At 62.8% G+C, this 84,099-nt stretch carries 77 protein-coding genes, 1 tRNA gene and 5 pseudogenes; 56 read left to right on the forward strand and 27 right to left on the reverse strand.

Features of this window, described 5'->3' with window-relative positions:
- Positions 1-29: 29 nt before the first annotated feature.
- Positions 30-479, reverse strand: coding sequence for a cupin domain-containing protein (locus H8A92_RS10570; RefSeq protein ID WP_229195748.1), 450 nt, complete (start codon positions 477-479; stop codon positions 30-32).
- A gap of 168 nt (positions 480-647) precedes the next feature.
- On the opposite strand from H8A92_RS10570, the gene H8A92_RS10575 reads away from it, so the two are divergent.
- The 3 genes from H8A92_RS10575 (at position 648) to H8A92_RS10585 (ending at position 3,586) form a co-directional block, all read left to right on the forward strand.
- Positions 648-1,673 carry an ABC transporter substrate-binding protein gene (locus H8A92_RS10575; protein ID WP_229195749.1) on the forward strand — a complete coding sequence of 342 codons (1,026 nt, stop codon included), beginning with the start codon at positions 648-650 and terminating at the stop codon, positions 1,671-1,673.
- Positions 1,674-1,737: 64 nt separating this feature from the next.
- Positions 1,738-2,439 (forward strand): NUDIX hydrolase, encoded by a 702-nt coding sequence (locus tag H8A92_RS10580; RefSeq protein WP_229195750.1) that lies wholly within the window; start codon positions 1,738-1,740, stop codon positions 2,437-2,439.
- Between the two features lie 202 nt (positions 2,440-2,641).
- Entirely contained in the window at positions 2,642-3,586 is a 945-nt protein-coding gene (locus H8A92_RS10585) for a division plane positioning ATPase MipZ (RefSeq protein ID WP_229195751.1), read from the forward strand.
- Positions 3,587-3,786: 200 nt separating this feature from the next.
- Here H8A92_RS10585 and H8A92_RS10590 read toward each other — a convergent pair whose 3' ends face one another.
- On the reverse strand, positions 3,787-4,353 hold the full coding sequence (locus H8A92_RS10590) for a RidA family protein (RefSeq protein ID WP_229195752.1): 567 nt from the start codon (positions 4,351-4,353) through the stop codon (positions 3,787-3,789).
- A gap of 300 nt (positions 4,354-4,653) precedes the next feature.
- Here H8A92_RS10590 and H8A92_RS10595 point away from each other — a divergent pair, with 300 nt between their 5' ends.
- From H8A92_RS10595 to H8A92_RS10620, 6 genes are all read left to right on the forward strand, one after another.
- Positions 4,654-5,964, forward strand: a complete 1,311-nt coding sequence (locus H8A92_RS10595) for an ABC transporter substrate-binding protein (protein ID WP_229195753.1) — start codon at positions 4,654-4,656, stop codon at positions 5,962-5,964.
- Between the two features lie 22 nt (positions 5,965-5,986).
- Complete coding sequence (locus tag H8A92_RS10600; RefSeq protein ID WP_229195754.1) at positions 5,987-6,760, forward strand: ABC transporter ATP-binding protein; 774 nt, start codon at positions 5,987-5,989, stop codon at positions 6,758-6,760.
- Positions 6,761-6,765: 5 nt separating this feature from the next.
- Entirely contained in the window at positions 6,766-7,470 is a 705-nt protein-coding gene (locus H8A92_RS10605) for an ABC transporter ATP-binding protein (protein ID WP_229195817.1), read from the forward strand.
- Between the two features lie 236 nt (positions 7,471-7,706).
- Positions 7,707-8,588, forward strand: a complete 882-nt coding sequence (locus tag H8A92_RS10610; protein WP_229195755.1) for a branched-chain amino acid ABC transporter permease — start codon at positions 7,707-7,709, stop codon at positions 8,586-8,588.
- Positions 8,585-9,595 carry a branched-chain amino acid ABC transporter permease gene (locus H8A92_RS10615; RefSeq protein ID WP_229195756.1) on the forward strand — a complete coding sequence of 337 codons (1,011 nt, stop codon included), beginning with the start codon at positions 8,585-8,587 and terminating at the stop codon, positions 9,593-9,595. Before H8A92_RS10610 ends, H8A92_RS10615 begins: the two co-directional genes overlap by 4 nt.
- Positions 9,561-10,505, forward strand: coding sequence for a polyphosphate kinase 2 family protein (locus H8A92_RS10620; protein WP_229195757.1), 945 nt, complete (start codon positions 9,561-9,563; stop codon positions 10,503-10,505). Before H8A92_RS10615 ends, H8A92_RS10620 begins: the two co-directional genes overlap by 35 nt.
- Positions 10,506-10,670: 165 nt before the next feature.
- Here the strand turns inward: H8A92_RS10620 and H8A92_RS10625 are convergent, their stop codons facing one another.
- On the reverse strand, positions 10,671-11,108 hold the full coding sequence (locus H8A92_RS10625; RefSeq protein WP_229195758.1) for a nuclear transport factor 2 family protein: 438 nt from the start codon (positions 11,106-11,108) through the stop codon (positions 10,671-10,673).
- A gap of 123 nt (positions 11,109-11,231) precedes the next feature.
- Here H8A92_RS10625 and H8A92_RS10630 point away from each other — a divergent pair.
- The 4 genes and pseudogenes from H8A92_RS10630 to H8A92_RS10645 form a co-directional block, all read left to right on the forward strand.
- Positions 11,232-11,471 (forward strand): annotated as a pseudogene (locus tag H8A92_RS10630) (Ada metal-binding domain-containing protein); the annotation flags it as partial.
- Between the two features lie 383 nt (positions 11,472-11,854).
- Positions 11,855-12,013 (forward strand): hypothetical protein, encoded by a 159-nt coding sequence (locus tag H8A92_RS10635; RefSeq protein ID WP_229195759.1) that lies wholly within the window; start codon positions 11,855-11,857, stop codon positions 12,011-12,013.
- Between the two features lie 109 nt (positions 12,014-12,122).
- Positions 12,123-13,685, forward strand: a complete 1,563-nt coding sequence (locus H8A92_RS10640) for a 2-isopropylmalate synthase (protein WP_229195760.1) — start codon at positions 12,123-12,125, stop codon at positions 13,683-13,685.
- Between the two features lie 229 nt (positions 13,686-13,914).
- Entirely contained in the window at positions 13,915-15,576 is a 1,662-nt protein-coding gene (locus tag H8A92_RS10645; RefSeq protein ID WP_229195761.1) for a hypothetical protein, read from the forward strand.
- Positions 15,577-16,161: 585 nt separating this feature from the next.
- Here the strand turns inward: H8A92_RS10645 and H8A92_RS10650 are convergent.
- From H8A92_RS10650 to H8A92_RS10660, 3 genes and pseudogenes are all read right to left on the reverse strand, one after another.
- A complete protein-coding gene (locus H8A92_RS10650; RefSeq protein ID WP_229195762.1) occupies positions 16,162-16,872 on the reverse strand; it encodes a class I SAM-dependent methyltransferase in 711 nt (236 codons plus the stop codon).
- Positions 16,873-16,878: 6 nt separating this feature from the next.
- A pseudogene (gene rfbF, locus H8A92_RS10655) lies at positions 16,879-17,648 on the reverse strand (glucose-1-phosphate cytidylyltransferase).
- 94 nt (positions 17,649-17,742) lie between these two features.
- On the reverse strand, positions 17,743-19,248 hold the full coding sequence (locus tag H8A92_RS10660; protein ID WP_229195763.1) for a class I SAM-dependent methyltransferase: 1,506 nt from the start codon (positions 19,246-19,248) through the stop codon (positions 17,743-17,745).
- Here H8A92_RS10660 and H8A92_RS10665 point away from each other — a divergent pair.
- A complete protein-coding gene (locus H8A92_RS10665; protein WP_229195764.1) occupies positions 19,153-20,292 on the forward strand; it encodes a Gfo/Idh/MocA family oxidoreductase in 1,140 nt (379 codons plus the stop codon). The two genes, H8A92_RS10660 and H8A92_RS10665, sit on opposite strands and share 96 nt — an antisense overlap.
- Here the strand turns inward: H8A92_RS10665 and rfbG are convergent.
- From rfbG to H8A92_RS10690, 5 genes are all read right to left on the reverse strand, one after another.
- Positions 20,289-21,338: a CDP-glucose 4,6-dehydratase gene (rfbG, locus tag H8A92_RS10670; RefSeq protein ID WP_229195765.1), complete on the reverse strand. Its 1,050-nt coding sequence runs from the start codon at positions 21,336-21,338 to the stop codon at positions 20,289-20,291. The genes H8A92_RS10665 and rfbG overlap by 4 nt on opposite strands.
- 49 nt (positions 21,339-21,387) lie before the next feature.
- Entirely contained in the window at positions 21,388-22,383 is a 996-nt protein-coding gene (locus tag H8A92_RS10675; protein ID WP_229195766.1) for a glycosyltransferase family 2 protein, read from the reverse strand.
- Between the two features lie 86 nt (positions 22,384-22,469).
- A complete protein-coding gene (locus H8A92_RS10680; RefSeq protein WP_229195767.1) occupies positions 22,470-24,227 on the reverse strand; it encodes a glycosyltransferase family 39 protein in 1,758 nt (585 codons plus the stop codon).
- Positions 24,228-24,827: 600 nt separating this feature from the next.
- Positions 24,828-25,460: a molybdenum cofactor guanylyltransferase MobA gene (mobA, locus tag H8A92_RS10685; protein ID WP_229195768.1), complete on the reverse strand. Its 633-nt coding sequence runs from the start codon at positions 25,458-25,460 to the stop codon at positions 24,828-24,830.
- Positions 25,453-26,337 (reverse strand): formate dehydrogenase accessory sulfurtransferase FdhD, encoded by an 885-nt coding sequence (locus tag H8A92_RS10690; RefSeq protein ID WP_229195769.1) that lies wholly within the window; start codon positions 26,335-26,337, stop codon positions 25,453-25,455. Before H8A92_RS10690 ends, mobA begins: the two co-directional genes overlap by 8 nt.
- A 185-nt stretch (positions 26,338-26,522) precedes the next feature.
- Between H8A92_RS10690 and H8A92_RS10695 the strand changes: the two genes are divergently transcribed.
- From H8A92_RS10695 to fdhF, 3 genes are all read left to right on the forward strand, one after another.
- Complete coding sequence (locus H8A92_RS10695) at positions 26,523-27,776, forward strand: molybdopterin molybdotransferase MoeA (protein WP_229195770.1); 1,254 nt, start codon at positions 26,523-26,525, stop codon at positions 27,774-27,776.
- A 202-nt stretch (positions 27,777-27,978) separates the two neighbouring features.
- Positions 27,979-29,691, forward strand: a complete 1,713-nt coding sequence (locus H8A92_RS10700) for an NAD(P)H-dependent oxidoreductase subunit E (protein WP_229195771.1) — start codon at positions 27,979-27,981, stop codon at positions 29,689-29,691.
- Between the two features lie 36 nt (positions 29,692-29,727).
- Positions 29,728-32,634, forward strand: coding sequence for a formate dehydrogenase subunit alpha (fdhF, locus tag H8A92_RS10705; protein WP_229195772.1), 2,907 nt, complete (start codon positions 29,728-29,730; stop codon positions 32,632-32,634).
- Between the two features lie 27 nt (positions 32,635-32,661).
- On the opposite strand, the gene H8A92_RS10710 is transcribed toward fdhF, so the two are convergent.
- Both H8A92_RS10710 and H8A92_RS10715 read right to left on the reverse strand, forming a co-directional pair.
- Positions 32,662-32,847, reverse strand: a complete 186-nt coding sequence (locus H8A92_RS10710; protein WP_229195773.1) for a hypothetical protein — start codon at positions 32,845-32,847, stop codon at positions 32,662-32,664.
- Between the two features lie 92 nt (positions 32,848-32,939).
- Positions 32,940-33,623 (reverse strand): hypothetical protein, encoded by a 684-nt coding sequence (locus tag H8A92_RS10715; RefSeq protein WP_229195774.1) that lies wholly within the window; start codon positions 33,621-33,623, stop codon positions 32,940-32,942.
- Between the two features lie 77 nt (positions 33,624-33,700).
- On the opposite strand from H8A92_RS10715, the gene H8A92_RS10720 reads away from it, so the two are divergent.
- Positions 33,701-34,477 carry a substrate-binding domain-containing protein gene (locus H8A92_RS10720; RefSeq protein ID WP_229195775.1) on the forward strand — a complete coding sequence of 259 codons (777 nt, stop codon included), beginning with the start codon at positions 33,701-33,703 and terminating at the stop codon, positions 34,475-34,477.
- A gap of 12 nt (positions 34,478-34,489) precedes the next feature.
- Here the strand turns inward: H8A92_RS10720 and H8A92_RS10725 are convergent, their stop codons facing one another.
- On the reverse strand, positions 34,490-35,023 hold the full coding sequence (locus H8A92_RS10725) for a SlyX family protein (protein WP_229195776.1): 534 nt from the start codon (positions 35,021-35,023) through the stop codon (positions 34,490-34,492).
- Positions 35,024-35,061: 38 nt separating this feature from the next.
- Between H8A92_RS10725 and H8A92_RS10730 the strand changes: the two genes are divergently transcribed.
- The 8 genes from H8A92_RS10730 to H8A92_RS10765 all read left to right on the forward strand — a co-directional run bounded on the left by H8A92_RS10730 (position 35,062) and on the right by H8A92_RS10765 (position 42,954).
- Positions 35,062-35,700 (forward strand): exopolysaccharide biosynthesis protein, encoded by a 639-nt coding sequence (locus H8A92_RS10730; protein ID WP_163151223.1) that lies wholly within the window; start codon positions 35,062-35,064, stop codon positions 35,698-35,700.
- A gap of 148 nt (positions 35,701-35,848) precedes the next feature.
- A complete protein-coding gene (locus H8A92_RS10735) occupies positions 35,849-37,060 on the forward strand; it encodes an ABC transporter substrate-binding protein (protein WP_229195777.1) in 1,212 nt (403 codons plus the stop codon).
- Between the two features lie 144 nt (positions 37,061-37,204).
- Positions 37,205-37,897, forward strand: coding sequence for a glutathione S-transferase family protein (locus H8A92_RS10740; RefSeq protein ID WP_229195778.1), 693 nt, complete (start codon positions 37,205-37,207; stop codon positions 37,895-37,897).
- 1,058 nt (positions 37,898-38,955) lie between these two features.
- Positions 38,956-39,960 (forward strand): TRAP transporter substrate-binding protein, encoded by a 1,005-nt coding sequence (locus H8A92_RS10745; RefSeq protein WP_229195779.1) that lies wholly within the window; start codon positions 38,956-38,958, stop codon positions 39,958-39,960.
- 156 nt (positions 39,961-40,116) lie between these two features.
- Positions 40,117-40,689 carry a TRAP transporter small permease gene (locus H8A92_RS10750; RefSeq protein WP_229184054.1) on the forward strand — a complete coding sequence of 191 codons (573 nt, stop codon included), beginning with the start codon at positions 40,117-40,119 and terminating at the stop codon, positions 40,687-40,689.
- Complete coding sequence (locus H8A92_RS10755) at positions 40,689-41,972, forward strand: TRAP transporter large permease (RefSeq protein ID WP_092115778.1); 1,284 nt, start codon at positions 40,689-40,691, stop codon at positions 41,970-41,972. Before H8A92_RS10750 ends, H8A92_RS10755 begins: the two co-directional genes overlap by 1 nt.
- A 159-nt stretch (positions 41,973-42,131) precedes the next feature.
- Positions 42,132-42,713 (forward strand): Spy/CpxP family protein refolding chaperone, encoded by a 582-nt coding sequence (locus H8A92_RS10760; RefSeq protein ID WP_229195780.1) that lies wholly within the window; start codon positions 42,132-42,134, stop codon positions 42,711-42,713.
- A 165-nt stretch (positions 42,714-42,878) separates the two neighbouring features.
- Positions 42,879-42,954: transfer RNA gene (locus H8A92_RS10765), tRNA-Lys, on the forward strand.
- 411 nt (positions 42,955-43,365) lie between these two features.
- Here the strand turns inward: H8A92_RS10765 and H8A92_RS10770 are convergent.
- The 6 genes from H8A92_RS10770 to H8A92_RS10795 form a co-directional block, all read right to left on the reverse strand.
- Positions 43,366-43,668 (reverse strand): hypothetical protein, encoded by a 303-nt coding sequence (locus tag H8A92_RS10770; RefSeq protein ID WP_229195781.1) that lies wholly within the window; start codon positions 43,666-43,668, stop codon positions 43,366-43,368.
- A 97-nt stretch (positions 43,669-43,765) separates the two neighbouring features.
- Positions 43,766-44,815, reverse strand: coding sequence for a Csu type fimbrial protein (locus H8A92_RS10775; protein ID WP_229195782.1), 1,050 nt, complete (start codon positions 44,813-44,815; stop codon positions 43,766-43,768).
- Positions 44,816-44,847: 32 nt separating this feature from the next.
- Entirely contained in the window at positions 44,848-47,247 is a 2,400-nt protein-coding gene (locus tag H8A92_RS10780) for a fimbria/pilus outer membrane usher protein (protein ID WP_229195783.1), read from the reverse strand.
- A 40-nt stretch (positions 47,248-47,287) separates the two neighbouring features.
- Positions 47,288-48,019: a fimbrial biogenesis chaperone gene (locus H8A92_RS10785; RefSeq protein WP_229195784.1), complete on the reverse strand. Its 732-nt coding sequence runs from the start codon at positions 48,017-48,019 to the stop codon at positions 47,288-47,290.
- Between the two features lie 89 nt (positions 48,020-48,108).
- Entirely contained in the window at positions 48,109-48,762 is a 654-nt protein-coding gene (locus H8A92_RS10790) for a Csu type fimbrial protein (RefSeq protein ID WP_229195785.1), read from the reverse strand.
- A gap of 283 nt (positions 48,763-49,045) precedes the next feature.
- Positions 49,046-49,651 (reverse strand): MarR family winged helix-turn-helix transcriptional regulator, encoded by a 606-nt coding sequence (locus tag H8A92_RS10795; protein ID WP_229195786.1) that lies wholly within the window; start codon positions 49,649-49,651, stop codon positions 49,046-49,048.
- A gap of 153 nt (positions 49,652-49,804) precedes the next feature.
- Between H8A92_RS10795 and H8A92_RS10800 the strand changes: the two genes are divergently transcribed.
- The 22 genes and pseudogenes from H8A92_RS10800 (at position 49,805) to H8A92_RS10905 (ending at position 71,198) form a co-directional block, all read left to right on the forward strand.
- Positions 49,805-50,323, forward strand: coding sequence for a flavin reductase family protein (locus H8A92_RS10800; protein ID WP_229195787.1), 519 nt, complete (start codon positions 49,805-49,807; stop codon positions 50,321-50,323).
- Between the two features lie 20 nt (positions 50,324-50,343).
- A complete protein-coding gene (locus H8A92_RS10805) occupies positions 50,344-51,813 on the forward strand; it encodes a 4-hydroxyphenylacetate 3-hydroxylase family protein (RefSeq protein ID WP_229195788.1) in 1,470 nt (489 codons plus the stop codon).
- A gap of 17 nt (positions 51,814-51,830) precedes the next feature.
- Positions 51,831-52,211: a cupin gene (locus tag H8A92_RS10810; RefSeq protein ID WP_163152046.1), complete on the forward strand. Its 381-nt coding sequence runs from the start codon at positions 51,831-51,833 to the stop codon at positions 52,209-52,211.
- A 51-nt stretch (positions 52,212-52,262) separates the two neighbouring features.
- A complete protein-coding gene (locus H8A92_RS10815; protein ID WP_229195789.1) occupies positions 52,263-53,663 on the forward strand; it encodes an ABC transporter substrate-binding protein in 1,401 nt (466 codons plus the stop codon).
- A 35-nt stretch (positions 53,664-53,698) separates the two neighbouring features.
- Positions 53,699-54,598, forward strand: a complete 900-nt coding sequence (locus H8A92_RS10820; protein ID WP_229195790.1) for a branched-chain amino acid ABC transporter permease — start codon at positions 53,699-53,701, stop codon at positions 54,596-54,598.
- Complete coding sequence (locus H8A92_RS10825; RefSeq protein WP_229195791.1) at positions 54,598-55,521, forward strand: branched-chain amino acid ABC transporter permease; 924 nt, start codon at positions 54,598-54,600, stop codon at positions 55,519-55,521. Before H8A92_RS10820 ends, H8A92_RS10825 begins: the two co-directional genes overlap by 1 nt.
- Positions 55,518-56,264 (forward strand): ABC transporter ATP-binding protein, encoded by a 747-nt coding sequence (locus H8A92_RS10830; RefSeq protein WP_229195792.1) that lies wholly within the window; start codon positions 55,518-55,520, stop codon positions 56,262-56,264. Before H8A92_RS10825 ends, H8A92_RS10830 begins: the two co-directional genes overlap by 4 nt.
- Positions 56,264-56,956 (forward strand): ABC transporter ATP-binding protein, encoded by a 693-nt coding sequence (locus H8A92_RS10835; protein WP_229195793.1) that lies wholly within the window; start codon positions 56,264-56,266, stop codon positions 56,954-56,956. Before H8A92_RS10830 ends, H8A92_RS10835 begins: the two co-directional genes overlap by 1 nt.
- On the forward strand, positions 56,940-57,623 hold the full coding sequence (locus H8A92_RS10840; RefSeq protein WP_229195794.1) for a DUF2848 domain-containing protein: 684 nt from the start codon (positions 56,940-56,942) through the stop codon (positions 57,621-57,623). The genes H8A92_RS10835 and H8A92_RS10840 overlap by 17 nt, the downstream gene beginning before the upstream one ends.
- Before the next feature lie 29 nt (positions 57,624-57,652).
- Positions 57,653-58,981, forward strand: a complete 1,329-nt coding sequence (locus H8A92_RS10845) for an amidase family protein (RefSeq protein WP_229195795.1) — start codon at positions 57,653-57,655, stop codon at positions 58,979-58,981.
- Between the two features lie 255 nt (positions 58,982-59,236).
- Complete coding sequence (locus H8A92_RS10850) at positions 59,237-60,232, forward strand: AraC family transcriptional regulator (RefSeq protein ID WP_229195796.1); 996 nt, start codon at positions 59,237-59,239, stop codon at positions 60,230-60,232.
- 196 nt (positions 60,233-60,428) lie between these two features.
- Positions 60,429-61,379, forward strand: a complete 951-nt coding sequence (locus H8A92_RS10855) for a SphA family protein (RefSeq protein WP_229195797.1) — start codon at positions 60,429-60,431, stop codon at positions 61,377-61,379.
- Positions 61,380-61,451: 72 nt separating this feature from the next.
- On the forward strand, positions 61,452-62,189 hold the full coding sequence (locus H8A92_RS10860) for an alpha/beta fold hydrolase (RefSeq protein ID WP_229195798.1): 738 nt from the start codon (positions 61,452-61,454) through the stop codon (positions 62,187-62,189).
- A gap of 40 nt (positions 62,190-62,229) precedes the next feature.
- The gene (locus tag H8A92_RS10865) at positions 62,230-62,673 is read left to right on the forward strand and encodes a nuclear transport factor 2 family protein (RefSeq protein WP_229195799.1); all 444 of its coding nucleotides are present in this window, start codon (positions 62,230-62,232) and stop codon (positions 62,671-62,673) included.
- A 67-nt stretch (positions 62,674-62,740) separates the two neighbouring features.
- Positions 62,741-63,001 carry a hypothetical protein gene (locus H8A92_RS10870; protein ID WP_229195800.1) on the forward strand — a complete coding sequence of 87 codons (261 nt, stop codon included), beginning with the start codon at positions 62,741-62,743 and terminating at the stop codon, positions 62,999-63,001.
- A 486-nt stretch (positions 63,002-63,487) separates the two neighbouring features.
- Positions 63,488-65,728, forward strand: a complete 2,241-nt coding sequence (locus tag H8A92_RS10875; RefSeq protein WP_229195801.1) for an NADP-dependent isocitrate dehydrogenase — start codon at positions 63,488-63,490, stop codon at positions 65,726-65,728.
- Positions 65,729-66,217: 489 nt separating this feature from the next.
- Positions 66,218-66,559 carry a hypothetical protein gene (locus H8A92_RS10880; RefSeq protein WP_229195802.1) on the forward strand — a complete coding sequence of 114 codons (342 nt, stop codon included), beginning with the start codon at positions 66,218-66,220 and terminating at the stop codon, positions 66,557-66,559.
- A 3-nt stretch (positions 66,560-66,562) separates the two neighbouring features.
- Positions 66,563-66,826: pseudogene (locus H8A92_RS10885) on the forward strand (helix-turn-helix domain-containing protein); the annotation flags it as partial.
- A gap of 237 nt (positions 66,827-67,063) precedes the next feature.
- Positions 67,064-68,314, forward strand: a complete 1,251-nt coding sequence (locus H8A92_RS10890) for an acetyl-CoA C-acetyltransferase (protein WP_229195803.1) — start codon at positions 67,064-67,066, stop codon at positions 68,312-68,314.
- A gap of 18 nt (positions 68,315-68,332) precedes the next feature.
- Positions 68,333-69,115, forward strand: coding sequence for an SDR family NAD(P)-dependent oxidoreductase (locus tag H8A92_RS10895; protein WP_229195804.1), 783 nt, complete (start codon positions 68,333-68,335; stop codon positions 69,113-69,115).
- A gap of 32 nt (positions 69,116-69,147) precedes the next feature.
- Positions 69,148-69,915: a crotonase/enoyl-CoA hydratase family protein gene (locus H8A92_RS10900; protein WP_229195805.1), complete on the forward strand. Its 768-nt coding sequence runs from the start codon at positions 69,148-69,150 to the stop codon at positions 69,913-69,915.
- A gap of 122 nt (positions 69,916-70,037) precedes the next feature.
- Entirely contained in the window at positions 70,038-71,198 is a 1,161-nt protein-coding gene (locus H8A92_RS10905; RefSeq protein ID WP_229195806.1) for an acyl-CoA dehydrogenase family protein, read from the forward strand.
- Between the two features lie 19 nt (positions 71,199-71,217).
- On the opposite strand, the gene H8A92_RS10910 is transcribed toward H8A92_RS10905, so the two are convergent.
- Positions 71,218-71,895, reverse strand: coding sequence for a GntR family transcriptional regulator (locus H8A92_RS10910; RefSeq protein WP_229195807.1), 678 nt, complete (start codon positions 71,893-71,895; stop codon positions 71,218-71,220).
- A 132-nt stretch (positions 71,896-72,027) separates the two neighbouring features.
- Between H8A92_RS10910 and H8A92_RS10915 the strand changes: the two genes are divergently transcribed.
- The 3 genes from H8A92_RS10915 to H8A92_RS10925 are packed head-to-tail and all read left to right on the forward strand — an operon-like array spanning position 72,028 to position 77,089.
- Entirely contained in the window at positions 72,028-75,429 is a 3,402-nt protein-coding gene (locus H8A92_RS10915) for a molybdopterin-dependent oxidoreductase (RefSeq protein ID WP_229195808.1), read from the forward strand.
- Positions 75,430-75,481: 52 nt separating this feature from the next.
- Positions 75,482-76,936 carry a short-chain fatty acid transporter gene (locus tag H8A92_RS10920; protein ID WP_233285387.1) on the forward strand — a complete coding sequence of 485 codons (1,455 nt, stop codon included), beginning with the start codon at positions 75,482-75,484 and terminating at the stop codon, positions 76,934-76,936.
- Between the two features lie 6 nt (positions 76,937-76,942).
- On the forward strand, positions 76,943-77,089 hold the full coding sequence (locus H8A92_RS10925; protein WP_229195810.1) for a hypothetical protein: 147 nt from the start codon (positions 76,943-76,945) through the stop codon (positions 77,087-77,089).
- Here the strand turns inward: H8A92_RS10925 and H8A92_RS40975 are convergent.
- The gene (locus tag H8A92_RS40975; protein WP_229195819.1) at positions 77,083-77,454 is read right to left on the reverse strand and encodes a hypothetical protein; all 372 of its coding nucleotides are present in this window, start codon (positions 77,452-77,454) and stop codon (positions 77,083-77,085) included. The genes H8A92_RS10925 and H8A92_RS40975 overlap by 7 nt on opposite strands.
- A 120-nt stretch (positions 77,455-77,574) precedes the next feature.
- Here H8A92_RS40975 and H8A92_RS10935 point away from each other — a divergent pair, with 120 nt between their 5' ends.
- Complete coding sequence (locus tag H8A92_RS10935) at positions 77,575-78,528, forward strand: aliphatic sulfonate ABC transporter substrate-binding protein (protein ID WP_229195811.1); 954 nt, start codon at positions 77,575-77,577, stop codon at positions 78,526-78,528.
- A 66-nt stretch (positions 78,529-78,594) separates the two neighbouring features.
- On the opposite strand, the pseudogene H8A92_RS10940 reads toward H8A92_RS10935, so the two are convergent.
- Positions 78,595-78,825 (reverse strand): annotated as a pseudogene (locus H8A92_RS10940) (flagellin); the annotation flags it as partial.
- Between H8A92_RS10940 and flgL the strand changes: the two are divergent.
- Positions 78,821-78,952: pseudogene (gene flgL / locus H8A92_RS10945) on the forward strand (flagellin); the annotation flags it as partial. The pseudogenes H8A92_RS10940 and flgL sit on opposite strands and share 5 nt — an antisense overlap.
- A gap of 19 nt (positions 78,953-78,971) precedes the next feature.
- Here the strand turns inward: flgL and H8A92_RS10950 are convergent.
- The 4 genes from H8A92_RS10950 to H8A92_RS10965 form a co-directional block, all read right to left on the reverse strand.
- Complete coding sequence (locus H8A92_RS10950; RefSeq protein WP_229195812.1) at positions 78,972-79,898, reverse strand: substrate-binding periplasmic protein; 927 nt, start codon at positions 79,896-79,898, stop codon at positions 78,972-78,974.
- Complete coding sequence (locus H8A92_RS10955) at positions 79,895-80,188, reverse strand: c-type cytochrome (protein ID WP_420831306.1); 294 nt, start codon at positions 80,186-80,188, stop codon at positions 79,895-79,897. The genes H8A92_RS10950 and H8A92_RS10955 overlap by 4 nt, the downstream gene beginning before the upstream one ends.
- 70 nt (positions 80,189-80,258) lie before the next feature.
- Positions 80,259-81,923 (reverse strand): methanol/ethanol family PQQ-dependent dehydrogenase, encoded by a 1,665-nt coding sequence (locus H8A92_RS10960; protein WP_229195813.1) that lies wholly within the window; start codon positions 81,921-81,923, stop codon positions 80,259-80,261.
- 227 nt (positions 81,924-82,150) lie between these two features.
- Positions 82,151-82,396 carry a hypothetical protein gene (locus H8A92_RS10965; RefSeq protein WP_229195814.1) on the reverse strand — a complete coding sequence of 82 codons (246 nt, stop codon included), beginning with the start codon at positions 82,394-82,396 and terminating at the stop codon, positions 82,151-82,153.
- 201 nt (positions 82,397-82,597) lie between these two features.
- Here H8A92_RS10965 and H8A92_RS10970 point away from each other — a divergent pair, with 201 nt between their 5' ends.
- The 3 genes from H8A92_RS10970 (at position 82,598) to H8A92_RS10980 (ending at position 84,087) form a co-directional block, all read left to right on the forward strand.
- Positions 82,598-82,996: an EF-hand domain-containing protein gene (locus H8A92_RS10970; protein WP_229195815.1), complete on the forward strand. Its 399-nt coding sequence runs from the start codon at positions 82,598-82,600 to the stop codon at positions 82,994-82,996.
- A gap of 340 nt (positions 82,997-83,336) precedes the next feature.
- Positions 83,337-83,417 carry a pyrroloquinoline quinone precursor peptide PqqA gene (pqqA, locus tag H8A92_RS10975; RefSeq protein WP_009031067.1) on the forward strand — a complete coding sequence of 27 codons (81 nt, stop codon included), beginning with the start codon at positions 83,337-83,339 and terminating at the stop codon, positions 83,415-83,417.
- A gap of 433 nt (positions 83,418-83,850) precedes the next feature.
- Complete coding sequence (locus tag H8A92_RS10980; RefSeq protein WP_229195816.1) at positions 83,851-84,087, forward strand: hypothetical protein; 237 nt, start codon at positions 83,851-83,853, stop codon at positions 84,085-84,087.
- The last annotated feature ends 12 nt before the right edge of the window (positions 84,088-84,099 follow it).

Consider the following 84,099-nt stretch of genomic DNA (forward strand, 5'->3'; position numbering starts at 1 on the left):
GGGCATAGGTTTGTTTTAAGTGACTGCCCTCAATCCAGCAGCTTGGTATCGTCGGGTGCCTGCGGCGGCGTCTTGATCGCGATCGCCTTGATGGCGCGGCCGTCCGGCTTGGTGCCGCCATGCGGGGTGCCCTTCGGGATCACGATCAGATCGCCCGGCTTCACCGTCACTTCCTTGTCGCCGAGCCAGACCGTGCCGGTGCCCTCCAGGATGAACTGCATCTCGTTGGTGTTGGGATGCATATGCTTCGGCACGTTGCCGTCCTGGATCGAGACGGTGGCGCCGTCGGCGGAGACGAACGTCTTGGAGCGGAAGCCTGTCTTGTTGGCGTCGCCGAGCTTGTCGCCCTCCATCTCGCCGGTGTGGATGACCTGCGCCGTGATGCTCTCCGCCGCGAGCGCCGGCCGCAGCAAATGGGTGACGCCGCAGCCGGCGGCGAAGGCAGCGGCAATCGACAGCGTGGTTGCAACACGATTCATGAAGACCTCCCTTGATGTTTCCCTTGAAGTATTCTTGGTGCTTCTCGGCGCTTTCGGTGTATCGGCGATGCTATGCCGCCGCCGCAGGCTTGACCAGCACGCGGAAAGTCGCCTTCTCAAGCCGTGCCGGCTCCTCTATCTTGCCCCGCCAATCGAACGGAGGACGTCATGAACAAATGGCTTGGCAAGCTTGCCGGAACGCTGCTGGCGCTGACCCTGTCGACGGGCCTTGCCGCGGCGCAAAGCAAGATCACCATCGCGGTCGGGGGCGGCGCCTGCCTGTGCTATCTGCCCACCGTGCTGGCCAAGCAGCTCGGCGAATATGACAAGGCCGGGCTTGCGGTCGAGCTGGTGGACCTCAAGGGCGGTTCAGATGCGCTGAAGGCCGTGCTCGGCGGCAGCGCCGACGTCGTCTCCGGCTATTTCGACCACTGCGTCAATATCGCCGCCAAGAAGCAGGAGATGCAGGCCTTCGTGGTCTATGACCGCTATCCCGGCCTCGTGCTGGTGGTGTCGCCGAAGCACACCGGCGAGATCAACTCGGTCAAGGATCTGGCCGGCAAGAAAGTCGGCGTCAGCGCGCCCGGCTCCTCGACCGATTTCTTCCTGAAATATCTGTTGAAGAAGAACGGCCTCGATCCGACCGGCACCGCCGTGATCGGCGTCGGCCTCGGCGCCACCGCGGTGGCCGCGATGGAGCAGGGCCAGATCGATGCCGCCGTGATGCTCGATCCCTCCGTCACCGTGCTGCAAGGCAGCCACGCCGACCTCAAGATTCTCAGTGATACCCGCACCCAGCGCGACACGCTCGCGGTGTTCGGCGGCGAATATCCGGGCGGCGCGCTCTATTCGACCGCGGCCTGGGTCAACGGCCACGAGAAGGAGGTGCAGGCGCTGACCAATGCGATCATGGCGACGCTGGCCTGGATCCATTCGCATTCCGCCGAAGACATCATGGCCAGGATGCCGGAGGAACTGGTCGGCAAGAACAAGGAGCAATATCTGGCGGCGCTGAAGAACACGATTCCGATGTATTCCGAGACCGGCAAGATGGACCCCAAGGGTGCAGAGGCGGTGCTCGCCGTGTTCAGCGAAGGCTCGCCTGATGTCGCGAAGGCCGGCATCGACGTCACCAAGACCTACACCAACAAGTTCGTCGATCAGGTCAAGAAGACGACCGGAAACGCGAAGTAGGCATGATCCGCAAAAGTGTGAAGCGGTTTTGCGAAGCGATCATGCCCAAATGAGCGGTGCCGACATGCAGTCTCCGCTCATTTGTCGCGTCACCGCACTCGACCTCGCATTGCAGCGGCGTCCCTGGCCGTTCGCCGACGAGCGGCGCGCGGAGATCGACGCGCATTTCGCCGAACAGCAACGGCTGAATCCGAACCTGTGGAACGGCCGCGTCCTGCTCGGGCGCCATCCGGTGTTCGCCGGCGAGCGGCTCAGCGCGAGCTATTTCGAGACCGATTTCGCGAGCTTCCTGGCCTGGCGCGACTGGGGGTTCCCGGACCAGGAAATCTTTAACGGCTTCGGCATGGGCGCGCTGCTCGCCAGCGACGGCACCTTCGTGTGTGGGGTGATGGGCGAACAGACGGCCAATGCCGGACGCATCTATTTCCCCTCCGGCACGCCCGATCTCGACGACATCAGAGGCGAGACGGTCGATATCGCCGGCAGCGTGATGCGCGAGCTCGAGGAGGAGACCGGGCTGTTGCCGTCGGATTGCCGCGGCGATGCCGACTGGCACTGCATCTACACCGGGCCTGCGCTCGCGATGATGCAGATCCTGCGCGTCGACATGCCCGGTGACGCGCTGCGTGCGCGCATCGAGGCCAACCTCGCACGCCAGGAAAATCCCGAGCTTGCCGGCATCCATCTGGTGCGCAGCCGCGCCGATCTCACTGCTGCCATGCCCCGCTTCGTCACCGCGTTCATCGAGACGCAGTTGCCGGTGTAGCTTTGGCCTCCGCTGCTGGAGGTAGGCCGGACAACGCGGGAGCACGTCCCAATCGACGCAAATGACTCGAACCAGACGAACCGGATCACGAGTTCGGATCTGTCCGGACGCCATTTCGGAATTTTTGCCACGGCGCCATTGGAACGGAGCGCCATTTATCGCATTCATTTCTCAGTGGTAATTGCAGAGTTGCAGGCTTGTGATGCTGTACACGGCACCGATCGCAGTGCCGGGGGCGCCACACGTGATCGTCATCGGGAATGAGAAGGGTGGCTCAGGAAAGACGACGATCGCGATGCATCTGGCTGTCGCGCTTCTGAAGCAGGGGCAGCGGGTCGGCACCATCGATCTGGACAGCAATCAAAGGGCTTTGACGCGTTACATCGAAAACCGACGGATCTGGGCCAACCACCGGCGGATCAAACTGGAGATTCCGTTGCATCGTTACGTTCGGCGTGCGGAAGGCGCGAAGCTGGACGACAATGAGGCTGCCGAATTGGCGGCTTTCGGGGAGGCGGTCTCCAGCCTCAAGGAATCTCTCCATTTCCTGGTGATCGACACCCCTTCAACGGATACTTACCTGATGCGTCTCGCCCACCTCGTGGCGGATACGCTGATAACGCCCGTCACTGACAGCTTTCTTGACCTCGGCACGCTGGCCCCAACCGATCCCATCACGCACGAAGTGACAGGAACCGGTCACTATGCGGAGTTGGTCTGCAACGCCCGCAGGCGACGTCTTCAATTTGACCGGAGCCATACCGATTGGGTCGTCATCCACAACCGCTCATCGGCGCGTCGGCTGGTGCGGCGGAGTCTTGCCGAAACAGGAACAAGGCTGGCGTTCAGGCATCTCGGCGGTTGTTCCGAGCGAAACGTGTATCGCCAGTTCTCCGCTTCCGGGCTCACCGTCCTTGATGCACTGGACGAAGCCATCCTCGGTGCGCGTCCGGATCGGTCGCACCGATTGGCTCAACAGGAGATGTATCGTCTCATCGAGCTGTTAAGGCTGCCGATCAGCGAGCGCGCACGCCGGAGGGCCGCGGCGCGCGCGGAGTGGTTCGTGTCGGCGCATACGCCGCTTGATACCGGGGATCTATTGGTTGACGAAATTGCCGGTCCATTGGAGCCGGCCCACTCTCCGTGACTCCTGGAAAGGCCTGGAAATGCGAGCGTCGCTCAAAGCGCAGCGCGCGCGGCTCATCGTCGTCTCGTGAACAAACATTATCGCAACGTTTGGCGGACGGGTGAGCACGTCTAGCTGATGTCCCGCGGCCGCAAAAATCTACCGAACATTCGTTCCTTGCTCGATTTCGTGGGTCGGCAGCGTGTGCCTGTTCCGGCCGATCATTCGGTCACTTCAACGATCATCTCGACCTCCACGGCATTGTTGAATGGAAGACCCGCCATCCCGACAGCAGATCGCGCGTGCTTGCCGGCTGCGGCGCCAAACACCTCCACCATCAAGTCGGAGAATCCGTTCACGACTTTCGGTTGGTCACCAAAGCCCTCGGCCGAATTGACCATCCCGAAGACCTTGACCACGCGCTTCACGCGATCGAGGCTCCCAAGTGCGACGCGCACTTTCGCCAACATGATCAGGCCAACCTGACGGGCCGTGTCGTAGCCCTCCTGCACGCTGAGGTCCTTCCCAACCTTGCCCTTGTACTTCCAGTCGGCAGCCGGGGTGTTTCCCGCAAGGAAGAGCAGATTGCCGACCCGGACCGCATCGACGTAATTGGCGACCGGAACAGGCACGGGCGGCAGCGTAATGTTCAACTCCTTCAGCCTGGCCTCGGCAGACGGTGAATTCTGCGCCACGGCACCCGGCGACGCGGCAAGCCACGCTCCCAATCCAAGCACGCAAGCGCCAAACCACGAGATGAGTCTCGTTCTGCAAAGCATATGAGTCATGTGTCGCCTCCAATGACAGCTACTTCGCAGCCCTCAGGATAAGGCAGAAACGGCGTTCCTTCTTTCCGTAGTTCTCCGGGCTGCAGGAGATCGGACCGCATTTCGTGTCGCCTCGTTGAGGGCAGAGTGGATGCGGCTTTGTGCGTACACATGCTGCCACGGCGCGTCCGTTCCGCCGAAACTTTGCGCAAGCCTGCGCCGTGGCGACGCAGCCATCGCGCTTGACATCATCGGTCGCTCCCTCTGTGATAGGGCGGCACGAAAACAAAAATGCAGTGCACAATCTCTGGGGAGGGATGCATGCCGGTCAGGAGGGCCGCCCGCTGGCTCGCGGGTCTATCCGTCGCGGTTGCGGCGCTGGGCGTGGCTGCTTCAGCGCATGCACAGGACAAGAAGATCAAGATCGGTGTGATCTTCGATCTGACCGGCCCGCTGGCCGGTGGCGGCTCCGAGCTGCAATATACCGGCGTCAAGATCATGCTCGACCATTACGCCAAGACCGGCGTCGAGGGTTACAAGGTCGAGGCGGTCTACGCCGACGCCCAGAGCAAGCCCGACATCGCCATCAACGAGGCCGTCCGCCTGCTCGAGCAGGAGAAGGTCGACATGGTGATGGGCTTCTTCTCCTCGGCGCAATGCGTGCCGGTGGCGGCCCGGGTCGACCAGATGAAGAAGTTCATGTGGATCACGACCTGTATCTCCTCCGGCGTGTTCGACGGCAAGAACTACAAATACGTGTTCCGCCCGCAGGCCGCCGGCAACCAGTACGGCATGATGACGACCGATTTCATCGCGCAATATTCGATGTCCAAGTTCGGCAAGGAGCCGAAGGACCTCCGGGTTGCCATCATCCATGAGGACGGCGCCTATGGCGTCGACGTCGCCAAGGGCAACGAGGCGGGTGCGAAGAAGGCCGGCTTCAACGTCGTGCTCAAGGAAGGCTATTCGGCGACCGCGCCGGATCTGTCGGCGCTGGTGACCAAGCTGAAGCGCGCCAAGCCCGACGTGATCTTCCACACCGGCTACAATCCGGACATTACGCTCCTATTTCGCCAGGCGCGCGAGCAGGGGCTGAAGTTCGGCGCCATCGTCGGCCACGGCGCCGGCTACGGCGTCTACGAGAAGCTGAAGGAAGGCCTCGGCGCCGACGCCAACTATCTCTTCAACACCGACCCGATCTCGATCTGGCTCGCCAACCAGAATGGTATGGATCCGAAGCTGCCGCCGGTCATCAAGATGGTCGGCGAGGAATTCGACAAGCTCAAGCCCGGTGTGCCGATCCGCTCCGCCCATGTCGGCATCGGCGCGGCTAACGCCTATGTGTTCCTCGACGACGTGCTGCCACGTGCGATCAAGAAGTATGGCGGCGTCGATCCGGATGCGCTGCGGAAGGCCGCGCTCGACACCGACACTCCCGAGGGCGGCACCATGCTCGGGTACGGCGTTAAGTTCTACGGCGAGGGCGAGCAGTATGCCGGGCAGAACGCGCGCTCGTTCCCGGTGGTGCTGCAATATATCGACGACAAATCCTATGTGGTGTGGCCGAAGAGCCAGATGCAGCGCGAGACCGAGCTGCCGCTGCCGGCCGGCACCACCTACAGCTACAAATAGCTCGCTCGCGAAGGGGACCGCCGTGCTCGCCGTGGAAGGCCTGGTCAAGCGGTTTGGCGGCTTTCGCGCCGTCAACAACGTGTCGTTCCGCGTCGAGCAGGGCGAGATCCTCGGCCTGATCGGCCCGAACGGCTCGGGCAAGAGCACGATCTTCAACATGCTGTCGGGCACGCTGCCGCCGACCGAGGGCTCGATCCTGTTCGACGGCCGCGAGATCGCGGGTCTCGCCCCGCACCGGATCATTGTGAGCGGCATCGGCCGCACCTTCCAGATCCCGCGGCCGTTCCATCGCCTCAGCATCTTCGAGAACGTCGTGCTCGCCGGCTTCTACGGGCAGGGCCGTCACAGCCGCAGCAGGGCCGAGGAGGCGGCCGAACACGCGCTGGCGATGGTCGGCCTGCCGACCGATCGTCAGAGTAGCGTGGAGGGCCTCGGGGCCGCCGGCCTGAAGAAGCTCGAACTCGCCAAGGCGATCGCCACCGGGCCAAAGCTCCTGCTCGCCGACGAGAGCCTCGGCGGCCTCGACGAGGCCGAGATGGACCAGGCCGCCGACATGCTGCGCCGGATCCGCGACGAGCTCGGCATCACCATCATCTGGGTCGAGCACATCATGGGCGTCTTGATGCGCGTGGTCGACCGCGTGATGGTGCTCGATCACGGCGAGAAGATCGCCGAAGGCCTGCCGGCGGATGTCGCCGGCAATCCTCGGGTGATCGAGGTCTATCTCGGCACCGATGCGGATGCGAGCCTTGCAGCCGCGGCCGCAGCGCAAGCGCGCCGTCGGATCGGGGCGTGACCGGCATGCTGGAGTTGAAGTCGATCGATGCGGGCTATGGCAGCTTCCAGGCGCTGTTCGACGTCAGCCTCAACGTCAGGGCGGGCGAGGCGGTCGGCGTGATCGGCCCGAACGGCGCCGGCAAGACCACCTTGATGCGGGTGATCTCCGGATTGATCCGCCCGACCCAGGGGACCATCGCGATGGAGGGCACCGACGTCGTCGCGACGCCGCCGCATCGCATCGTCAGCCTCGGGATCGCCCATGTGCCGGAAAACCGCCGGCTGTTTCCGCGGCTCACGGTCGCGGACAATCTGAAGATGGGCGCCTACATGCCGGGCGCCCGTGCGCATTACGCCGAGCGGCTGGAGTTCGTGTTCGAGCTGTTTCCGCGCCTCAAGGAGCGCCTGCAGCAGATGGCCGGCACCATGTCCGGCGGCGAGCAGCAAATGTGCGCGATCGGCCGCGCGCTGATGTCGAACCCGAAGCTGTTGCTGCTCGATGAACCCTCGGCCGGGCTCGCGCCGGTCGTGGTGCAGCAGGTGTTCGAGCTCGTCAAGCGCATCCGCGCCTCAGGGCTCACGGTCCTGATCGTCGAGCAGAACGTGCAGCAAGTGTTGCGCGTGGTCGACCGCGCCTATCTCCTGGAAGCCGGCAGCATCCGCGCCGCCGGGTCGGCGGCGGAGCTCGCGGCCAGCGACACCATCAAGCAGGCGTATTTGGGGGTGTGAGCATGAAGCCAGTGGAACGGGCTAGCACGCACAGGCATTCCGTCGTCATCCCCGGACGAACGCACTTGCGTTCGCTCGGGAGGTGCGCGCTCTTGCGCGCCTCGAAGGATGAACGCGGCCCGTGGCCCATCCTTCGAGGCTCGCCCAGCGGCGCAAGTGCGCCGCAAGGCTCGCACCTCAGGATGACGCCTGCGCCGATCGAACTGCAAGACGCCACAGCCTAGGTCGATGTAGCCATGCAATCCTTCCTCGGCATCTTCGACATCTACCTGCTGGAGGCCGTGATCAACGGCATCCTGCTCGGCGGCGTGCTGGCGCTTTTGGCGCTCGGGCTCAATCTGATCTTCGGCGTCATCGACGTCACCTGGATCTGCTACGCCGAGCTCGTGATGATCGGCATGTACGGCATGTACTACCTGGTGCAGGTCTTCCACCTGCCGTATTGGGCCGCTGCGCCGCTCGTCATCCTGCTGGTCGCGCTGTTAGGGGCCGCGCTGCATTTCCTGGTCATCGCGCCGCTCTTGACCGCGCCGCCGATCAACCAGCTGCTCGCCACCGGCGGCGTGCTGTTCATCCTGCAGAGCTTTGCCACCGTTGCCTTCGGGATCGACTTCCGCAATCTCGGCATCCGCCTGCCGGTGCTGGCGCTGGGCGAGATGAATTTCAGTTATGCGCGACTGCTCTCGTTCGGCGCGGCGCTCGCCGGCATGATCGGCGTCTATCTGTTCCTGACCCGTACCTTCACCGGCACCGCGATCCGCGCCATCGCGCAGGATCGCCAGATCATGCCGTTGATGGGCGTCGACCCCAAGCGAATCTATCTCGTCACCTCGGCGATCGGCGGCGGGCTCGCCGGCCTCGCGGCGTGCCTGTTGGTGCTGCAATATGACGTGCATCCGTTCGTCGGCCTGTCGTTCGGGCCAATCACCTTCCTGATTTGCGTGCTCGGCGGCCTCGGCAATTTCATCGGCGGCTTCATCGCGGCCTTCGTGTTCGCCGAGATCATCTCGCTCGGCGGCCTGTTCTCCGACCTCGAATGGGGCTACGTGCTGGCGTTCGCCTTCTTCATCGTCATGATGTTCATCCGGCCCGCGGGCCTGCTCTCGAGGCGCGCGTGAACAGGCAGGCCGCCGGCGCGATCATTGGGCTGCTGGCGCTTGTCGCGCTGCCCTTCGTGCACCGCGATCCCTATCATCTGCACGTGCTGGTACTGATCCTGATCTGGTCGTTCGCCTATACGTCGTGGTCGATCATGGGCCGCTTCGGCCTGGTCTCGCTCGGCCATGGCGGCTTCATGGGCATCGGCGCCTATGTCACGGCGCTGCTCTGGAACCACCTCGGCGTCTCGCCCTGGATCGGCATTCCCCTCGCCATGGCGACCGCGGGCGTGCTCGCGCTCATCGTCGCCTATCCCTGCTTCCGTTTCCGCATCACCGGGCACTATTTCGTGCTGGTGACCCTGGCGCTGTCGGGCATCGTGCTGCAGGTCATCACTGCAACCCGCGACTATACCGGCGGCTCGCTCGGCTATACGCCGCAGCGCGCGCCAAGCGGCAAGGGGCTGCTCGCGCTGCAGTTCGACGACAAGACCACCTGGTACCTGATCGCGCTCGCAATCTGGGTCGCAGGGCTGGTAATCTGGCGCGCGATCGACCGTAGCATGATCCGCCACGCCATGGAGGCGATCTCGGAAGATGAAGACGCCGCCGCCGCTGCCGGCGTCAACGTCACCGCCGAGAAGCTCAAGATCACCCTGATCAGCGCGCTGATGACCGCGCTCGCAGGCGCGCTCTATTGCCAGTACCAGATGTTCATCTCGCCGGACACGGTGAGCGGCATCGCGGTCTCCCTGCAGATGGTATTCGCGGCGATCGTCGGTGGCGTCTATGTGGCGCTCGGGCCGACGGTCGGCGCCGTCATCACCATCGTGCTGGCCGAAGTGCTGCGCATCTCGTTCGGCACCAAGGCGGTCGGCTGGGACAATCTGGTCTACGGCGTGCTGCTGGTGCTTTTCATCATCTTCCTGCCCAAGGGCATTCTTGGTAGCGTGATCGACCGGATCAAATCGCCACGCAAGCCCTCGAGAGGCCATGAGCAACAAATCGTCCCAATCGCTCGCCGATGAACTGAAGCCCTTCGTCGCGCCGTTCCGCTTCGACGGGTCGGGCGAATTTCATCTGAAGTCGTATCCGACCGCCGAGAAGGGCGGCATCGACAAGGAGGCCGGCGGCAGGATCATCGAGGCCAACCGCAAGCGGCTCAACGATTTCCAGGAGAAGCTCTATGCCCAGGACCGCTGGTCGCTACTCTTGATCTTCCAGGGCATGGACGCCGCCGGCAAGGACAGTGCGATCAAGAGCGTGTTCGAAGGCGTCAACCCGCAGGGCTGCGAGGTCTCATCCTTCAAGCAGCCCTCGACCAAGGAGCTCGACCACGATTTCATGTGGCGCGCCATGATCGCGCTGCCGGAGCGTGGCCGCATCGGCATCTTCAACCGCTCCTATTACGAGGAATGCCTGGTGGTGCGGGTGCATCCTGAGGTGCTCGACAAGCAGAAGATTCCGAAGAAGCTGGTGACCAAGAATATCTGGCGCGAGCGCTTCGAGGATATCTCCGCGATCGAGCGCTATCTGTCGCGCAACGGCACGGTGATCCTGAAGTTCTTCCTGCACGTCTCCAAGGAAGAGCAGCGCCAGCGCTTCCTCGATCGCCTCGATGAGCCTGCCAAGAACTGGAAGTTCTCGATGGCCGACATCTCCGAGCGCGCGCTGTGGGCAAAGTACCAGGCTGCCTATCAGGACATGATCCACCACACCGCGACCGAGGACGCGCCCTGGCACATCGTGCCGGCGGACCACAAATGGTTCGCCCGGGCCGTGATCGGTTCGACCATCGTCAATGCGCTCGACAAGCTCGACCTGAAATTCCCCGAGGTCGACAAGGCCGAGTTGAGCGAATTCAAGCGCATCCGCGATTCGCTGCTGGCGGAGGGAAAAAGCGGGGCGGCCGAGAAGAAGGTGCCTGCCAAGAAGTAGCGTGTCGATGCGCTGACTTTCGCGTGTTGACGGACAAGCGCCCCGGCATGTGAGGTGAGCACACTTCTCAGGATTCCTCCCCGACACGGGGAGGAAACCGATTTGCCAGCGCATTCCTTGCTCTGACGTGTAGCAAGCGCGCCATTGTTATCGTGAGCAGCAGCCTCACGCCGCGGCTTCCCCGAACACCATCTGCCAACCCTTGCGCGTATCCATGTATTCGCGCACCTGCTTGATCCGGCCTGCCTCGACGACGAACACGAAGCAGTAGTCATTGTCGTAAGCGCGGCCGCCCGGCAGGGTCGCGCGCATCCGTTCCTCGACGATTACGTTGTCGCCGTCGGCATGAACCGCGCGGAACGCGATGTCGATCTCGGAGAACAGGCGATGCATCTCGGTCGAGATGAAGCGGGCGATCGCGTCAGCGCCGATCATGTGATCGGTGTGATCGAGCGCAATCGCGGTGGCGTTGCGGGCCGGCGCGATCCATTCGGCATCCGGCGCGAACACGGCGGCAATCAGGCCGGCGTCGCGGGTCCTGAAGGTCTGCCAGGCGTTGAGGACGATTTCCTTGGCGGTTTCTTTGGCGGTCGTGCTGGTCATTGCGATGTCTCCAGGGGTGATCGATGCAGAGGCTGATCGATCGGCTCGATCTAGGTCAGCGCGGCCGGATGTGCTGGCCGGAATCGGACCTCATCACCGCCGGCCACTTCCCTGGATCGCGCGATGCGCTACACTCCGGCGATGCTCAGCTTCGAGGTCTGCAACGCTGCGCGGCTGCGGCGCGACGCGCACTATGACGGCCGCTTCTTCACCGCAGTGAAGACGACGCGGATTTATTGCCGCCCGGTCTGCCCGGTGAAGCATCCGCTCCCGCGCAACGTCACCTATTACCCGACCGCTGCCGCGGCCGAGGCCGCCGGCTTTCGGCCCTGCCTGCGCTGCCGTCCCGAAACCGCGCCGTACGCAGGTGAAGTGAGAGCGGAAGGGAGCAGCGTCGTCAGTAAGGTGAGCACGCCAGTCAGGCTCCCTCCCCCCTTGCGGGGGAGGGCGGGGAGAGGGGTAAGCCCCGGGCGAGATCGTTGGTGGAAGCGCTGCTTTCGCAATCTCGACCGCGTCGTTGAAAGCAAATCGAGAGGGCACGTCGTGTGGTACCCCTCTCCCTAACCCTCCCCCGCAAGGGGGGAGGGAACCCTCCTGCCATTGCGTCCCTTACGCGACGACGTCCCTCACATGCCGCGCAGCGACCTCCATTAGGTCAACCCCACTGTCCCTCTTTACCCATTGCGGCGGCTTGCCATAATCGTTTAGAACGACGGCGCACAGCGCGTCCCGGCAACCAACCGTCAATGGTTTTGACCGAGGATTTCGGCGCTCAACAGGGTCTGGCAATGCTGATTCGCGGCCAAATTGATGGGATTTCGGGGGAGGTGGCCCAGGCTACCGCCACGATCCCGGCCGCAGCGCCCACCCTGCTTATTGGCGGCCTGCTTCTTACCTGCCCCTGAGGGCCGGCTGGGCGTTTGCGCCTGGGCACTCAGGGGTTTGTACGAGATCACCGGACCCTGATATCGCCCAAGCAAAGTGACGGGCGCAAAGCTTAAAGGAATTTCTGACATGGCCACCGCTGATAAGTCCGAGAAGGACCGCGTCATCATTTTCGACACCACCTTGCGCGACGGCGAGCAGTGCCCCGGCGCCACCATGACCTTCGAGGAGAAGCTCGAGGTCGCCGAGCTGCTGGACGATATGGGCGTCGACGTCATCGAGGCCGGCTTTCCGATCACCTCGGAAGGTGACTTCCAGGCGGTCAGCGAGATCGCCCGCCGCTCCAAGAACTCGGTCATCGCGGGCCTCTCCCGCGCCCATCCGGCCGACATCGACCGTTGCGCCGAAGCCGTGAAGTTCGCCCGCCGTGGCCGCGTCCACACCGTGATCGCGACCTCGCCGCTGCATATGCGCGTGAAGTTGAACAAGACCCCCGAGGAGGTCATCGAGACCTCGGTTGCGATGGTCGCCCGCGCCCGCAACCAGATCGACGACGTCGAATGGTCGGCCGAGGACGGCACCCGCAGCGAGATGGACTATCTGTGCCGGATCGTCGAAGCCGTGATCAAAGCCGGCGCCACCACGGTGAACATCCCCGACACCGTCGGCTACACCGTGCCGGAGGAATACACCCACTTCATGCGGACGCTGATCGAGCGGGTGCCGAACTCCGACAAGGCGATCTTCTCGGTGCATTGCCATAACGATCTCGGTATGGCGGTCGCCAACTCGCTGGCCGGCATCGTCGGCGGTGCGCGGCAGGTCGAGTGCACCGTCAACGGCATCGGCGAACGCGCCGGCAATGCCGCGCTGGAAGAGATCGTGATGGCGATCAATGTGCGGAACGACAAGTTTCCGTACTGGAACAAGATCGACACCACGCAGCTGACCCGCGCCTCGAAGGTGGTGTCTGCCGCGACCTCGTTCCCGGTGCAGTACAACAAGGCGATCGTCGGCCGTAACGCGTTCGCCCATGAGAGCGGCATCCATCAGGACGGCGTGCTGAAGGACGCCTCGACCTACGAGATCATGCGGCCCGAGATGGTCGGCCTGAAGCAGTCCTCGCTGGTGCTCGGCAAGCATTCCGGCCGCCACGCCTTCGTCCACAAGCTGGAGGAGATGGGCTACAAGCTCGGCGCCAACCAGCTGGAGGATGCCTTTACGCGGATGAAGGCGCTGGCCGATCGCAAGAAGGACATCTACGACGAGGACATCGAGGCGCTGGTCGACCAGGAGATGGCGGCCGCGCACGACCGCATCAAGCTGACCTCGCTGACCGTGATCGCCGGCACCCATGGCCCGCAGCGCGCGACCATGAAGCTCGACGTCGACGGCCAGATCAAGATCGAGGAAGCCGAGGGCAACGGTCCGGTCGATGCCGTCTTCAACTGCATCAAGCGCCTGGTGCCGCATGAGGCCAAGCTGGAGCTCTATCAGGTCCACGCAGTGACCGAAGGTACCGACGCGCAGGCCGAGGTTTCGGTGCGTCTGGCCCATGAAGGCCGTTCGATGACCGCGCGCGCCGCCGATCCGGACACCCTGGTCGCCTCCGCCAAGGCCTATCTCGGCGCGCTGAACAAGATCGTGATGAAGCGCCAGCGCGACGTCCCGGCGACCAAGGTCGCGGGCTGACAAACGAGAACGATCGAGAGTTCGAAACGCGGCGCCTCGGCGCCGCGTTTTTGCTTGGGCTCACCCGTTCGAGCCCGTCACTACCATTGCAACGGCGTTGCCGTTGCCGGCAGGAACCGGCGGCACCTGGTTCCCTGATCGTAGCAACAGAGTAGCAACCTTTCGTCAATTCGCCGCAGGTACAACCTCAGGTATGGATCCGGCGGAAACCTTTCAGCAAATCTCGCCCGTGCCCGGGCCGCAGACTCTCAGCGGCGGTCGGGCCGCGCCGCTCGCGCGCAACGTCGTCGTCGGCACGACGGTCGCGGTATGGCTGCTCTGGTACGTCTTTCGCGGGCCTCTGACGTTCGACGACGCCTATATGTATCACCGCTACGGCGCTCATCTGTTGAACGGGTCGGGGGTCGCCTGGAATGTGGACGGGCCTCCGACCTATGGGTTGACGAGCCAGCTCTGGCTGTTCGTGCTGCTGCCATTTTTCATGCTGCCGTTGTCGGCCGCTACCGCGCTGCAGCTCGCGTCGTGGCTGACGGGAGGCCTGGCGATTGCCGTGATGGCTTACGCCGTCAAGCGAGAAGCGGAGAACCCGCTTCTCGCCGACCCCGCCGTTGCCATCGGCGCGGTCGGGTTGCCGCTGCTGCTGCATCCCGCCTTCGCAGCCCAGCTCACGACCGGAATGGACACGATGCTGTCGCTGCTGGCCAACGCTGCGATCATGCTCGTGGCCATCAGGTACAGGGAAACACCGAGCACCGGTCTCGCAATCGTCTCGGGCTTCGTCTCGTTGGCGGCCATCCTGACCCGACCGGAGAACGGCATTTGCGCACTTGGCGTGCCGTTGCTCGCCTTGATGTCGCGACCATCGATCTGGCGATGGCGCCATCTCGCGTGGCTCGTGGCATTTCCGCTTGCGCTCGTGCTGGTCTCCCTGGCCCTCGCTCAGGCATATTACGGCTCGGCGTTGCCCCTGAGCTTCTACACGAAATCCGCGCACGGATATGATGGCTTTCTCAATACGGAAAGTGCGATCGGCTATCTCGTCCTGGGGCTGTCGATCGCAATTCCATTCATCGTAGCTCTGGTCATTGGGATCCGCCGTGGCATCCAGCCGCCGCTGCTGGTGCTTGCGTTGCCGGCGGCCCTGACGGTCTGCTATCTGCTCACGGTGCGCCAGGTCATGGGCTGGAATGGCCGCTTCTTCATTCCGTTCCTTCCTTACGTCGTCATCCCGGGGCTGCTTTCGCTTGACAGAGTGTTCTCGCACGGACTGTCGGTCGGCGGTCTGATGCGAGCCATAGGGGCTGGTCTTGTCGCGTTGCTCGGCGCATTGACCTTGCAACCCGCGATCGATCGTCTCTCCTTCGCACTATTTTCGCCGCAGCCCATCGCAATGCCGAGGCTCGAGACCAGGGCGACGACGCCGCTGCCCGAGAAGGAGTGGTTCGCGGTCATCAGGCAGATCGGCGACGGCATCGTTGCCGGATTGCCCAAAGGATCCATCGTTGCCGCCTCCGAAGTCGGATACATCGGGAGCAGTGCGCCGAATATTGCAATCATCGACCTCGTGGGCCTCAACGACACCCGGATCGGGCGCAATGGCCTGAGCATGGATTATCTGCTCGGCCTCAAGCCCGACATCATCTGGTTTCCGCACCAGGATTACACCGGCCTGAGATCCAGGATGCTGTCCGATCCTCGCCTCTACGAACGCTATGTCGTGATCGCCGGTGCCTTCAATTACGGTCTGGCGATCCGGCGCGACAACCCGAACCGCGCCTCGATCGAGGCCGATCTGGCCAAAGGTTGGGCTGAGCTCTATCCGAATCTTGTGATGTCGGACTATGTCGTTACGGGCGCACGCGAACCGGGGCTCGCAACCGCAACTCGGTGATTCCACGAGGACCTTGCGCCGATGAGCGCAAGCGTCATCGGCAGGCCGGGATCGCAGGCGAGGTCAAGAGATCGTAGGGGCGCAGCCGTACCCGCCGCCCGCCGCGCGGATCGAAGATGGCGGGTTACGCTTCTACATTCCTGATTCCGGTGGTCCCAATTTGGGCCACTGAAACGAAGAGTGATGGCACAAACTGTGACCGGTGTTCTCCGGACGAGAACAGTTTTGCGTCTTCATAAAGAACCTTGATATCGGCAGTTTGTGCCAGCCGGCTAAATCTCTTCCGACACCGCGTGTTAACGCTAAACGTTGCGGGAGTATCATTTCCGCCGCCTGCTGGAGCTACGTTTTTCGCATCCCGGAATCGAAAGCGTCTTTCCTTCGAGTTGTTGGAATCCCATCCAAACAATCCGTCCGATCCCGCACTGCTTTGAAATTTTCCGTGGCATCCCAGCGCTACCCTCTGTTGTCTCCCGGGGACGCTGCCCATGTCGCTGACCTCCATCGACATCGACCTCTGCGCAGAGCCCATGCTCAGGCAAAGCGCTGAAGCGCAATGACGGTTCAGCTGAAGCCTGTCGTGCACTAGTGATTGGTACCCAGCGTGTAATACTGCGCGCCAAACGGTAGCAGAGAAAAGAGCCGGTCAACTCTGCGGAGCAGGGGGCCGGCCGCAGGCACCGAGAAGATATATCGCGTGCTGATATCGTCGAAGCCGGCACCCTCGAGAAGTGCTTCGGAATCGCGTCGTTTCAACAACACCGCGTCCTTGTCAAATTCACAGGTGTTGACGATGCGCCGGGTCACGGGATTGAACGGATTGTGCTCGAAGATCGCGAACGATCCTCCGGGACGCAGTACCCGGCGTATGTCAGCAACCAGCGCCGGCCGCTGTGGGACCGGGACGTGATGAAACACGTTGATGGCGAACACGCAGTCGAATGACTGGTTGCCGAACGGCAGATGAGTGCCGTCGAAGACTTCGTAGCGGATACCAGGGTTGCGTTGACGTGCCACCGCGATACTGGCGCCCGAGACGTCGACCCCCGAAATTCCGCCGACCCGATCTGTCAATTGCTTGTGGGCATTGGCAACGCCGCAACCGACGTCGAGCAGTTCGGCTTTGGCTGCGCCGCCCTGACGTGCGTCGAGGATATCGACCAGATAGTCATTCTTGACGCGCGCGAAAAAGTCGATGTCGAGGCCCGAAAAGTTCAAGGCCTTGTTGATCTCCTCATTGTAGTTCGCCGTATATGCGTCGAACTCGGCACGGTTGCTATCGTCAGGCTGTGTCATCGGTTGTCACCATAGCTTCCAAGGCGCGGAACCTGATGCCCACATCTCTTCGAGTTCGCGTTTCTCCCGCAGCGTATCCATCGCCTTCCAGAAGCCCGGATGGCGGTAGGCCATCAATTGTCCGTCGGCCGCCAGCCGTTCCAGCGGTCGACGTTCCCAAACCGTCTCATCGGCGTCGATATAGTCGAGGACGCGCGGTTCGAGAACGAAGAAGCCACCATTGATCCAGCCCATTTCGGCATCGGGCTTTTCGTGGAACCGCGATACGGCATCGTGCTGATCCATGTCGAGAATGCCGAAACGGCCAGGTGACGGCACCGACGTCACCGTCGCAAGCTTCCCATGCCTGCGATGGAATGCGATCACCTTGGCGATATCGAGATTGGCGACGCCGTCGCCGTAGGTGAGACAGAAGGTTTCATCCAGGTAGGGAGCAACACGTTTGATGCGTCCGCCAGTCATGGTATTCAGGCCGGTATCAATGATCTTCACCGTCCAGTCATCGAGCGATTTGGGGGTAAGGTATCGAACTTCGCGCGTGGCGGTGTGAATCTCGATGTCGTTGGTCTCGAGGAAATAGCTGGCGAAATAGTGCTTGATCATCGACGCCTTGTAGCCCGCGCAGATGACGAAATCATTCAGTCCGGCCGCTGCGTAGAGCTTCATCACGTGCCACAAAATCGGCCGGCGCCGATTTCGACCAGCGGCTTGGGGACGAGATCGGTTTCCTCGGAAAGACGTGTGCCGAACCCACCAGCGAGAATGACCGCTTTCATGTCTTGGCTCTCAGTTCGCCGCATCGGGACGCAGTTGAGTTGTATCGGTGGTCTCACGCGCCGGGCTGAAAATCCTGCTGGCTCAGAATGTCGATCACCGGACCATCATAGCCAGCGTCCTTGAGATAATTGCGGATCTCGACCGGAATGTGCCACGCCAGATTGAGCAATGGATTGGCGCCCCGCGGGCCTTGAGCAGATCATCGTCGGAGCCGATCGGGATTCTCGTGCCGGGCAAGTAATGGCCGATCTTCATTGAACCGGGCTTCTCATGAACGATCGAAATCGAGTCGTTGTCGAGCGCCAGCAGTTTGATCAGGATGGCGGCGCGGCCCGGGAACGCTTTGCCGCGAAGGGGTCCATTTTTCTGTACGAGCGTCCGCAACTCCTGGCTCTTCTTGTCGCGCCAGCGCGTCACGCCGCTGCGCAGCGTCGCGAAGTCCAGGCCGAACTGGGCCTCCTTGGCTTCGAGCTTCTCGATAACCGCGGCGTCGACCGCGGACGCCTGCTTGCCCGCAAAAATACGAATGTTGCCGCCATACCGCGCGGGAAACTGCACGTCGATCAGATTGAGACCGAGCGCATGGGCGATGAAGACGAACGAGCGGTAGCTGTATGTACGCGGGTGCTCGTGATAGAACGTGTCGAACTGATTGGTGAGCAAAACCGATCCGAGATAGTGGTTCTCGATCACCAGGATGGTGTTTTCGCCGATCAGGCGCTTCAGCGCAGCGATTACGCTGCCGAGGTCCTCGATATGCGCGAACACGTTGGTGAAGGTGATGAAGTCCGGCTTGCCGTGCGCGGCGACGATCTGCTCCGCCGTTGCTTCGGTGAAGAAGTCATGGATGGTCGAGTGTCCCTTTGCCGCACAATCCTGCGCGGCTGAGGTCGGCTCGACACCGATGGTGGTGGCGCCCTTTTCACGGAAGAAATCGAGCAGGCTTCCGTCGTTGCAGCCGACATCAACGACCTTCCTGCCGGCGACCAGGCCGAAGCGCTGCTCGCAGGAATCGGCAAGGCTCTTCATTCCGGAAAGCACGTCGGCGGTAAAGCGCGACCGGTAGTGATAGCTCTCGGGAAACAGTTCGCGCTTTGGAACCTGGAAGCGCTGGTGCGCGGTCCGGCAATTGTCACAAAAGAGAATCTCGATCGGGTACTCGGCGCATGTCCGCGAGCTTCCGGTCGCAACCAGATCGTCGCACATCGGGTGGGCCCCGAGATCCAGCACAGGAGCCAAGGTGCGGTTGCCGCACACCTCGCAATGATCGATCTCATTCGCCGGCACGATTGTCGAATTCATTCGGGATCCATGTGACAAGTTATTACGGCGCGTATTGTCGTATCGAAGCCGCCGTACCCTGAAATACGGGGTGACTTTGCGTATCGGGCTCCGTTTGTCAAAGGCTAAGGTCGGCGGCTTTGCCTGGTGGGTCTTGTGCGCCGGCGGCGTCTCGCGTTCGGCGGGTTGCCAGAACCTGCGTGGATGGCTAGGGCGATAGCGATGAAGATATCGGTCATCGGCGGCGGGCGTTGGGCCCGAACGATCGCTTCGGTACTGTGCGGGCTCCCTGGCCGCGCAGACCAGATCACCATGCACTCGCCGAGCAATGCTGCCGGCCTGCGGGCGTGGGCTGCGCAATCGCAATTCGCCGGCCGGTTGAGCGCTCTGGACACCTGGCCGAGCGCTGGAGCGGGCTCGAAGCGGCCTGATGCCGTCATCGTCGCCAACCGCGCGGGAGACCATTTCGAGGCCGCGGCTGGTGCGTTGGTTGACGGTATCCCGGTATTGGTAGAAAAGCCTGTGGCACTCTCACGTCGCAGGATCGAGGAACTCAACAGCATCGCAACGGCCAGGGGTACGGCGTTCGGGGGCAGCCACGTCTTCTTGTTCGCGCGATACGTGGAAGCCTATGCGGCCGCGTTGGCCTCGCTTGGCCGCCCGCGGAGCCTCCGGATGATTTGGACCGACGGCGCTTCGGACATCCGTGGTGGGGAAGCCAAGAGCTACGACCCTGCGGTGACACTGTTCGATGATGTCCTGCCCCACATCGTGCCCTTGGTCGGCGAATTGCGGTTCCGCAATCTCGCGCTCGTCGCGCTGGATGTTCGACGGGGCGGCGCGCGTCTGGCGATCGAAGCGCAGGCCAACGGGCTGCCGGTTTCCTTGCTCATTGCACGCAACGATCAAGGCCGGCAGCGCCGGATCGAAGTCGAGACCGAAAGCGGCGTTGCAATACTCGACTTCGCCGACGAGCCGGCCGTCATCGATATTGCAGGAACGCGCATGAACGGTGACCCGCAATGGACCACCGCGCTCCGGCCACTGGCGACAATGCTCTGCGCGTTCATCGCCGCTGTGGAAGGCGCGCCCCTCGACCCTCGTTTGTCGCCGGACTGGGCCATCGCATCTGCCACATTCGCCGAGGTCGTTCGCGGCCGCTACATCGCCCATCAGGCCGAATGGTTGGCGACGCGCTTGGGCGAACCGCTCGATACCGAACTGCTCTATGCGTTTGCGGAATTCGGCAGCAACGAAGCCGGGAGCGCCGACAGCATCTCAAAGGCCTGGCCGACGATTGCCGATCAGGCCGAACTGAAGATGTTCCTGGCCCGAAGTCGGCTGTTTTTCGATGCAGGCTAGGTCCCGTACCGCGATATCTGCGCACGCATAAGTTCGAGCGCGTCCTTGCCGTTCGCGAAATCCGCATACCATTGCGCCGTCCAGGCAATCGTCTCATTGGCGTCGAGCCGCGGCCGCCATTGCAACGTCTTGGCAGCAAGAGCGCTGTTGATCCGCAGTGTCTGCTTTTCCGGTGGGAATGAGCCCGACGCCTGCTTCCAGGCCCGTCCATTGCCCAGTCCTTCGCCGATTGCCGCCGCCACCTGGGCGACCGACATTGATTCATCCGTCAGCGGACCAAAGTTCAGCGAGGGCGGATCGGCTGCACCTCTGTTGGCGAGGTATTCGGCAAAGCCAAGGTAGCCGGTGAGGCAGTCAAGCACATGTTGCCAGGGCCTGGTCGCCGCAGGATAGCGCAGTTCAACCGGCACGCCTTTTTGCGCGGCCCTGTAGAGGTCGGGAACGAGTCGGTCGCTGGAAAAATCGCCGCCACCAATCACGTTGCCGCCGCGCGCCGAGGCCAGAGGCACCCCGAGCGGTGCAAAGAAGCTCTCGGCGTAACTCCGGACCACGATTTCGGTCGCGCCCTTTGACGCGCTGTAGGGATCTGAGCCGCCCAGCGGGGCGCTCTCGGGAAACGCCAGGCCGGTCTCGGTATTCGCATAGACCTTGTCACTGGTCACGGTCAGAATCGCCTGCAATCCCGCGCTGGCGCGCAGCGCTTCCAGCAGGTTCACCGTACCCATGACATTGCTGGCGAAGGTTCCGACCGGGTCGCGATAGCTTTCCCGAACCTGCGCTTGTGCAGCCATATGCAAAACGATCTCGGGTTCGGCGGTTTTGCAAATTTCGGTCACTGCCGCCATGTCGCGCAGATCGACATGGTGGCTGTCGATCGCCACGCGCTGCCCGATGGTTTGCCAAAGATTGGGTTCGGTCTGGGGGGCTAAGGAAAACGCGGTTACCTTCGCGCCGAGATCGGCCAGCATCACACTGGCCCACGCGCCCTTGAATCCGGTATGCCCGGTCAGGAGGATGCGCCGGCCGCGCCAGAAGCTCGGGGTCAAGATCGCTTTCCCCGCCGCGGACCACATGGTGTGAAAAGTGCTGACATCATTATTTGCTTTGATCTGCGGAGATATTCGTGGCGGTCTCGACCGTCACCAGCGGCCTGAAGCGGACTTGCTGATAAATGCGGCTCACATATTCCCCGATAATGCCCAGGAAGATTGCATTCAGGCTGATGCCAAATAGCATAACGACGATGAGCGTCGCAAAGCCGCTCGGCCACGATTTGCCCCGCAGCAGCGCCTCGACGACATAAAAAAGCCCCAGCAGAAAGACGGCGACCGAGATCAGGAGGCCGGCATAGGATGCAAGCCGCAGCGGAAGAACCGAGTGCCCGATGATCCCGTCAAGGGCAAAGCCGACCAGCTTCCGCACCGGGAATTTGCTGCGGCCGTGTATCCGCTCTGTCCGGTCGTAGGGAATGCCGGTCTCGCGCGCGGCAAATGAGGAGATGACGCCGCGGACGTACGGGTTGTAGTCGTTCAGCTCCTTGAGGCGGTCGATCACGGATCGATCGACCAAGCGGAAGTCGCCGGCGTCGCGGGTGATTGGATCATCGGAAATGTGGCTGAGCAGCGCGTAAAATGCGCGGCGACCGAGCGTGAGCAGTCTTGCTTCCTCGCGGCGCCGGCGCAAGCCCACGACCACATCATGGCCCTTTTCCCAAAGCGCAATGAATTGCGGAATCAATTCCGGCGGATCCTGAAGATCGCAATCAATCTGAATCGCCGCATCACCGGATGCGTTTCGGTAGCCGGTCAGCAGCGAGCGCTGAAAACCGTAGTTGCGCGTGAAGCGGATCACCTTGACCCTGTGGTCGATCTTGGCAAGTGCAGCGAGATGTTCGAACGTTCGATCCTCGCTGTGATTGTCGGTGAAAACAAACTCCAGATCGTATTGGGGTAGGTCTTTGAAAATAGCAGTCAGTGCGGCGTAGGCGCGATCTACATTGGCTTCTTCGTTGTAGACGGGCATGACGAGGGAGATCAGCCGTCGTGTGTTCGGCTCTCGCTCAGGTGTGCCCGTATCGACGTTGCTGCTCATGTCAGGTCGTTGCTGTTAGTGCAAACGAGATTTCTAGGTGAGCCGGCCAAGATATGCAACTCTTGGAACGAACGGCCGCGCGGGCGTCAGTGTTGGTCGTCAGAAGGTTTGGTGGGCTTTCGCTTATAAACCTTCAGGGTCGGCCCGACGCGGGGCTTGTCGATCGGCTGCCAAATCCCCTCCAAGAGGGTGAGCGAGGATCTCACCCGAGATTCAAGGCTTCGCCATGGTGTGAGATATACCGGCGAGGAGGCCGTCGCCCCGCTGGACTCGGGAGCGATTTCCTTGACGAAGGTAATTCCCTCTGCTGCGGTCGGGCCGGGGGCCGGGGTTGGAATCAGAGCCTGGTACATCAGCATCGAAAACGGATTGGGATCGTCGGCAGCGAGGTGTTGGGTCTCGATCAGCTTGGCGTAGTGCGGGCTTCCATAGAGGCTGCTCGAAAGGACGATATATTCGGGATCGAGAGCATTGACGCCGCTCCAGGTCAGCACGCCTCCATACATCTTGGCGTTCTTGAATATCTTTGGATCGAAATAGCCAAGATCGTCGAACACGATGCGGGCATCCGGCGGTATGCCGCCTTTGGCCGCCCAGTCGTTCAGTGCCAGCAAGGTGCTATCGTGATGGTGGAGCGCGAGAGTCTGGTTGACCAGTGCGAAGACGCGGTCGGTGCCGAGGTAAAGCGTTGCAAGGAAAACGAAGGTGACTGTGATTGGAGGTGCCAGGCGCCCGAACGGTTTGGCGAGAATAAACCTCAGCCATGTTACGACGAAATCGAAGCTAAGCATCGCCATCAGAGGCAGCGCGACCAAAGCGTACCCGACAATGACCCAAAGCTTGCCGAGAAGAGCATAGTAGGCAATCTGAGACAGCGAGAGTATGGCGGCCAGGAAGAGGGCTCGTTTGCGCGTCGTCGAGAAGCCGCCGAACAGCCCGTGCAGTAATCCTGCCACTGCCAACGCTGAAGCAAGCGGGCCGACGTAGTCGTAGATCGCCTTTATCCAATCCCAGGGCGTGAACGTCCCCAGGGGCCCACCCGAGCTGCCGACGATCTGCCATTGCGCGATCCAGGACTGGACGTAGTACGGCGTAATGACTGCGTAGGGATTCGTACCGATCCAGCCCACCAGGGCGGCTGCTCCGAGGACGGCAATTCGCTGGGCAACGACCTTCGTGCCCCATTCGTGAGCACCTGTCGCACGAATTCCCATCAAGAGCGCAGCCGTTGCTAACGGTACCGTCCACGGTCCTCCAAACTTCGTCCCCTGCACCAGACCACAAACCATTCCCAAAGCGGCGAGGCTTGAAAGAGACCCATCGTCTGAATGGCGCAGAGCAAGTCCGAGTGCCAGGAGCCCGAAATAGATCTGAAGCGTATCCGGATGAATATTCGTCATGTAGTAGATAAAATAGCCATCCGTCAGCAAGGCGGCGCAGGATAGTATTCCGACAACAACACCCGCATGCCTCTTTGCAAAATTGTAGACGAAGAGCAGGCTCATCAACGCGGCGAGCATCGATATCGTTCTGAGGATAATGGGAGCAGTTGGAAAGGCAGGGAGTCCAACCAGGTGCGCCGTCGCGTAGAAGGGAAAGGCGATGTCGAACATCACCGCGCCGTAGTAGACGATGTTGTTGTATCGAAGCGTTCCCCAATATGCCGGGATTTTCTTGAAGGCGTCGGCTGTCGGATCCAGGTAGTTGGCAGGGTTGCCGAAGGGCTTGGCGACCGTACCATCGAGTGCCAGCGTCATCCATGGTTCATCGTTGGAGAACGCTGCCAGCAATTGAGGGTTATCAGTGTTGCGTGGAACAAGCGAACCGATGCCGATCAAACCCAAGATAAGAATGGGTGCGATATATCGATCCAGGCGAGCATGATCGCAAACAACCTGTAGTATAATCCGAAAGGGAAGTGCCCAAGCCAAAGTTCTTTGCAAAGCCTTCTCTCCGAGGCGCTCAATGGGCTATCGCAGCTTGTTTGCCATTCTGCAAGACGTTCACGTGCTTCATTCAATGGGTGTCCCGTGTCATCTGATACTCGAGTGCGTCGCAAGGACTGGTCACTGACAATCTCGATGGCCGCGGAAGATCTTGTTCGTTCGGTTTGTAGCTTGGAAACAGGTAGCTTGCGCTTATACCTTCGTCTCCGTCATAAGCCCGCGGAGTGAAACGGCGGAGCTCCTTCGCGACCTCATTCGCAGGCGCTGAAAAATCTCCGGAGCGTGTGCAGGCAGTTCGTGACCTGTCACAAAAATGTAACGACCGACCCGGGGCCTCCTTTCATTTTGAGAAGGGGAGAACCGTCGGATGTTCAATTCAATCGCTACGTCGCAAACTTGCGGCGCCATCGTCCGGCGCTTGATCGCGGGGGCCGGTGTTGCTTGCGGTGCATCCGATGCTATCGCACACCGTCAGCAATCCGCTGGCGAACGAGCGCCTCAGCCTCCGTCAAGCGCGGCGAGGCGGTCGGCTTCCGCGATGTCTTCAACGGTGTTGGCGTTGAAGAACGGATCGAGCGGTTCGGTCGGCCACTCCACGGTTGCGAGTGGGTAGCGCGCGGTCCAGCGATCGATCTTGCGCACGTCCTCCTTGACCAGCGCATGGCGCAACTCGCTCCGCAGGCGCACGCTCCAGAGGCCGATGACCGGATGCGTCTGCCCGCCGGATGAGGCGACCGCGAGCTCGGCATTCTCGGCGACGCGCGCTCGCTCCAGGCGCGCGACGAGATCGCGCGGCAGAAACGGACAGTCGCCCGCCGCGCTCAGCACCCATTTCGCGTCGGGCCGGTTGGTTGCGGTCCAGTCGAGCGCGGCGAGGATGCCGGCGAGGGGGCCGGGATAGTCGGCGACATCGTCGGCGACGACGGGAAGGCCGAACGCGGCGAAGCGCGCGGGATCGCCATTGGCGTTGATGATCAGCCCGCCGCATTGTGGCGCGAGGCGGTCGATCACCCGTTGCAGGATGGTGCGACCGGCGATCTTGCGCATCGGCTTGTCGCCGCCGCCCATCCGCCGCGCCAGCCCGCCGGCGAGCAGCACGCCCGGGATGCCAGTCCCCGGAATATCAGTCATGGTCGGTCTCGCCCTTGCGCTTGTGACGCATCGATTCCTCTTCGACATAGTCGAGGTTCTGGTCGTAGACGATCCGCGCCTCACCCGACAGCGCGATGAAGCGTTTGCCGCGGGCGCGCCCGACCAGCGTCAGCCCGACCTGCCGCGCCAGATCGACGCCCCATGCGGTGAATCCGGAGCGGGAGACCAGGATCGGGATGCCCATCCGCACCGTCTTGATCACCATCTCGGAGGTCAGCCGCCCGGTGGTGTAGAGAATCTTGTCGGCCGGATCGACATTGTGGCGATAGATCCAGCCCGCGATCTTGTCGACGGCGTTGTGCCGGCCGACATCCTCGGTGTAGCAGACCGGCGTCGCCTCCTTGCACAGCACGCAGCCGTGGATGGCGCCGGCTTCCAGATAGAGCGACGGCATCGTGTTGATGGTGTGCGTCATCTGGTAAAGCCAGGAGGTGCGCAGCTCGGCCTTCGGCAACGCGACCTTTTCGACGGCTTCGAGCAGGTCGCCGAACGCGGTGCCTTGGGCGCAGCCCGAGGTCTGCGTGCGCTTCTTCAGCTTCGCCTCGAAATTGGTGTGGTGGGCGGTGCGCACCACGACGACCTCCAGATCGTCGTCATATTCGACCTCGGTGACGACGTCGTCGTATTTCAGCATGTTCTGATTCAAGAGGTAGCCGAGCGCGAGGTATTCGGGATAGTCGTTGATCGTCATCATCGTGACGATCTCCTGCGCGTTGAGGTACAGCGTCAGCGGCCGCTCGACCGGTACCTTGATCTCGGTCCGCGCGCCCGTCTGATCGACGCCGATGACGCGCTCCGTCAGGCGCGGGTCATCCGGATCAGGAACAATGATGGGAGCGGTGGTCTTCTCGGTCACTGATTGACGTCCCGACGGGTTCACATGGCAACGGAGCTGGGGATATAAGCACGATCGGAGACCAACTGGCCACTTTCCGCCGGGTTGCGGGAACTGCCACGGACGGGTTCGGCTTGAGAGATGACACCGCAATTCGCGATCCGGATTGAGCGGACCTTGTCGGTAGCCGAGGACTGAGGGACATCATGGCGCAGCTTTCGGATGACTGCTTCGCATTCGGCGGACCGATGATGTCGGTCGACGAGGCCGTCGCGATCATCGCCGCGCGCGTCAAGCCGGTCGGCGAGACGGAGACCGTTGCCCTGGTGGACGCCGACGGACGCATCCTCAGCCATGACGTTGCCGCGCCGCTGCCGCTGCCGCCTTTCAAGAACTCCGCCGTCGACGGCTACGCGGTATCAGGTGCTGATTTGCCGGCGAGCGGCGAGCGCGCGTTTCCGGTCGCCGGGCGTGTGCAGGCAGGGGCGCCGGCGCAGTCCGCGCGGCCCGGCCAGGCGGTGCGGATCTTTACCGGTGCGCCGATGCCCGAGGGCACCGACACGGTGTTCATGCAGGAAGACGTGCGGATCGATGATGCCGGCAACGTGGTCCTGCCGTCCGGCCTGAAGGTCGGAGCCAATGTGCGTCCGGCCGGCGAGGACATTGCACGCGGTCATGTCGCGTTGGCATCGGGCCGGCGGTTGCGGCCGCAGGACGTCGCGGTCGCGGCGGCGTTCGGGCTGACCACGCTCGATGTGGTGCGGCGGCTGCGCGTCGGGGTGTTCTCCACCGGCGACGAACTGGCCGCGCCGGGCGGCGCGCGCACGGAGGCGCAGCTGTTCGATTCCAACCGTTTCATGCTGATGGCGATGTTGCGGCGGCTTGGTTGCGAAGTCGGCGATCTCGGCATCCTGCGCGACGAGCGGGCCGAACTCGCGGCCGCGCTGAAGCAGGTCGCGCGACGCCATGACCTGATCCTGACCACCGGCGGTGTCTCGACCGGGGAAGAGGACCACGTCAAGGCCGCCATCGAGCAGGCCGGCTCACTGGTGCTGTGGCGGATGGCGATCAAGCCGGGCCGTCCGGTGGCGATGGGAATCATCGACGGCACGCCGCTGATCGGCTTGCCCGGCAATCCCGTGGCGAGCTTCGTCACGTTCGTCCACGTGGTGCGGCCGACCGTGCTGGCGCTCTCGGGCGCGGTGCCGTCTCCGCTGCTGCCGATGCCGGTCCGGGCGGCCTTCAGCTACAAGAAAAAGAGCGGGCGCCGCGAATATGTCCGCGCCTCGCTGCGACGCGCTGCGGACGGATCGCTGGAGGCGACCAAGTTTCCCCGCGAAGGGGCCGGTCTGCTGTCGTCGCTGGTCGACACCGATGGGCTGATCGAACTCGGCGAGTCCGTCGTGCGGGTCGAGCCGGGCGATGCCGTCGGCTTTCTCGGTTACGCCGATCTGCTGTGAGAGCGCAGATGCGGCCGTCCTCGCGATTTGAAATTCAGATCAGTCGATAGGTAAACATTAACAACAGCCTGCGCGGCAACCGGACGCTCCTGGAGGCGTTCTAAATCTGCTTGCCTGTGGCATGCCAGAGAATAGAGTTGAGTTGAACCGACGCAATTCGTGCAAAGCGGAGTTCCAAGACGCGGTTTCAAGGCGAGGATTCATGAGCCAAGGCGACGGTCACAAGGTCCGCGCGTTCGAGCATCCCGGACAGGGCAGGAAGCGGGCGAAAGCCACGCCCAAGGGACGCCAGGTCGACCCTGCGGCCGCCCATGAGATCGAGGCGCTGCTCGCCGACCGGCCGAGACAGCGCGATATGCTGATCGAGTACCTGCATCTGATTCAGGATAAGTACCATCAGATCTCGGCGGCGCATCTGGCTGCGCTCGCCGACGAGATGAAGCTGTCATTCGCCGAAGTGTTCGAGACCGCGACCTTCTATGCGCATTTCGACATCGTGAAGGAGGGTGAGCCTGACATCGCGCCGCTCACCGTGCGCGTCTGCGATTCGCTGACCTGTGCGATGCTCGGCGGCGAGAAGCTGCTGAAGGATCTGCAGAACCGCGCCGGCCCCGGCATCCGCGTCGTGCGCGCGCCGTGTGTCGGCCGCTGCGATACGGCGCCTGCCGCAGAGGTCGGCCACAACTTCGTCGATCATGCGACTGTCACCAACGTGCTCGCGGCGGCGAAGAGCGGCGACACCCATGTGCATCTCCCGAGCTATATCGAGTACGACGCCTATGTCGCCGACGGCGGATACAAGCTGCTGACGCGGCTGCGCTCGGGCGAGCTGCCGCGGGAAGACCTGTTGAAGGCACTCGACGATGCGTCGCTGCGCGGCCTCGGCGGCGCCGGTTTCCCGACCGGCCGCAAATGGCGCGCCGTGCTCGGCGAGCCCGGGCCGCGGTTGATGGCGGTCAACGGCGACGAAGGCGAACCCGGCACGATCAAGGACCGCTATTATCTCGAGACCGATCCGCATCGCTTCCTCGAGGGCATGCTGATCGGCGCCCACGTGGTCGAGGCGCCCGAGATCTACATCTACATCCGCGACGAATATCCGGCCTGCCGCGAGATTCTCGCCCGCGAGATCGCAAAACTTCCGCCCGGCGGTCCGACGCTGCATCTGCGGCGCGGTGCCGGCGCCTATATCTGCGGCGAGGAATCCTCGCTGCTGGAATCGATCGAGGGCAAGCGCGGCCTGCCACGGCACAAGCCGCCATATCCGTTCCAGGTCGGGCTGTTCGGCCTGCCCACGCTGATCAACAACATCGAGACCTTGTGGTGGGTTCGCGACATCGTCGAGAAGGGCGCCGACTGGTGGAAGAGCCACGGCCGCAACGAGCGCCACGGCCTGCGCAGCTTCTCGGTGTCGGGACGCGTCAAGGATCCCGGCGTTAAGCTCGCGCCGGCCGGCATCACCTTGCGCGAACTGATCGACGAGTTCTGCGGCGGCATGGCCGACGGCCACACCCTGCAGGCCTATCTGCCGGGCGGCGCGTCCGGCGGCATCCTGCCGGCGTCGATGGACGACATCCCGCTCGATTTCGGCACGCTGGAGAAATACGGCTGCTTCATCGGCTCTGCCGCCGTCGTCGTGCTCTCGCAGGCCGATGACGTCAGGGATGCCGCGTTGAACCTGATGAAGTTCTTCGAGGACGAGAGCTGCGGGCAATGCACGCCCTGCCGCGCCGGAACCGAGAAGGCGGCGCTGCTGATGCAGCAGCCGGTCTGGGACAAGGAGCTGCTCGACCAATTGAGCCAGGCGATGCGCGATGCGTCGATCTGCGGCCTCGGTCAGGCGGCCTCCAATCCGCTGACCTCAGTGATCAAGTATTTTCCGGACGGCTTTCGTCCGCAGCAAGCCGCCGAATAGGCGGGCCGGGCAGGGCGAATTTCGACGAGGATTCAAATGAGCAAAGACAAGAACTCTCCGCCGCAGGGCTACGGTCACGACGCCAGGGGCGCGGCCGGAGGAAGCAATGCCCCAGATGGTCGCGTCACCGTCACGCACAGCGAGCCGATCGGCAAGGTCGGCGGAACGGGCGGCGGCCCGCAGACGATTCAGTTCGAGCTCGACGGCCAACAGGTCGAAGCGCGCGTCGGCGAAACCATCTGGCAGGTCGCCAAGCGCCAGGGCACCGAGATCCCGCATCTCTGTTATTCGCCCGCGCCGGACTATCGGCCTGACGGCAATTGCCGCGCCTGCATGGTCGAGATCGAAGGCGAGCGCGTGCTGGCGGCATCCTGCAAGCGGACGCCTTCGGTCGGCATGAAGGTGAAGTCGGCGAGCCAGCGCGCGGTCGCTGCGCAGAAGATGGTGATGGAGCTGCTCGTCGCCGACCAGCCGGCGCGCGAGACCTCGCACGATCCGGATTCGAAATTCTGGCACTGGGCGGAGAAGACCGGCGTCACCGAGAGCCGCTTCCCCGCAACCGAGCGCTGGCACGCCGACACCAGCCATCCGGCGATGCGCGTCAATCTCGACGCCTGCATCCAGTGCGGCCTGTGCGTGCGGGCGTGCCGCGAGGTGCAGGTCAACGACGTGATCGGCATGGCTTATCGTAGTCACGGCTCGAAAATCGTCTTCGACTTCGACGATCCGATGGGAGAGTCCACCTGCGTCGCCTGCGGTGAGTGCGTCCAGGCCTGCCCGACGGGGGCACTGATGCCGGCCGTCATGCTCGACGACAAGCAGACGCGCGTCACCTGGCCCGACAAGAAGGTGGACTCGCTCTGCCCGTATTGCGGCGTCGGCTGCCAGGTCACCTACCAGGTCAAGGACGAGAAGGTGATCTACGCGGAAGGCCGTGACGGTCCCGCCAATCACAACCGGCTCTGCGTCAAGGGCCGCTTCGGCTTCGACTACATCCATCATCCCAATCGCCTGACCAAGCCGCTGGTGCGGCTGCCGGGCGTCAGGAAGGATGCCAACGACCAGGTCGATCCGGCAAATCCCTACACCCATTTCCGCGAAGCGACCTGGGAAGAGGCGCTCGATCTTGCAGCAGCAGGCCTGCGAAAAATCCGCGACGAGAAGGGCGCCAAGGCGCTCGCCGGCTTCGGCTCGGCCAAGGGCTCGAACGAGGAAGCCTATCTGTTCCAGAAGCTCGTCCGTACCGGCTTCGGCTCCAACAATGTCGATCACTGCACGCGGCTGTGTCACGCCTCGTCGGTGGCGGCGCTGTTCGAGGGATTGAGCTCCGGCGCAGTGTCGGCGCCGTTCGCAGCCGCCGCCGATGCCGAGGTGATCTGGGTGATCGGCGCCAATCCGACCGTGAACCATCCGGTCGCCGCGACCTACATCAAGAACGCCGCCAAGCGCGGCGCCAAGCTGTACGTGATGGACCCGCGGCGGCAGACGCTGTCGCGCCATGCCACCAAGCATCTCGCCTTCAAGCCGGGCAGCGACGTCGCGATGCTGAACGCGATGATCCACACCATCATCACCGAAGGCCTGACCGACGAGCAGTACATCGCCGGCTATACCGAGGGCTACGACGACCTCAAGGCGAAGATCCAGGAGTTCACGCCGGAGCGCATGTCGCAGATCTGCGGCATTCCCGCCGAGACGCTGCGCGAGGTCGCGCGTGCCTATGCCCGTGCCAAGTCGTCGATCATCTTCTGGGGCATGGGCATCAGCCAGCATGTCCACGGCACCGACAATGCGCGCTGCCTGATCGCGCTGGCGCTCATCACAGGGCAGGTCGGCCGCCCCGGCACCGGGCTGCATCCGCTGCGCGGCCAGAACAACGTGCAGGGCGCCTCTGACGCCGGCCTGATCCCGATGTTCCTGCCGGACTACCAGCCCGTCGGCCGCGACGACATGCGCGGCGCCTTCGAGAAGCTGTGGGGGCAGGAGCTCGATCCGGTGCGAGGGCTGACCGTCGTCGAGATCATGAACGCGATCCACGCCGGCGAAATCCACGGCATGTATGTCGAGGGCGAGAACCCTGCGATGTCCGATCCGGACTTGCAGCACGCACGCGAGGCGCTGGCCAGGCTCGACCATCTCGTCGTGCAGGATCTGTTCGTCACCGAGACCGCGTTCCACGCCGACGTCATCCTGCCTGCCTCGGCATTCGCAGAGAAGTCCGGCTCCTTCACCAACACCGATCGCCGCGTGCAGCTAGCGCGCGAGGTGATCAAGCCGCCGGGCGATGCGCGGCAGGATCTCTGGATCATCCAGGAGATCGCCAAGCGGATGGGACTGCCCTGGAATTATGCGGGGCCGGGCGCGGTCTTCACCGAGATGGCGCAGCTGATGCCGTCGCTGAAGAACATCACCTGGGAGCGCCTGGTCCGTGAGGGTGCGGTGACTTATCCGGTCGACGATCCCGACATGCCCGGCAACGAGATCATCTTCACCACCGGATTCCCGACCGAGAGCGGCCGCGGCAAGATCGTGCCGGCCAAAGTGATCCCGCCGGATGAATTGCCGGACGACGAATATCCGATGGTGCTGTCGACCGGCCGCGTGCTCGAGCACTGGCACACCGGCTCGATGACACGTCGTGCGCAGGTGCTCGACCAGATCGAGCCCGAAGCGGTGGCGTTCATGACGCCGAAGGACATGCGCAAGAAGGGGCTCGCGCCGGGCGACTTCATCCGTCTCGAGACCCGCCGCGGCGCGGTCGAGGTCAAGGTGCGCGCCGACCGCGACGTGCCCGAGAACATGGTCTTCATGCCGTTCTGCTACGCGGAAGCGGCGGCCAACCTGTTGACCAACCCGGCGCTCGATCCGTTCGGCAAGATCCCGGAGTTCAAGTTCTGCGCCGTCCGCGCCGAGAAGATCGATATCCGCACCGCGGCGGAGTAGCGGCGCCGAAATGGAGGCGGGACTTGCTCAACGCGGTCTATAGTCCTGCTCCGAGTTGGACCATGCCGCATACAAGATGATCGCGAGGATGATGCCCAGAAAGATTGATAGCACCCAGTGATTGACGACGAAGCCCAGAATCCCAAAGATCGCAAGAGTGCCATACCACACGCCCAAGGCCACGAAGCCGGCGATGGCCTGCATAATATCCATTTGAACCTCCCGAGCATGCGAGCCTGGCGCGGCGAATGTGAGCTTGGTCGGAGATATTCGCGAAGCACGCGTAGCCTACCACAGCATCCGCATCATTGGCCGAGCAGCATGTCGGCCTTTGAGGATAAGTCGCACGAAGCTTGCACGGGCTTCGATTGGAGCGGCCGGAGTAGTGCCTCCTGAATCTCTGCCTTTGGAGCTTTGATATACAGGAAGCGTACTGCGATAGTTTCTGGCTTGAAGGAGTTTGCGATCCTGCTCCGCCAATGCAGAGTGTCAGAAAAACCAGATTCGATCTGAAAGCGAAGCATCACTGCCGTCTTTCTTGTCCCGAAGCCGCCCGCAAAAGTGACGTCCTTGATCTCCTTCCAGGGAATCACGTCGTCGGAAGCAACGCAGTATTTGAACCCTTCAGATGAGACGATCAGGGCCGGACCACCAACCGTAAGTGTCTTGAAAAGGCTTCCAGCGTACGCGCAAACGATACCAAGGACTCCGCCAAAGATGACGGCCGCAAAAAAGCACATGACGGATTCGCCCAAATGCTGCGGAAATTCCATGGCCAAGCCTGCGAACGCGGCTGCGAATGTCAGGCAGATGAAGGCAAAGATCAGGATGATAGCCAAAAACCCGATCAGACAGATCGTCACCGAGAGCCGATTTACGGCGAAGCTGCGATCTTGGGTCATTGAATGATCCGGAGTCAGTCGCCACGCGGCGCGCTGATTAGAGCGTACCTCGCAGAGGTTGTCGAGCGGATCATCTTCAATCCGCATTCGGCGCGGGTGTCGGCACTGAACCTTGTCAGCGTGCTCGGCAATGCTAGTTTCCCTGGCAACCAGAGGAATGCGCAATGACCGAGCGAGCCGCCACGGACGCTGCACCGGCGCCGGCAATCGCCGAGACTTCCGGAACGATCAAGGTCATCATTTCCGGCGGCTTCGCTGCGGTGTACCGGGAGGTGCTGCCTGAGTTCGAGCGAAGCGCCGGCATCAAGGTGGAAACCGGATCGGGCGCGTCGGAGGGCATCGGTCCGAAGAAGATCAGGCACCAGCTTGCGAACGGCATCAAGGCGGACGTGGTGGTCCTCTCGCGCGAGGGATTGCGAACGCTGATCGAAGACGGACGGATTCGTGCGGGCTCCGATACCGGCCTGGCGACGGCGCCTCTGGCCGCCGCGGTTCGGGCGGGCTGTCCCAAGCCCGATATCGGCGATGACATCGCGCTCAGGAACGCCTTGATCGCTGCGGGCCAAATCGTGGCGCCGAGCAGCACGAGCGGACAGTTCGTCCGCGACAAGGTCTTCCCGAAGCTGAACCTGCCGGACACGGTGAAGCTCACGCTGGAGGCGCGTGGGACCGAAGCGGCCGAAGCGCTGCGGGCAGGCAAGGCCAATTTCTCGATCGGGCCGACCAGCGAACTGGTTCAGGAGAGCGGCATCGAACTCGTCGGTCTGCTGCCTGCAAATCTCCAGCTCGTCCAAACCTTCACGGCCGCGGTCGTCAGCGACTCCAGGGCGCCTGAAGCAGCCATGCGCCTGATCGGGTTTCTTGCCTCGGACAGCGATATCTTGCGCGCGGCTATCGAGCGGGCCGGCATGGAGCGGCCGCGCGGCGAGGCCTCGTGCTGACGCACGCGGGTCTCAGTGATCGCCGGGGGCTACGTTGAGCGGTGCGCCACCGGTCGAAATCGGACCTGCCGGCTTTGCAGCCCGAGCCGGCGGCTTTTTGGGCTTCGCGGCGGCCGGCGCGACTGGTGCATGCGGTTGCTCGGCCGCTGCCGCGGCAACTGCTGGCGCCGGTACCGGAGCAGGGCGCTGGAGCGCGTCGACCTTCGATGTCAGGGCCGCCAGCTGGTCGACCAGGGTTCTCACCTGCGCCTGCTGGTCCGCGACCGACTTGTTGAGGGCGCCGATGTCATCCTCGAGCTTCTGCTGGGTCGCGATCAGATCCGGCAGCGCCTCCTTGTCGCCCACGGCTGCCGCTCTTTCGCCAGCCGCTGCGTTGCCCAGCGAGGGAACCAGTAGCGCGATTTGCGGCCATGCGTAGACACCCCCGGCGCCCGCAAGGGCGAGGATGATGACGATCAACAGGAACCACGGCCAGCGGCGGCGAGCGGCAGGGGGCAGGCTTGACGGCGCATGGCTGTGCCATGCCTGATCGGAATCGTTGGTCACCCATGCTTCCTAGTCTGCTTCGGCAGCTGTTGCAATCGATGCCGAGTCTGACCACTTTGGCTTGCATGTCCCCCTCGTCCGGAGCCCCATTGGCGCCCACACATACGTCCCAACTTCTTGAGGAACTCGTCGCTCAAGCACCGGACGGCCCCGTCGATCTCGAATGGCTCCTCAGCAACCTGGACAAGCGGTCGTTCGGCCTTCTCCTGCTGCTCCTGGGGCTGCTGGTGATCATTCCCGGCGTCGCGACCATCGCGACGCTGGCGCTGCTGTTTCCGGCGGTCGAGATGATGCTCGGCCACAGCGCGCCGTCGTTCCCGCGTTTCGTCTCGAAGCGACAGTTCGACTTCAAGCGCTTCAAGCGATTCACCGTCCTCGTCCGCCCGATGCTCCAGGCGATCGAGCGTCTCAGCCGACCGCGCTGGGATGCTCGTCGCGATGTGATCGACCGCCTCGTCGGACTGGTCGTGTTTCTGCTGGCCTTCTCGGCAGGCTGGCCGCTGCCTCTGGTCAACGTCATTCCGGGAATGGTGGTCGTCCTGATTGCGATCGCCTACCTGCAGGAGGACGGCCTGTTGCTGGCGATTGCGATGGCGGCAGCGCTGATTTCCCTGGCTGGGCTCGGATGGACGCTGTGGGCATCGTTCACTGCCGTGATGAACTGGATGGGGCTGTGACGTTCGACGGCAGGGGCAGAGCCCAGGGCGGTCCAAGGTAAGGTCCAGCGCGGCTCTATGTCCTGACACGGGGGTCGACATCTCGCGCGGGCATGATCATTATCTCGCCGGACGTCGCGGCAAACAGCGACGCGAATGGGGAGAACAAATGCGTTGCATCACGCTCGCGGCAATCGCCGCACTCAGCCTTGCTTCCACGTCGGCGATTCTCGCTGCCGACAAGAAGTACGATCCCGGCGCCAGCGATACCGAAATCAAGATCGGGCAGACCATGCCTTACAGCGGTCCGGCCTCGGCGTATGGCACGCAGGGCAGGGCTGAGGCCGCCTATTGGAAGATGATCAACAGCCAGGGCGGCATCAACGGCCGGAAGATCACGCTCCTGAGCATGGACGACGGCTACAGCCCGCCGAAGACGGTGGAGCAGACCCGCAAGCTCGTGGAGCAGGATGAGATCCTTGCCAACATCGGCTCACTCGGCACGCCGACCAATTCGTCGATTCAAAAATATCTGAACGGCAAGAAGATCCCGCATCTGCTGATCTCCACCGGGGCCTCGAAGTGGAACGACCCGAAGGAGTTTCCCTGGACCACGCCGTTCTATCCGCCCTATGCGCAGGAAGCGAAGATCTACGCCAAGTACATCGCCAAGGAGCTGCCCAACGCCAAGATCGGCGTGATCTATCAGAACGACGATTTCGGCAAGGATTATCTGAAGGGCTTCAAGGAAGGGCTGGTAGAGAAGGCCGGCCTGATCGTCAAGGAGCTCAGCTACGAGGTGACCGATCCGACGATCGATTCCCAGATCGTCAATCTGAAGGCCGCGGGCGCCGACGTGCTGATGACGATCACGACGCCGAAGTTCGGCGCGCAGGCGATCCGCAAGGTTACCGATCTCGCCTGGAAGCCGACGCACTTCATCGTCTCGGTCGCCAGTTCGATCGGCGGGGTGCTCGAGCCTGCCGGCCTGGAAGCATCCACTGGCCTCATGACGGCGCTCGCGACCAAGGTGGTGGGCGACCCGGCGTGGGACACCGACAAGGGCGTGCAGGACTATCTCGCCTTCATGAAGCAGTGGTATCCGGAAGGCAATCCGATCGATGGCAGCAACCAGATCGGTTATCTGTCGGCGCAGTTCACCGCCATCATCCTGAAGAACTGCGGTGACGAGCTGACGCGCGAGAACCTGCTGAAGCAGGCCACCAACCTGAGCAAGGTCTCGCTGCCGCTGCTGCTTCCGGGCATCACGGTCTCGGTGTCGCCGACCAACTATTCCACCTTCGACACGTTCAAGCTCGCGAAGTTCGACGGCAAGACCTGGAAGTTCTTCGGGGAGAACATCAGCACCGCGTCGCGCTGACGACAAGTGAGCGGCGGCCACGCTGCTTGGCATCCAGGGGACGCGGCAAAGGCGGCTGCGTCCCCTGGAGTGCTCACCTGCCGACGTTTCCCACGGACCAGTCTTGAGGTAGCCTGTCGCGCCCTTGAACGTGACGAGCCGGCCATGCTCACGCTCTATTCCTATCCGCCGTTGTTCGGCGTCGCCGACAACAATGGCTACGGCCTGAAGGTGTTCGCCTTTCTGAAGCTCGCCGGCGTGCCGTTCCGGCATGAGCACATCTTTGATGCCTCGAAGGCGCCGCGCCAGCAATTGCCCTATATCGTCGATGGCGATGACAGCGTCGGCGACAGCGAGACCATCATCGCCTATGTCACCGAAAAATACCGCGTGACGCTGGATGCGGCGCTGACGCCGGCGCAACGCACGACCAATCTCCTCGTCACCCGCACGCTCGACGATCTCTACTGGGTGATGTCCTATTCGCGCTGGCAGGACGAGCGCTTCTGGCCCCAGTTCCGCGACGCGCTCAAGCGCGAGCATCCGGGCCTCACCGACGACGGGTTGGTGAAGGCCAAGGCGTTCAACGCCCAGCGCTACTACTACCAAGGCATCGGCCGCTTCTCGCCCGACGCCGCGATGGCCCGCGGGCTCGCTGATCTCGCCGCGCTCGTGAGCCTGATCCCGGCACAAGGCTATGTGCATGGCGACATGCCGACGAGCATCGACGCCGGTATCTATGGCTTCGCGGCCAACATCTATTTCTACGGCATCGAGACTCCGTTGAAGACATTCGTGGTTTCGCATAATGCTCTGGCACGACATTGCCGCGCCATCCACGCGGCCATCAATGCGTGAGCGCGGACTACGTCAGCCTGCCGATGCCATGCATCTAAAGTATCGCGGGATGTCGTGTTCGTTCGGGGTGTGTTGCTTGTTCGACACGACGGGCAACTCAGCAAAACCTGTCAACTGCGTCGTGCGAAAATATTTCGGTTTATCAGTAGGCCAACTCGGTATATGGTCTGCCCGTCTCACCCGACACGAGGGGCGCTTCGCGGTCGTCACGAACGTGGGTCGAGATGCGGTGGACGCTGCGCGTGGTGCTGACGAGAGCACGCGAGGCGGACGGCGAAATCGTGCAGGCCTGACGCCCTAGTGGTAGGTGTCTTTTCCGATTGCGCAATGCGCGTTGCGAAGACGGTGACAACAAAGCCCAGTCTCGCCGGGGAGAGCACGTATAAGCCGTAAGCCATCGCGCAGGGGAAGCCGGATTGCTCCGGTTACACCTGTGGTCCTACCCCCGAGCTTTCTACCCAATGCTCGGGGCCCATGGGTGCGATCGGCACCCGGCTTTCCCTGCGCCCTCTGCGAGAGGAGGGCGGAACGAAGAGCAAAGCTCGGGCAATCATGTCGCGAGAACGCGGATGTTTGACTCTGTATGACTCGCAGCGGTGCCACACACTCGCTGTCGTCCCTGCGAAAGCAGGGACCCATAACCACAGATGCTGATTGTTGCGCGATGCTGGAACGACGAGTCCCTTCAACAACGAAAGCCGCAGAGTATGGGTCCCTGCTTTCGCAGGGACGACAGTTGTGGTTGCTGTGAAAGCTGTCTACGCCGCGGACGGCGGAGGGACGGCAGCCAATATCGACACCAGCATTCGCGCGCGGCGAACTCGCCATTGCCAAACCTCGCATTGACCGTGCGGCCATGGCCGGGCACAGCGTGCGGCGGTGTCGTTGAACGGTCGCGAGAGCCGAAGGAGATACCGTCGGATCTAATTTTGCAGTGCAGCAATGGCGCAATTAGCCCCTGCTAAAGGGGCAATGGCAATCGTCGGTGCTTGTCTGTAATGGTGCGACCGGATGTCCCGGGGCCGGTGTTCGTGCTCCGCAATTACGCGGGAGGAAACATGCGTAAATTCATTTTGGCTGCGGCGTCGATCGCGGCCCTGACCTTTGTCGGGCAGGCCTCGGCGCAGTCGCCGATCGTCCTCAAGTTCAGCCACGTGGTGGCGTCGGATACGCCGAAGGGCAAGGCGGCCGACAAGTTCAAGGAACTCGCCGAGAAGTACACCGGCGGCAAGGTGAAGGTCGAGGTGTATCCGAACTCGACGCTCTACAAGGACAAGGAAGAGCTCGAGGCGTTGCAGCTTGGCGCCGTACAGATGCTGGCGCCGTCGAACTCGAAGTTCGGCCCGATCGGCATCAAGGAATTCGAAGTCTTCGATCTGCCCTATATCCTCCCCGACCTGAAATCTCTGCGCAAGGTGACCGACGGCCCGCTCGGCGCCCAGTTGCTCAAGAAGCTGGATTCCAAGGGCATGACCGGCCTCGCTTATTGGGACAACGGCTTCAAGCAGATGAGCGCGAACAAGAAGCTGGTCGCGCCATCCGACTACAAGGGGCTCAAATTCCGCATCCAGTCGTCGAAGGTGCTGGAAGCCCAGTTCCGCGCGCTCGGTGCGATCCCGCAGGTGATGGCATTCTCCGACGTCTACCAGGCACTGCAGACCGGCGTGGTCGACGGCCAGGAGAACACCTGGTCGAACATCTACACCCAGAAAATGCATGAGGTGCAGAAGTACGCCACCGTCACCAATCACGGCTACATCGGCTATGTCGTGGTCGTGAACAAGAAGTTCTGGGACGGCCTGCCGGCCGATATCCGCGACGAGCTCTCCAAGGCGATGAAGGAAGCCACCGAGTTCGGCAACAGCCAGTCGGCCAAGGAAAACGAGGACGCGCTCGCCGAGATCAAGAAGGCCGGCAAGACCGAGATCGTCGCCTTGACGCCGGAGCAGGACGAGGCGATGCGCAAGGCGATGATGCCGGTCTACAAGGACGTGGCGTCGCGTGTCGGCCAGCCGCTGATCGACGAATTCCTGAAGGAAACGGGCCGCAGCCCGATGAACTAAGGCATGATCCGGAACACTGGACTGCGGTTTTCCGGATAGATCATGCTCAACAAAACGCGGATCTGAACCGCAGATCTAACGAATGCCGCGGCCACGAGAGGCCGCGGTTTGGGTGCCGTGGCCGGTTGCCGCATCAGGCCATGACAGGGGAGATCAATGCTGCTTAAAATTCTGGACCGGCTCGAGGAAATCATCATCGCGAGCCTGATGGGCGCTGCGACGCTCCTGACCTTCGTCACGGTCGTGCACCGCTTTCTGGTCGACGTTCCCGTGCTCTATCCGTACCTGTTCGGCATCAACCTTGCCTGGTCGCAGGAACTCTGCATCTACATGTTCATCTGGATGGCGAAGTTCGGCGCCGCCTATGGCGTGCGCACCGGCATCCATGTCGGCGTCGACGTGCTGATCAACCGCCTCAATGACGCCTGGCGTAAGCGCACCATTACCTTCGGCCTGCTCGGCGGCGCGCTGTTCACCGCGATCGTCGGCACCATGGGCGCCAAGTTCGTGTTCGAGCTGATGCACACCGACCAGGTCTCGCCGGACATGGAGATCCCGAGCTGGATCGTCTACGCCTGCATCCCGCTCGGCTCCTATCTGATGTGCTTCCGCTTCCTGCAAGTGTGCTGGAACTACTGGTGGACCGACGAGCTGCCACATCATGACGCCTCGCATGTCGACGGCGTCGAGACCAGCAAGACCGCGCCTGTCGCGCTTGGAGAAGCGTAATGAGCGCCGCACTTATCTTCGGACTGCTGTTTGCCCTGATGCTGACGGGCATGCCGATCTCGATTTCGCTCGGCCTGACCGTGCTCACCTTCCTGTTCACGATGACCGAGGTGCCGATCGAGAGCGTCGGCCTGAAACTGTTTTCGGGCCTCGACAATTTCGGCATCATGGCGATCCCGTTCTTCATCCTGGCCGGCACTTTCCTGACCCGCGGCGGCGTCGCGCGGCGGATGATCGCGTTCACGACCTCCTTAGTGGGGCATCTGCCGGGCGGCCTTGGGCTGGCCGGCGTTGCGGCCTGCGCGATGTTCGCAGCGATCTCGGGCTCGAGTGTCGCTACCGTGGTTGCGATCGGCTCGATCATGATGCCGGCGATGGTCGATCACGGCTATCCGAAGCGGTTCGGCGTCGGGGTGATTTCGACCTCGGGCGCGCTCGGCATCCTGGTGCCGCCCTCGATCATCCTGGTGCTGTACGGCGTCTCCACCAACACCTCGATCGGTGCGCTGTTCATGGCCGGCATCGTGCCGGGCGTCCTGCTCGCGCTGATGCTGGCGGCGGTGACCTTCTTCGTCGCCCAGCGCAACGGCTATCCGAAGATGCCGCGCGCGACCATCGGCCAGCAGTTCACGGCATTCCGCGAAAGCATCTGGGGCCTGTCGCTGATCGCGATCGTGCTCGGCGGCATCTATGGCGGCATCTTCACGCCGACCGAAGCGGCCGCGGTCGCCGCCACCTACGCCTTCTTCATCACCGTGTTCGTCTACAAGGAGCTGAAGCTCTCCGAGGTGCCGAAGGTGCTGCTGCAGGCGGCGAGCATGAGCTCGATGCTGCTCTACATCATCACCAACGCGGTGCTGTTCTCGTTCCTGATGACGCATGAGCAGATCCCGCAGGAGATGGCGGCCTGGATCATCGACAAGAACTTCTCGGTGTGGATGTTCCTGCTGGTCGTCAACGTCATCCTGCTGCTCGCCGGCAACGTGATGGATCCGTCGTCGATCCTCCTGATCATGGCGCCGATCCTGTTTCCGCTGGCGACCAAGCTCGGTGTGCACCCGGTGCATCTCGGCATCCTGATGATCGTCAACACCGAGGTCGGGCTGTGCCATCCGCCGGTCGGCCTCAACCTCTACATCGCGAGCAGTATCGCCAAGATGGGGATCAGCGAGATCACCATCTCGGTGCTGCCGTGGCTATGCGCGATGCTGGTGTTCCTCGGCCTGATCACCTACGTGCCGGAGATTTCGCTGTGGCTGCCGCGGCTGCTCGGAATGATCTGATGCAAATCAGAAATCCAGAGCGCGACCTCGCGCTTTGGATGTTTCTGACGGGTAACGAAGCGGATTACATTTTGGTAAGGCAGGTCTCTCTGTCCAATCCGTAAGTTGAAGGCAGCGGCAGGGGGGATCATCTTCGAGCAACCTTCAAAGGAGGTTCGGATGAATAAAGTTCTGCTCGCCGGTGTCGCGGCGCTCACGATCGCCGGTTCGACTGTGGTCTATGCCCAGCATCGTCCCTGGTTCCACGGACACATGCGGATGAGCTCCGAGGATCGCGCCGCTTTCCTGGATGCACGCATTGCCGCGGTGCACGCCGGGCTGAAGCTCACCGCCGATCAGGAGAAGCTGTGGCCGCCGGTCGAGGCCGCGGTGCGGGACTTCGCCAAGATGCGGATCGATCGCGCCAATGCGCGGATGGCCGTCGAGAAGACCGACGCGGACAAGGCCGACAAGCCGGATGATCTGGTCGCACGCCTGCGCGAGCGCGCCGACAACATGGCGGCCACCGCGACGTCGCTGAAGAAGATCGCCGATGCCGCCGACCCGCTCTACAAGACGCTCGACGACAACCAGAAGCGGCGGCTCACCCTGCTCACCCACATGGAAGGCCGCGGATTCGGCGCCGAGGGCTGGCGCCGCCACCGCTTCGAGCGCGGCATGGACCGCTGGGAACGCGGCGGCCGAGACCATCATTTCGACCGTGACGACGGTCCGGATCAGGAGCGCTCCGGCCGGCTCTGAGCGCCTGTGGCCGGCAGCGTCGCCAAGCCTATGAAAGGCCGCCGGAATCCGGCGGCCTTTCGGTTTCGTAAAAGTCGGGAAAACTTGCGCCAGCTTGCTGGACATCGCGGAATCGCTTTGCTAAACGACGGCCTCTCTTGCGAGGGTCATTTCCGGACAAGTTCCGGGCGCATAGCTCAGTTGGTAGAGCAGCTGACTCTTAATCAGCGGGTCCCAGGTTCGAGCCCTGGTGCGCCCACCAAGCTTTTCAATAGCTTAGGTAAGCCCTCGTAGCGGTCATTCCGACAAGCAGCCGTGTCTGTTCCGACAAACCGGCTGCTTTTGTTCGCTCCTCGCGCCGTTTCCTGGTCTCCGATATCAGCACCTTGCGTGTGCGTTTCGCATAGGTCGGCAATTGCCGAGCTTACCGATGGCGGCCGGCGGCACGTAGTAGCGCTGATTCATCCGGCGTTGCGGACTCCTGCTTCTGGGCCCGTTGCTGACCTGCACTGAGTCGGCCGACACGGCTGCTTCCGAGAGAAGAGCAGACCTCGGCTTAGGCTGCAGAACCCGACCTCAGCTAGCCGATTTGACAGGCACGCGCTTGGGAAACAGGCTTCGCCAACCACCGATTGACCACCGAAACCCCGTGAATGAACAGCGATAACCGTGGTCAATCAGGATCGAGCTTCATTGTTTTTGTTGATTTTTTCGGTCGCTGATTACGTTCGGGACGTAGGGTAGCGGGGCGCCAACGGGAGCTGAAAAGCTTCTTTGAGGTTGATGAGTTGATCCTCATCGCCGGGATAGGCGACTGAAATCGCAGCAAATGCGAGCGCACCATAAACCCACGGATGGCTTTGAAGTCGTCGGCCGTCACATGCATGGAAATGGGCGCGAGCTGCTTCCTCCCAAGCGACGGCCAAAAGGCCGTCTGTTGGTCAAGCAGATTCTGGTGCGAAACTGGTGCGGTCATCGGCTGTCGAAATTGAAGGAGATGGACATTTGCCGCGATCGGCGTTGTGTCGATTTTGACTTTCGGACTTTCTAACCGCTAATCCGGGAAGATCGGGCTAGAAGGTCACGGTGACGACGATGGTGTCGGCGTAGGCTCCTGGTGGGGGCGAGGTTTGCGGTGGAACTCGCCCATAGACGGAAACGTTCTGAATCAACGCCGTTCCTGTGCCAAGCACGCAGGTATTGGCACCGGACGTGCAGGTTGTAGCGGATGTCGTACTTGTCCAGGCGCCGCTCCGGGCCGCGTCCGTATAGAGATTGTAATTGATGAAGCTGGAGCCTGCCTGCATGCGCCGTTGGCTGCCGCTTGCATGTAGTCCGTTGTCGAGGCCGATCGAGTACGGGGTCGTATTGGTGCACTTCACTGAAATCGTTCCAACACCGTCAATGTTCGACGTCAACAGCGAAGCGTTACCGAAGTTGAGTGGCGTGGTCGAAACAATGCAATTTCCGGCGATTGTCGCCGTCCAGGGCGAGGAGCCCGCATTTGTCGTGATCCCCGGGTTCGATGAACAATTCGGGCTTGTCAGAAGATAGGCCGCGTAGGCGACAACCGGAGAGGTCGTACTCCAGATGTAGGTCCCGGGTATCGTTGCCTGCTGATTGGCGAGAAAGCGCCCATAGACGGTCAGAGTTTGTTGCGCGGGCCCGCCCAAAAGGGGAAGGCTGAGATTGATGCTGATGCCACCGGAGCCATACGCGGTGGTACCATATCCCCAGGATCCCCAAACCTGCGTGCGCCCGGGGTCGGTATAAAGCTCGTGTATTGCCGTATTCGCCCCACTTCCAAGTGATCGAACCGAGCTGCTGCTGTTGGGCGCCCCCTGGTTGAATTGCACGCACGCATTGACCGTGCAGCCGAGTGCACAGCCGCTGCATGTGACGGTAAATGTCGAGGTCGTGTCGACGGCGCCACCCGCCAGAATGTCGACGGATCCGTAATTGCCGGACGCCGCGGTAACGGAGCAGCTTTGGGCGTGGGCCGAAAACGATGCCGCTAATTGCAGGAGCAAGGCGAAGACTAAAGTTCGCTTTGAGCCGATGACCACGATTTCGATCTCGCAATGCGGGTTGGTCAGAATGGGCGATCGAGGAAGCTGACGCACGAAGGCACTGGCTTACGTGGGAAATGACTGCATCATTGGCACACGACCCCGGGGATCCGGACCTGTTCGCCGGGCCGCGGATTGAACGCAAACGTGGCGCGGCAGCGTGCGTCGGCAAGCTCGATTTCGGCTTCGTTCATTGACGAGAGCCCCCTGATATAGGCCTGTCCGTCGTAGCCTACGACAAACTCTACTCCACCGGTCATCTGGCCGACGGCCCCGGCCGGCAGAACGCGATTGTCAGGCCCGATAAAGGTCACCAGCGCAGCCGTCGTCTCCTTGCGGACGTCGAATCTGACGAGCATCCCGGCGCGATCGGCCGGAGCGACGATGTCATGCGTCGTTGCCGCTTCGTCGTCGACCGGAAGGTTCGTCGGGTCGATCGCAATCTTGTTCTTCTGGTAGGACCGGAGCGTCGGGATCAGCAGCATGCCCCTGGAATCGGTGACACCCGCCCGGCGATTCTCGCTGAGGACCTCGACATCCGGCACGCCAGTTGCGACCACCGCGAAACTATCGTCGATCCAGTTCGAAAGGAAAACGCCGCCTCCCATGGTGGTGATCGAACCGCGCAATTCCAGCGATCCCACGCTGCCGGCTCCGGCCTGGCTTGCGCCGGCCTGGATGGTGCCGTAGCTCGACCTGTAGGAAGCTGTTGCCTCCCGGTACCTCGATGCGCCTTCGGAATCGTGGATGCGCCAGCCATAGCTGCCGGGCTCCGGCCCAAGCGACTTGACGGCATCAACGCTGCCGGTGGTACCGCCCCGTCCGCTTGAAACCCCGGTCGTGACAGAAGCTGCGTCGCCAAAAGGGATGCTCAAACCGGCAAACACGCCGGTGTTCTTTTTGCTGCAGAAATCGTGGAAGACGGTGGAGAATATCGACGCATTGTACGGCAACGAACGCGAGTAAGAAGCCGTCACGATATTGGAACGATGGCCTGAGGTATCGCGCAGATCGACAAAGCTCGCACTCAGGCTGGCCCGGGTGTCGAATGGCATTGGAGCGCTGAAAGTGATGCGATCGAGTGCGACCGGTGCACGGGCGCTGCCATAGATGCCCGTCACATAGGCAAACGAGTTCGACAACGAAGCGATACTACCGGGCAGGTAGTTGAACAGACCGTTCAGATTTTGCAGGCCGCCGTTCAACGCCACGATGTTCTGCAATCTTGCGGTCGCCGAGGCAAGGTCGTCATAGGTGCCGAAGGTGTGTTGCGAACTCGCCGAAATGCTCACGCCGAAGAGCCGGGTCTCATAGGAAGCGTAGCTCTGCAGACCTCGGTTCGTGCCGCTTCCGCTGCCAGCCAAGGCCACGGCGGCGACACCGATCGTCCCGGTCCTGAAGACACCACCGAGGCCACCGTTGATGACGCCGGCTCCGCCTTCGACGTGCGCCTCTGCTGTCAAGCCGTCGTAGATACCTCGTCGCAGGGTTGCGGAGCCGACAGGCGAGCCGACATAGACGTCACTGCTGGAGCCGTAGGACAGCCGCGGCAATCCGCCCTCCACCGACCAGCTGCTCAGCCCGGGCGCAAGCAGGCTAGAGGTCGCATAAAACGGCGCCGACGTCAGGATTTCGTGACCTGCCGAATCCCGCACCACGAGTTGCGTCGTGCCGGCGCCGGAAATCAGCGGTACGTTGTTCACGCTGAAAGGGCCCGACGCGACGTCCTGAGAAAATGTCTTGATGTTGTTGACATAGACATCGACGGTTGACGGCACTGCCGCGCTACCGCCGATGGTCGCGAGCGGCGTGGTAATGAGATCGGGCCGCAGGGCAAAATCGCGTTGAGCCTGAAGACCGCCGATCCTGATCGGCCGCGACCAGGCCAGACCGCCGTTGATCGTATCCCCAGCAACGTAGCCGATCATCCGGTCCTGGTCGGAATACTGCAAAGACGAATTCAGCCGTGTCGCCTGCGCAGGCTGCTGCGGACCAGTGCGGACGATCGCCGACTGTTCGGCGGTGCCGTATGGCCAAAACGCCCGGCCATCGAGCAAAAGCGATGTGTAACCGAGCCCGATCAATCTCGGGGTAGCTGCATTGCTGGTAGAGCTCAACAGGTCATAATTCAGCGTCGCGCCGGGATCGGCCCGCGCCTTTGGTAGGTTTCCGCTAGAGCCGCCTGCGTCAAAGAGCTGCGGCTTGCGTCCGGCTTCGTCGACGGCAATGAATATCCGCTGTGTTCTCTCCTCATATCGATACTTCAGTGTCGGGATATCATCCAGTGCGATGATCTCGCCCGGTCGATGCGGCGGGCCCGGTCGCAGGCCGAGGCTTTCCAGTTCCTCCACCGTTCCGCCGATACGACCGTCATCGAACCGCACGAATGATCCGATTGTTCGGGCGGACATGGAGTTGATCACGACATCGAGTTGCAGATTTGTCTGGGCTTCCGCCGCGCGCGAACGCCCGGCACAGAGGACCATGCCAAGGAGTGCTAAGATGGACACAAGCGTGGAGCCTCTTCTACCGCCGAGTCGGCGACTCAATAACCGCATGAGTCTGGCCCTTGTCGGTTTCCGCCGTGACAGAGATGGATCCGCCGGATCCAAAGCCGCGAGGATATTTCAGCGTGGCCCAACTCATGGAGGAATGTCCGAGGACATAGCCGAGGAGACCATTGCCAAAGGACAAGGTAGCTCCCGAGGAATCCTTAAGCCGCAAGTTGGCGATACGGAGCCGCTCGTCGCCGGCATTGTGGGTCACGACCGTCAGTTGGCCAGCTTCAGTGCGGAGCGACCAGGAAACCTGCGGCCGGCTGATCTCGCGGCCGCGAAAGAACGCTGGGATCGACTGCCGTACCAAAAGATTGACGCTGCGACCTTGGCTGCCGCCTGCTCGCGGCAATTGGTCGACGATGACACGATAGCTTTCTTCGCCATTGACCGGCTGTTTCGACACCCGCACAACCCGCACGACGTAGTCTGAATGAGGCGCCATCCTGACAGCCGGAGGTGATGCCACCACATCGGTTGTCGGTTCAAGACTCTCCTTGCCGTCGGACTGCGACCAGCGAAGCACGCGGGTCTGGACCTCGACGTCGGCATCTTCGTCATTGCGCAGCGTCAGGGTAGCCGCTGCCGCCGGCGCATTCAGTTCCAGGAGAACGGGTTCGACGCGAAGCGCGGTGGCATGGGCGACCCCTATGCATGCCAGGCTCGCGGCAAATGCGGCCAGCAGCGTCGAATTATGATGCATCGCTATGCCCAATCGATTTCGAAATCGTGCGTCAGAAAGGAATTTCGTCGATACGCAGATGCAAGGAACAGCGGGCCGCTGCCGCGGCCTCAATAGGTGATGGTCATAACCACCGTGTCCGTATAGGTGCCGGTGTTCGGTGCGGTGCCGGTAGCGGGAACGGTGCCGTAAATGTTGATCGTCTGCGCCGATCCGCTACCGGTGCCGAGAATGCAGCCGTTCGTGGTCGTGCAGGTGGTGCTGCTGGTAGCCGTGGTCCAGGGGTTGGTATGGGCTGAATCAGTATAGAGATCGTAGTTGATAAAATTCCCGGCATTCGCCATCCGCCGCTGGCTGCCGGACACATTTGCTCCGTTGTCCATGGCGATGGAGTACGGGCTGCCATTGGTGCAGGTGACCGAGACGGTCGTGCTGCCCGACTGCAAGGTGGTCGCGAGCGTTGTTCCTGCCACGCTCCCGAAATTGAGCGTCGCAGCGTTGATTGTGCAAGACGCAGTGATGGTGATCTGAACGGTTAAATTTGCGGTCGATGTGCCCGCCTGGGCGGACGTGTGATGACCGGGTGCCACGGCAACGAAGAGCGCGAGCGCTCCTATTCGCGCAGCCTGCTGCATTCGTCGCTTCAGCAAAGGTCCACGGTCGTCGCGGATGCGAATCCTTCGATAAGGATCGAAAAACCTGCGAGCCGCTTTCCCGGTCGGCCGGCAAACTTCTTCGGTATCTTCCAATGAATTCGTTTTCATCGCCAATTGTGCCCGGACACGCAGGCCATCGTCGTCAACAAAAGAATCAAAATTGGGTAAATTTTGAATGAGCAAAAGCTTCGCGAGGCCTGATCGAACTATCGACAGCTATGGCCCCATCAAAAACCATAATAGCTAGCAAGGTCCGCAGGCGGATTCAGGGCCACACCGGCTCTGGCTGCGCTTGGGCTTGGTTTGCCTCCCTCTGAGCTCATTGGTGGGCCCGGCAGGACTCGAACCTGCAGCCAGACCGTCATGAGCGGTAGAGATCCTGACGGCTTCGTTATCGAGAATTACGAAGCGTCGCCCGTCCCTTCTTGCGGGAGGACGGCGAATTCGTCGTCAAAGCTCGCTGATCGTCCTGAAACTTGAGGGTCGCTTTGACGTGTTCGGCGAGCTTCACTGCACGGTCCGCGTTCGACGCAAGACGCGAGAGCAAATGAGAAAGCGTCCTGAACTCCTCGCGCGTCAGCATCCCAAATAACGCGTCGTTGACGGGGCGCTGCAGGGCGGCAAGACGGATCAATAGGCCAACGCCGTGCGGGGTGAGTGCAAGCTGCACGCGCCGTCGGTCTTCCGGGTGTGGGCTCTTCTCGAGGAGGCCGTCGGAAACGAGCTTGTTGACTTCGTTGGTGACGAAAGTGCCGCTCAGATACAGCCGTTCGGCGACCTGATTGACACCCATCGGTTCTTCCGCGGTCGAATTCTTGATCGCGATCAGGATCAGATACTGAGTGGTCGACAGATCGACGAAGCTCGCGAATATTTCACGGCAGGCATCAAGGCTGCGCCCGAACGCGAAATAGTCGTAGAGAACGCCGCGAAGCGTTCGATCTCCCTCCTTGTCGAGCAGTTCGGGCTTCGACGCCGTCAAAAGCGCTTCAGTCACGGCCGTTCTCCCCGCGAAATCATAGTCTTGCGTAGTTGCCTAAGAAGCACGCATGCGCGCGCCCAGCAAGAGGGCTTGACATTGTCAGATAGCTTTGTCAGAAAGCTATCTGACAATTATAAATCAGGGTTGAAGCAGCGAGGCAGGCGTCCCATGGAGGACCGTGCATTCAGGCGAGTGTTGGGAGAATTCGCGACCGGCGTTGCTGTGGTAACGGCACGCGGCCAGGGCGAAGAGCTCATTGGCATGACCATGAGCTCGTTTAATTCCGTCTCCCTCGATCCACCGCTGGTCCTGTTCAGTGTCGACCGCAAGGCAAAAAGCCTGCCTGCAATGCTCGAAGCCAAAGGCTTCGCCGTCAACATCCTCGCCCGCGATCAAGAACAGATCTCCAACCAGTTCGCACGCGCGCTCTCCAACAAGTGGGACCAGGTCAAGACCTCAGTCGGTCATGCCGAGGCGCCGCTGATATCGGGGGCTCTGGCTCATTTCGAATGCGCGCCGTTCGGAAACTATGACGGCGGCGATCATGTGATCTTTGTCGTCCGCGTGGTCCGCCACACCGCGCGCAATGAGCCGGTCGCGCCATTGATCTTCTTTCGGGGTCGTTATCGCGACCTCGTCGACGAAAGCGAGCGCGAGCCGACCTGGCCGCTTCCCATTCATTACTAGTTTCGAACCGGAGAACCGCGATGCGTAGTGCAAAGGAATATCTGTCTGGACTGAGGGACGGGCGGACCATCTACATCAACGGGGCTGCGGTCGGCGACGTGACTGCTCATCGGGCCTATCGGAACCTCGCCAATTCGATGGCCGGGCTGTTCGATTTTGCGAGCGCCAAGGAGAACGTCGATCTCATGACGTTCGAGACCGATGCCGGACGTGCCAACCGGATTTGGCAGCTTCCGACATCCTATGCCGACCTCGTCCAACGGCGGAAGGCACTGGAAGCTTGGGCTTCGCTGCATGCCGGCTTCATGGGCCGTGCCCCGGACCATGTCGCGTCGTGCATCTCCGGTCTGTACATGGGGCTCGACGTCTTCAAGGCGTACGATCCGGCTCGGGCGGGCGCGCTCGACAGCTACTACCGCTATGCGCGCGACAATGACCTTTACCTGACTTACGTCATCATCAATCCGCAGGCCGATCGTTCAAAGGGGGCGGCCGAGCAGGCGGATCCGTTCCTCACCGCAGGTGTCGTCGATCGCGACGCAGAGGGGATCACGGTTCGCGGCGCCAAGATGCTCGCCACGGGAGGTGTGGTCGCCGACGAGGTTTTCGTGACGACCATCCAGCCGATGCGTCCAGGCGAAGAACGCTACGCGATGTCTTTTGCGATCCCGATGAACTCGAAGGGCCTCAAGATGCTGTCGCGCAAGTCCTACGAGGACGCGGCCGGCGCGGTGTTCGACAATCCGTTGTCGAGCCGCTTCGACGAGAACGACTCGGTTCTCTATTTCGACGACGTGAAGGTTCCCTGGGATCGTGTTTTCATCGAGGGCAACGTCGAAATGTGCCAGAAGCAGTTTCACGCCACGCCCTGCCACGTCTATCAGAACTATCAGGCGATGGTGCGCCTGAGCGTGAAGCTCAAGTTCCTGGCCGGCCTCGCACATCGCACGGCCGAAATGAACGGCGTCACTCAATTCCCGCAGGTGCGCGAGATGCTTGGCCAGCTCGCGGCCGAGACCGGCATGGTCGACGCGCTGGTGGCGGCGATGGAAGCCAAGGGCGCCCTGGTCGGCCCCTATTTCATCCCGGACCGGCACACGCTCTATTCCGCGCAGGTGCTGACGCAACAGCTCTACGCGCACATCATCAATACGCTGCGCGAACTCGCCGGTGGCGGCATGATCATGCTGCCCTCATCGGTCGCCGACTTCGACAATCCGGAGATCGCGGCCTTGATCGGCAAGACGCAGCAGTCGCCGAAGGCCAATTCGTATGAGCGCGTGAAGTTCTACAAGCTCGCCTGGGATGCGGTCGGATCCGAATTCGGCTCCCGCCACCAGCAGTACGAGATGTTCTACGCCGGTGCGACCTTCGTCACCAAGGGACATTCCTATCGCACCTACGATTGGGCCGGCGCCGACCGGCTGGTCCAGACGATGCTCGATTCCTACGACCTGAATGGCGTGTCGACCGCCAGCAAAGCCGCCTGATCCAACGGAGACAACACATGCCCGTCAACAAGAAGCACGACGAATTCTACACGCTCGACATGAGCACCGGTTGGGAAACGCCCGCAGGCTACCCGGCCGGCATCCAACAGAAGATCGTTGCGGGAGGGCTCGACGAGGAGAAGCGGCGTGGGACGCGAACCCGGCTGCTGCGCTTCGCCCCGGGCGTCTACACGACCGCGCCGTTTTCGCACGAGTATTGGGAAGAGGTCTATCTCGTCTCGGGCGACTTGATCGTTGGCAACGACGAGAAGGGCGAGGGTGGCAAGAGCTTTCCGCCGAACACCTATGCTTGTCGGCCGCCGCACGCGCCCCACGGGCCGTTCAAGTCCGTCAACGGCTGCCTGCTTCTCGAAATGCACTATTTCGATCCGGTCTGAGGCCGGTTCGACAGCACCGACAACATCGTTCGACCGCTCAAGGGGGAAAATATGGCGTTCAATGGTATCTCGATCGTATTCGCGCGTTGCCTGTCCTTGCTGCAATTGCTCTTCAGGCTCGATCGGGGGCTGCCCCCGGCCAATCGTCGATTGGTGGTCGATGGTCTCGCCGGTGCTCTCGCGATCGGCCTCGTGGCGACAACTCCGGTCGCCGCGCAGGACAAGCCGAGTTCGGTGGGACTTGGCGTCTTTACGTTCACGTCCGGTCCCGCCGCGGCCTACGGCATGCCCGGCAAGAATGCCGCCGATCTCATGATCGACGAGATCAATGCCAAGGGCGGGATCGGAGGCGTGCCGGTCACCGCGACCTATGTCGACGAGGCCCAGGGCGCGCAAGGCGTGATTGCGGAATATCGCCGACTGGCGGGCGACGCAAAGAATCAGGTGATGGTCGCCGCTCTGTCGAGCGCGACCTGCCTCGCGCTGGCCCCGATCGCCGAGCAGCTTGAAGTCCCGACCGTGGGCTGGAATTGCGATACTCACCAATTGCTCATCGACGGCAAGAGCAAGTACGTGTTCCGTCCGAACGGCAACACCGTGCCTGAGTTCATCGCCTACGCAATCTATCTTCTGGATCGCAAGCCGGACGTGAAGACGGTGGCGATCATCAATCCGGACTATGCGTTCGGCCATGACGCGGCCAAGATCTTCACCGCAGCGCTGAAGGCTTTGAAGCCGGACATCGAGATCGTCGCCGAACTCTATCCGAAGCTCGGCTCGCCGAACTACCAGACCGAGATCTCCCGCCTCACGACTGCGCGTCCGGACGTCGTCTTCTCCAATCTCTGGGGCGCCGACCTCGAGAATTTCGTTCGGCAGGCTACGCCGCGGGGTCTTTTCACCTCCAGCCAGGTGATCCTCGCGCTCGGCGAGACCGTCCTGCAGCGCGTGCCGTTGCCCGACGGGGTGATCGTCGGTGTTCTGGGCGACGGCTGGTGGATGTCGCCGGACGCCAAGGCCAATCCCGAGACGGTGAAGTTCGCCGAGGCATACAAGTCGCGCTTCGGCGAGTACCCGGTGTTCCCATCCATCAAGATGGCCAATACGCTGATCTATGTGAAAGCCGCCTACGAGGCCGCGATGCAGAAGAACGGCGGAAAGTGGCCGACGCGTGCCGAACTCGCGGACGCCATGAAGGGCAGCAAGGTCGCGACCTTGACCGGCATCGTGCAGACGCGTGCCGACAACGACGGTCTCGTCGACCAGATCGTCGGCGTCACCTTGAAGACATCGGCCCAGCCATTTCCCGTGATCGGTGACATGGTCCGCTACAAGGGCGACAGCCTGCTGCCGCAGGCCGGTCAGGATCCGCTGGCGTGGATTTCGACGCTCAAGCCCGAGTTTGCGAAGGGCCTTCCGAAGCCCGGGAGCTACAAGATAGGCGAACGATAGCGTCCAATCGAAACCGATCACGCAGGCGCAGGTCAATGTCGAATGCAATCATCCCCTTGCTGCTGGACAGCCTGGCCAGCGCCGCGTTGATTTTCTTCGCGGCGGTCGGCCTGACGCTCGTCTTCAGCGTGTTGCGCGTCCTCAACGTCGCTCACGGCAGCCTCTACTCGATCGGCGGCTATGTCGCCGCTTCGGTTTGCCTGTTCATCGCAAGCCGACAGCTCAACCCCTATTTGTCGTTCGTTGCGTTGCTGTTCAGTGCAGTTTTCGTGGCCGCGATACTTGGTCCACTGATCGAGCGCAGCCTGGTCCGCTGGACCTACGGCAAGTCCGAAGCGGTCCAGATCCTGATCACGTTCGGGCTGTTCCTGATCCTCGAGGATCTCCAGCGTCTGGTCTTCGGCGTGCAATCCCTGTACGAGGACTCGCCGATGCGGTTGCTCGGCACGTCGAGCATCGGTGGCGTCGTCTATCTGAACTACCAGATCCTGCTTGTCGCGATGGCGGTTCTCGTCGTCGTCGGCCTCCGCCTTTTGATCAACCACACGCGGCTTGGGCGCCTGATCACGGCCGTCGTGACTGACCGCGAGATGGCGCAGTCGATCGGCATCGATACGAACCGGATATTCATCCTGGCGTTCTCGCTCGGCGTGTTCCTTGCGGCGCTGGGAGGGGCTCTGGCGACGCCGACGTCGGGCATCGCGCCGGGGCTCGGAGCCGATACCATGGTCCTCGCCTTTGCGGTGGCGGCGATCGGCGGGCTCGGACAGATCGAGGGAGCTGCGGTGGCCTCGTTGATCGTTGGTTTCGCGCGCGTGCTCGCGATCTATCTCGTGCCCTCGCTGGATGCGGTTGCGCCCTATGTGGCGATGCTTGCCGTGCTTCTGATCCGCCCCTACGGCCTGTTCGGATCGGTCACGGCGCGGAGGATATGATGCGGATCATTCTGGCCGCTGCTGCGGTAGTCATGCTCGCTGCGCTGGCGTTCGCCGCGCCCTGGCTTCAATTCGTTCTGACGCTTGCGATCGCCAAGGGCTTTGCGGCGCTCGGTGTCGCAGTGTTGCTACGCGCCGGGTTGATCTCGATCGGCCATGCGATGTTCTTCGCAGCCAGCGCCTATGGCGCGGCCTTCCTTGCGCGCGCCGGCATCAACGATCTCGGGTTGCTCCTGATCCTCTCGGTGCTGGTCTCTGCACTGATCGGCGCGATCGCCGGATCGTTCCTTGTCCGCTATCGCGCGATCTTCTTTGCCATGTTGAACCTCGCCGTCTCCATGGTGTTCTACGCGCTGTGCGCCAAACTCTACGGCGTCACCGGCGGAACGGATGGACTGCCGGTCCCGATTCCCGCGGTTTTCGGTATTGTGTTCGCTGAGCCGGTGTTCAAGAGCATCCTGTTCTATCTCAGCCTGATGCTGATGGTGCTCGTCGGTCTCGTCGTCCACCGGTATCTCGACAGTCCACTGGGGCATGCGCTGTCTGCTGTCCACAGCAATGAAATCCGGCTTGAATATCTGGGCATCCCGGTCTGGGCGGTTCTGCTGATCGCCTACACCATCTCCGCGGCGCTCGCGGGTCTTGGCGGGGCAATCGCCGGTCTTGCGATCGGCCGCGTGGTTCCTGACTTCGCATTCTGGACAGCATCGGGGCATCTCGTGCTGATCGCCGTGCTCGGTGGTATTGGCGGCGTGCCCGGAGCGTTCATCGGAGCGCTCTTCCTCGAATTGCTGCACAGCGCGGCCGTAACCGTGACGGACGCCTGGAATCTGTTCGTGGGCATCACGCTGATCGTCGTGATCATGTTCATGCCGCAGGGCATCTACGGATTGTTTGAGCGCAAGGAGGCTCAGAGCTCATGAGCCGTCCCATCCTGGAGGCCAAGAACCTTCGCGTCGCATTCAACGGGGTCAAAGCGGCCGACGGGGCAAGCATCGCAATCCACGATGGCGAGTTCCTCGCCATCATCGGTCCGAACGGATCGGGAAAGACGACGCTGCTCAACATCTGCACAGGCTATATTCGTCCAATTTCAGGCAGCGTTCTGCTCGACGGCAACGACATCACCCGGATGTCGCCGCGCGCTATTGCCCGACGCGGGGTCGCGCGCGCCTTCCAGATCCCGCAACTCTTCTCCGCACAGCGCGTGATCGACAACATGATGCTGGCGCTGGCCGCGAAAGACGGGCTGTGGAGCGCGATCCGGCCACTTGAAACAGCGGAACGGCGCGACGAGGCAAAGGCCTTGCTCGAGCTGGTCGGGCTCGACGGCGACACCGATCGGATCAGCAGTACCCTGCCTGAAGGTCACCGCAAGCTTCTCGACATCGCGGTTGCCCTGGCGCTCAAGCCGCGGCTCCTTCTGCTGGACGAGCCGACCAGCGGCGTGAGTGCGCTGGAGCGCTTTCCACTGATGGAGGCGTTGATGAGTGCGCTGCGTCAGCGCCGTATCACTGCGCTTTTCGTCGAGCACGACATGGACGTGGTTGCACGCTATGCAAGCCGTGTCCTGGTGTGGAACGCCGGAAATATCATGGCCGAAGGGCGGCCCGACGAGGTGTTTGGCAACGCGCAAGTCCGCGAACGCGTCGTGGGAGTGGCCTGATGCTCAGTGTCGACAAGGTCAGCGTCTCGATCGAAGGCGTGCGTGTGCTACGCAAGGTCAGCTGCGACATCGTCGCGCGAAAGACGACGGTGTTGATTGGCCGCAATGGTGCCGGCAAGACAACGACGCTTCGCGCGATCATGGGGCTCATCCCGCGCGACGAAGGCTCGATCCGCCTCGATTCCGACGATCTCGGCAGCATGCCGGCCCATACCCGCGCCCGCGCCGGCATAGGATACGCCCCGGAAGATCGCCGACTGATACCGGAGCTGAGCGTGGAGGAGAACATCCGCCTTCCGGCCCTGGCGCTCAACCTCGACAAGGCGGAAATTGCTCGCAGGCTGGACGAAATCTATATGCTGCTGCCCGAACTGCATGTGATGCGGTCCCGACCTGCCGGCGGTGTTTCCGGCGGGCAGGGCAAGATGGTTGCGCTGGGCCGTGCGCTGACGGTGGCACGCAAGGTCCTGTTGCTCGATGAACCGTTCCAGGGCCTGGCGCCGGCCCTCGCGCTCGAATATGCGCGGACGCTCGGCGAACTGCGCAAGCACCGGCCCGAACTCGCCTTGCTGATCACGGAATCCTCGCCGGTTCTGCTCGACCGCGTCGCCGATCGCACATTGCAGATCGAGCGTGGCGAGATTCTTGTTCCGTCTACCAAGGATGACAAAGCCCATGTTCATGAAGTTTGACCGCATCGCGAAGGATCGGACCGATCACGTCGGCGTCGAAATCGAATCGCTTGTGATCGCGGGGTGGGCGGGCAGGGACGCCGCGGCGATCGAGCACCATATCGAGGAGCTCGCCGCGCTCGGAATCCCGCGCCCGTCGACGACACCGCTTTACTACCGTGTCGCAGCCCAGACACTGACGCAGGCGGATCGCCTGACGGTGCTAGGTCCGGACAGTTCCGGGGAGGTCGAGCCCGTGGTGGTCGCGATGGCCGATGGACTCTGGATCGGAATCGGATCTGACCATACCGATCGCAAGGCAGAAGCTGCAGGAATCGCACTTTCCAAGCAGCTTTGCGGCAAACCGATCGGCGGGCAGCTCTGGCGCTACGCTGATGTCGAACCGCACTGGGATGAATTAGTCCTTCGTTCCTGGGCGATCATCGACGGCAAGCGGGTTCTCTATCAGGACAGTCCGGTCTCGTCGCTCAGAACGCCGCGCGATCTCATTCGTCGCTATGCGAATGCCGATCTGCTTCCTGCCGGGACCTTGATGTTCTGCGGGACGCCGGGTGCGATCGGCGGAATTCGCCCGGGGACGCGCTTTGAAATGGAGCTGAGCGATCCGGTTCTCAAGCGGTCCCTGACCCACAGCTACGATATTGACGTCCTCCCGGTTGTCTCTTGACCGCCACCTCCGGTGAGGAGCTTCGACGAATGACGTCAGCATCCGATCAATCCCATCCCACCGCCGCGGTACGATTGGAGACCGCGCTCGCGCGCGCGAGCTCATCGGGTGCCGAGAGTACCTTCACCGCCTTGTTCGCTGAGAGCGCCCGCTGCGAGGCTGAAGCTGCCGATCGGCGCGCTGTCGCCGGGACCACACGCGGCCCGCTCGACGGTCGCATTGTCTCGGTCAAGGCACTCTTCGACGTCGCAGGCTCCGTAACGAGCTCGGGGTCCGCTGTACTACGCGCCTTGCCCCCTGCCGCCGAAGACGCCCTGGTCGTGAAGCGCTTGCGCGCCGCGGGAGCCGTGATCATCGGCAAGACCCAGATGACCGAGTTTGCCTTCTCCGCGCTGGGCACGAACCCGAACGATGGGGTGCCGGGCAACCCCCGGGACCGCCGCCGCGCTCCGGGAGGGTCATCATCGGGGGCTGTTGTCTCAGTGATCGACGGCATGGCGGACATCGCCATTGGCAGTGACACGGGAGGGTCGATCCGAATTCCAGCGGCGCTGTCGGGCGCAACCGGCTTCAAGCCGACCGGCGGGTTCGTGCCGACCGCCGGCGCGTTCTCGTTGTCGTCCAGCCTCGATACCATTGGGCCGATCGCCTCGAGCGTCGCGGACTGCTTCGTCGCCGATCAGGTGCTGTCGGGTGGAGACGTGGTGCCGCGGCCGCAGGCTGCCTCTCCCTACACCTTTCGTCTCACGGTTGCTCGCGGACGCCTGTTTGACGGCTGCGAGCCGGAAGTGCTTGGCGCATTCGAGAATGCCGTAAAGCAGCTTCGATCAGGTGGCTTGCAGATCGAAGATGGATCGATCGAACCTGCTCTCGATCGCATTGCCGAGATCGACAGGATCGGCACTTTTCCGTCGATCGAGGTCGGCTCTACGCTGCGCAGTCTCGGGGTATCGAGGCTGGATGGGGTCGATCCGAAAACCCGGGTTCGCATCGAGGCGGGCGCCGGCATCCTCGCCGTCGATTACGTGCGCATGGTGCGGCTCCGGCACGCCGCCATCCAGGCTTTTGAACAGTCCTTCGGCAATGATGAGATTTTCATTCTGCCAACGACGCCAATCCGTGCGCCGCTTCTGTCGGCGGTCACGGAGGATAGCGCCTTCCACAAATTCAACGGACTGGTGCTTCGCAATCCCCGCATCGCCAACATGCTCGATTGCCCGTCGATCTCGATGCCGTTGCCGGTCGACGGCCTGCCCGTCGGCCTGATGCTGATCGGCCGCAGGAATGCCGACCGGCGCCTGCTGGAGATCGCGGCTAGCGTGGAAGCGATGCTGCGTGGTCATTCGCATGCCGTTTAGGAGTTTCGCGCGAAAAGACAGCCGCATCTGGTTGAATACGGAGGCTCTGCACAAGCGCAGCTGAAGCTGTAGCTTGCCGATTGTCGGCATAGGGTATGGGCGCCGAAGCAGGGCGCTTCTGCTGCCGTGGCCCAATCGTGGGTTTTGCGATGCGGCAAACCTACGCCGCCGATAGCCGCGATATCGTGCGTCAATCAGCCGATTGCGCTATGGTTGCGATGTTGCGGTGCCGCCGACGGTTGGAAAGGAGCAGTGATGGCCGTATCGACCGCGTTCATCGCAGATCGTCTGTTCGACGCCAAGCACCTGGTTCTTGCAAGCGGTGACCTTGACGAGGTGGTCGAGGGATGCAGCAGGATGCTGCGGCCGCACGATCTGGCCATGCGAGGGCGGCGCGCGAAGCTGGCCGCGCGCTTGCACCATCTGCCGATAGGGCCGATTTCGCTCAACCGGTTGCGCTATGGGGGCGATGTCACCGTGGTGCCCGAATTGTCGGAGGAGGGAAATTTCCTCGTCACGCTGCCGGTCCAGGGCAGTGCGCAGTTTCGCTACGGCTCGGCGGTCGCCGACGTGACACCGGGGCGCGGTACGATTGTAGGGCCATACCGGGAATTCCGCCTCGACATTGAAGGTGCCTTTGACCAGATATTGCTGCGGCTGGATCGTCGGCGGGTAGAGGTCGTTTGTGCCAGTCTGCTGGGCTCGGACAAAGCCATGCCAGTTCATTTCGACCTCACGCTGCGCGAGATGCCCGCGTTCTGGCACAAGCTCGAGGCCGCGGCCGGCCTGTCAACGTTCGGCGAGGCGTTGGCGTATCCGAAGATGTTCGTGCAACTTGAGGAGCTGATCGTCGAGTCGCTCCTCGTGGCGCAGCCCAACAATTTCAGCGGCGCGATCGCTGCGGCGAACGGGGCAGCGCCGTCGGCGCAGGTGCGCAAGGCGATGGACTATATGCGCCAGCACATCGCCGATGCGGTTAGCCTGGGGCAGGTCGCACGGCATTGCGGGCTCAGCCTGCGCAGCCTCCAGGCCGGATTCCAGCGCGATCTCGGGACCTCACCGAGCCGATGGCTGCGCGCGCAACGGCTCGACCGGGTGCACGCCATCCTGTTGTCATCTGAACCCGGCAGTGTTGCGGTGACCGAGGTCGCGCTGCAATGCGGCTTCTTCCACCTCGGCGATTTCTCGGCGCGGTTCAAGGAACGGTTCGGCGAGAAGCCGTCCGCCGTGCTGGCAAAACACCGCTCGTAGCGCCGCGCGTCCACGAAATTTTCGCGATTCCGATAATCGTCTTCGCGCGCGCGATAGCGCCGCGCCACCCTCTGTCCAACAATCCGGCCAACGAAACCTGCCGCCGCCATCCGGTGATGAGAGCAGGAAGCTGTGGATCGGAGGGGACATGTTTTCTGAACGGATATTGACCAAAGGATTGACCGTCGGTCTGACGATGGCTTGCACGCAAGCTTCTGCGTTCGAGGCCGGCTATATCGGCTCGGCGCAGAAGCCGGGCCTCGTGCTCGGAAATGCCGCGATCACGCCGCCGGCCGGCCTCTACATGTTCGACCAGGCGGTAGCCTATTCGGGATCGATCGTCGGTCCGGGCGCGCCGACCGCCGCGGGCGGCGGCAAGACCTCCGTTCACATCGCGGCCGGGGCTGCAGGATTGCTCTGGGTGCCCGGATGGACGGTGTTCGGCGCAAGCTACGATGCTGTCATCGTGCAACCGTTCATGATGCTAGACGTCGGCTCGCCGGTGAACGTCAATCCGCTCGGGATGCATAATACGTTCCTGGCGCCGGCGGAGCTGAGCTGGAAACTCGGCGACAGCGGTGTGTACGTCAAGACGGGCTTCGGCATGTGGATGCCGACCGGTACCACCGCGGGCCCGAACGGGCTCGGAGATGTAGGCGCGCCCTGGTGGACGTTCCAGCCGAACCTCGTGGTCTCGTATTTCAAGGACGGCTGGAATCTTACGGCCAACGTCTTCGAGGAAATCAACACCGCGAGCTCGGTGACCGGTTACACCAGCGGCAACGTGCTGCATGCCGAATTCACTGCGACCAAGACCATCGGCAACTGGACGTTCGGTCCGGTCGCCTACTATGTCGGACAGGTGAGCGACGACAAGTCCAGTGCGTTCTATGGCGGGGCGGTCAACCTCAAGCGTTACGACATCTGGGCCGCCGGCGCGCTGGTCGGATACAATTTCGGTCCCGCCGCGTTGAGCCTGTGGGCGACGCACGAACTGTCGGCCAACGTTTCCGGAGGGACGGCGGTGCCCGGCATCGACAGCGCGGCCGTCTCGCGCGGTTTCACGGTGTTCGCCAACCTGAGCTACCGTCTGTGGGCGCCCGATGCTCCGGCCGCTGCGCCGACGCGTACATCGTTTCGCAAATAGCAGCATTCGCGCCGGCGCAGCGCTTGACACAGCGCTACGTGGGCGTCCGATCGCACATATTGGAGAACATTGATGTCCTACGCAGTTGAAAATTGGGGTGGTGGAGGGGATCGGATCGTCCTTGTTCACGGCAGTCTTGGCGTCGGCGCCGCCGCATTCGGCGAGCAGAAACCGCTGGCCGAGAGCTTCGCCCTCGCCGTCATGACGCGCCGCGGCTACGGCGACACCCCACCGATCGATGCGGTGGATGTCCTGTGCGACGCGGCTGATGTCGTCGAGTTGCTTGGCGACGGCGCGCATCTGGTCGGCACGTCGATGGGAGGGATCGTTGCGATGAACGCCGCGGGCCGGCGTCCCGACCTCGTGCGTTCGCTCACGGTCATCGAGCCGCCGGCCTTTGCGCTGGCGTCGGATCTCGCCCCGGTCCGCCGCGTAGCGGAGGCGATGCGCAAGCATTGGGCCACCGCCGATCGGACGAAACGCCACGCATTCGTGACCGGCTTCCTGGCAGCGCTCGAGATGAACATGCCGATGCCCGATCCGCTTCCCCCGCCGGTTAACGCCGCGGCCGGCGTCCTCGTCACCGAGCGTCCCTGGAGCGTTGATGTGCCGGTCGGCGCGGTCGCCGACGCGGGCTTCCCGAAGCTCGTCATCACCGGCGGCTGGAGCGAAGCCTTTGACGGCATCAGCGGGCGGCTCGCCGACCTGTTCAACGTCGAATGCCACTGCCTGCAAGGTGCCGGTCACGCGGTCCAGAAGGTTGGCGAGCCCTTCAATGCGTTGCTGCGGCGGCACATCGCCTCCGCCTGAGTCCATTCATTCAAGAACCGAAACCAAAGGGAGACTATCGATGACCATCACGACCGAAGACAAGATCGACATCCAGGAACTCACCGCGCGGACCTATATCGGGCTCGACAGCGAGGACGCCGGCGGCTTCGCTTCCGGCTTTGCCGACGACGGCGTCTTCGTCGCCCCCTACGGCGAATTCGTCGGCCCCGCCGCGGTGAAGGAATTCATCACCAAGCATATCGCCGCCGGCAAGGAAGACGGCGTGCGGCATTTCCTCACCAACCACGTCGTAGATCCTCACGAGGACGGCGCACGCTATCGCTTCTACATCACTAAGATGAACATCGCGATCGGGCCGGTCGCGATCGCAACTGCGGGCGGCGATTGCATTGTCAGGCGCATGGCGGACGGCTGGCGCTTCAAACGCTTCCAGTTGACGATCGATCCGGCGATGTTCGGTGAAGCCAAGCCGGTCGTAGCGCCAGTCGCCAAGAGCATGTGACACTTTGTCAGGGCTTGCTCGGCGGATTGCCGATCGCGCGTCTCTATTCGCGCTAATGGACGGACCTGTGGACGGCTGGCTGAAAACGGCGAAGGCCCGTCTTGCCGAGTGTCGAACGACGATTTCGGATCAAGGGCTTGAAGGTGGTCTGGGTGACGCGGTGCGCAATATCGTCGCCGAAGCCACCTATGAGACCTATGCGCCGACGATCGATGCCGAACGAACATTATCCGATCGATGCAGTTGCAGAAGTTCGATGGACCGAATTGGATTCGGTTTGACCCAGCTATCGAGCGGACATCGGCAGAGTGATGCTTCCTGCCGATGACATAACAGGCCGCCATCATTCTTTGTGAGAGCCTTTGAGAAGTCGCGAAGGTCGTTTCTGGTGCGAAATTGGTACGGTCGTTGTGGACGATAAACGCGCAATCAATGTATGACTTGGCTTCATCGTACCTCCTTTGATTATCTGAAAAGCGTATCCCCGCCGTTGTCTCGCATGATCGAGGTTGCTCCGTGGGGGACGTTGCAGGCTGTGCTTCGTCGAGGGGCCTTGAGCTAGAGCCTGGCAGCGCCCGATGGCTGATGGTCGCATGGTCGCGGCTCAGCACGCTTGGCTCGGCCGACTCTCCAAAGTCCTCGCCGTGCTTGCCGTGTCGATCATGTCGCTGCTTCTCACTGCTTAATCCGGGCACAAATCAGTTGCCGAAGCTCATCATAGGTGCCAGATTTTGGGACTGTGCGAACTTGTCCGATGGACAGAGATCAGACTGTTGCCGCATCCAAAACCTCGCCATGCTAAGGAAGCCAGCGTATGAGCACGACACGGCCCACCATCATCTACACGCTGACCGATGAAGCCCCGGCGCTGGCGACGGTCGCGTTCTTGCCCATCGTGCGGGCATTTGCGACTGCGGCCGGGATCAACGTCGCTACCAGCGACATTTCGGTAGCAGCCAGGATCCTCGGTGAATTTCCCGAATTCCTGACCGAAGGGCAGCGTGTGCCCGACAACCTGGCCGAGTTGGGCCGGCTGACGCTGCTACCCGGCACCAACATTATCAAGCTGCCAAATATCAGCGCCTCGGTGGCGCAGCTGATGGCGGCGATCAAGGAGCTCAAGGGGAAGGGCTACAACATCCCGGACTATCCCGAGAACCCCACGTCGGACGAGCAGAAGGCGATCCGGGCGCGTTACGCCAAATGCATTGGCAGCGCGGTGAATCCGGTGCTGCGCGAGGGCAATTCCGATCGCCGCGCGCCGCTGGCGGTGAAAAACTATGCGCGCAAGAATCCGCACTCCATGGCCGAATGGAGCCAGGCCTCGCGTTCGCACGTCTCACACATGCACCATGGCGACTTCTACCACGGCGAAAAATCCATGACGCTGGACAAGGCGCGTGACGTGAAGATGGAGCTGATTACCAAGAGTGGAAAGACGATCGTGCTCAAGCCCAAGGTGGCGCTGCAGGACCGCGAGGTGATCGACTCGATGTTCATGAGCAAGAAGGCGCTCCTGGAATTCTACGAGGAACAGATCGAGGACGCGCACAAGACTGGTGTGATGTTCTCGCTGCACGTCAAGGCCACCATGATGAAGGTGTCTCACCCAATCGTGTTCGGCCACTGCGTGAAGATCTTCTATCGCGATGCCTTCGCCAAGCACGGCCAATTGTTCGACGAGATAGGCGTGAACGTCAACAACGGTATGGTCGACTTGTACAACAAGATCGCGAGCCTGCCAGAGAGCAAGCAGGACGAGATCAAGCGCGACCTGCACGCGTGCCATGAGCATCGGCCCGAGTTGGCGATGGTCGACTCGACCAAGGGCATCACCAATTTCCATTCTCCCAATGACGTCATCGTCGACGCATCCATGCCGGCCATGATCCGCAACGGCGGCAAGATGTGGGGGGCCGACGGCCGCCTGAAGGACGTCAAGGCCGTAATGCCGGAAAGCACCTTCGCCCGGATCTATCAGGAGATGATCAACTTCTGCAAATGGCACGGTGCATTCGATCCGAAGACCATGGGCACCGTGCCAAACGTTGGTCTGATGGCTCAGCAGGCCGAGGAATACGGCTCGCACGACAAGACATTTGAGATCGCCGAGGACGGCGTGGCCAACATCACCGATCTTGCCACCGGCGAAGTGCTGCTCAGCCAGAACGTCGAGCAAGGTGACATCTGGCGGATGTGCCAGGTCAAGGACGCCGCGATCCGGGACTGGGTCAAGCTCGCCGTCAACCGTGCCCGCAACTCCGGTATGCCGGTCCTGTTCTGGCTCGACCCGTACCGTCCGCACGAGGCGCAGCTCATCACGAAGGTCAAGATGTACCTGCACGAGCACGACACCACTGGCCTCGACATTCAGATCATGAGCCAGGTGCGCGCCATGCGCTATACATTGGAGCGGGTCGTTCGTGGCCTCGACACGATCAGTGCCACCGGCAACATCCTGCGCGACTATCTGACCGACCTGTTCCCCATCATGGAGCTGGGCACCTCGGCCAAGATGCTGTCCATCGTTCCGCTCATGGCCGGTGGTGGCATGTACGAAACCGGCGCTGGCGGCTCTGCGCCCAAGCACGTGCAGCAACTGGCTGAGGAGAACCACCTCCGTTGGGATTCGCTGGGTGAATTTTTGGCTCTGGCCGTCTCCCTCGAAGACCTTGGCCTGAAGACCGGCAATCAGCAGGCGAAGCTGTTGGCCAGAACGCTCGATGCCGCGACCGGCAAGCTGCTGGACAACAGGAAGTCGCCATCGCCGCGGACTGGCGAATTGGACAATCGGGGCAGCCAGTTTTACCTCGCGATGTACTGGGCACAGGAGCTTGCTGCTCAGTCGGAGGATCCCGCGCTGCAGGCGCTGTTCGCCCCGCTGGCTGCGGCGCTCGCCCGCAACGAGGAGAAGATTGTCGCTGAGCTTGCGGCGGTCCAGGCCAACCCCGCGGACATCGGCGGCTATTACCTGCCTGATCCAAAGAAATGCGAAGCCGTGATGCGCCCGAGCGCTACGTTCAACGCAACACTTGCGCAAATGGGAAACTCGTAGGGGGCTGCGGGGGGGCAGCTGACCCTTAATCAGCGGGTCCCAGGTTGGAGCCCTGTTGCGCCCATCGAGCTTTCAGAGCTTAGATTTGCTCTCGTAACGGCCGCACCGGCCGCCAGCCGCGTCGATTCCGACGCCGGCTGCGCGCTTGTTGAATCCTCCCAACCGTCTCCTGATCGTCGATCGCAACTGCATGCGCGTGCGTTTTGCATCGGCCGGCAAGCCGTCCCGCTGACCGGTCGAAGGCCGTGACGCGCAGTCCCGCGGCTGCTTTTGCATGCCCTGGTCGCGCGCGATCGCTCGTTCGACCCCGGGGTGCATCCTCACGGCATTCACGACGGATCTGCGAACGCCGTGTGACCGAGCGGTTGGCGGAAAGCGGGGGTGCCTTGCAGCCGGGGACGGTTGACAGGGAGGCGCGCCCACTTTAATCACCCGGCTAACTAATTAATCAATTAATTAAGGCAAAACCCTAGGGAAAGAATCCGCCTGATGCCGGCCGGCCAAAGAGAACCGAAGCTGCTTGCCCCGCGTGGTCGCGGCTTCGTTCGGCTGGAAATCCACCCGCGCATCGGCTCCGTGCGGACCGGTCTCGAACAGGCCAAGCGCGGCTTCGTCCAGCATGCCGCAAGTTTTGCCGCGCGTGCAAAGACCACCGCGATCATCACCGGCACAACCCGCGCCGATCCCTGCTGCCAGATCCTGCACACAAGTCCGCGCGCGCAGGCCGCGGCGCGTTGCGCGCCTGGCCGTGACGTCGCGGATCGCCGCCTTCCGCGCGCGAAGCAGAGCTGGTTTCGTTCACCCGTAGCAAACATGAGGAGTGAGACGTAAACGATGGGACGTCGATCTGAGGTACTGATGGCGCAAGACAGCGCCGGCACGGACAACCGTCGCGTGATCCAGGTGGTGTCGCGCGCATTCGACATCGTGCGTTGCTTCGAAGGTCGAAGCATACGCCTGGGCAATCGCGAAATCGCCGATCGCTGTGGTCTTCCGCGATCCACGGTCTCCCGTCTCACGCTGACGCTCACCCAGATCGGCCAGTTAATCTACCTGCCGCAGGAGCAGAAATATGCTCTGGGTCCGCACGCCGCCGCGCCCGGCGCGCCGTTGTTGGCGGAGAGCCGCGACAAGCCCGCATTCGAAACGGCGCAACCGTCCATGCTGATCAACTCGCGCTATTTCGACGACCAGCGCAACCCGGTTGCCGGACCGCTCGCGGTGACACCGCAGCGCTGACGCCTCGGCTTGCTCCGAGGCAGGCAACTGCGGAAAATGGTCGGGACCATCGGCACGGGCCCATTACAACGAGACATCCAAAGCAAAGGGAAACGCATGTCTGAAGCATACATCATTGACGCGGTTCGCACGCCGCGCGGCGTTGGCAAGCCGGGCAAAGGGGCGCTGTCGCACCTGCACCCGCAGAAACTGGCAGCAACGGTGCTCGCCGCGCTCAAGGAGCGCAACAAGCTCGATACGTCGACCGTCGATGACATCATCTGGTCGACGTCGACCCAGGAAGGCAAGCAGGGCGGCGATCTCGGACGCATGTCGGCGCTCGCGGCCGGCTACGACATCAACGCCAGCGGCACGACGCTGGATCGCTTCTGCGGCGGCGGCATCACGTCGGTGAATCTCGCGGCAGCCTCTGTGATGTCGGGGATGGAGGATTGCGTCATCGCCGGCGGCACCGAGATGATGAGCTACCAGCAGGTCCTCGCCGCCGAGCGCTCCAAGGCCGGCCAGCCGGCGCGGATGATGGGCTCGGGCAATCCGGCGCTTGACGAGCTTCATCCGCAGTCGCACCAGGGCGTGTGCGGCGACGCCATCGCCACGCGCGAAGGAATCAGCCGGGAGGCCTGCGATGCGCTGGCGCTGACGAGCCAGCAGCGCGCCAAGCGGGCGATCGATGAAGGCCGCTTCGCCAAGTCGGTGATCCCCGTTCTCAACGACGACGGCAGCGTCGCCCTCGGTCGTGAGGAATTCCCGCGCCCCGAGACCACCGCCGAAGGGCTGGCGTCGCTGAAGCCCAGCTTCGAGCAGCTTGCCGATTTCGATCTCGGCAACGGCGTGACCTTCAAGAAGCAGATCCAGCGCCGCTATCCGGGCCTTGAGTGGAAGGGTGTGCATCATGCCGGCAACAGCTCGGGCGTGGTGGACGGCGCCGCCGCGGTGCTGATCACGTCGAAGGAATATGCCGAGAAGCACGGCCTCAAGCCGCGCGGCCGCATCGTCGCCTATGCCAACCAGGGTGACGATCCGACCTTGATGCTCAACGCGCCGGTTCCGGCGGCCAAGAAGGTTCTCGCGAAGGCCGGCCTGACCAAGGACGACATCGACGTTTGGGAGATCAACGAGGCGTTCGCTGTTGTTGCCGAGAAGTTCATCCGTGACCTCGATCTCGATCGCGAGAAAGTCAACATCAACGGCGGCTCGATCGCGCTCGGCCACCCGATCGGCGCAACCGGATCGATCCTGATCGGCACCGCGCTCGACGAGCTCGAACGCAGCGGCGGTCGTTATGGTCTCGTCACTATGTGCGCCGCCGGCGGCATGGCGCCGGCCATCATCATCGAACGCATCTGATCGCGAAAGGACACTGCCATGAAACTCGATTCATCGGTCGCCGCCGTCGTCACCGGCGGCGCTTCCGGCCTCGGCGCGGCCACCTCGCGGGCGCTCGCAGCGCAAGGCGTGAAGGTCGCGATCTTCGACTTCAACGAAGAGAAGGGCGAAGCCATCGCCAGGGAAATCGGCGGTGTGTTCTGCAAGGTCGATGTCACCTCCGACGAGTTGGTCGATGCGGGCTTCGCCAAGGCCCGTGCGGCGCACGGCCAGGAGCGCATCCTGGTGAACTGCGCGGGCACCGGCAACGCGGTGAAGACCGCCGGCCGCGACAAGAAGACCGGCGAGCCCACGCACTTCCCGATCGATGCCTTCAACCGCATCATCCAGATCAACCTCGTCGGCACCTTCCGCTGCATAGCCAAGTCGGCGCAGGGCATGCTGTCGCTGTCTCCGCTCGAGCACGGCGAGCGCGGTGCGGTCGTGAATACCGCGTCCGTCGCGGCCGAGGACGGCCAGATGGGGCAGGCGGCTTATTCGGCTTCGAAGGCCGGCGTCGTCGGCATGACTTTGCCGATCGCGCGCGACCTGATGGCCGAAGGCATTCGCGTCAACACCATCCTGCCGGGCATCTTCAACACGCCGCTGCTGCAGGGGGCACCCGAGAACGTCAAGGCCGCGCTCAGCGCGTCGGTGCCGTTCCCGAAGCGTCTCGGCATGCCGGAGGAGTATGCGCAGCTGGCGCTGACCATGATCACCAACGGCTACTTCAACGGTGAAGACGTCCGCCTCGACGGCGCCATTCGCATGGCCCCGCGCTAGGCGATTCGGTACGGTAACAGGAGACGAAAGCGATGTCCGAAGAAACGCCGGTCCTCACTGAAGTCCGCGGACCGATACTGATCATCACCCTGAACCGGCCGGAAGCCAAGAATGCGGCCAACCTCGCGCTCTCCAAGGGCGTGGCCGCGGCGCTCGACCGGCTCGACGCCGATGATGCGCTGAGCGTCGGTATCATCACCGGCGCCGGCGGCACGTTTTGCTCGGGCATGGACCTCAAGGGGTTCCTGAAGGGCGAGCGGCCGTCGATCCCGGGCCGCGGTTTCGCCGGCCTCACCGAGGCGCCGCCGAAGAAGCCGCTGATCGCGGCCGTCGACGGCTACGCGCTCGCCGGCGGGATGGAGATCGCGCTGTCGTGCGACATGATCGTCGCCAACCGCAACGCCAAGTTCGGGATACCCGAGGTGAAGCGCGGGCTGGCGGCTGCGGCCGGCGGCCTGATCCGCATGCCGCGCCAGATGCCGATCCGTGTGGCGATGGAATTCGCATTGACCGGCGAATTCTTCGGCGCCGAGCGCGCTCACCAACTCGGCATCATCAACCGCGTGACCGATGGCCCGGCGCTCGAGGCCGCGCTTGAGCTTGCAGCCGCGATCGGCGCCAACGGCCCGCTCGCCGTGAAGGCGTCCAAGCAGGTGGTCGTCGAATCCCGGCTCTGGCCGGAAGACCAGATGTGGAAGAAGCAGCAGGAGATCGTCGGTCCTGTCTTCGTCTCCGAGGATGCCCGCGAGGGCGCTGCTGCCTTTGCCGAAAAGCGCGCGCCGAACTGGAAGGGCAAGTAAGGCTCGACTGTTTCGACGACGGAGCGCCGGTTTTGATTGCAGCAGAACCGGCGCTCGAATTTTTTGTACCGGTGCCTCGCCGTAGGCCGGCCGGTGTCCATGACAGCGCTATTGGGTGATTGATGCGCAGCTTTACCGAAGATCAGGTCATCTTCCGCGATTCCTATCGCAAGTTCCTCGCAAGCGAGATCACGCCCTTTATGGAGGAGTGGCGGGAGGCCGGCATCGTCGATCGCAGCGCGTTCAAGAAGGCCGGTGACCTCGGCTTCCTGATGATCTGGCCCGAGGAAAAATACGGCGGCATGGGCGATGAAGATTTCCGCTATGAGCAGATCATCATCGAGGAGACCGCGCGCTCCGGCTGCAAGGGCTGGTTCAACACGCTGCACAGCCGCCTGGTCGGATCCTATTTCAAGCGCTTCGGCACCGAGGAGCAGCGCGACCGCTTCCTGCCGAAATGCGTCAGCGGCGAGACCATCCTGGCGATCGCGATGACCGAGCCCGGTGCGGGCTCAGACCTCGCCGGCATGCGGACGACGGCTGAGGACAAGGGCGATCATTTCCTGCTCAACGGCTCGAAGACCTATATCTCCAACGGCATCAATTCAGACGTCGTGATCGTGGCGGCCAAGCTCGCAGGTGCCGAGAAGAAGCACGCCATGGTGCTTCTGATCGTCGAGCGCGGCATGGAAGGTTTCGAGCGCGGCCGCAATCTCAAGAAGATGGGCATGCCGGCGCAGGACACCGCAGAGCTGTTCTTCCAGAATGTGAAGGTGCCCAAGGCGAACGTGCTGGGAGAGCCGGGCAGGGGCTTCTACTACCTCATGGAAGGCCTTGCCGAGGAGCGGCTGATCTCCGCGGTCGGATCGATCGCCAACGGCCGCAAGGCGTTCGACATCACGCGCGATTACGTGATGGAGCGCAAGCTGTTCGGCAGGCCGCTCGCCGAGCAGCAGAACACCCAGTTCCGCATGGCCGAGATGGATGCCGAAATCGATCTCGTGCAGGTCTATGTCGATCACTGCGTGGCAGAGCACAATGCGGGACGCCTGACCAGCAACATGGGCGCCAAGGCCAAGATGATGTCGTCCGAAGTCGAGTGGAAGATGCTCGACCTCGGCGTGCAGCTGCACGGCGGCGCAGGATACATGGATGAATATCCGATCAGCCGCATGTTCACCGATGCGCGCGTCAATCGGATCCTGGCCGGAAGCTCCGAAGTGATGCGGCTGATCATCGGCCGCGACGTCTTCTCGGAGAACTACAAGAGCATTCTGGACTAGAAGGCCTTCGCTCCGCGTGTCAGCCGCGTACCTGCCGCAGCGGCTCGCGCACATGCTCCTTCGAGCGCATCAATGCATCGACGAAGATCGGCTCCCAGGACCGGATGTGGCTGCGCAGCAGAGTCGGCAGCGCGTCGGTCTCGCCGGCGAGCGCGAGTTCGATCAGCCGGTAGTGCTCGGGCACCGAGGCCTGCTGCCGCTCGTGACCGGCGCGTGAGCTGATGCCGTAGAGCCGCATCTTGTCGCGCAGGCCCATCACCATCTCGGTCAAGAGCTCGTTGCCGGCGGCGGCGATGAACTCGCAATGATAGGCGCGGTCGGCTTCCAGGTAGAGCTGCACGTCGTCGGTCTCGACGGCCCGCGCGATCTCATCGGCCCAGCGGCGTACGGTTGGTAGATCCTTAGGCGGATTGGCTGCGACCAGCACGGCGGCGTGCAGCTCCAGCACCTCGCGCATGTCGAACAAATTACGCAGCTCGGTCAGCGTCGGCTCCACCACCTTGAAGCCGCGGTTGCGCATCGGCTCGACCAGGCCGCCGCGGCTGAGCTCGAGCAGCGCCTCGCGCACCGGCGTCGAGGAGACGCCGAGGCTCGCGGCAAGACTCGGCACCGAATACATCGTGCCCGGAAGGCTCTGCCCGGAAATGATCTCGGCGCGCACCCGTTGCAGCACCTGTTCGCGCAAATTCTGGTCCATGGGAGGTCGCAGCCGCCTTCTCGTTGGGAACACCGATTCGTCCCTGATTATTACTTAGCCTTGACGGGAGCAGTAGCGTATGACGTAAATGTGTAACGCACTACAAAAATGCGTCATAGCCATGAGACGGCGGTGAAACAGCGGCTACCCGGCTATTGTACGCTTTGTCGCTCGCGCTGCGGTGCCGTCACCGTGGTGGAGGACGGGCGCCTCGTCGGCGTGGAGGTATTAAATGACCACCCGACCGGTGGCGCGCTCTGCGCCAAGGGCCGCGCCGCCCCCGAAATCGTCGGCAGCCCGCGCCGGCTGACTGTCCCGCTGAAGCGGACCCGGCCGCGCGATGCCACCGATCCCGGTTGGATCGAGGTATCCTGGGACGAGGCGCTGACCGAGATCGCCGAGCGGCTCGGCAGGATCCGCGCTGAGAGCGGCGCCGAGTCGGTGGCGTTCGGCGTCACGACGCCGAGCGGCACGCCGACGGTCGACAGCTTCGAGTGGGTCGAGCGCTTCATCCGCGGCTTCGGCAGCCCGAACCTGATCTATGCGGTCGAGATCTGCGGCTGGCACAAGGACTACGCGCACGCACTGACGTTCGGCCGCGGCATCGGCTTTCCCGATTACGACAATGCGGATGCGATCATCCTGTGGGGCCACAACCCCGCGCGCACCTGGTTGGCCCAGGCGACGCGGATCGCCGATGCGCGGCGCCGCGGCGCCAAGGTCGTCGTCGTCGATCCCAAGCCGAACGGCTCGGGCCAGCAGGCCGATCTCTGGCTGCGCATTCGTCCTGGTGCCGATGGCGCGCTTGCGATGGGCACGATCCGTCACCTCATTGCGACCGGCAGCTTCGATGCAGACTTCGTCGGCGCATGGACCAACGGGTCGCTGCTGGTCGACCGTACCACCGGGCGCTTCCTGCGCGCCGATGCGTTGTGGCCGGATGGCGCGCCTGATGCGTTCGTGCGTCTCGACGCGTCGGGCTCGCCGGTATCTTGCGATACGCGCTACGCAACGACGAGCGACGGCCAACTACGCGGTGCGCTGTCGATCCAGGCACGCGATGGGAGAATGATATCGGCAGCAACGGCGTTCGAACTGCTCGTCGAGCGCGCCGCGCCTTACACGCCGGAGCGCGTGGCGGAGCTGACCTGGCTTGATGTCGCCGATATCGACGCGTTCAACGCGCTGCTCGCGGCCCGGCCGCGGCTTGCCTATCATTCCTGGACCGGCGTCGGTCAGCACACCAACGCCACCGCGATCGAGCGTACGATCGCGACACTCTACGCGCTGACCGGCGCCTGCGATCGGCCCGGCGGCAATCGCTGGCCGGTGCCGCCGCCGACACGTCCTCTCAACGACTACAACATCCTGCCGCCGGAGCAGCAGGCCAAGGCGCTGGGCATTGCCGAACTGCCGCTCGGCCCGCCGGCGAAAGGCTGGATCACGGCGCGCGATTTCAGCCGGGCCGTGCTCGAGGGCGAGCCCTATCAAGTGCGTGCGCTGGTCGCCTTCGGCACCAACTTCGTCGTCTCGCAGGGCCATTCCGAGCGCAACAAGGCCGCGCTGAATGCGCTGGAATTCCAGGTTCATATCGACATGTTCATGAACCCGACCGCGGAGAGCGCCGATTTCGTGCTGCCGGCCAGCACGCCGTGGGAGCGCGACGCCCTCAAGATCGGGTTCGAGATCACGCAGGAGGCCGTCGAGACCGTGCAGTTTCGCCCGCGTATGGTCGATCCGATCGGTGAAGTGAAGGCAGACTACGAGATCGCCGCTGCGCTCGCACTGAAGCTCGGCATGGGCGACTTGTTCTTCGGCGGCGACATCAGGGCCGGCTGGAATTATCAGCTCGCGCCGCTCGGCATCGATGTCGAGGACCTGCGCGCGCATCCCGAAGGCCGCCGTTTTCCGCAGGCATTCCGTGACGAAAAATACGCCATCACGCGCGAGGACGGCACGGCGGCGGGCTTTGCGACACCGACGCGCCGGGTCGAGATTTATTCGGAGCTGATGCTGGGGCATGGGCATGACCCGTTGCCCGATCATGTCGAACCGGTCGGCAGCCCGCTCACGACAGCGGCGGACGAACGCTTTCCGCTGGTGCTCTCCACCGCCAAAAGCGGTTGGTACGTTCACTCCTCGCATCGGCACATCGCCTCATTGCGGCGCAAGTCACCGGACCCGGCCGTCGAGATCAACCCGCAGCTCGCCGCGCGGCGTGGGCTTGTGGAAGGCGACTGGGCCGTGGTCGAGACGCGAGGCGGTGCCGTGCGTCTGAAGGTGCGGCTCAACGCGGCGCTCGACGATCGTGTCGTCGTCGCCGAATTCGGTTGGTGGGAGGATTGTCCGCCGCTTGGTCGCGATCGTTCCGCGACGTCAGGAGTCCGCACCCGCAACATCAACGCGGTGTTGCACGACGATGCGCGCGATCCGGTCAGCGGCTCCGTCCCGCTGCGCGCGATCGTCTGCGAGATCAGACGCGATGCCGTGGCAAGCCGCGGCGTCTGGAGCGGCAAGCGCCGTTTCACGGTTGCCGCGCGCCGCGCCGAGGCCGATAACGTCATCGCCTTCAGCCTGCGGCCGCTTGACGGCGGCCCGCTGCCCGACGTCCTTCCGGGCCAACACGTGATGATCTCGCTGCCCGGCACAGCGGAAGCGCGGGCCTATTCTCTGACCGGATCGGGCGATCTGCCCGACGCGCTGTCGATTGCGGTGAAGGGGCGGTTCTTCAACGAGGTGCGGAGCGGCGACGCGCCGTTCTTCATGCCGGATCGCCTGCATGGTCTTGCGGTCGGGGACGAGGTGCTGCTGGAGCCTCCGGGCGGCATCTTCACGCCGCCATTGAAGGGGCCGCGGCCGCTGGTCTTCCTCGCTGCCGGCATCGGCATCACGCCGTTCATCAGTCATCTCGAAACGCTTCAACAGGTAGCACCGGAAGAACGCGCGCCGGAGATCCTGCTGCTCCATGGCTGCCGCAGCAATCGCGAGCATCCATTTGCGCAGCGGCTTGCGGAACTGGAAGCCAGCACGCCGGGGCTGAAACGCATGACGTTCTACTCCGCGCCGCTCGCGCAGGGCGAGGCCGCCTCGTTTTCGCTGCGCAAGGGGCGACTCGATCTCGAACAGGTCAAGCCGCTCGTGGCGCGACGGCCGCTCGTCTACATCTGCGGCTCACCGGATTTCGTTGCGGAGCAGATCGAGGCCGTGACGGCGCTCGGCGTGCCGCGCTTCGACATCTTTGCTGAAAGCTTCGTATCGCCGCCATCGGTGCCGGACAACCTCGCGCCGCGGACCATCCGGCTTGCGAGCAGCAAGCAGAGCTTTTCGTGGGGACCGGAGCAGGGGACGCTGCTCGATGCGGCAAGTGCTGCGGGTATCGCGCTGCCGAGCGGCTGTCGCGTCGGGCAATGCGAGAGCTGCGCGGTCGAGGTCGTCGATGGGGAGTTCACCCATCTCGGGCCCGTCGACGGCAGCGAGGGGCAATGCCTCACCTGCCAGGCCGTGCCGCTCACCGACCTTACACTCGCGCTTTGAATGACCAATCAAGATTGAAAACGAACCGCATCACCGGAAGGGGATCAGATTGATGACGAATGCAACGCATGACCAAACTGTGGGCTTACGAAAACCTGTCGCGGACAATATCATCGCGCGCTTTTCGCAGGCTCTGGTGGCGTTTGCGGAACGCTGGTTTCCGGATGCGTACGTCTTCGTCCTGATCGCGGTGATTGCGGTTGCCGCAGGTGCGATCCTGCATGGCGGTTCACCGCTCGCCGTCAGCCGCGCGTTCGGCGATGGCTTCTGGAATCTGATTCCCTTCACGATGCAGATGGCACTGGTCGCGATCGGCGGCTATGTCGTGGCGATGTCGCCGCCGATTGCGGCCGTGCTTGCGCGGCTCGCGAGCGTGCCGAGGACCGGGCGCGGCGCGGTGGTCTTCGTCGGCGTGCTCAGCATCTTTCTCTCGCTGCTGAACTGGGGCCTCAGCCTGATCTTCTCCGGTCTCCTGGTGCGGGAGATCGCGCGGCGCACCGACATTCGGCTCGACTATCGGGCGGCCGGCGCGGCCGGCTATCTCGGGCTCGGCTGCGGCTTCACCCTCGGCATCACGTCGTCAGCCGCGCAGCTCCAGGCCAATGCGGGCAGCATTCCGGCATCGCTTCTGCCGATCACCGGCGTGATCGGTTTCTCGGAAACCATCCTGACCTGGCAAAACATGGTCACGGTCGCGACGGTGACCGTCGTCTCTGCCGCGATCTGCTATTTCACGACGCCGGCGGCGGAGCAGGCGAAGACGGCGGAGGATCTCGGCGTTGCGCTCGACGATGACCGCATCGAGGTCAGGAAACCGGCCCGTCCGGGCGACTGGCTGGAGTTCAGCCCGCTGCTGACGATCCTGATCGCAGTCCTCGCCGCCGGCTGGCTATGGCAGACGTTCCAGTCGGGTAATCCGCTGATCACGCTGTCGGGGCTCAACACCTACAATTTCGTCTTCCTGATTCTCGGCATCGTGCTGCATTGGCGGCCGCGCAGCCTGGTCGAGTCGTTCTCGAAGGCGATGCCGAGCGTCTCCGGTGTGCTGTTGCAGTTTCCGTTCTATGCCGGCGTCGCGCAGATCCTGACCAAGGTGCCGAACAGCAGCGGCACCACACTGTCGGACACGATCGCGCACTGGTTCGTCGGCGCTTCCAGCAATTCAACCGTGTTCTCGTTCCTGGTCGGAATCTATTCGGCGCTGCTTGGTTTCTTCGTGCCGTCGGCCGGCGGCAAGTGGATCATCGAGGCGCCCTACATCATGAAGGCGGCCAACGATATCGGCGCGCATCTCGGCTGGACGGTGATGGTCTACAACATCGCCGAGACGCTGCCGAACTTCATCAATCCGTTCTGGATGCTGCCGCTGCTCGGCATTCTCGGCCTGAAGTCGAAGGACCTGATCGGCTACACGTCGGTGCAGTTCTTCATCCACTTCCCGATCGTGATGCTGCTGGCGGCGATCCTGATGGCGACCTTCACCTATCACCCGCCGATCCTGCCCTGAGCGATCATGACCGGGCAGCAGCACGCGCTGCCCGGCCAATATCCGCAAATTCGCCGGTTCGTACCCGCCGTCACCAAAACTGTGCTGCTTTTCCCGCCCGTCGCGAACGAGGCATCGCGCCGGCCCATCATCTTTGGTCAGTCATTTCATTGACCGCGACGCGGTTCGGCCGGATATTGATACGCGATATCCGCGTCGTTCAAGGTCACCGCAATGAGACATCCCCACCGCAGCCTGACGTGCGACATGCGAAGCCGCATGCAGCATCGCTGCGTCTCGGCGGCGACCGGCGTCTGTTGTTGATCGCTTAGAAAATCAAAGCACCCGACAATCAGACAGGAGCGCCGTCGTTCGGCGATCGAGCACGCATGTCCCACGCACAAGTCTCCAAGGTCCAAACGTCTCAAGCTTACGTCATCGAAGTATCGGATCGCACCGCCGGCATCGTTGTCAGCGATGCCGGCGGCTTCTGCTTCTTCTCCTCGGACCGCGCCTTTGACGGCCTCGACGGCGGCCATTTCGGCTCCGCACGCGCCGCGGAGCGCGCGGTGAGGGCGCACTTGCAGCGCCGCCAGGCGCGCGGTCAGCCATCATCGAATTCACGCAACATCTGAACGGCAACCTTTGAAAGGACTGTCATGACGACCAGACGTACCATTCTTGCAGCCGCACTGGCGCTGTCGGCATTCGTGGTCCTTCCGGCCAGGGCCGAGGACAAGCCGGCCGAGATCCGCATCGGCACGCAGAAGGGCGGCCTGTTTCCGGCCGTCCGCCAGCGTCACACGGTCGAGGACGCGTTCAAGCCGCTCGGCATCGAGGTGAAGTGGATCGACTTCCAGTTCGGCCCGCCGCTACTTGAGGCGATCAATGTCGGCAGCGTCGATTTTGGTTTCGTCGGCGATACGCCGCCGATCTTCGCACAGGCGGGCGCGGCCAAGATCGAGTATGTGGCGGCGGTGACGTCTGATGGCAGCAACCAGGCGATCATCGTGCCCGCGGACTCCCCGATCAGGACCCTCGCCGACCTCAAGGGCAAGCGCGTCGCGTTCGGCAAGGGCTCGAGCGCGCACAATCTGCTCGTCGCGGCGCTCGACAAGGCCGGCCTGTCCTGGAGCGATATCACGCCGACGCCGCTGGCGCCGGCGGACGCAACCGTCGCCTTCTCCCGAGGCATTGTCGACGCGTGGTCGATCTGGGACCCTTATCTGGCGCTGGCGGAGATCAAGGACAAGGTGCGCGTCATCGCCTTCGACAAGGACGTGCACAAGCCGAACGCATTCTACATCGCCGGATCGGACTTTGTTGCAAAGTATCCGTCCATCGTTGCGAAGCTCAACGCGATCTTCGCTGCTGAAGGAAAATGGGCTGCTGGCCACCGCGAGGAGGTGGCCCGTGCGCAGGCCGAGGCGACCGGCGTCGACATCGAGGCGATCAGGCGCTTCGTCGCGCGCTCGAACTACCAGGTGGTGCCGGTCGACGCCGAGATCGTCAGGAGCCAGCAGGCGATTGCCGACCGGTTCAAGGCGATCGGGCTGATCCCAAAGCCGGTCAACGTTTCCGATATCGTCTGGAAATGGACGCCCGGCTCCTGAGCCGTTTCGACGGCTCGGTCAGGAGGCCGCTGCGAGCGGCGGCGAGATCACTTGCGGTGCCTCACGCGCCTGCGTCGCCGCCGTCGCGAGCTCGAAACGGATGCCGGAGGCGGACTCGGAAGCCAGCGATTTCATGCGGGCCAGGATGTCCGAGATGTTGGACGCGCCGCCGTCGGCAGTCTGCAGGATCGAGGTCGCCTGCGCCGGGTTGGTGGCGGCCTGCTGCAGCGTCGTGATGTCGGAGGAGATACGGGTCGAGATCGCGAAGCCGGCGGCGTCGTCGGAAGCCGAGGTGACCAATCTCACCAGCGTCGACGTCGCTGCGATGACGGCGCAGCCTTCCACCTATCAGGCGCAGCTGACGGCGTCCTATTCGGCAATCGCCAGGATCCAGAGCATGAACCCGGCCAATTACCTGAAATAGCCGGGCCGCGGCGAACGGCTCAGCGGTTCAGGATCTTCAGCCAGACATCGCCGAGGACGATCGGCTCGCGCGGGGCGAGCCAGGTGAGGCCCGCCGCCTTGCCGAGCTCGGCGATGGTGCCCTTGGATTGCAGGTCGGACAGCACCTTGTTGACAGCCTCCAGCAGCGCCTTGTCGGTTTCGAGCGCAACGTAACCGCGATTGGCGCCGATCGGATAATAATAGCCCGAAGCGGTGATCCTGGTGTCCGGACGGCTGGCGCGGTAGGCGTCGAAGCGGCGGAGGTCGAGCAGCGTTGCGTCGAATTCGCCGTGCTCGAGCTCTCCCAGCAGGTCGCTGCGGCCGGGCACGAGGTGGGTGATGTCTTCGATCAGCTTGCCCTTGCCGAAGGTCATCAGAATGGCATCGCCCAACGTGCCGCTTTCGATCGTCAGGCGAAGGCCGGAGAGGTCGCCGATATCGGTGATCTTTTTGTCTTTGGCTTTGGGACCGAGCACGACGGTCATCGGCGAATAGATGTAGGGCTGGCTCGGCACCAGGACGCCGATCGGGATCCGCCGGCGGCGATCGTCGCGGGTGGCGCCCTCGAAGTCCGGCAGCTTTGCCGTCGGGACGCCGGGTATCTTCAGCGAGTCCGTGGTGAGGGCGTAGCCGCCGACCAGCGAGCAGCGCCCGTCCGACAGCAACGCATTGGCTTCGAGCGCCGGGCTCGAATCTTCGTCGAGCTTGCTCTCGAACCACTGGATCTTGAGCGGCCGCCCGAGCCGTTCGGCGATCACTTGCGCGAGTGCCACATCGAAGCCGGCATCCGGCTTGCCGCGATGATGGGCCGACAGCGGCGGAAGATCCTCGTCGAGGCAAACCTTGAGCGGCTCGTCGGCGGCATGCGCTGCCGCCGATATGGCGAGGAGCAGGGCGGTCGCGGCGGCCGCCAGCCGGGCCCTCATGGGGTCCTCCGGCTCGACACGAAGGCCCAGACGTCGGCGATCTCCTGCTCGCTCAGGATGTCGGTCCAGGGCGGCATCTTGCCGTTCTTCCCTTGCTTCACGGTGGTCACGAAGCGCGTCTTGTCGTCGGGAAACCCGCGCAGGTCCGGCGTGATGGTGCCGGAGTTGACCATGTTGGGCCCATGGCAATGCGAGCAGTTCTTGGCGTAGGTCATCTTGCCCTGGTCGGTCTGACCCGGGAGGTCGAGTGCACTGGATTGCTGTGCGGCAGCCGGGATCAGCGTGATCAAGGCCGCCGCGACGGCGGCGAAGACCGCCGCCGTCAACAGGGTTACTCTTTCAGTCACGTGTGCTCCGCGCTCAATTCTTGACCGCGAAAACCCACAGCGATCCGCCGGGTGGCACCTTGGCAAGCCGCTCGTCGCCGGAGAACAGCGAATAGACGCCGCCATAGCCCGAGGTGACGGCGACATACTGCACGCCGTCCTGCTGCCAGGTGATGGGTTGTCCTTCGATGCCCGAGCCGGTCTGGAACTGCCAGAGCTTCTTGCCGGTGTCGGCGTCGAACGCCTCGAATTCGCCGGTCAACTGACCGGAGAACACCACGCCACCAGCCGTGGAGAGCACGCCGGAGAAGCGCGGAATGTCGCTCGGCGCTTCCCACTTCGCCTTGCCGGTCATCGGATCGATCGCCTTGAGATGGCCGCGCGGTCCGGTGCCCCATTCCCAGGGATCGGTGAGGTCCATGCCGAGATACCATTCGCCCTGCTTGAACGTCACCGGCTCGGCCTTGTACTTGCCGCCGAACGCGAGCGTGTTGGCATAGGCGAGGCCGGTCTGCGGATTGAACGACATCGGCTCCCAGTTCTTGCCGCCGAGGATCGACGGGTAGACCGTGACCTTCTTGCCGTCGCGCGCATCCTTGGCGACGTCGGTCTCGATCGGGCGTCCGGTCTTCAGGTCTACTCCGGTGGCCCAGTTGACGTTCACATAGGGATTGGCCGCGAGCAGCTTCCCGTTGGTGCGATCGAGCACGTAGAAGAAGCCGTTGCGGTTGGCGTCCATCAGCACCTTGGTCGGCTTGCCCTCGACATTCATGTCGGCGAGCACCATCTCGGCCACCGAGTCATAGTCGAACGGATTGTTCGGCGAGAATTGGTAGTGCCACTTGATCTTGCCGGTCTTCGGATCGAGCGCGAGCACCGAGCAGGTGTAGAGGTTGTCGCCGGGACGCACCGCCGAGTTGAACGGTCCGGGATTGCCGATGCCCCAATAGACCGTGTTCAGTTCGGCATCATAGGAGCCGGTGATCCAGGTCGATCCGCCGCCGAGCTTCCAGGTGTCGCCCTTCCAGGTGTCGCCACCGGGCTCGTCCGGAGTCGGGATCGAATAGGTCCGCCAGAGCTTCTTGCCGGTGGCGGGATCCCAGCCGTCGATGAAGCCGCGGGTGCCGAATTCGGCGCCCGAGATGCCGGTGATCACGACGCCGTCGGCGACCAGCGGCGCCACCGTCATCGAGTAGCCTTCCTTGATGTCAGCAGCCTTCTGGCGCCACAGCTCCTTGCCGGTCTTGGCATCGAGCGCGATCACATTGGCGTCGAGGGTGGTACGGAACACCTTGCCGTCATACAGCGCGGCGCCGCGATTGATGATGCCGCAGCAGACGATACGCGGCGTTTCGGCGGGATATTCGACCTTGGTCTTCCAGATCTGCTTGCCGGTCTTGGCGTCGACCGCAATCGTGGCGTTGTGCGTGGTGACGTAAAGGACGCCCTGGTAGACGAGCGGCTGCGATTCCTCGCTGCGGTCGTCGTTGAGGCTGTAATTCCAGACCGGCACCAGATTCTTGATGGTGTCCTTGTTGATCTGGTTCAGCGTCGAGAAACGCTGAAGGTTGTAACCCATTCCATAATTGAGAACGTTCGATGTGTCGGTGGCACCCTTGACCAACTGATCGGTGGTCTGGGCGCTTGCACCGTATGATGCAAGAATCACGAGGCTTGCGGCCAGCGCAATGCGTCTCATCCTATCCTCCCAATGAACCTTTTCTGCACGCCTATTCCTGACGTTGCGAACGGAACCATCGGCCTGAAACCAAAACGGGTCAATACGAAAACGTGAACGAACCCCAGCCAACCGCACAAGCCCTGTTGGGCGGGTAAAGTTTTCGCTGATGCGTCCGTAGCTTACCGTCTCGTGGAATACGCAACGCCAGCGCCGCTCGCCGCTATATCGCAGCGCGAACGGTTCGGTCAGCTCGAGGGCGCATGCGGACAGGCACTCGGACGCGGCTTGGTACCGCGCTTGTCGGGCGGCACATTGCAATTGTCGATGCGCTGCTCGTCGGTCCATTTGCGTCCGAGCCGCTCCTTCCCGGTGAGCGTGCGCTGCTGAATCGCCCCTTCCGAGGCGCCGAGGGGCCTGTTCTGCGCGGACACGGGCGCGATCAGGCCGAGCGCAACAAGGCAGCCCAACGTGGTCCTGCAAACATCGCTCATGGTCACCTCGCGCGTTGCGGTGCAATGCAATCGGCAGAACGCCACAGATGATCCGTGGGGTCGATCCGTTACCACCCGAAACCCGACAGGCTCTCGCCGCTCAGACCAGCTGCAGGAAGGGTCGCCTGACTGCTATGATGGGCATCGATCGCAGGGCGCGCTCCGCAACCTCGGCGGAGCGGCACTCAAGGGAGACCAACGATGATTTCTCGCCGTTCACTTGCTTTGACTTTGACCATGGCCGTCCTGTCAGGTCCCGTCTTGGCGGCATCCAGCGGTCGCAACGCGCTCAAGCTGCTCGACCCCGACAACGACGGTACCGTCGATCTTGCCGAAGCCAAGAAGGCCGCCGCCGATCTGTTCGCGAAGCTCGATCCTGATCACGACGGCACACTCGACCTGCGCGAATTGCGCGGTCGGCTTACCGCGAAAGAACTCGCCGCCGCGGATCCCGATCATGACGGCACCCTGACGCTCGACGAGTATCTTGCGGTGGTCGAGCAGCGCTTCAAGGCCGCCGATCCCGACAACGACGGAACGCTGGATGCGAAAGAGCTGAAATCGCGCGCCGGCCGGGCACTGCTGCGCTTGCTCAAATAGGCGCGTGCCGGCGAATTTGGCCGGGCGATTCCGGAGACTGACGCCGGATGCCGCGCATAACAAAAAAAGTTGCGATTTCGCTCTTGGGCAAGACTCGGCCGGCGCAATCGGGTCTGCTTATCCGTGCGTCGCTGCCCGGCAGCCGGAAAATGCCTGACAGAACAGTGTCGGAATTTCCCAGCCGTTTCAAATCCGGGCAGACGTCAGCGAGCCGTCGTCCGTTTCGGCATGTCCAGCAGCGAAGTCGGGCCTTTACCAGCCCTGCTTGCGCCCTGGAAAAGCCAGCCCTAGCTTGCCGCGCGGCGCGAGGCTTGCGCCAACTTATACTTGGGAGAAGGAAATGGCCTGGAAAACACCGAAGATCGTCGAAGTGCCGGTGGGCATGGAAATCAACATGTACGCCTGCGCGGCGCGCAAGTAATCCAAGACAAGTAACGTGAGACAGCTTGCCCGGTTCGTGCAGCTTGCTGCATCGAGCCGGGCAGGTGTCTTCCGCGGCCGCGATGCTGCCGGGCGCATAGCTTCCCTCGCATCCTCTCCAAAAAGACCTTGAGATTGACACCGCCTGCGCGATTTGCGGGCTGCATCGGTCTGTCTTGCAGTTACGCTCAAGGCGGCGGCCCGGCGACCACGAATCTCGAAATCAAGCGAGCGCGTTCGGGGGCGTGGTGTGCGCGGCGATCGCTGCCGCCCAGTGCCTACGCCGAGGTCGGTGCGGGTGAATTCCGGAGTCGGACCACCGGGCGCTCCGCCAGGGCAGGTTCCTGTCCTTTCACGGGGCTGTGAAACCCTCATTTGGCCGACTACGTATTTCGTCGTGGTATCTATTTCATGAGCACGCTTAGGGATCGCGCATGAACCCGATTGATCTGATCGTCACTGTATGTGCCGTGCTGTCGCCCGCCACCTGCGAGGAGCAGCATCTGGTGTTCAACTGGAATGGTTCGCTGCAGCAATGCGCCGTGGCCGCGCCGCCTTACATCGCGCAATGGGTCGGCGAACATCCGAAATGGACCGCGGTCCGTTGGCGTTGCGAATATCCGCACACCAATGATCGCGCCGGCACCGACGGCAAACCGTCCGCGGGCTAGAGCGTGATGAGA

Origin of the sequence: Bradyrhizobium acaciae, assembly GCF_020889785.1 — a bacterium.
Classification (GTDB): domain Bacteria; phylum Pseudomonadota; class Alphaproteobacteria; order Rhizobiales; family Xanthobacteraceae; genus Bradyrhizobium; species Bradyrhizobium acaciae.

Excerpts from the sequence above, each read along its gene's own strand:
- H8A92_RS10865 (WP_229195799.1), top strand. The coding sequence starts at position 62,230 with ATGACCATCACGACCGAAGACAAGATCGACATCCAGGAACTCACCGCG.
- H8A92_RS10830 (WP_229195792.1), top strand. The coding sequence starts at position 55,518 with ATGAGCCGTCCCATCCTGGAGGCCAAGAACCTTCGCGTCGCATTCAAC.
- H8A92_RS10780 (WP_229195783.1), bottom strand. The coding sequence starts at position 47,247 with ATGGTCCTCTGTGCCGGGCGTTCGCGCGCGGCGGAAGCCCAGACAAAT.
- H8A92_RS10895 (WP_229195804.1), top strand. The coding sequence starts at position 68,333 with ATGAAACTCGATTCATCGGTCGCCGCCGTCGTCACCGGCGGCGCTTCC.
- H8A92_RS10840 (WP_229195794.1), top strand. The coding sequence starts at position 56,940 with ATGTTCATGAAGTTTGACCGCATCGCGAAGGATCGGACCGATCACGTC.
- H8A92_RS10610 (WP_229195755.1), top strand. The coding sequence starts at position 7,707 with ATGCAATCCTTCCTCGGCATCTTCGACATCTACCTGCTGGAGGCCGTG.
- fdhF (WP_229195772.1), top strand. The coding sequence starts at position 29,728 with ATGAGCAAAGACAAGAACTCTCCGCCGCAGGGCTACGGTCACGACGCC.
- H8A92_RS10755 (WP_092115778.1), top strand. The coding sequence starts at position 40,689 with ATGAGCGCCGCACTTATCTTCGGACTGCTGTTTGCCCTGATGCTGACG.
- H8A92_RS10625 (WP_229195758.1), bottom strand. The coding sequence starts at position 11,108 with ATGACCAGCACGACCGCCAAAGAAACCGCCAAGGAAATCGTCCTCAAC.
- H8A92_RS10580 (WP_229195750.1), top strand. The coding sequence starts at position 1,738 with ATGCAGTCTCCGCTCATTTGTCGCGTCACCGCACTCGACCTCGCATTG.
- H8A92_RS10620 (WP_229195757.1), top strand. The coding sequence starts at position 9,561 with ATGAGCAACAAATCGTCCCAATCGCTCGCCGATGAACTGAAGCCCTTC.
- H8A92_RS10850 (WP_229195796.1), top strand. The coding sequence starts at position 59,237 with ATGGCCGTATCGACCGCGTTCATCGCAGATCGTCTGTTCGACGCCAAG.
- H8A92_RS10595 (WP_229195753.1), top strand. The coding sequence starts at position 4,654 with ATGCCGGTCAGGAGGGCCGCCCGCTGGCTCGCGGGTCTATCCGTCGCG.
- H8A92_RS10605 (WP_229195817.1), top strand. The coding sequence starts at position 6,766 with ATGCTGGAGTTGAAGTCGATCGATGCGGGCTATGGCAGCTTCCAGGCG.
- H8A92_RS10570 (WP_229195748.1), bottom strand. The coding sequence starts at position 479 with ATGAATCGTGTTGCAACCACGCTGTCGATTGCCGCTGCCTTCGCCGCC.
- H8A92_RS10730 (WP_163151223.1), top strand. The coding sequence starts at position 35,062 with ATGCCGAGTCTGACCACTTTGGCTTGCATGTCCCCCTCGTCCGGAGCC.
- H8A92_RS10860 (WP_229195798.1), top strand. The coding sequence starts at position 61,452 with ATGTCCTACGCAGTTGAAAATTGGGGTGGTGGAGGGGATCGGATCGTC.
- H8A92_RS10900 (WP_229195805.1), top strand. The coding sequence starts at position 69,148 with ATGTCCGAAGAAACGCCGGTCCTCACTGAAGTCCGCGGACCGATACTG.
- H8A92_RS10745 (WP_229195779.1), top strand. The coding sequence starts at position 38,956 with ATGCGTAAATTCATTTTGGCTGCGGCGTCGATCGCGGCCCTGACCTTT.
- H8A92_RS10715 (WP_229195774.1), bottom strand. The coding sequence starts at position 33,623 with ATGCGGATTGAAGATGATCCGCTCGACAACCTCTGCGAGGTACGCTCT.
- H8A92_RS10575 (WP_229195749.1), top strand. The coding sequence starts at position 648 with ATGAACAAATGGCTTGGCAAGCTTGCCGGAACGCTGCTGGCGCTGACC.
- H8A92_RS10790 (WP_229195785.1), bottom strand. The coding sequence starts at position 48,762 with ATGAAAACGAATTCATTGGAAGATACCGAAGAAGTTTGCCGGCCGACC.
- H8A92_RS10785 (WP_229195784.1), bottom strand. The coding sequence starts at position 48,019 with ATGCATCATAATTCGACGCTGCTGGCCGCATTTGCCGCGAGCCTGGCA.
- pqqA (WP_009031067.1), top strand. The coding sequence starts at position 83,337 with ATGGCCTGGAAAACACCGAAGATCGTCGAAGTGCCGGTGGGCATGGAA.
- H8A92_RS10855 (WP_229195797.1), top strand. The coding sequence starts at position 60,429 with ATGGCTTGCACGCAAGCTTCTGCGTTCGAGGCCGGCTATATCGGCTCG.
- H8A92_RS10750 (WP_229184054.1), top strand. The coding sequence starts at position 40,117 with ATGCTGCTTAAAATTCTGGACCGGCTCGAGGAAATCATCATCGCGAGC.
- H8A92_RS10700 (WP_229195771.1), top strand. The coding sequence starts at position 27,979 with ATGAGCCAAGGCGACGGTCACAAGGTCCGCGCGTTCGAGCATCCCGGA.
- H8A92_RS10640 (WP_229195760.1), top strand. The coding sequence starts at position 12,123 with ATGGCCACCGCTGATAAGTCCGAGAAGGACCGCGTCATCATTTTCGAC.
- H8A92_RS40975 (WP_229195819.1), bottom strand. The coding sequence starts at position 77,454 with ATGGCCGCCGTCGAGGCCGTCAAAGGCGCGGTCCGAGGAGAAGAAGCA.
- H8A92_RS10710 (WP_229195773.1), bottom strand. The coding sequence starts at position 32,847 with ATGGATATTATGCAGGCCATCGCCGGCTTCGTGGCCTTGGGCGTGTGG.
- H8A92_RS10805 (WP_229195788.1), top strand. The coding sequence starts at position 50,344 with ATGCGTAGTGCAAAGGAATATCTGTCTGGACTGAGGGACGGGCGGACC.
- H8A92_RS10815 (WP_229195789.1), top strand. The coding sequence starts at position 52,263 with ATGGCGTTCAATGGTATCTCGATCGTATTCGCGCGTTGCCTGTCCTTG.
- H8A92_RS10635 (WP_229195759.1), top strand. The coding sequence starts at position 11,855 with ATGGTTTTGACCGAGGATTTCGGCGCTCAACAGGGTCTGGCAATGCTG.
- H8A92_RS10770 (WP_229195781.1), bottom strand. The coding sequence starts at position 43,668 with ATGACCGCACCAGTTTCGCACCAGAATCTGCTTGACCAACAGACGGCC.
- H8A92_RS10735 (WP_229195777.1), top strand. The coding sequence starts at position 35,849 with ATGCGTTGCATCACGCTCGCGGCAATCGCCGCACTCAGCCTTGCTTCC.
- H8A92_RS10800 (WP_229195787.1), top strand. The coding sequence starts at position 49,805 with ATGGAGGACCGTGCATTCAGGCGAGTGTTGGGAGAATTCGCGACCGGC.
- H8A92_RS10965 (WP_229195814.1), bottom strand. The coding sequence starts at position 82,396 with ATGAGCGATGTTTGCAGGACCACGTTGGGCTGCCTTGTTGCGCTCGGC.
- H8A92_RS10665 (WP_229195764.1), top strand. The coding sequence starts at position 19,153 with ATGAAGATATCGGTCATCGGCGGCGGGCGTTGGGCCCGAACGATCGCT.
- H8A92_RS10960 (WP_229195813.1), bottom strand. The coding sequence starts at position 81,923 with ATGAGACGCATTGCGCTGGCCGCAAGCCTCGTGATTCTTGCATCATAC.
- H8A92_RS10760 (WP_229195780.1), top strand. The coding sequence starts at position 42,132 with ATGAATAAAGTTCTGCTCGCCGGTGTCGCGGCGCTCACGATCGCCGGT.
- H8A92_RS10910 (WP_229195807.1), bottom strand. The coding sequence starts at position 71,895 with ATGGACCAGAATTTGCGCGAACAGGTGCTGCAACGGGTGCGCGCCGAG.
- H8A92_RS10925 (WP_229195810.1), top strand. The coding sequence starts at position 76,943 with ATGACCGGGCAGCAGCACGCGCTGCCCGGCCAATATCCGCAAATTCGC.
- H8A92_RS10950 (WP_229195812.1), bottom strand. The coding sequence starts at position 79,898 with ATGAGGGCCCGGCTGGCGGCCGCCGCGACCGCCCTGCTCCTCGCCATA.
- H8A92_RS10825 (WP_229195791.1), top strand. The coding sequence starts at position 54,598 with ATGCGGATCATTCTGGCCGCTGCTGCGGTAGTCATGCTCGCTGCGCTG.
- H8A92_RS10935 (WP_229195811.1), top strand. The coding sequence starts at position 77,575 with ATGACGACCAGACGTACCATTCTTGCAGCCGCACTGGCGCTGTCGGCA.
- H8A92_RS10920 (WP_233285387.1), top strand. The coding sequence starts at position 75,482 with ATGACGAATGCAACGCATGACCAAACTGTGGGCTTACGAAAACCTGTC.
- H8A92_RS10835 (WP_229195793.1), top strand. The coding sequence starts at position 56,264 with ATGCTCAGTGTCGACAAGGTCAGCGTCTCGATCGAAGGCGTGCGTGTG.
- H8A92_RS10905 (WP_229195806.1), top strand. The coding sequence starts at position 70,038 with ATGCGCAGCTTTACCGAAGATCAGGTCATCTTCCGCGATTCCTATCGC.
- H8A92_RS10970 (WP_229195815.1), top strand. The coding sequence starts at position 82,598 with ATGATTTCTCGCCGTTCACTTGCTTTGACTTTGACCATGGCCGTCCTG.
- H8A92_RS10890 (WP_229195803.1), top strand. The coding sequence starts at position 67,064 with ATGTCTGAAGCATACATCATTGACGCGGTTCGCACGCCGCGCGGCGTT.
- H8A92_RS10820 (WP_229195790.1), top strand. The coding sequence starts at position 53,699 with ATGTCGAATGCAATCATCCCCTTGCTGCTGGACAGCCTGGCCAGCGCC.
- H8A92_RS10810 (WP_163152046.1), top strand. The coding sequence starts at position 51,831 with ATGCCCGTCAACAAGAAGCACGACGAATTCTACACGCTCGACATGAGC.
- H8A92_RS10875 (WP_229195801.1), top strand. The coding sequence starts at position 63,488 with ATGAGCACGACACGGCCCACCATCATCTACACGCTGACCGATGAAGCC.
- H8A92_RS10980 (WP_229195816.1), top strand. The coding sequence starts at position 83,851 with ATGAACCCGATTGATCTGATCGTCACTGTATGTGCCGTGCTGTCGCCC.
- H8A92_RS10880 (WP_229195802.1), top strand. The coding sequence starts at position 66,218 with ATGCCGGCCGGCCAAAGAGAACCGAAGCTGCTTGCCCCGCGTGGTCGC.
- H8A92_RS10845 (WP_229195795.1), top strand. The coding sequence starts at position 57,653 with ATGACGTCAGCATCCGATCAATCCCATCCCACCGCCGCGGTACGATTG.
- H8A92_RS10720 (WP_229195775.1), top strand. The coding sequence starts at position 33,701 with ATGACCGAGCGAGCCGCCACGGACGCTGCACCGGCGCCGGCAATCGCC.
- H8A92_RS10695 (WP_229195770.1), top strand. The coding sequence starts at position 26,523 with ATGGCGCAGCTTTCGGATGACTGCTTCGCATTCGGCGGACCGATGATG.
- H8A92_RS10590 (WP_229195752.1), bottom strand. The coding sequence starts at position 4,353 with ATGACTCATATGCTTTGCAGAACGAGACTCATCTCGTGGTTTGGCGCT.
- H8A92_RS10650 (WP_229195762.1), bottom strand. The coding sequence starts at position 16,872 with ATGACACAGCCTGACGATAGCAACCGTGCCGAGTTCGACGCATATACG.
- H8A92_RS10585 (WP_229195751.1), top strand. The coding sequence starts at position 2,642 with ATGCTGTACACGGCACCGATCGCAGTGCCGGGGGCGCCACACGTGATC.
- H8A92_RS10675 (WP_229195766.1), bottom strand. The coding sequence starts at position 22,383 with ATGAGCAGCAACGTCGATACGGGCACACCTGAGCGAGAGCCGAACACA.
- mobA (WP_229195768.1), bottom strand. The coding sequence starts at position 25,460 with ATGACTGATATTCCGGGGACTGGCATCCCGGGCGTGCTGCTCGCCGGC.
- H8A92_RS10740 (WP_229195778.1), top strand. The coding sequence starts at position 37,205 with ATGCTCACGCTCTATTCCTATCCGCCGTTGTTCGGCGTCGCCGACAAC.